This window comes from Longimicrobiaceae bacterium, from assembly GCA_036375715.1.
Lineage (GTDB): Bacteria > Gemmatimonadota > Gemmatimonadetes > Longimicrobiales > Longimicrobiaceae > DASVBS01.
On the sequence record DASVBS010000053.1, the window covers coordinates 1 to 115343 of the forward strand.

A 115343-nucleotide genomic window follows, 5' to 3' on the forward strand; every position below is an offset into this window, starting at 1 on the left:
GCCGATGCTCCGCGGGGTGGGCATCTGGCCGTACTCGAAGCCCTGTACGTTGCTCGCCTCGTTCGAGGTCTCCGGATCGATGTGCCGGTTCTCGGACGGGGTCCACAGCCAGAGGTTGCGCCCGATCAGGGAGATCTGCATGCCGCTGATTCCGACCGCGTCGGTATACCGCTCGGGCACGTCGAAGGAGACGGACAGCTCACGCAGCTTCATGTAGCTGGCGTCCAGAACATTGTACTCGTGGACGAGATAGCTGCCGTAGGTGTAGAAATCCGGACCCGAAATCGGGATGTCGTTCTCGACCCACGTCGTATCGCTGCCGTTCACCACCCGCCGCACGCCGTCGACGATGATGCCGGTATTCTCATCGCAGATCGGGTAATGGCTGGTGCCGGGGGCAAGGTCAGCGATCTCCTCTTCGTACACACAGCGGCCACGGCCCACGGTCTCCGACAGGATACCGGCGTACAGGCCGAACATCCGGGTGACGGAGTAGATGTCACCACCCCACTTGGTGTCCAGCAGCGAATGAATGCGAACGCCACCGATGGTGAAATCGTTCGCCCAGCTGCCGCGCCAATCGGGGTTGATGTTGCCGATCACTTCCGGCGCGCCGGTCCGGGTGGGCAGGCCGTTGTCGCTCACGATGATGCGGCCATCCGGGTTGCGCGCGTACTTCCGACCCATGAGCTGCCCGTAGGGCTCACCCTTGCGCGCAAACAGGCTCACACCCCAGAAGTCGCCCAGGCTGATCTCCAGCCCGTCCACGCCCTCCGCGAGCTCCTTGACGGTGCTCTTGTTCTTCGCCCAGGTGACCGCCGACTCCCAGGAGAACCGGTCCGTCTCGATCAGGGCACCGCGCAGCAGCACCTCGATTCCCTTGTTCTCCACCGTCCCCGCGTTGAGCCAGCGACTCTCGAAACCGGTGGTCGGCGAGATGTTCACCGGCATGATCTGGTCGCGCGTCTGCTCGCGATACACGGTCAGATCGAGGCCCAGCCGGTTGTCGAGGAATGCCAGCTCGGTACCCAGCTCAACCGATTCAGTGATCTCCGGCTTGAGGTCCGGGTTGAGCTGCTCGTCGCCGACGGTGAACGACGGGTTTCCGTTGTAGACCTCGTCGGCCAGGTAGACGTTGCGCAGTTGGTATGGATCGGTGTCGTTGCCGACGCGTGCCCAGCTCGCCCGCAGCTTACCGTAGTTCAGGAAGCTGCTGCTCTGCAGAGCCGGAATGACATCGGAGAAGATCAAGCTCCCGCTGACAGACGGGTAAAAGTAGGAGTTGTTCTGCTCCGGCAGGGTCGACGACCAGTCATTCCGACCGGTGAGGGTCAGGAAGAGGTAGTCGTTGTAGCCGAACTCCGCCTGGCCATAGAGGCTGTTGACACGCTTGCGGAACTCACGCACGTACGGCTGCGGGGTGACCGCCGCGTTCGAGACGTTGAAGATGCCCGGCGTGGCCAGCTCGCTCACCCACACGTAGTTGTGCGAGCGGCTCTGATCTCGCCGGTTCCCGCCGAAGGTGAAGGTGGTGCTGAACGGCAGCCCGAGCTGGGGGTTGGCGGTCAGCAGGAAGTCCGTGTTGACCTCCTGGAAGCCGATATCCCAGTCCGCGAAGGCGCCGCTCGGCTGCACCTCCTCGCGTGCGGCGGTCAGGGGGTTGGTGGTGTAGAGTCCGCCGAAGTTGTCCTCGGCGTAAGTCTTCTTGCGCTCGTCCTGGTACCAGTCCGTGGAGGTGCGGACGAGGCCCGACAGCCAATCCGTGAACTCGTAATTGACCGAGATCTGGCCGATCAGGCGGTCACGCGAGTCGAAGTTGCGGTTGACGAGCTGCAGGTAGTACGGGTTGGGATGGAAGGAGTAGTTCCAACTGTAGGGCCTTCCTGCCTGCGCCTCGTCCGGACCGCGGAGCTTGTCGTAGTTCCGACGCAGGTCCCTGATGTCCACCTGGCGGCCGAACCAGATGAACTGCTGCATCGGGTTGTTTTCGTCGTAGCCGACGCCTGGACGGTTGTTACCATCCTGCTCGATGTACTGAATGGAGGAGCTCACATTCAGCCGGTCGGTGGCGTCCAGCCCACCCGCAAAGGTCAGAGCGTTACGCTCGAGCGAGAAGCCCGGCACCATGCCGTTCTGATCGAGCCGGGAGGCACCGAAGCGGCCGTGCATGCGATCGGTCGCGGCTGCCACCGACACGTTGGTCGCCATCGTCCGCCCGACCTCGAAGTAATCGTCGACGTTGTCCGGGTGCGACACCCACGGAAGCGGCTGCAGGATCGGCTCGCCGTTCTCGTCGACCCCCGTCACCGGGCTGTTGAACTGTGGGATCATCAGCCCCTGGTCGAGCGGTGGTCCCCAGCTCTCGTCGACCTCGTCGAAAAGACCACCGCCTTCGCCGTTCTTGTACGCGAAGGCGCCGACGAAGCCCTGGCCGTATTCGTTCTGGTAGTCGGGCAGGCGAAGCTCGTCCTCCCAGGTGACCGTCTGGCTCACCGAGATCTCCGCTCCGCCGGTGATGTTCTGACCCTTCTTCGTGGTGACGATCACCGCTCCGTTCGCGGCGCGAGATCCGTACAGCGCTGCCGCATTCGGGCCCTTCAGAATCGTGATCGATTCGATCGCGTCCGGGGGAATGTCCTGGACAGCATTACCGTAGTCGTAGCCACCCTGGTCGGTCTGCGTGCCCTGCCGCCCGACGCTGAAGTTGTCGACGGGGATTCCATCGACGATCCAGAGCGGCTGGTTGTTGCCGAGCAGCGAGTTCTCACCGCGGATCACGATCCGCGAAGAGCCGCCGGGCGTGGACGCGGTGGTGATGTGCACACCGGCGGCCTTACCGGACAGGTTGGCGACGATGTTCGGCACCGACGGCGCGAGGGCTTCGCCTGCCACCTGCTCGGCGGCCACACCCAGCGTGCGCGCCTGTCGCTGTAGACCAAGGGCCGTAACAACAACACCCTCGAGTGCGACTGCCTGAGACTCGAGGGTGACGTTGAGCTCCGTTCCCGTGATCTGGACATCGCGGCTTCCATACGAGAGCGCCCGGAAGCTCAGCGTGGTCGCATCCGCGGGGACCTGCAGCGTAAATCGACCCTCCGCATCGGTGAGCGTACCGATGGAAGTGCCCGGAACGGACACGGACACTCCTGGAATGGGAGCGCCCGTCTCCGCGGCGGTGACCCGCCCCGTCACGGTCCGGGCCTGCGCCATGGCCTCCGGCGCCCAGAAGGCCAGCGCGAGGCTCAAGAGAACAAACAGTTTCTTCATGGGATTTCCTTTCGAGATCGAACCAGCCGACGCCGCCAGGATAGCGCGCCGGCACGACGATCGAGGCTGGCACCGATTGACCGTCACGACTGACGAGATCTCAGCACGCCGGCCACCTCCTTTCTCCTTGCATCCAGGAACTCGCGGATTCCCCGGGCAGGCGCTTCGCGGGAAACGCCGGCAGCTCTCCTGGCCGGGCGGCCTTTGTATGGGGAAAGCGTGTTCGGCCACGGGGTTGCGGCAGAGAGGATCCCCTCGTGTGGTAGACGCCCCATTTTAGAACGGACGTTCGAACACGTCAAGGATAAGGAAAGAAGCTGGCATGAGATAGGCCAGCTTTTTCCTCAAATCTGCGGGTGTGAGATGGGGGGACCCGGTGCCCCGCCGTGTCAGCGGCGGGATCGGCCGCGCCCCTCCAGCGACTGGACCGCGCGGAGCAGCGCACGGGCCTTGTTGAGAGTCTCTTCGTATTCAGTGGCGGGGACGGAGTCCGCGACGATACCCGCACCGGCCTGCACGTGGGCGTAGCCATCCTTGGCCACCACGGTGCGGATGGCGATGGCGAGGTCCATCGCCTGACCTCCGTGCGCGATGTATCCCACGGCGCCGGCGTACGGGCCGCGACGGATCGGCTCCAGCTCATCGATGATCTCCATGGCCCGCACCTTCGGCGCCCCCGACACCGTGCCCGCGGGAAAGGTGGCCCGGAAGACGTCGATGGCGCTCCGGTGATCTTCCAGTTCGCCCTCCACCGTGGACACCATGTGCAGCACGTGGGAATACCGCTCGATGACCATCTGCTCGCGCACCCGCACCGAGCCGAACCGGGATACGCGGCCGACGTCGTTCCGCCCCAGATCCAGCAGCATGAGGTGCTCGGCCCTCTCCTTGGGGTCCGCCAGCAGCTCGCGACCCAACGCTTCGTCCTCCTCCGGAGAGGAGCCGCGTCGCCGCGTGCCAGCGATCGGCCGCACGATCACCTTCCGGTCCTCCAGCCTGACCAGCACCTCGGGCGAGGAGCCCACCAGCTGGAAGCCGTCCAGATCCAGGTAGTAGAGGTAGGGCGAAGGGTTCAGTGAGCGCAGGACCCGGTACAGGTCGAACGGCTCGGCCTGCAGAGGCATCCTGAGCCGCTGCGAGAGCACGACCTGGAAAGCGTCTCCCGCACGGATGTACTCCTGGATCCGCCGCACGCCCTCCTCGAACTCGCTGCGGGTCGAGCTGCTCTCGAAGCGAGGATCGGATTGCGCGGGCGGGCCCAGGTGCAGCGGCTCCAGCTCCGGGCCGGAATGCAGGCGCTCCTCGACCGAGGCGATCTCCTCCAGAGCCTCCTCGTAGAGGCGCAGCAACTCCGCGTCGTCCGCTCCGGTGGTCTCCACCGGCACGATCACGTGCGCGCGCCCGAAGAGGTTGTCGATGGCCACCACCGCGCCCGTGCGAATGAAGAGCGCGTCCGGAACGTCCAGGCCGGAGGGGGGAGGCTCCGGCAGGCGCTCGATGCGGCGCACCATGTCGTAGCCGAAGAAGCCCACCCAACCGCCCCAGAAGCGGGGCAGCCCCCGTACCTCTGCGGGACTGCTGCGGAGCAGGTCGATCTCCAGGTCTGCCAGGGGATCCTCCACCTCGCCCTTCGCCACCCACCCCGTTTCGCGGGTCCACCGATCCACCCGGTCGCCGATCAGGCGCCACGCCTCCCGCGGTTCCGTGCCGAGGTAGGTGTAGCGCGCCCAGGTCTCCCCGCCGACCACCGACTCCAGCAGGAAGCCGAACGGCGGACGGGCGAGCCTGGCATAGGCGGTGACCGCGGTCCAGGTATCGAACAATAGCGAGCGGGAGACCGGGACGATGCCCGCGGTGCGCGCGAGCTCGCGGAACTCTTCGAAGGATGGGTGAGTCGGCATGGCGGTCGACGAACAGAACGGACAACGGCGGCCCCAGCGGACACCGCAGTGGCAATCTCCCGGCGAATCAGGCGAATGTCAACGCGACCTGTCCGCCGGAGAGGTCGCCCCGCCGGCCGGTGAGGTGGACAGCGGCGGCAGGGTCGTTCTACCGTAAAGCGGCCAAATGCCAGGGGGAAACAGGCTTTTCGACGTGGCAAGCCGATTGCGACCTCGGCGGGCCGACCGGTGCAGGTTAACCTCAGACAGGACGGGATGAAGATGAAGCGGAGTCTTCTTGCGTTGGGCCTGGTTCTCGCCGCCGGCTTTGCCGCTACCCCCGCTGCCGCCCAGCTCGGCGGGCGGGTTTCGGTAATGCCGTATGTCGGTTATGGCTTCCTGGGCGGGCTCCCCGGGACCGACGCGGAGCTCGAGGCGGACGTCGCCTTCGGCGGACGGGCTTCGTACCAGCTCTCACCTCAATTCGCGGTCTTCGGCAACTTTCAGCGCACCACCCCGGAGATCACGAACGAGGACGGTGAGGGATCCGGCCGCTCGATCAACCTGGACCACTGGAGCGCCGGCGTGGAGTTCTCCTACGTCCCACGCGGCGGCGCTGAAGGGATGCTGCCGATCCTGCTCGAGGCCGGCCTTGGACAGGCACGCTTCGAAAACGGTCCCAATGAAATCGCCGCCAACATCGGCGTGGCGAGCGCCATTCAGCTCACACCGATGTTCGGCCTGCGCTACGGCGCCAACGACTACATCTTCAACTACGACGGCGAGGGGGTGGTGAATCACGTCTACGTGCACGTCGGAGGCGAGTTCACCTTCTAGCGCGCGCCGGAACCAACCCTCCACCCCGCCACCCATTCTCTGCGTTCTGGCAGGGAGTGGGTGGCGGCCTTTTTGGCCCGCAATTTTAAAATTGCCCCTACGTCGCCTCCCCCTTCTCAGGCTCCCTCTGGCGCTGGTTCCGCCGCCTGCTTTAGCTTGGTTCGTTTGAACCGAACCTTCGAGCGCGCATTGGCTTCATGAATCAGGCGACCCTCACGCCCCCGAGTTCCGCTCGTGATTCCGCCACGGTGATCGAGCGCACCCCGTACGGTGTGGCCGCTCTCGCCGGCGCCGCCGTCTTCGCGCTCTACGCGATCACGCTGGCCCCCACCACGGCCTTCTGGGACACCAGCGAGTACATCGCGACGGCGCACATCGTCGGCATCCCCCACCCGCCGGGCAACCCCGTCTTCGTCCTGATCGCTCGGGCCTGGGAGCTTCTCCTGGCGCCGACGGGCCTCTCGGTCGCGGTGCGCATCAATCTCTTCTCGGCCTTCATGGGGGCCACCTCGGCGTTCTTCTGGTTCCTGCTGGTGCACCGCATTCTCGCCTACTTCTCCGAGAGTGAGCGGGTGCGCCGGGTGGGCGCTGCCATCGCCGTGCTCCTCTCCGCCACGGCTTTCACCGTCTGGAACCAGAGCAACGTCAACGAGAAGGTCTATTCCGTCAGCCTCTTCACCATCGCCCTGCTGAGCTGGACGGCGTTCCTCTGGCGGGAGCACGTGGAGGCGCACCGTCCACTCCTCAAGGGAAAGACGGGTCGGTTTCACGACGACAACGCGCTCGTGTTCGGCATCTTCGTGCTGGCGCTCTCGGTCGGCAATCATCTGATGGCCTTCCTGGCGGCTCCCGCGCTGTTCGTCTTCTTGCTGATGGTGAAGCCGCAGGTCTTCCTGAACTGGAGACTGTATGTGTGGGGGCTGGTCTTCGGGATTCTAGGCCTGTCGGTGCACCTCTTTCTGCCGATTCGGGCGGAGCTGCAGCCGATCATCAACGAGGCCGCGCCCACCTGCGAGTCGATCGGGGGAGCGGTCACCAGCGTCCTCACCTTTGGCAACGCCGGTTGCGAGAACCTCTCCGCGGCCCTGGCTCGCGAGCAGTACATGAAGCCGCCCGTTACCGAGCGGCAAGCACCCTTCATCGCCCAGCTCGTCAACTATTTCCAGTACTTCGACTGGCAGTGGGCGCGCTCGCTCTCCGGCAGCACGCACTACTTCGGGCCGGGGCGCATGCCCTTCACCCTGCTCTTCCTCTTCCTGGGGATATATGGGGCGTGGCGGCACAAAGAGCAGGACCGAACGAGCTTCGCGTACGTGGCCACGCTGTTCGCCACGCTCTCGCTGGGCCTGATCTTCTACCTGAACTTCAAATACGGCTACCACCAGGCCATCGCCAACGGGCTCCCGCCCGAGCGCGGAGAGGTCCGCGAGCGCGACTACTTCTTCCTGGTGTCCTTCTCAGTATGGGGTCTCTGGGCGGGGGTCGGAATCACTGCGCTCTGGCAGGCGCTCTCGAGCCGATTCGGGGGCGACAACCGGGCCCTGCTGAAGGGTTCACCGGTACTGGCGCTGGCCCTGCTCCCCCTGGTACTCAACTGGCCATACGCCAGCCGGGCGGGGGATTACGCGGCGCGGGACTGGGCGTACAACCTGTTGATGTCGGTCGAGCCGTACGCCGTACTCTTCACCAACGGAGACAACGACACCTTCCCGCTCTGGTATCTCCAGGAAGTCGAGGGGATTCGGAAGGACGTAACCGTCATCGTCTGGTCCTACCTCAACACGCCCTGGTATGCCAAGCAGATCCGGCAGCTGACCACACCTTGTGAGACGCCGGGCGATGCCGAGCGCGACCCGACACGGATCATCTGCCAGCGGCAGTATGTCCCGACCGGGCCGGAGGGGCTCTACCCCGAGAACCCGCGATACCCCACGCGCTCGATCCTCCCGCTCAGCGACGCCGAGATCGACCGCACCGCCGCGATGGGCTACATCGCGCTGCCCGAGCCACAGACCTTCACCGCCCGGGGGATCACCGCTCGCTTCGAGGCGGGCACGGTGCTGCAGACGGCCGACCAGTTCATCCTCGCGATCATCAAGGAGGCGTGGGGAGACCGGCCGATCTACTTTGCCGCGACGACCAACTCGCACAGCCGGCTCGGCCTCGATCCGTACGCCGTGCGCCAAGGAGTCGCCTTCCGGCTGTCCACCCCGGAGGAGCTCGAGCAACCGGGGATCTACACCTTCCCGCCGAACGGCAGGTATACGTCGGTCTTCGGTAATGTGATCGACATCGAGCGAACCTCTACGCTCCTGTGGGAGACTTTCGAGCACCACGACCTGATCAACAAGGCACACTGGGTCGACGGAAGCACGCGAGGTATTCCCACCTACTACGGCTGGGCCCACCTCGCCCTGGCGACCGCGCTCAACGACACCGGGGCGGCGCAGGAGCTCGTCGAACGCAACATGCGACAGGTGGAGGGTTGGATGGCGCTCGCGGACCGGTGAGCGTCACCCGCCTCCTTCCTCCCACCGCACGGTGCTGACGCCGGTCGCCTCGTCGAAGTCGACGCGGAGCACGTGGTCCATCGCGCCGCGCATTCCTTCGAGGTGGGTGACCAGGAGCACCTGCTCGAAGCGATTCCCCAGCCTGCGCAGGAGCCGGACGACGTTCTCACGACGGACGGCGTCGAGCGAGCCGAACACCTCGTCCAGGACCAGCAACGAGAGCGGGTGTCCGGCCCGCTCAGCAATCATCCGCGAGAGGGCGAGGCGCAGCACCAGGTTGGCGATGTCTTCCTCGCCGCCGGAAATCACCGGCTTGGCGCTGCCGCCTTCGACCACCACGATCCGGTAGGCCTCGTCCAGCTCGAGGGTGCCGTAGCGGCCGTCGGTCAGCCGCGACATCAGCTCCGAGGCGATCTCGCTCAGCTCCGGCCGGATGCGATCGTTCAGCTCCGTCCGCAGCCGGGTGAACGCGCTGTCCAGGTCGTTGTGGTGCCGCAGCTCGGATACCACCCGGTCGACCTCTCCCAGACGCTCGTCGAGATCGCGTTCGGCGGCAAGCGCCGCCGCGGCCGCTCGCTCCGCCGCGCTCGCCCGCGCCCGGGCTTCCGCCAGTGCGATCTCCACCCGCCGCAGCTCCGCCCGTGCTTCTTCAGCTGCCTGCCGGAGGCTCTCCAACTCCCCCGCTGCCCGGGAGACCTCGGCAAGGGCCTCGGTCGCCGTCGCGACCCGCCCCCGTGCCTCCCTGACCCGCTCGTCGGCCGCCAGCGCCGCGGCCTCCCACTCGCGGCGCCGGCGGATCACCTCCTCCACCGCCGCCATGCGCTGCTCCGCTCCCCGCAGCTCCTCGATCCGCGCGGCGACCGCCTTGTGCTCACCGGCGTCGTAGCCCGCCGGCAAGCCCTCCAGCTCCGCCCGCAGCACGTCACGGCGCGCCTGACGCGCCGCGCGCTCTTCCCGCAGGACCTCGAGCTCCTGGAGTGCCGCCTCGCACCGCGCCCGCTTGCGCTCACGATCGGCGATACGCTCCTCCAGCCGGCGCACCGCCTCCTCCAGCTCTGCTACCTCCGACGGCTTCTGGAGGAGCTGTTCGTGGCGGCCGCGCCACCACTTGCCGTCCTGCGTCACCTCGGCCCGCTGATCCTCCAGCGACGCCAGGAGGCGCTCGTAATCTGCCCCCAGCGGACGCTGACAGGTGGGGCAGAGACCGTCGCGCCCGGCCGCCCTGACCTTTCGCAGCTGCTCCTGCAGCTCCAGCGCGCGGTCCCGGTAGGACTGCAGCTTCGTCTCGGCGTCCTGACGATCACGCAGCCAGCTCGTCTTGCGTTCTTCCAGGGCCGCCTCCACCTCGCGGTGCTCCGCGATCGCCTCCTCCAGCTCCTTCCTGTATCGCTGCAACAGCTCGGGAGCCTGTTCGAGGCGCGATAGCCGGGGTTCAGACCGTTCCAGCTCGAGCCCGAGCTCGCGCACTTCCTCGGAAAGCGCACGTCGCCGCTCCTGGGTGCGCGCCAGCTCGTCGAGCCTCTCGTGTTGTCGCACCAGATCCGGGAGCTCCGCCAGCTCCACCTGCAGGCGCTCGCCCTCCTTCTCCGCCAGCTCGATGCGCAGGAGCTCATGCCGGATACGCTCGGTCTCCCGCTCCGCGGCGATCGCGGCCCCCGTTGCAGCTTCCAGCTCAGCGGCCACCTCGACGTGACGCTCGTGGTGCCGGCGTGCCGCCTCCCACCGCGGCTCGATCTCCTCGTTACGACGCCGAGCCTCGGCCACCTTCACCTCCGCCGCGGCGACGGCACGTCGCGCATCGTGCAGCTCGGCCTCCGCGGCCGCCCGGGCGGCTCGAACCTCGTCCTCCTGCGGAAGGCCGGCGCGCAGGCCCTCCACCCGCGTGCGGAGGGAGTTGCGTTGCCGGCGCACCAGTCCCTGGGCCACCCTGAGCCGGTCGTAGCCGAGCACCGTCGCCAGGAAGCGCGCCCGCTCGGTCGGCCCCAGCGAGGCTAGGAACTGCAGCTCCTTCTGGCCGGTGAAGTAGGTGCTGAAGAACTCGCGGCGGTCCATCCCGATCCGGCGCCGCAGGAATTCGGTGGCCCCCGACGCGCCGGTCGCGACCGGTGCGCCACTTCCGTCCTCGCGCACCTCCGCGCCACCCAGAGAGCGGGAGACGCGGTACTCCTGCCCGCCGAGTCGGAAGGCGAGCTCCACTTCGACCCGGGCGCCGGGTGGGGCACCAGTGCGAAGCAGTGTCTCGTTGGTTCCACGGGTGGCGTCGGCGCCGTAGAGCGCCCATCCGATCGCCTCCAGCAACGTCGACTTGCCTGCGCCGTTCGGCCCCACGATCCCGGTGAGGCCGCAGGGGAAGCGGATGTCGGTGTCGGCGTGCTGGCGGAAATTGCGCAGCTTCAGCTCGAGCAGTCGCATGCGGTCAGTGCTCCGCCCCCTCTCCCGCCTCCGCGAGATACCGCCTGGCCAGCTCTATCAGTCGGCCGCGCTCGACCCCTTCCAGGGTCGGTTCCCACACCTCCGCCAGATAGGCCTCCACCTGAGCTTCCAGCGAATGCCCCCGCACGGAAAGGGCGCCGGTCCGCTCGACCTTCGGCTGCGGCGGGCGCGCTTCGACCCGCAGGTGCAGCGCCCGGCTGCGCAGGTCTCGCAGGACCTCCCGCTCGATCTCTCGCAGCACGGGTCGCGGAACGTCGGTGATCGTGAGCCGAACGATGGCACCGGAAATCCGCTCCGCATCCTCCGAAACCAGCGCCCGGATCGCCGCGATCACCTCCTCCGCTTCCCGACCGTGGGCCGATATCGGAGGCAGATCCAGGACACTGCGGGTGGGAACCGGGTGGAACCGGGACTCCCCTCGCTCCAGGTCATAGCTCACAAACCCCTTCTCGGACCGTTCCGTCCACGGATCTCCCGAAGTGCGCTCGAGAGAGCCTGCATACCAGGCGTTGCGTGCGACCTGCGTTGCCACGGGGTGGTGTCCGAGGGCCACGTAGCTCCACTCTTCGGGCCGAAGGAGAGCTGCGTCGATCCGCGCTCCGCCTTCCCCGAGCGACCCGGGAACGCGCTGCCCGTCAAGCTCACCTGCAAGCTGTCCATGGATCGCGAGCACCCGGTGAGTCGCGCCCGCGCTGGGCCGAGCCGACGCCCATCCCGCGCCGGCCACAGCGGCGTGCGGCACGGCCACCAGCTCGAGGCCGAGCTGGTCGAAGTGGAAGCACTCCACCTCTCGGGTCGCCACGCACACGCCGGGGATCTCGTGGAAGAGCTCGAGAATGCTACTCTGGTCGCCGGCGCGGGGAGTGTCGCGATCGCCGGCCAGGATCACGACGGGAACCCTCTCCAGCCGCGACACGAGCCCTGAGAGACTGCGGAACGCCTCGGCTATCGCGGCGTTGGAGGGACGGATGGAGTGAAAGATGTCTCCCGCAATCACCACCAGATCCGGTCGCAGTGCGATGATCTCCGCGAAGGCGTGCGCCACCGCGGTGGACACGTCTGCTTCCCGCTGGTTGACTCCGGCGGAAGTGGTGCGCGTATAGGCCCGATAGCCCAGGTGGAGGTCGGCGAGGTGTACGATCTTCATGGCCGGAAGCTACGGCCGAGCGCTGCGCGCCCACCAGCCTCGCGCATAGAATTCATGCCGCCCGGGGAGGCACGAACCAGCCCCTGCCGACAGGGTATCAGCACGGGTTCGGAGCCGATCGCATCCATTCACGCCGCGTCGTATGGCCAAGAAGAAAAAGAAGAAGCGCTCTGCCGCGGAGCTTCACCGAAACGTAAAGGATTCCCTCCTAGCCCTCCCCTACGCCATCGAGGAGCAGAAACGCCAGGGCAAGCAGATCCGGGCATTCTTGCTCCGGTACCTCACGGGCCCGGTCCTGCGGGTAATGAACAAGACGCTGGATGCGACGCGGTACCGCGGCAAGGAGGGGGAGAAGACGAAGCAGACCGAGCAGATGAGGCGGCACCTGGAGCATCGCAAAGCCGCCATCAAGCACATCCAGGGACAGTTGCAGCAACAGCAGAAGAGGCGTCGGCCGCTGTAGGTCGGTCGATGCCGGCCGTCACAGCAAGTCGCCCGGGGGAGCAGTCAGGCTACTGCTCCCCCTTTGCCATTGCCAACGAGGAGGCCTTGGCCGAGAGGTCCATCCCCTCGGATCCGCCGAGGTCGTGATAGACGATCGCGCCCGGGACGTCCGGCCATTCCCGCCGCGGCCAGTACTCGAACATCCCCGCGCGGCCGCTGAAGTCGTATCCCTCCTCCACCGCTCCGGCCAGAAGGACGTTCTGGCGGTCCGGGAAATCCGAACCCAGGTGAACGTACAGGCCCACGGACGGGAACACGCTCGCGAAGGTATGTACAATCGACCAGAACCGGGTCGATTCGTAGCCGCCCACGGTACCGATCACGTTCATCGCCGCGATCCCACCGCTGCGCAAGCGGTCCCGCATCGCCGCGATTGCCTCCTGCGTGACCAGGGAATACGGGAGGCTCTCGCTGCCACCGTAGACGTCTACGAAGATGCGATCGAACTCGGCTTCGTCGGAGGCGGAGAGAAAGGCCCGTGCGTCGCCGTGAACGGAACGCATGCCATGATGCGTGCGCGCTCCGAAGAAGTGGTAGGCCGCGCGCGTAACCTCGGGGTCGAGCTCGACCACGGTGATGCTTGCGTCGGGGTCGCGTTCCGCCACCCGGCGGGGGAGCGTATACGCGCCTCCTCCCAGGAAGAGGTAGGAGGCACCCCGCGGCGTGCGCTCCGCCAGCCACACCTCGGCGGCCGCCACGTAGGCCAGCGTGGGAGCGCCGCTGCGGACCAGCTCTCCCGACTCCTCCTCTCCGTTCACGTAGAGCCGGCGCTCCGGCTGCCGTTCCCCCGGGTAGACGACCTCGGTTACCCGCAGGGTGTGGAAGGGCGTATCCGCCTCGAAGATCACCTTCTCCTTGGGCTTCGTTTCCTGCGATCTCATCCCCAGCATCGGGGCCAACACCAGGACGGACGTCCCGAGCAGGACCGCACCCGGGCTGACGCCCTGGAGAATCAGCAGACCGCTCAGCACCACGCCGATCGCGACTCCCCCGAGCGTCCCCGCGACTACCCGGCCGGCGACTTCCAGCTCTTCGGGCTCTTCCGCGTCCGCTTCCGAGCGCCGTTGCACGGACACGAGCAGCACCGGCAACACCATCGCCAGAGAGTAGGCAGGTAATGCGGAGAGGAGCAGAAGGGCGGCAACCCGAGCGACCGCCCCCACCAGGGCGCCGTCCTTGAGCTGGAGGTACGAGGCAAACACCCCCGCCACGGCGACTGAGACCGCGGCCACCAGCCAGCGCTCCCGCAGCAGCGGGTCCTCCATCTCCCTGGCCGGCGCCGACACCCACAAGCCGACCAGGAGGGCCACGACGAGAGTCGCAATCAGCCCCGCGGTGGCAAGAAGCAGCCCCGCCGTCTGGTACAGAACCAGGGAGCCCCCCGCGAGCGCGATGGCTCCCAGCGCCACGCCGGCGACGCCGGCGTCGAAGAGCACACGCCGATGGCTCGGGCGCTCAGGGAACGAATCGGCCATAGCCACCGCGGTAGTAGACGAGCGGGCTGCCCTCGCGCGCATCTCCGTCCAGCACCTCTCCAATGAAGACCGCGTGGTCGCCGGCGACCACCTTCTGCGTCACCCGGCAGTCCACCCAGGCAAGCGCAGCTTCGAGGATCGGCGCGCCGGTCATTTCCGCGCGGTATGCCACACCCCGGAACTTGTCCTCTATACCCCAAGTAGAGAACCGCCGGGAGAGGGACTCCCCACGACCCTCCTCGAGGATGTTCACCGCGAAAATCCCGGAACGGTCGATACAGTTAAACGAATCGGCTTCCAGCTCCACGCACACCAGAACCAGAGGCGGTGACAGCGACAGCGAGGCGAACGCATTGACGGTGAGTCCGCACGGCCGGCCGTCCTGGTGCAATGACGTGACCACAGTCACTCCGGTCGGGAAATGCCCCATCACCCGACGGAACTCGCTGTCATCGATCATCTGGCCCGCGTCGTCCTGCCGGTGTATTTTCGACATTTCCCTTGTTCGACAACTCTGCGCTTCATCGATGCACGTTGCAGTCCACGTCATCGCCGGTGTGATGCTCCTGGTGGCGGCGCCTACACGGCTTCTCGCGCAGGAGGTCGTGAAGAGTCCCCCCATCCCTCCGGCCATCCAGCCAGCAGTCGAGCGACCCGCGAGGGCGGCACCGGCACCGCAGGCGCAGGAGCGGAACGAACCCCGACCCGATCTCTGGAGCTTCGCCGCAGAGTTCAGCTTCACCGACCAGTCCGGCAACAAGACTCTTCGCCTGCTCACCGGCGGGCTGAAGTTCTCCCACCGGGAAAAGGAGCGCTTCGAGCTAGACGGCTCGATCCAGTCGCGGTACGGCCAGAGCGAGGGGGAGGTGGTGGCGCGCAACTACTTCGGAAGCATCAACTTCAGCCCCTACAAGAACGCGACGATCGCGCCCTCCTTCTCGATGAAGGCCGAGCGCGACCCCTTCAAGCGGCTCGACGTCCGTTTCGTTGGCTCCGCCGGAGCGAAGGTGACCCCGTACCGGGAGGAGGATGGAAATGGCGAGCTCGCGTTCTACCTGATGACATCGTACGAATTCCAGAACCTCCAGGTCGAGCCGGGCGACGAGGAGGAGGAGTTCTCGCACGTTCCCCGCTGGACGATGGAGATGCGCGGTCAGCAGAAGCTCAACCCCTCCGTGACCACGTACGTACAGTCATCCTACGAGCCCTCGTGGGGGGAGTTGGCTAACTACTTGCTCCGGTCTCAGACCGGAATGAAGGTGCTGTTGACCAAGCAACTCGCGCTTTCCGTGGAATACCAGTTCAACCGCACCAACCATCCCCCGGAGGGGGTGGCCCCCGACGATCGCCTCTTCAAGACCGGCATCATCATCGACTTCTGAGCCGATGCAACGCTCCCTCCGCTTACTCGCCCGTGCCTTGCCGATTCTGATTGTAAGCGCACTGGCAGCGTGCGACAACGTGCAGTGGGGCGGTGCCCAGATCGAGATCGTTCCGCCGCCGCCTGCATCCGACGTGACGGAGATCGAGCCGGACGAGCAGGTCTACACCGAGCTCGGGCTCCCCCGGGGTCCCGTGCTCTTCCACGTGACGCGCACGGAGGAGGGCGCTCTCCTCATTCCGGTAGCGGAGTTTTCGGGGGATTCGCTGCGGATGGTTCGGCGCCCTGCAGGAGTCTCCCCTCAGGCGTTCGAAACCCGGTTCCGCGAGACGGTGATCCCGACCGGAGGGGAGTTCCGGCTGTTCCGCCGAGGGGCGATGGTGGGGACCTTCATCGCCCAGCGGCCGGGTCCGGTGACCGCCTGCGGCGTGCCGACAGCGTACGGAAATGCCACCGTAGTGGCCGCCGCCACCGACGCAACGGAGTTCCTGGGCTTCCGACGTGGCCTGGAGCCATCCGTTCAGGGCGAGTTCACGCCACTTCAGATCACGGGTAGCATCCGCACCTACGCCTCCATCGTGGCGGAACGACTGATCCTGCAGAACGGCCTGCCCCGGCCCCGAAGCTGGCAGGGAGCGCAACGTGATCTGCAGCCGGTCGAAGTGATGCCCGGCGGCCACCCGGAGATGGCGGCCACTTACCTCGTGGGCGACAGCCTCGCACCCGGACCGGCCGACCCGCAGGGATACAGCGTCTTTTATCTCGCGGACTACGAGACGGCGCGCGGCTACAACCCAATCTACGAGGAGGTCCACGACTATCGGCGGGACGGCAAGATCGCCCTGAAGCTGGTGGACTATCTCAACTGGGACGAGGACGAGGGCCCGGAGCTATTGCTCCAGGTCTTCCGCCGCAACGGGAGCGGCTATGCCGTGCTCGGCCAGCGGGGCGGAGCGTGGCGGAAGGAGTGGGAGGGAGCGATCTGCGGAGGATGAGCCCGCGCGGCCGACCTGGCATGGGCCGGCGGGTCAGGGGAGCGGGTCAGGGAGGCGATCTCCGCTCACGTGCCGCGTCGAAGCGCACGATCTCGCGCTCCGTGACCACAGCATCCAGCGGCGCGTCCAGCCGATTCGTGACCAACCGATCGAATTCCTGAACGGCGAAGAAGAGGCCGCAGCGGAAGCCCCTCCACGCGGGGTTGAGAAGGAGACGGTCGTAGTATCCGGCGCCTCGCCCGAGGCGATTCCCCCAGCGATCCCACCCCAATCCCGGCACCAGCGCCACGTCAATGTCGCTCAGCTCGACCACGGGGCAGACGGTGTCCGGCTCCGGGATCCCGAATGCCCCCGAATTCCGCAACTCTTCGAGGCTGGCCACGCGGTGTAGCACCATTGCCCGCGTCTCGGGCAGGCAGCGCGGATAGGTGAGAACCATGCCTCGCCGCGCGGCCTCCCCCGCGATGGCGGTGGTGCTGACCTCCGAGGCGATCGAGGCGTACAGCAGGATCACCCGCGCCGATTCCAGCTGCGGAAGCTCCCACAGCCGGCGGGAGATCGCCTCGGAGGCTGCCGCCCGCTCCTCGTCGCTCATCCGAGCGATGCGCGCCTTCGCTTCCGCCCTCAATTCCTTCTTGTTCATCGGTCCGCCAGCGCCACGGCTACGCGTGCGGCCACGCGAGCGTTGTTGAGCAGGAGAGCCACGTTCGCTTCGAGGGTCGCTCCGCCCGAACGCCGGACCAGCTCCTCGAGCAGAAAGGGGGTCAGGGCCCCACCGGTAATGCCCCGGGCGCTCGCCACCTCCATTGCCTCCGCGATGAACTGCTCCACCATGTCCGCGGGGAGCGCCGCCCGTTCGGGTGGTGGCACACAGAGAAGCACTGCTCCCGGCACCGCGATCGCTTCCTTGGCGCGCCAGATCGCCGCCACCTCCGCCGCTTCTTCGACCCGCACGTCCACGCTCAACCCGCTGCGAGCGGAATAGAAGGCCGGTAGCTCGTCGCTCCTCCACCCCAACACCAGCACACCCCGCGTCTCCAATGCCTCGCGGGTTGCGGGGAGATCCAGGATCGACTTGGCGCCGGCGCACACCACCAGCACACGCGTACGCTCCAGCTCGGTCAGGTCAGCGGACACGTCCGGCACGCCGCTATCGCGATGCACGCCCCCGATTCCCCCCGTGGCAAAGACGGCGATCCCGGCGCGGGAAGCCAGGAACGAAGTCGCCGCGACGGTGGTGGCCCCGTTCTCTCCGCGCGCGATTGCCCCGGCCAGGTCTCGGGTGGAGAGCTTGCGATATCCGTGGCCGCGACAGATCGCCTCCAGGTCCTGCTCCCCCAGGCCGACACGCGGCACCCCATCGATCACCGCGATCGTCGCCGGCACGGCACCCTCCTCGCGCACAACGGCCTCCAGCGCGCGGCCTACCTCCAGGCTGCGCGGCGCGGGCAGCCCCTGCGCCAGCACCGTGGACTCGAGGGCCACCACCGGTCGCCCGGCCGCTTGTGCCTCGGCTACCTCTTCGGAAATTTGGACCATTCCAGTCAGATCTACGCGGGGGCGTGCGTTGGTATATTAGGGGAATAGAAGTAGGAAGCCAGGAGCCAGAAGTCAGGATGAGAAGCTAGGAGCTAGAAGCTGGAAGGCGGTTCTTCCCGGAAACCCAAAGATCCATGACCGATTCCCGGCGACGCGCGCACTCCTACGGTGATATGCCGGTCTCCGAGCTCCGGACCGAGGGGCGGCGGGTGATCGACTGGATCGCCGATTACCTCCAAGGAATCGAGCAGCGCCCCGTGCTCGCCCGGGTTTCGCCCGGCGAGGTCGCGGAGGCCCTCCCGCGCGAGGCTCCCGAGCGCGGGGAGGCGATGGAGAAGATCCTCGCCGACCTCGAGCGGGTGATTTTGCCAGGCATCACTCACTGGAACCACCCGGGGTTCTTCGCCTACTTTGGGATCAGCGGCTCCTCGCCGGGAATCCTGGGAGAGGCGATCGCTGCCGCGTTGAACGTGAACGCGATGCTCTGGCGCACCAGCCCGGCCGCGACGGAGCTGGAGGAGAGAGCGCTGGACTGGCTGCGCCAGATACTCGGCCTTCCCGCCGCACTGCAAGGTCACATTCAGGATACGGCCTCCTCCTCGACCCTGGTGGCAATCGCCGCCGCACGCGAAGCGGCGGGCCTCGATATTCGCGACCGAGGGATGAGCGGGCGCGACCTGCCTCTGCTAAGGCTCTATTGTTCGGAAGAGGCCCACTCCTCAGTGGAGAAGTCCGCCCTCATGCTGGGCATCGGCCGGGAGGGCGTGCGGAAGATCCCCACCGACCAAGCCTTCCGCATGGAATCGCAAGCGCTGGCCGAGGCGATCCGGGAGGATCGTGCGGCGGGGATGCGGCCATTCTGCGTGGTCGCGACCGTCGGCACCACCTCTACCACAAGTGTGGACCCCCTGCCGGAGATCGGGGCGATCTGCCAGGCGGAGGACCTCTGGCTGCACGTGGACGCGGCCTACGGTGGTGCGGCGGGGGTGCTCCCGGAGATGCGCTGGATCTGGGACGGGGTGGAAGCGGTGGATTCGCTGGTGGTGAACCCCCACAAGTGGCTCTTCGTGCCGATCGACTGCTCGGCGCTCTACTTCCGCAACGCCGCGGCGGCGCGCGACGCCTTCTCGCTGGTGCCCGAGTATCTCAAGGCGCCCGAGGGGGAGGAGGTGGTGAACCTGATGGACTACGGGCACGCGCTCGGCCGCCGCTTCCGTGCGCTGAAGCTGTGGATGGTACTGCGCTATTTCGGTCGGGTCGGAATCGCGAACCGGATTCGCGAGCATATCCGCTTGGGGCAGGAGCTGGCGAGCTGGATCGACGCCGAAGAAGGATGGGAGAGGATGGCGCCGACGTCGTTCAGCACCGTCTGCTTTCGGTGCCGGCCCGCGGAGCTCCCGGAGGAGGAGGTCGACCTGCTCAATCAGTCGATTCTCGCCGAGGTGAATGCCAGCGGGGAGGTATTCCTGTCCCACACGCGGCTACGCGGGCGCTACGCGCTCCGGGTGGCTATAGGCAACATCCGCACGACCGAGGACCACGTTCGGCGCGCCTGGGAGCTGCTGCGCGAAGCGGCGCAGCAGGCGCCGGCGCTGTAGTGTGCTTTCCTGGACGCTCCCTCACTGACTCAACTCCTCCGGAGGCTCGTCTCCTCGCTGCAAGCGCGTCACGAACTTGCGCACCTCGATCGCCATTGCCCGGAGAAATCCCGCCTCCCGCTGATCGGGGTCGGCGCGGTGAATCAGCGCGCGCAGGGTCCGCATCACGCTCTCGGTCTGGCGACTCTTGAAGAAGTCAACCGACCAGAGCGCCTTCTCCGCTTCTTCGAAGAGGCTCTCGAGAATGTAGACGTTGGCGGGTGGAGCATCCCGCCGCGGTGGCTTGAAGGGTTGATCGCGTCCCTCGGAGGCCATCCACAGCTCGTAGGCAACGATGACCACTGCCTGCGCCAGGTTGAGCGAGGAATGCTCCGGATTCGTGGGGATGGTGACCGTGCGGTGGCAGAGGTCGAGGGCCCAGTTCGGCAGCCCCTTGTCCTCCCGACCGAAGACCACGGCCACCGGACCGGCGGTGGGTTCGGAGGCTCGCTGCAGCAGGTCGTCAGCGCTCTCTCGGGGCCGGCCGACATGCCGTTTCGCCCTGCGCTCGCGCGCCGTCATGGCGACCGTGTAGCTGCAATCGGCCAGCGCCTCCGGCAGTGTGTCGAAGAGCTCCGCCCGCTCCACCAGGTCGGCGGTGCCGTGCGCGATCCCCTCGATGCGCCACGGGCTCCACTCCGCCGGGGCCACCAACCGCAGACGACTCAGACCGAAGTTCTTCATCGCCCTCACGGTGCCGGCGATGTTAACCAGGTCCTGAGTTTCCCAGAGTACGATGATGATGCGGTCCAGCGGCGCGAGCGGACTCGCTGGAGCCGGGCTAGCGTTCACCTGCTTGGTCGGCGGCTTCCTGGCGGGCAGAGAGGCGGCCGAGGAGCACTCTCGCGGCGCGCACGTCGTGTCCGACATCGATCAACAGGACGGTCAGGTCCCCGGCACCCCATAGGATTGCCGCCAGCACGATCCCACGAATGACCTCCGCGAAGAGCGGGAAGAGAGCCCCGGCCCCCTCGAGGGCGACACCGGCGATCACCTCCGCAGTCAGAGCGACCACCACCACCATCGCAGCGATCTTGAAGAGCCGCGCGACGTATTGCAGCGCCAGGTACGGCTCCGTATCCTCCGCGCGGATAGCCCCCGGGTCGCGCGACGAACGCTCGTCCGCAAACCGGTCGTCGTCCAGATCGTCCGCCTCCGCCGCTCGCATCTCCTGGCAACGCCTCGCGTCCGTACTGCCGCTCTCCTCTCGCTCCCGTTCCATTCCCTCCCCCTGGAAGATGTGGCACTGGCGGTAGGAAGGGATGCAAGAGTTGGACGAGGGGAAGACGGCAGGAAGTTGGAAGGGGAGGAGCGTAGGAGGGAAGCTAGGAGCTAGAAGTTAGAAGCTAGCTCCTAGCTTCCCTCCTATATTCCCCACCTTCTCAACTCCTCCTCCATTCCCCCGGCACAAACATCTCCCTCTCCCCGATCCCCACCCGCCGCGCCGTCTGCAGCGCCCAGTCCAGATTCGCTACCTGCGAGGCACGATGGCCGTCGCTGCCGAGGCTGAAGCGCGCGCCGGCTTCGAGGGCCTTGCGCAGCAGGCGATCGTGAGGCAGCCGGTAGCGGCTGGAGATCTCTATCGCCACCGAGCTCCGGACCACCGCCTCGACGAAGCGGTCCTCCCGTTCTTCCGTCCACCAGGCGTGTACGTCGCCCTCGAGGTCGAGCAGGGCGGCCGGCATGAAGGTGGAATGCGCCACGATCTCGATGGGCATGGTGCGCACGAGATCGCAGAGGTTCGCGACCATGTGCTCCATGAGCTCCTGGGGCCGATCGTCCCACGGAGGCGGAAGGGTCGTCCACCAGGGTGAGCCCCAGCCCCCGCCGGGCAGGGCAAAGCCGTGGTTGGAGCCGATCCGGTAGTGGAACCGGTCCATGATCTCAGCCGGAAGCTGCGCCGCGAAGGGGTCGCACCAGCAGAACTCGGCGGCTACGTAGACCGGTTGCGCCTCGATCGCCTCGAGGTAGGCGTGGAGCTGCGGGAGGGTTGCGACGAAGCGGGAGGGGTTCCGGGTGGAGACGTGATCGGCGATCCCCACCGCGACGCCCCTGTCGGCGGCGATGCGTACCACCTCTTCGAGCGGCACCTCGCCGTCGGACATAGTGGTGTGGACGTGCAGGTCCTGCGTGCCGAGAGAAGCGGGTGTACCGAGCGGAAGCGCCGTCATCGCGCCGACTGTCGACGGACGCCCGCGTACCGCTCGCGCCAGGCCTGCTCGGCGGCCGCCAGCGCCTCCCACCCTTTCCTGCCGTCCGGTCCCAGGTTGGTCGGCGGGACGCGGCGGGTGGGCCAGGGGGCCAGGGGATCGTTGAGGATGTCCGGGTGCAGCGCAGCCGTGGCGCTCACGATCGCCTCGGCGGCGAGCTTTCGCTCCTCCTCGCCGATCCGTGCCAGCGACACCACCACGCGGAGCCCTCCGCGGGAGAAGGCGTCCGCCAGGAAGGTCGAGTACTCCCGGTTGCGGTCGCGAGTGCTCGCCGTTCCGGCGCGTGCCAGGAGCCCCCGCAGTGCGATCGCATCGTCCTTCAACCCGCGGGTGATCAACCGGCTGGTGAGCCTCACCCAGTAAGTGGTGGTGTCCGCGCGCTCCAGCTCCACATCGAGCCGACGTAGCAGCTCCTCGGTGGAAACCCCGGCGAACGGATCGGGCTCAGGAGGCTTCGGCGGGGGCGGAGTGGGTACCTGCGAGGCATCGATCGGCTCCAGGTTCTCACCGCCCATGATCACCACCGGTGTACCGATCTGGACGTTGTGGAAGAGCCGGAGGGCGTAGTCGTTGTGGAGACGGATGCAGCCGTGGGAGACGCGCTGCCCGAGAAGCTCCGGGTGATTGGTGCCGTGGATGGCGATCTCCCGCCCGATGTAAACCGCGGCGATGCCGAGCTGCCCGCGAACCTTGCGCTCCGGGGCATCGTCTGGCGGGATGGGCAGCCCCTTCTCGATGAAGTACCAGTTCGGGAGGTACCAGACCGGGACCTCCTCCTTGTACTGGATCTGGAAGACGCCCTGCGGGGTGGTGAAGTGCCAGTCCTCGTCCTCCGACTCCAGCCGAAGACCCGTTCCCGTTCCGACCGGCGCCTCCCACAGCGTGCGCTCCCCGTCCATCAGGCGCAGACGGTTGTGGTCGAGGTCGACCACAACGTAAATGCCCGGCGCTTCTTCCAGGAACTCCTCGGGGGATTCCGGAAGCTCCTGCAGCGGCGCCTGTCGAGCGGCAATGGGGTCGACTCCCTGAGCGGGTTCCGCCTGCGACCCCATAGAGGCGCAGGCGGAAGCGATCATCGCGATCGGCAGGAGGCCGATTATGGATCGGGTACGGAGCACGTGCGGATTCCGTGCGTCGTTCCAGCGGCGTATACTCACGCGTGCATGCAACCCGCAGGCAGGTTGAAAGTTCCCGCGCTGCCTCAGCGTTCCGTCGCCGTGGCAGGCACCTGCACCTCCACCAGGGTGGGCTCGCGGGCGGCGAGTGTGGCTGGAGACGGGAGCACCGGTACCCGGGTCAGATACCAGGTATACGCCGCCACGAACAGGCCGAAGAAGCCGAGGCCGATCCCGATCTCCGGAATGCCCAGCGGCAGCGTCTCCTCCTCCCAGAGCGAGGGGTAGACCAGCAGGAAGCGCTCGATCCAGAGACCCACCAGAATCGAGAGCGCGAAGAACACGAGCACCTGCGGCACCATCTTGGGCGCGCGGGTGAGCAGCCCCAGCAGTGGCATCACAAACACGAGAATCACAACCGCCGCGGAGAGCGGCCCGAACGGCTCATTGAAGCGCTGGACGAAGAAGTCCTGCTCCCACGGAAGCTGGCCGTACCAGATCACGATGTACTGGGACCAGTTCAGGTACATCCAGAACACCGAGAAGGCGAACAGCATCTTCCCGAAGTCGTGGTACTGACTGCGGGTGATGTAGTCCTGAAGCCCCAGGCGAGAGCGGTAGAACACCGCCGCGATGGTGGTGGCGGCCACGCCGCTGTGGAAAGCGGCCCAGAAGAAGGCGACCGGGAACATGGTGCTGAACCAGTGTGGGCTCAGCGACATGGCCAGGTCGACGGCCACCACACCCCAGAAGACCGCGAAGACGATTCCCAGCACGGCTCCGATCCGGGCCGTGAGCTTCCAGGAGCGAGCCGCTTCCTCCTCGACGCCGCGGAAGCCGCGCGTGAGGCGCTCGTAGAAGGATGCGTTCCGGGTGTTCTTCACCCCGTAGACGTCCGGCCGCACCGAGTAGTAAGCGAAGACCAGCGCCAGGGCGTATACCACGGCCACCACGAACAGCTCACGAATCGCCAGCCCCGGCCAGTTCAGCCAGGCGCGCTTCGCGTCGATGACCGGGTCGCCCTCGACGTGCAGCCAGTGGTGGAAGAAGTGCTCGTGCCCTCCGAACAGCACGACGGGCAGCAGCACGAACGAGATCGGCAGGAACGCCGCGCCCCCCAGCGCGAACCGCCGGATGGACCACGCCCAATCTGCGTTCGACAGCCGCAGCGCAACGGCGAACATCACCATCCCGATCGCGACGGACGACCAGAAGAGCCAGTTGAAGAGCAGGCTCTGCCAGAGCCGCTCGGGGGTGCCGACAGCCAGCACCGCGGCCAGGATCCCGAGAGCCACCAGCACCGCGATCAGGATCTTCGTCGCTCCGGAGGCCGAGTCGAGAACGCGGAATGGGATGCTCGACGGTACAGAAGAATCGTGGGCCATGATCAGTCAGTCTAGAAATCTACAGCGAGCTCAGGGCTCCACTGCCGCCGTATCGGTCTGTCCGTTCGCCCCGGCACCCGGAGCGGCTGCCTGCGCCGAGCCGCCGGCGCCCCCCCCGCGCTGCAGCGACCGCACGTACTCCACCACGGCCCAACGATCGGCGTGCCCCAGCTTCTCCCCGTAGGGCGGCATGAGACCACGGCCGACGGTCATGACGGCGTAGATGTAACCGTCCGAGCGGGTGAGCGCGGTTCCGGTGTTCAGCGGGGTTGCCATCGGGAACTTGCCCGGACCGATCACCGTGCCGTCCCCCGCACCGCCAGGACCGTGGCACACGGCGCACTGCGCCGCGAACAACGCCTCACCGCGGGCGAGCACCTCCGGCGTCGCCTGGCCGGCGTAAGGATTCACCAGCGTAGCCGCTACCGAGTCGAGCTGGGCCTGCGTGAACGGAGCCGGCGGAGGGCCGAGCTCCGAGGCGACCGGCACCGAGTTCTCGGCCGGCAGGCGGGGCATCTCGTAGGGGTCGTAACCGACGCCGGGGCGCATGGTCGCGAGCGCCGGGAAGTTCCCCCAGAAGTAGTCGAGGTCGTAGCCCGCCCAGTCGGTGCACCCCGAAAGCAGCACCGGAGAGAGAAGGGCCGCCGCGAAGATCCGTCTAACCCTGGTCAAGGAGAACCTCCTCCGACCCGCTTTCCGTGAGAATGTTCTGCACCTCTTCGAAGTGCTCCGGCGCCACGTGGACGAAGACCCCGAAGCGGTCCCCGCTGAAGGAGGGGTGGTAGATCCCCTCCGATCGCCCGAGCCGCGGCAGCCGGGAGGTCAGGAACAACCCCGCAACCGTGGAGAGGGCGCCAATCAGCACCGTGACCTCGAACATGATCACGGTGAAGGCAGGGATCGCCACGATCTCCTTGCCGCCCACGATCAGGGCCCAGTCCAGTGAGGCCCAGGTCGCGAGCCAGGTGCCCGCAGCGGTCCCCGCGAACGCACCCATGAGGGTGTAGATCCGCACCGCACTCTCCGGCGGGTCCAGTGCCTCCTCGAGCTCGTGCCGGGGAGTCGGCGAATACACCGTCAGCGGATAACCCTTTCGGCGAAGACTCTCCACCGCGTGGGTGGCGGTGTCCAGGTAGGGGAAGACCCCCAGAACACCGGTCCGTGGTCTGCTCATCGACGTTCGAATTCCTTGTATCCGGTCGGCAGCTCCTCCACCAGCCGCTCACGCTCATCGTGCTCCACGTGCTCCGGCTGCTGGCGGCTCATCGGAGGCGGCAGGATCTCCTTGATCTCCGCGATCGACAGACCCGGCAGGAAGCGCAGGAACAGCAGGAACCACATGAAGAACCAGCCGAAGCTACCGAGCAGGATGGCCGCCTCGGTCATCCCCATGTGGTAGTTCAGGAACTTCCACGGCTCGTAGGAGTGGGCGAGCGAGGGGACGATGATGACGAAACGCTCGTACCACATCCCGATGTTCACGATGACCGAGATGAGGAAGAACGCGTTCAGATTCCGGCGGATCTTGGGGATCCAGAGCAACTGCGGGATGATCGCGTTGAACGTGATCATCGACCACCCGGCCCACCAGTACTGCCCTACCACGCGATCCCAGAAGACGTCGCGCTCGAAGAGCTCGCCGGAGTACCAGGCCATGAAGTACTCCGACCCGTACGCGTAGCCGACGACCAGCGAGGTCAGGATGAGCAGCTTCGCCAGCCGGTCGAAGTGGAGGTCGGTGAGGTACGCCTCCAGGCGGAAGACCTTTCGCACCGGCACCGCGATCGTCACCACCATCGCCACGCCGGACAGGATCGCGCCGCCGACGAAGTAGGGTGCGAAGATGGTGGTGTGCCAACCGGGCACGATCGACACGGCGAAGTCCCAGGACACGACCGAGTGCACCGAGAGCACCAGCGGCGTCGCGAGCGCGGCCAGGAAGAGGTACGCCCGCATGAAGTTCTTCCACTCGCGGTCGGTCCCCCGCCAGCCCATCGACAGTGCGGCGTACACCTTCTTCCGCCACGGCACCGTGGTGGAATCGCGCGCCGCGGCGATGTCGGGGATCAACCCGATGTAGAAGAAGACGGTCGACACCGTGAGGTACGTCGTGACCGCAAAGACGTCCCAGAGTAGCGGCGAGCGGAAGTTCGGCCAGATGTGCCGTTCACTCGGCAGCGGCAGCAGCCAGTAGAAGAACCAGGGACGCCCGATGTGGATGATCGGGAAGAGCGCCGCGGTGATCACCGCGAAGACCGTCATCGCCTCGGCGAAGCGGTACACGGCCTGCCGCCAGGGAGCCCGGAACAGGTACAGGATCGCCGAGATCAGCGTGCCCGCGTGACCGATACCGACCCAGAAGACGAAGGTGGTGATGAACGTTCCCCACCCCGACGGGTTGGTGATTCCCGCGAATCCGATTCCCCAGATGATCTGCGCCAGGAAGGCGACGACTGCCAGCCCGACGAGAGCGATGGACATTCCCAGCAGCGCCAGGTAGCCCTTCCCCGGCGTCGTGAGGAGTCGCATCGTATCCCGGTTGACGTCCGCGTAGCCGCGAACCTCGGGATGGAAGACGGACCTGAGTTCAGTGGCCATCGTGCTTTCCTGTCGTATCAGTGAGCCTCGGCAGCGGCACCCGCCGGCTCAGCGTGGTGGCCGCCCTGCGCGGGCTCATGGAGCGTGACCTTTTTCAGATAGACGATCGCCGGCTGCGTGTTCAGCACCTCGAGCGCACGGTAACCCCGCGGCGACGCAGCCGCCTGCGCGACCCGGCTGTTCGGGTCCGCGATGTTGCCGAAGACGAAGACTTCGGTCGGGCAGGTCTGCGCGCACGCTGGCACGATCTCCCCGTCGGCGACAGTGCGGTTCTCGCGGGCGGCCCTATGCTCCGCCTCGCGGATGCGCTGCACGCAGAAGGTGCACTTCTCCATCACCCCCTTGTCGCGCACCGTCACATCCGGGTTGAGCTGCCAGTTGAGCGGCTCCTGGAACTCGTACGTCCACCAGTTGAAGACGCGGACCTTGTACGGGCAGTTGTTCGCGCAGTAGCGCGTGCCGACGCAGCGATTGTAGACCTGACCGTTGAGCCCGTCGGGCGTGTGATACGCCGCGTAGACCGGGCACACCGGCTCGCACGGCGCGTTGCCGCAATGCTGGCAGAGCATCGGCAGGAAGCGGACGTCGTCGGTCGCCGTGTCGGTCAGCGCCTCCTCCGGATCCCTGCCCACTCCGTAGTACCGCTCGATGCGCAGCCAGGCCAGGTCGCGGCCGCGCTTGACCTCCTTCGGCCCCACCACCGGAATGTTGTTCTCGGCCTGGCAGGCGATGACGCAGGCGGAGCAGCCGATGCACCGGGACAGGTCAATGACCATCGCCCAGCGTGCGGCGCCCTCCACGTATTCGCCATAGCGGCTCTCGATGGGGGGATAACCGGTCGGCGAAGGATCCACCTCGACGGGGGCAAAACCGCCGCCTCCTCGCAGCGCTTGGATCGGCTGGGTCTCCGGCACCGGTTCGGTCTCGAGCTGTGCGAGCTGGGCGAGCGAGACGGCCTGGGCGATCTCGCGATCGTGCTGCACGCGCACGCCCTGCTCGAACAGCCCCGGACCGGCCTCCCAGCCCAGGTTGCGCGGCGGGCCGCTCACCCGCGTCACGCTCACCTGCGTTCCGTACTGCGCCAGCGCACCACTCCCCGCGTCCACCGTGCCGGGAAGAAGGACGTTCGGGTTCACCCCCACTCCCTCCGTCCAGCGCCCGAAGGCGTCGTGCCCGAGTCCGGTCTGAATGGCGACCACATCGGGACGAAGGCCCGGGTAGACGTATGCGAAGGTGCGCAGCGACCCGTACGGCGAGGTCACTTCGACCACGTCGCCCTGCTCGATTCCCAGTTCCCTTGCGGTGCGGGGGTGGAGCTCCACCCAGGAGTCCCACGGGACCTTGGTCAGCGGGTCGGGAAGCTCGAGCAGCCAGGGCCGGTTCGCCGTCCGGCCGTCGTAGAACCGGTACGACGGGTAGACCACCAGGTGGAGCTGCCCATTCCCGGCGGCGGGAGTCGCCGCGCCGGCGGGGGGCTCCTGCGCGGGCGCGGCGGCACCCTGCGTGGCGGCCGTCACTGCCGCACCTGCGGCCGGCGCCCCAACACCGCCCGTGCCGGAGCTGGCAGCCCCGGCAGCGAGATTGGTGGCCGCAGCCTGCTCGCCCGTCGCTGCAACCGCCGGGAAGCTTCCGCCGCGGCGTACTGCGTCGCGCCAGGCCTCCACACCGGCAGCCACGCCGCTCCAGCGGGCGCGCAGGAAGTCGTAGTAGGTGGATGCGCCGCCGCCGATATCCGTTCCCAGCTCGCGGGCGACGGAGAGCAGCACGTCTCCCGCCTGCTTGGTGTTGAACACCGGCCGCATGGCAGGCTGCACCAGGTTCACCACCCCCGGCTCGGGCGAGTAGTCGCCCCAGGCCTCGAGGAAATGGTGCTCGGGGAGAACCATGGTGCACAGCGCCGCGGTCTCGTCCGGGAAGGCCGAGAAGGAGACGCGGACCGGCACCTGCTGGAAGGCCTCCGCAAAGCCGACGGCGGCCGGGAGGGTGTAGACCGGGTTCGGCGCGTCGACGAGAATCACGTCGACCAGCCCGGAGCGCATCTGATCGACCAGCTGCAGGATCTGCTGCCCCGTGCCGGTGGCAGTCGGCGCTCCGCCGCCGAGTGCGGCGATCGCGGAGCGCAGCTGGGTGGTGTCCGCGCTGGTGAGGGCGGCGCCCGGCCCGATGGCCACGCCGTTCCCCTGCTGGAACTCGGCGACGAGCTCCTGGATTACCCCCTGATCCACCTCCGTCTGCTGCGCCGCGGTGGCGGGATCGACGGTGCCAGCCAGAGCCTGCGCCAGGATGTGCTCGGTCCCCGGTCGCGGGGCGATCCACTGGTCCGCGTTGAGCCCCGTGAGCGGGCGGTGCGGCCCGACCCACACGAACTTGCCACGCTGACCCTGCCGGATGGCCCTCATCTGGGCGAACTGCCAGGCGTAGTCGACCGGAGAGCCCCAGGTCTCCAGGAAGTCGGCGCCGAAGGAGACCAGCACGTTGGCCGAGCTGAAATCGAGCCCGCGCGGTTGGTCGGCCCAGGGATCGTAGATTACCCGCCGAGCGCCCGTGGCCGCCACGAAGGCGTCGACCAGCGCGTCCATGGTGCCACCGTAGCGCTGCGTCAGGAAGACGACGCGACCCGGCCCGCGCTGCGTGCTCTCCTGGATTCGCTCGGCGAGCAGGCGCTCGGCCGTGCTCCAGGTGACGTTGGTGTCGACGACCGAGCTTTCGCGGACAATCGGGTTACGGTAGCGATCGGGATGGTAGAGACCCTGCACCGAGGCCTGACCCCGAGCGCAAAGGTTGCCGTGCGAGATGGGATGGTCCGGGTTCCCCTCTACCTTGGTGACGCGCCCTTCGTGTGTCTCGACCAGGATGCCGCACCCGGCAGGACATTCGCGGCAGGTGCTCGCGTACCACGTCGGCACCCCCGGAACGATGTCCTCCGAGGGGATCACGTACGGGATCAGCCGCTCGACCTCTCCGGTCGAGCAGCCCACGGTCGCGGCCCCGGCGCCGGTGGCACCGAGAACCTTCAGAAAGTCCCGCCTCTTCAGACCGTCAGACATTCGATCTCCTTAATAATGGCAGACCACGCAGTCGGTGGACGCCCGCTGTTCCGGATATGCCCCCTGGAACCCGCCGAGATCCTCGCCCGCTGAGGCGAACTGCGTCAGCTTGCGAATGAAGGACGAGCGCTCCTGGACTCGCTCTTCTTCTGCCGCGGAGAGTTCCGTCTCGCCCCGGTGACAGTCGATGCACCAGCCCATCTGCAGCGAGGAGAACCGGTAGACCTCCTCCATCTGCTCCACCGGGCCGTGGCAGGTCTGGCACTCCAGCCCCACGTTCACGTGCACGCTGTGAGGGAAGCGGACGTGCTCGGGGAGCTTGTGGACACGAACCCAGGGAATGGCCTCCTGGCGCCGCCAGTACTCCACCAGCTTCGTGGCTTCGGCATTCCACAGAGAATCACGCTCCGCGGTCGGGAAGCCGAGCTGGGCCTGCGCCGGAGGAGTTACGGAGCTCCCCGGAACGTGACAGCCGACGCACACGCGAACGGCGGGAATTCCGGCGTCCACGGAGCGGTCGGCTGTGTAGTGGCAGTACGCGCAGGGAATCTGATTGTCGCCAGCGTGTACGCTGTGCATGAACAGGATGGGTTGCTCCGGCGCGCTGGCGGCCGTCTGCGCGCCCGGCCCACGACACCCGGCGATGGCGAGCACCACGAGCGCCATCACACCGGAACCGATAAAAGCTCTGATCATGTCAAGCGTTCGGCTATCCGCAATCGACCTGGAAAAGATGCGCGATCATGCGCTCGCCCGCCCCGCCCGGCGCTACGCCGGCCGGGGCCGTTGAGCATCGGGCTTCGCGACGCCGGCCGCGGGCGGCGCGAAAACACCCCCATATAACACGGCTCCCGGCGGACTGCAATACGGGGAATCCCCTACAGCGTCCGCGCGGGAGCCGCTTCCTATCCGGCCCCTCAAGTGTTAAGCGATTGCGGTCGCGCCACCTGCGACGACCAGCCCGCCGCTATCTCAGGCGGCGATGATCGACCATGGCGCAACGATCCTGGACGACCTTGATTCCGGCCCGGGCGAGCTGCTGCGCCGCCTCGTCGTTCCTGATCCCGGCCTGCATCCACACCGCGGTCGGTCTCGCCTCCAGCAGGTCGGGCACGTGTGGCGGCACGTCCTGCGACCGACGGAAGACCACCACCAGATCGACTTCCCCCGGGATATCCGCAACCCTGCGATAGACCAGCTCGCCCAGGATCTCGGTAACCTCGGGATAGTAGACCGGCACGGGAACGATCTCGTAGCCGACGCGCTGGAGATACTCCGGTACGTAGTAGGCTGGCTGTCCGTCCTGCCTGTCCGTCTTGATTCCGAGAACGGCGATCCGCCGGGCGTCACGCAGCACGGACAGGGCACCGGCGGTGTCCTCGATGAGGTTCGCGCGCCAGGGCTCCATTCAGCCCCCTTCCCCCGCCCGATCATGGAACCGCCCGCCGGTCTCCGCCTTCTCCACCAGCAGGGTCGCGGGTGCAAAGCGCGCCCCGTGCGCCCGCTCCAGGACGCGGAGCCGCCCCACGATGGTCGATGCGCCCACCTGGTCGATGTACCAGAACGGGCCACCGCGGAAGGGCGGGAAGCCAATCCCCATCACCGCGCCCACGTCGCCGTCGCGGGCGCTCCGCAGCACGCCGTCCTCCAGACAGCGCACCGCCTCGTTCAGCATTCCCAGGGCGAGTCGCTCCTGGATCTCGGTCAGGTCGAAACGGCGGCGCGCCCGCTCCCCTATCAGCCCATACACGGTTCCGTCGGGCCCCTTTTTCTTCCCCTCGGCGTACTGGTAGAATCCGCGGCCATTCTTTCTGCCCAGACGCCCATCCTCTACCAGCCGAGGCACCACCCGGTTGGGGGTCATCCGTTCCTCGAACGCCTCCTGCAGGATCTGCCCGGACTTGAGCGCCACGTCCAGCCCCACCTCGTCGAAGAGGGTGATCGGACCGACGGGGAATCCCCAAGCCGTCATCGCCTCGTCCACCTCGTCGATCGCGGCCCCCTCCTCCAGCAGCAGAGCCGCCTCGTTCATGTAAGGGCCGAGGATACGATTGACGTAGAAGCCGGGGCCGTCGTTGACGATGATGGGAGTCTTGCCGATCCGCTTCGCCCAGCGATGGCTGGTGGCCGCCACCACACCGTCCGTCTGCGAGGTCACGATGATCTCCAGCAGCGGCATCTTCTCGACGGGCGAGAAGAAGTGCAGCCCGATCACGTTGCCCGGCCGTTCCACTGCTTCCGCCAGCTTCGCGATGGGGATGGTGGAGGTATTCGAGCCCAGCACCACGTCGTCGCGACTCGCGCTCTCGATCTCCCGCAGCACCCGGTGCTTCAGCTCGATATCCTCGAACACTGCCTCGACTACCAGGTCGGCGGTGCCGAAGCCCGAGTAGTCGGTGGTTGCCTCCATCCGATCGGTGAGAGCGACGATCTCGTGCTGCGGCCGGCGACGTTTCTGGGCCCGGCTGGCGATGCTGCCCACCGCGTTCTTCAATCCTCGCGCGGCGGCTTCCGGGGTCACATCCTTCAGCCGGACCCGCAGGTCGTTCTCGGCGCAGACGACGGCGATCCCCGCTCCCATGAAGCCCGCACCCACAACGGCGACGCGCTCGACGGGCCGGGGCTCAGGATTGCCGGGGAGCTGCGGGTCGTTCTTGGCGGCCGTACTGGCGAGGAAGACGTGGGCCAGAGCGCGGGACTCGGGTGTGACGCTCAGCTCCCCGAAGGCGCGCGCCTCCAGATCCAGCGCCTTCTCCAGGGGCTGGTCGAGCCCCCGTGAGACCACGTCGAGGATCTTCAGGGGCGCAGGATAGAGCCCCCGAGTCTTCTGCAGCACCCCTGCGCGCGCCCTGCGGAAGATGACCGCCCGCGCGCCGGGGAGATTCTCCATCCACAGTGGCGACCCCTTCGGCCGCCCCGGCCGCGGGCGCTTCCGGCCCGCCGCCAGATCTCTGGCGACCTCGGCCGCAATCCGTTCCAGTGCTGCGGCGGGAACCACTTCGTCCACCAGGCCGATGCGGCGGGCACGCTTCGCGTCCAGCTGTCTGCCCGTGAGCATCAGGTCCAGCGCGGGGGCCAGACCGATTAGCCGCGGCAGACGCTGGGTCCCACCCGCGCCCGGCAGCACTCCCAGCTGCACCTCGGGAAGGCCTAGCTTGGTCCTGGGTGAATCGGTGGCGATGCGGTACGTGCAGGCGAGGGCCACCTCGAGACCGCCGCCCAGCGCCGCGCCGTCGATGGCGGCGACCACCGGCATCCGCAGGCCCTCGAGCCGGCCCAGCAACTCGTGGCCGGTTCGACTCAGCCGCTCGCCGTCGGTGGGGGAGGTGAGCTCGGCGAATTCCTCTATATCCGCGCCCGCGATCCAGACGCCTGGCTTGCCCGAGATCAGGATGGCCGCGCGGGCCTCGCTCTTTTCCAATTCGGAAAGCGCCGCGGCGAACGAGGCGATCAGCGATCTCGAGAGCACGTTCACCGGCCGGCCCGGCAGATCCAGGCGGATCCAGGCGAGTTCATCCTCGATGCGGATCTCCACCCCTTCGGCTTTCTCGGCCACCTTCGGGTTTCCCTCCGTCGTCACCATCCCAACGTCCTCCGTCGCAGAGCTGAATGGGTTGCGGTCCCTGAGGAGAGTGCACCTGACGAGAGTGAGGGAGGCAGACAGCCGACGCGTCAGGCGCCAGTGAGGTTGCTCAGCGATGCCCGCCCGGCTGCTGGCTCCTGGCTCCCATAATCCCCCAAACCCAGCCGCCGCACCGACCCCGCAAGAAGCCCGCCGATCTACTTGGCGTTCAGCGCAGCAGCCCGTCGCCCGTATGCAGTAGCCCGTTGCCAGTGTACGGAGGAACACCACCTCCCGAGAGGATACGCTCGGCGTAGCCGTTTGCCGGGTCCTCGCCCCGCTCGCGCAGGCGGGCCACGGTGCCAGGGCCGCGGTTGTAGGCGTGCAGCGCTTCCTTCACGTCGCCGTCATAGGCCTCCAGGAGCCAGCGGAGATAGCGGAAGCCGAGGCGCAGGTTCGTGTGCCGCTCGAAGATCTCATCGCGGGTGATGCCGGGCTGCAGGGAAGCGGCGGTGGCGGGCATCAACTGGGTGAGACCCAGCGCGCCCGCCGGGCTCACCGCGCGCTCGTTGAACTGGCTCTCGACGCGCACCAGTCGAAAGCCAAGCTCGGGGTCGATCCCTTCGGCCACCGCCGCCCGTTCGATATCCGAGGCGAGCTGGAGGGAGACCCCGTATTCGAGGGCGTACCGCGCCGTTGCCAGGCGGCGAAGCTCGGCCCTTCGACTGGCGGCCATCGCCTCGGAGAGTACGCCCAGCGCGCGATCGAAAGTCAGGCGAAGGGGAGGCACGGCGTATACGAACAGCCCGGCCAGCAGCAGCGCGGCACCCGCCTGTAGCAGGCTTCTGCCTGGACGCGCATTGCTTCGCCGCTTTCGAGGCGGTTTTCGGCGCGGCGCTCGATATCGAAGGATAGCCGTTGGCCGCATGCCAGTCGCCTTCGGCCGCACCTTTCCTCGCGTTCCCTTCGCCGCCATGCCCGGGATCCCTCAAGGTCCGCCGACGATGAAGCTCGAATCCGGCCGTGGCGCCAGGCAGCGAACGTCGCGCTTCCCTCTCTCGATCTGCAGGTAGTCCACCACGGTGACCACTCCGGACACCAGCCCGGCGTTGGTGAGGGCGCACTGCCAGGCACCCATCCCCTTCACCGAGCCGTGCAGCATCACTGTTCTTCCCACCACCTCCACCCGGATCGAGGCCTCGTCCAGCTCGGGCTCGGCCGCCAACCGCGCCATCACCTCCGCCCGGATACGCTCGTCCTGAGAGCGGTCGATGGGTGGCGGCGGAGGACGCAACCCGCACGCGCCGATCGTCGCCAGCAGGGTGAACAGAAGCGCCAGGAGGCGCGGCGGAATCGGTCGAGATCGGCTCGGCATTCGTACGGGGCTCTGAGAGAAGTCTGCGGGGTAATTTGCAATCGCAGCGCCAGCATCGGGACCGGAAATTCGCGAAACCCCGCCACACGCCGCAACGTAGTCCGTCCGACGGCCCGGGCAACCATCGCCGCTTACACGGAATCTTTCTCTTCGGAGATGAAAGAATACTTCCGGCTGACGCGCACGCTCAGCTACTCGCTCCTGTTCGCGCTCCCACTGCTCCTGCTTTACGAGCTGGGGACGCTATGGGTTGCCGGGTCGGACCCCCATGCGCTGCGCAACGGGGCCGACGTCCTGCTGCGATCACTCTTCGCGGCGGGGGGTCTGCAGGGGACCGCGACCTTCACCGGCGCGCTAGTCGCCGTCGCGCTGCTGCTGATCCTACTCGAGCGAAGGCGCCAGCGGGTGCCGCTACGGGCGGCGACGTTCGGCGGGATGGCCGTCGAGAGCGTGGTCTACGCCCTCCTGTTCGGGGTGGTCGTCGGGACGATGACGACATGGATGCTGGGAGGCATGGGATTCCGCCTGGCGGCCTGGGAGGGAGGGCTCGACCGGCTCAGCGTGTCGCAGGGGATTGTCCTGTCGCTCGGGGCGGGTGTCTACGAAGAGCTGGTCTTCCGCGTTCTGCTGGTTGGGGGCCTGTGGGCGCTGTTCCGCTCGAGCGGCCTGCAACCCGGGCGCTCGGGCGTTTTCGCGGCCCTGCTGGCGGCGCTGATCTTTTCGGCTTTCCACTACATCGGACCGTATGGCGATCAGTGGGCGCGCACGTCCTTCCTCTTCCGCTTCCTGGCCGGCCTAGCCTTCAGTGCCTTGTTCCTGCTGCGGGGGTTCGGGATCACAGCGTGGACCCACGCCCTCTACGACATCTTCATCTTCGCATCCCGCGGCATCTGAGCCAGCGGGGGGATTGGCCGCCTTCCGATTTACCGTTCCTTCCAGGTCGGATCATTGAAGTACCAGAGGGGTAGCTGTCTCCCCTAGTACGCGCCGGCTACAAACGTTTCGACAGACCGGGGATCCGGCGTCCCCCAGGTGCCCAACTCAAACGATGAATCAGCGAGGAATCAAGAAAGCTTTCCGCTCTGCGGCTGTCCTCTCGATCTTTGCCCTCGGCGCGTGCGATGACGACGGCACGGGGCCCGGCCTTGGCCTCACCCCGGAAGACGTAGCCGGTGTCTATGAGATCTGCACCCTGACCTTCGACCCGGCGGGCACGATCGTGCCCCCGATCGACATCCTTCAGACCTTCGAGTTCCCCGGAGGCGTGCGCAATCCGCAGCTCGGCCTCGACCCCAATTCACAGCAGACCTTCGAGTTGACCTTCATCCCCAAGGGGCAGGTTACCGATCGGGAACTGCGCGGCACCTACCGAATTCGAGGCGCGACCACGGTCGAGCTGCGTTTCAATGCCTCCGGCGTGGATCCCAAGACCTTGCTGATTCCCGAGAACCGGCAGCTCAGCTTCGAGTTCCAGGCGAGCCCGCTGCGGCTCTGGACGGAAGGCTCTGCCGAGTACACAGTCACCCGGGAGGCGTACGTGGCACTCTCGGACCTGGATCCCGATGAACTGAAGAACCTGCAGGCGACCATCTCCGGGGTGCTGATCGCGGACTTCCGCTCGGACGGCTGCGGCGGCTGAGTAGAAAGGCAACGATGGCGCGGTCACAGAGGCCCGAGCCCCGGCCCGGGCCTCTGTGCTTTCGCGAGATGCGGCGCTATGATTGGCCTCATGATGCGCCTCCTTCTATCCGTCCTCGCCCTGCTCGCGGCCGGAGTCGCACCGGTGTGCGCCCAGGAGCCTCTTTCCGCGGCGGCTGACACCGCCTGGAACTCACCGCGGGCGCTCGAGCTGATCCATCGAGCCCAGGCCCGGCGGGCGGCCGCGAACGCCGACAGCGGCCTGTCCAGCTACCGCGCCGACGCGCGCATCTACGTCTACTTCTACCTCGACCGGCGGGACACGGGCGAGCGCAATCTGGTCAAGACCGACCAGCTCGCCCTGGAGGTATTCTGGCAGTCCCCCGACCAGACGAAACAGCGGATCGTGGGATGGCGCGACGAGAAGTCCCTCCCTACGAACATCCGCTACCACCTGGATCACCTCACGGTGGTGCAGGAGAATTTCGGCGACGAGATCCGCCTCGGCGACGGAGACGAGGTGATCGGGGTGGTGCACCCTGCCGCGCCGGGGGCGGAGGAGGTCTACGAATATCGGCTGGCGGATTCCCTCACCCTCCGCCTCCCCGGGGCACCGGAGCCCGTCCGGGTTTACGAGCTACAGGTGCGGCCGCGGGACCTCTCCAGCCCCGGGTTCGTCGGCTCGGTCTTCGTGGATCGTCGCGCGGGCGACATCGTGCGCATGGATTTCACCTTCACGGCATCCTCGTACGTCGACCGCTACCTGGATTACATCAACATCTCGCTCGACAACGGGCTCTGGCAGGGGCGGTACTGGCTGCCGAACCAGCAGCGGGTGGAGATTCGCAGGCGCATCCCGGAGCTGGACATACCGGCGGGATCGGTCATCCGCGCGAACATGCGCATCAGCAACTACCGGTTCGACGAGCCGATGCCACCCGGCTTCTTCGCCGGAGATCCGGTAGTGGCACTGCCCAGGGCACAGAGGGAGGCGTTTCCATTCGAGCAGGACATCCACGCGGAGGTACGGGAGGAGGGAATCGGGCCGCAGGCCGAGCTCAGCGAGATCCGAGCACTGGCGACGGAGCTGCTGCGGGAGGAGGCGCTGCGGCGTTCGGCGAAGCTCCGCCTGCAGGTCGGGGGTGCGTCGGACGTGCTACGCCACAACCGGGCCGAAGGGCTGGTCCTGGCGGCGGGCGCGGTGATGAGCCCGGTGCCTGGCTTGCGGGCAGCGGGACGCGCGGGTTGGGCGTTTGGCCCCTCACACGCGCCGGCGTCGCTCACCCTCTCCAGCCTGGCCGGGCCCACCACCGTGTCGCTGGAGCTGTACCGCAGGACGCCGAGAGACCTGGGCGTGGGCCCGGTGGGCTCCGGGGCCATGAACACCCTCGCCTCCGTTCTCGCGGGGAAGGACTATACCGACCTCTTCTACGCCACGGGGGCCGCACTCTCGCTGCGGTACCCGCTTCCGCCGAACTGGCAGGTTGCCGTGACCGGCCGGGCAGAGCGTCACCGCTCTGCCGCCCTCACCTCCGACTTCTCGGTCTTCGGTGAGCCGCGGCCGGTGCGGAGCATCGACCCGACCGACCTGATGCTCGCCGGTCGCGTGGAGCTGGAGCGAATCCCCGGGGCCGAGTCGAAGCGCTGGCTGGCCGTGAAGCTGGCCGCGGATTTCGGCCGGATGGAACCCCTCACCGGATCCACGGCCGATGAGCTGGGTGTCGAGCCCGCGTACTTGAAACCGACCGCGCAGCTGGAGTGGGGCCGCCGGTGGCTCGCACGCGACGCGGAGCTGCGAATGAGGCTGAGCGCCGGCGCGGCATTTGGTGACCTACCGGTGCAGGAGGTCTACCTGCTGGGAGGGAAAGGGACGATTCCCGGCTATCCCTTTCGGCGCTACGCCGGAGAGCAGTTCTTCGCCGCCGGTGCCGAGTATGCCTGGAGCCTGTGGCAGCCGTGGATCCGGGGTCGGCTGCTGGGCGCCGTGGGCTGGTCGGCCTTCCCCGGAGGAGAGTCGTCCCTGCAGGCGCGGGTGGCCGCACCGGAGACGGGCAACGTGCTTCCCAGTCTGGGCGTGGGCGTCGGCCTGTTCCACGACATTCTCCGGGTGGACGTGGCGCGGGGTCTGGGCTCGTCCGGTGAGTGGGAGCTGATCGTCGAGGCGAACCCCGGCTTCTGGGACTTTCTCTGAGCCTTCACCTGGCACCCCTCTTGCTCGACCGGGGTGAGTCGGTCGGTGAGCCGTACGCCTTCTTCTTCCCCTTCTGGCACCCATGGCGCTCCACCTCTTCAGCACCCCCGTACAGTGCTCGCATTGCGGCACGGTGGTGGACGATCCGACGCTGGATAAGTGCCCCAACTGTGGCAACCTCCTGAAGGAACGACGAACCCCGAGCCGACTCGCTGGAGTACCACGCCGCTATGGGCAGTTGCGTTTCCTGCTGGGAACGCTTCGTTTCCTTGGAGTGATCGTGATCGCCATCGGTCTCCTCACTTTCATTCTGGGCGAGGAGGACACCATGGCCCGCCTCACGAGCCTGCTGGCGGCCGCACTGATCACCGCCGGCCTCTTCGTCGTCGCGGCTTTCATGGAGATCATGCTCGACGTGGAAGAGAACACCCGAGCCAGCTTCCGCTTACAGCAATTGTTGCTGGAGGCGGTCCAATCCGAAGGAAGCCGCCGCAATACTCCCTGACCCTCCGTCGTGAAGGGCACGGGAGGTGCGAATTTCCTGAACCCGATGATCGGAGTGCATCCCGGGCGACGGCGCAGGGCGCCGCCGCTACGATGATCGCGTTCGTAGATCCCACGCTACTTCAAGGATGAAGTCCGGACTCTGCCTCTTGACCGGCCTGGCCACGGCCGTCCTGCATTCGCTTCCGACAGCCGCCCAGCCGGCGCCGGTCGCACCACCACTTCAGAGCCAGGCCGAGGCGCTGGTTGCCAAGGTAGGGGGGCGCTGGGGCGTGCTGGCCTGGTCGATCGACGGGAACCGCACGCTCATCTCCATCAATCCCAACGAGCTCTTCATTCCGGCCTCGAACAACAAGGTCTTCACCTCCATCTGGGCCCTGGACCTCTTCGGCCCGGATCACCGCTTTGCGACCGAGCTCCTGATAACCGGGCCGATCGAGAACGGCGTGTTGCGGGGGGACGTGGTGATACGGGGATCGGGTGATCCCTCGTTCGGCTATCCGGAATTCACCACCGATCCGATGGAACCGCTGCGGATCATGGCCCGGGCGCTCGCGCAGCGCGGGGTGCGCAGGGTGGAAGGCGACGTCGTCGGCGACCCCTTCGCCTTCGACACCCTCCTGGTGGGAATCGCCTGGCCGCGAGACACCGGCGGCGGGTCCGCTTATTACGCTCCCCGGGTAAGCGGATTACCGTTTCATCGTAACGTCATCTCGATCCGCGCCGTCGCTGGTAGCGGAGGAGCCACGATCGAGCTGAGCCCGCCCGTGGAGGTAGTCCCGGTGCGTTCCCGGAGGAGTGGGGGGCGGGCGTATGCGGTGCGGGCGCCCGACAACGACACGATCGAGGTGCGGGGCGCCGTTTCGGGAAGGTCGACCCTGTACCGCGTCGGCGTGTTGAGGCCGGCGCTGATGACGACCGACGCGCTGAGGGTGGCATTGAACGAGGCCGGCATCGAAGTCGCCGGCCAGCCGCGGATCGGGCGCACCCCGGAAGACGCGCGGCTGGTCCACCGTCACCTCTCGCTTCCGCTCTGGATGCTCATCCGCAAGATGAACAACGAGTCGGACAACTTCTTCGCGGAGCACGTCTTCAAAGCGGCTGTGCGGGAGGCGATCGGAGTCGGCAGCTACTTCAGGGGAGGGCCCGCATCTGCCCTGCACTTCCACGAGGTCGCCGGGATACCTCTGGGCGAACTGTACCAGATCGATGGTTCGGGGCTGTCCCTGTACAACCGGGCATCGCCCAACGCCATGGTCAGGGCGCTGATCCACGCCCACAACGCTCCCTACAGCGACGCATTCCACGCGTCCCTCGCCCTGGCCGGCGAGCGCAGCGGAACACTAAGGCGGCTCTTCACTGGCAGCCCCGCGTCCGGCAACCTCCACGCCAAGACAGGCTACATCAATGACGTACGCACCCTCTCGGGCTACGTCACCGCGGCGAACGGAGAGCTGATCGCCTTCTGCTTCTTCTACAACGGCCGAGGGACGTCGCCCGCCCGCGGCGTGCAGATGGAGCTTGGCAACCTGCTCGCTTCGTACGGCGGCGCAGTCTCCGCAGCGGAAGCGAGTACCGAGTGAAGGACAACTGTCAGGACATCTCTGACACCGGCAAGTGCCGCAAGATCGTAGAGACGTCCTCGTCGTCCCCAGGCGCTTCACCTGCCATTTGCTCGCCATTTCTCAGCGAGTGAGAAATGGCGAATCGACAGGAAGCACTGCTCGGGACTCGCCCATCTTGCCCACCGCGCCACAGCGATGGGTTCAGCGTCCCCACCAGCCCGTGATGGTCCTCAGCGCCTGCGCCCAGCCGAAGAGGACGAGGAAGAAGATCGCGCCCACCAAGGTCTGCTCTAGCAGTGCAAGGAAAACGTGCGGTTCGAAAAGGCTGAGTGCCGCCTGCACCGCCCCGTGGCCCTGCTGAAAAGGTACGGTTGGAAAGACCCGGGCGATGGCGTCCGGCTGGTTCAGCGTGAGCGGCCAGCCCAGCAGTACGTTCGTGCGCCCGCGGTCGTCGAGAAGGTCTACCAGCAAGTGTGAGCCGTAGCCGGCCCCCGCGAGGATCCCCCACCCCTGTCCGGCCACTGCCCCCAGCAGCGAAACGACGATCACCGCCAGCGCGCTGTGGGTGAATGTGCCGTGATAGCCGCCGCTTCTGCCCAGCAGTAGCCCAAGGATGATGTCGAGGTCGGGGCTCGCGGCCAGAGAGCCCGCGATCAACCAGGATCGCCAGCGCGGCAGCGGCGAGGCCACGCGAACCAGCTCGGCCATCCCGGCACCGACCAGGAAGTGAGCGGGAGGGAACGCCACGGCGACTCAGGGACGCTCGACCGACGAGCGCAGCAGCGTCGTCAGGTGGGCGATCAGCACTTCGACAACTGCGAGGGTCGGACGCACACGCGGCTCACCCGCGTCATCGGTGTAGCGGCCGACCCGCCCGGGTAGGTAGGTCTCCGGGAAGAAGCTTCCGGCCCAGCGATCCACGTCTTCCGACGTCATCTCGTTGCTCAGCTCGATGCGGACTTCGGAGCCATCATCGTGCTGTGTGGCGCCCCCCAGCCCTCCGATCGGCTGCTCCCGCCGGGCCAGCTCCGCCGCCTTCCGGCGCAGGACGATCGAGGTACGGATCTCCTCGTCGCGCGCCTCTGAGGTCGGCAGCTCGTAACGGACCACCACATCCGCACGCTGCGCCTGCGGCACCACGAACTCCTTCGAATCGAGCAGGTGTTGAACAATCTGGTTCAACACCTCCGCCTCGGTGTAACCGCGCGTCTGTACGTCACGCCGCAGCTTCCAGCGGAAGAGCAACTCCGGCTCCGGCTGGAGGAAGACCGAGAGGTCGTACATTGCCTGCAGCTCGTCGTTGGGAAAGCCCAGCAGTCCCCGAACGACGACGATCTCCCGCGGCTCGATCGGACGGATCGGTCCGAAGGTGCCGTCCGCGTGCTCGTAGGTCCGATTGCGAATGGTGCGCCCGCTACGCAGCAGGCGCAGGTGCTCCTGCATGAGCGAGAGGTTGTGCACCGCGGGATTGAGCGCGGTCATCCCGCGTTGCGCGCGCTCCTCGCGCGTGTAGCGGTGGTAGTCGTCCAACCTCAGGTCGGTGACGCGCCCGGGGCCCAGCAGCAGGGTGACCGCATCGGCCACCGTGCTCTTCCCGCTTCCCGAGTCACCGACGATGGCGATCAGGCGGGGGCGGCGCTCTTCCGAAGGGTCGGCTTCCGCGGACGCCTCTTGCGACTCCACGGCGATCGTACGGGCTACCGAGGGCGTAGGGGCGTGCAGGGGAGCGGCGTTGACCCGCATTGCTGCGGAATCATTGGGTTTGCTCATTTGCATTCAAGCCAGTTCATCCCGACGCCGGTCTCCACCCGGAGCGGGACGGAGAGCTCGGCAGCCGACTCCATCCGCTCGCGCAGGATCTCCAGGGTCCGTTCCTCCGCGCCGCGTTCCGCCTCCACCAGCAGTTCGTCGTGGACCTGGAGGAGCATTCGCGCGGGAACGCCCTCCTCGCGGAAGGCGCGGTGGATCTCGATCATCGCCATCTTGATCAGGTCCGCGGCCGTACCCTGGATCGGCGCGTTGGTAGCCACGCGCTCGCCGAACGAGCGGATGTTGTAGTTGCGCGAGCTGATCTCCGGGATGTAGCGGCGGCGTCCGGTCAGGGTCTGGACGTAGCCCTGCTGGCGCGCCAGCTCGATCTGCGAATCGAGATATTTGCGAACGCCGGGGAAGCGCTCGAAGTAGCGATCGATGAACTCGCGTCCCTCTGCGTTGCTGACGCCCAGCTGCTGCGACAGCGAGAAGGAGCCGATCCCGTAGATGACGGCGAAGTTCACCGTCTTCGCCCGGTCGCGCATCTCGCGCGTGACCTGTTCCGGCTCCACTCCGAAGATCAGCGCCGCGGTCTGGCGGTGGATGTCCTCGCCCCTGCGGAAGGCATCCACGAACGCCGGGTCGCCCGAGTAGTGGGCGAGGATGCGCAGCTCGATCTGCGAGTAGTCCGCCGAAACGAATACATGGCCTTCGGCGGGGATGAACCCACGGCGGATCTCCGCGCCGACCTCCGTGCGGATCGGGATGTTTTGCAGGTTTGGATCAGCCGACGAGAGCCGACCCGTAGCCGCCACGGTCTGGTTGAACGAGGTGTGCAGCCGTCCCGTCTCCGGGTTGACCTGTCGCGGCAACGCGGTGACGTAGGTTGATTGCAGCTTGTCCAGCTGCCTGTACTCCATCAACAGGATCGGCAGCTCGTATCCCTGCGCCGCCAGCGCTTCCAGCACCGACGCGTCGGTGGAGGGGCCCGTCTTGGTGCGCCGGATCACCGGCAGCTTCAGCCGCTCGAAGAGAATCTCCCGGAGCTGCGGGTTCGAGTTGATGTTGAAGGTGGTACCCGCGACTTCGTGGATACGCTGCTCCAACACGGCCAGCTGCGAGGCGAGCTTGACGCGCAGCTCCTCGAAAAACTCCTCGTCGATGCGGATCCCCGCCCACTCCATCTCCGCGAGCACCTCTACCAGCGGCATCTCGATCCGGCGGAAGAGGTCCTCGAGCTTCAGCTCGTGCAGTTGCGGCGCGAAGAGCTCGGCGAGCTGGAGGGCGATGTCTGCGTCCTCGCAGGCATAGTCGCGACAGCGTTCGAGCTCTACTTCGGCGAAGGTGACCTGGTTCTTGCCCTTCCCCAGGAGCTCTTCGTAGCTGATGGTCCGGTGGTCGAGGTGCTGCAGCGCCAGGCCGTCGAGGCTGTGCTCCCGGCGCCCCGGATCGAGGAGGTAGCTCGCCACCATGGTGTCGAAGTCCAACCCCCGCAGCTGAATTCCCGCCCGCCGGAGAACCAGTAAGTCGTATTTCAGGTTCTGGCCGACCTTGGCGATCCCGGGGTCTTCCAGCACCTCGACCAGGGCTTGCAGCTCGTCAGATAAAATTGGCGGCAGGTTCAGCGATGGCTCTTCGAGCGGTTGCGAAAACAGCGACGGCTCCCCGCCGCGCCCGCCACCTCCGGAAGCATGCACGGTCTGACGGGCGTCTTCCGCCGCGTTCGCCGCTCGTCGCACGTGTCCGAAGGGAAGGTAGTAGGCCTCACCAGGCTGCAAAGCGATGGAGATCCCGACGAGGTCCGACCGGATCGGATCCGAAGTCGTTGTCTCCGTGTCCAGCGCGATCCGCCCGAGTGAGCGGATCCGTTCCACCAGCTCAGCCACCTCCGCCGGGGATTGCAGCAAGCGGTACGAAACCTCGCGCCTCGTCTCGCTCGGCTGGGGCGCGGCATAGTCGCGGACGAGGGAGTTGAACTCCAGGGAGAGAAACAGCTCGCGCAGTCTATCCCTGTCCGGTTCCTGCCGCCGCAAGCTGTCCAGGTCCAGCTCGATCGGCAGGTCCGTCCGGATGGTGACGAGTTGCTTCGAGAGCAGTGCCTGCGGGGCGTTCGCCAGCAACGCCTCGCGCGGCCGCTTCCCCGGGATCTCTTCGGCCCGGCGGACGATCTCCTCCACCGGTCCGAACTTCTCGATGAGCTGGATAGCAGTCTTCGGCCCGATGCCCGGAACCCCCGGTACATTGTCGGAGCTGTCACCGATCAGGCCGAGATAGTCGACCACCCGCTCGGGCGGCACGCCGAGTCGCTCGTGGGCGTTGTTGACGTCGACCCACTCCTCGTCCACCGCCGCCGGTCCACCACGACCCGGATTGAGCAGGCACACCCCGTCCTTGATCAGCTGATAGAAATCCTTGTCGCCGGAGACGATCACCGTCTCGACCCCGACTTCACCCGCCTTGCGGGCGAGCGTTCCGATGACGTCGTCCGCCTCATAGCCGGGCAGCTCGAGAACGGGGATGTGGAAGGCGTCGATGATGTCCCGCACGCGCGGCAGCGACGCCTCCAACTCGGTCGGCATCTTCTCCCGCGTAGCCTTGTAGTCGGGATAGATCTCGTGCCGCTCGGAGGTGCCGGCGTCAAAGACCACGCCGAAATAATCCGGGTCGTGCTCCTCGATGATCTTGAGCAGGAACTTGGTCACCCCCCACGCTGCCGAGGTGTTCTCGCCGCGCGAGGAGATCAGCGGCTTGGAGATGAAGGCGAAGAACGCGCGGTAGATCAGCGCGTACCCATCGACCAGGTAAAGACGCGGCCGGGTTTTCTCGGGGAGTTGCAAAGCGCTACGGTGACGGTCGGAGAAACTGCGTCGGCGCGTCGAAAGCGCCTGCGGGCGCGGGGCAATGTAGAATGCTGTCGGCGGAGTCGCAAAGCATTCGCGCGCCGCCACGCGGCCGCACGCCCTCTCGCCCGACGCTTACACCGTCAGTCCATCGGTCGTGCCCGAGTCAACGGCGATAGAAGCTCACCACGGGTGCCGCAGTGAGCGAGGTCGCGAGCGCATTCCCCCGGCTGCTCACGCCCACCGCCACGATCCCGAACTCACCGGTGAGACCCGTCGGCGGCTGGTAGTCGAACTTGTAGAGGTAGGTGCTGCGGTTCCCGGCGTCGGTGATACTCGCCTCCGTTCCCTCCAGCGACCCGAGGTGACTCAGGAGACCACTCGGCGAACGGCGGTAGAAGTGGATGCGCGCGAAGGGGCGACCCGTGCCGCTCTCGCCCTCCACTCGCGCCGAGATTCGTACCCCGGTGGGATCGTCTCCCTCACAGCCCGCCGTGCAGACGGTGGCGCGATCCACTGTCACCTCGGCCACCCCGAAGCGCGGGAAGGGGTCGTTGGTGCCGACGTCGCCGCCATATCGCTCAGGACGAATCACCATCGCCGACGAGGCGAACAGGCCGGCGGCGTCGTAGGCTGTGGCGCGAAGCGAATCGACCAGAACCGTGTTCCGAGGCCCCTCCCCATTGGCCAGTGTCAGCGTGCGGACGAACGGGGAGGTCGCCCGGACCTCGTCGCCCACCGTGAGGTCATCGTCGAAAGGCTCTCCGACCGGAGAGGATGGAATGAATGGAACGGCCACCCCCGGTTCCGCACCCCCCGTCGAGCGGTAGACCAGACGGACCTCGACCGAGGCGAGCTCGACATCATCCGAGGCGGGAACCGTCACGGAGAAGTTCTCCCCCGGCGTCACAGCAGCGTCCATCTCCACCGTCCCCGCGAGCGGAGGCTGCAGGTCGACCAGGAACGTGCGGCGCACCGGTTCCGAGCGATTGCCCGCGCGATCGAAGGCCACCAGGGTATAGGTATAGTAGCCGGCGGTGGTGCGCGGGACGGGGATGGCGGCGCCCAGCGTGTCGCCCACACAGGCGCCTGCCACGCTCCGGCCGGGCAGGTCTATCGACTCTACCATCGGGCCGCAGGTGTCGGTGGCGGGTCGGCTGTCGAGGTGTTCGACCACCACCTCCAGCATCCGTTGTGGGAAGCCGCTGAGGTCGTCGCGTACACGCGCCACCAGATCCTCCCCCGGATTGGCGAGCCGATCTGGAAGGTTCAGCGCCTCGATCTGCGGAGGGGTGAGGTCGACCCCGAACTCGTAGCCGTCGAGCAGCGTGCAGTTGTGCAGCGCATCGCAGACCCGGGCGACGAGGCGGTAAGAACCAGCCCCACTCTGCGACAGATCGGCGCCGACTTCCACCAGAGTCCCTTCCGCGACCATATCCTCCGCACTCAGCGCGGGATCACCCGCATAGAACTGAACGCTGACCCGCCCTACTCCGTCGTCTCCTTCTCCCTCCGTGCTGTAGGTCTCCACGAAACGGGTCTCGGCGCCGACCCACGCGCGGGCCACCAGCCTGCCCGGCCGCGGCGGCGTCCCGTCGTAGCGTAGTGGGTCGGTCTCCTCCGACGGTCCGTCGCCCCCACCCTCCAGCTCGCTACTCAGGGAGACCTGCAGGGTGGAGTCGGTCACGCCGGCCAGCACTTCAGCGGCAGAGAGGCCGAAGCGAAACGGGGCGGCCGACGCACTGGCGGTATGGATCTCCCCATTCGGCGCCTCGTAGCGCAGCTCCACCCTTCGCACCGCCTTATCCGATTCGAACAGGATGGGGAAGACTTCGATGGAGAGGTCGCCGCCGAACCAGGTCTGTCCCGAGCTGTCTACCGCGTTTCGTTCGCCGGTGATCTTGGTGAACAATCGGGCCGGATTCCGCAGGTTGAAGGTGACCTGTGGCGCCTCCGCCAGGGGGCGATCACCGGGTCCGATCAGTCGCGCCGTGAGCGGAAACATACCGTTGAGAAACCAGGGGATGGCGCTTTCCTCGTCGTACCCCGCGGTGTCGATCGAGCAGCTTACCTGGGCCGGTTCGGGCGCCGGTTCACCAGCGACGTGCGTGAACTGTTCCTCACACATCAGCCGCTCGCCGAGGAGTACTTCCAGACGCCGGGCGTTCCCGGCCTCCACGCGATACGTGGCCACGACAGTCGCAGACACGGCGGATGGATCCACGGCGTCCCCGCTCGGAGTGGTCAGCTCCGTCAGCGTCAGCGAGGCTGGAAGGTCGGGAAGCACCGTGACCTCGATCTCCGCGAAGACACGCGGATCGATCGCCGAGATCCCCGCCAGCCTGGCGGAGCCGGGAGATCGGGCGGTCGCAAAGCCCGTCTCGGTATCGATGTCCACCACCTCGGGATCCGAGCTGCGATAGGTGACTCCCGTGTGACTCATGTTGCGGATCGTCGCCCGGACCGTCAGGGTGTCGCCCACATAGAGGGCAACGGGTTGATCCGGGGTGATGGCCACGGAAGGCCGCAGCCCGGGTCCGGTACCATCGTCCCCGCACGCAGCGAGGAGAATTAGACACAGGGCCACGCACAGCCGCCGGCGGAGAGCGAGCCGGGCTGGACGGCTGGAGTGATTTTCTTGGGGCTTCGACAAATCTTGCGCGCGCCCGCGCGAGCGGGAAACGGTCAACGATCGATGAGAATACGGGGCGAACGGAAACGACCCGCCGTCTGTTCCTCTGACATCGGCAGAGTCACAGGAGCGGACCTTGTTCCATGCGTCATCCGCGGAGGAGGTCTCAGGGACCCACTGGGGACCCGCCCCGCACCATCTCCACAAATTCGTCAGCGATAGCATGCACGACACGGCGCCCCAGGGGGAGCATCCGGGGTATCGGCTGCCGCCGGAGCCGATCCCCACGATCCTCGACGCTCCTCCTACCCCGCTACTCACCCTCTCTCCCGACCGGTCGCGTCTGGCCTGGTTCGGTCGAAGAGGGCTTCCACCACTCGCAGAGCTGGCCGAGCCCGAGCTGGGGCTTGCGGGCGTACGCCTCAACCCCCGCACCAACATGCGGAGCCGGCAGGACCACCTCGTGTCCCTCTCCATCGGAGGGCTGGACAACGCGACACCGCGGCCGATCGAGCTTCCCGAAGGCGCACGCCTGACCTACCCGCGCTGGTCACCCGACTCCCGCCACCTGGCCTTCGTGCACACGTCCAGGGAGGCAGAGCTCTGGATCGTCGACGTGGAGGCGAAAACGTGCCGTCGACTGGCCCTGCCACCGCTCAGCGGCGCCTTCGGCATCCCGTACCGCTGGCTGCCGGATGGATCCGGCCTGCTCGCCTTCACTATCGTGCCCGACCGGGGCGCCCCGCCGCCGACTCCCGAGGTAGCGAGCGGCCCGCTGGTCCAGGAGTCGAGCGGAGTCTCCGCACCGACCCGGACCTACCGGGATCTGCTCGATGGTCCGCACAGCGAGCGGCTCTTCGAGTTCTACTTCACCGGACAGCTCTGGCACGTTGCGCTGGACGGCACGACCACGCCGATCGGGGCGCCCGGGCTCATCGCCTCGTTCGACCCGGCCCCCCGCGGGGATGTCGTCCTGCTCGAGCGGCTACGGCGCCCGTTCAGCTATCTCGTACCCTACCACCGCTTCCCGCTGGAAGTCGACGTGGTCGACCTTGCCGGCAAGGAGGTTCGGAGCATCGCGCGCCTACCCCTTGCCGATCAGGTTCCGGTCGTGTTCGACGCGGTGCCCGCCGGGCCGCGGGGCTTCCACTGGCGCGCCGACGCCCCCGCGGAGCTGGTATGGGTCGAGGCGCTCGACGAGGGGGATCCACGTAACCCCGCCGCTTTGCGCGACCGCCTTGTGATCCTCTCCGATCCCGACGGCGAGCCGCGGAGCCTGCTGGAGCTCGAACACCGCTACGCCGGCATCCAGTGGGGCGACGATCAACTGGCGATCGTCTATTCTCGCTGGTGGGCGACCCGCACGGAGCGGCGGATCGCCATCTCTCCGAGCGACCCCGAGAAGCCACCGCGCCTGCTCTCAGAACGCTCCTACCAGGACGCGTATAACGACCCGGGGTGGCCGGCAACGCGCCGAAACCATCTGGGCCGCTCGGTGCTGCAGACCGCGCCGCGGGGAAGCGCGATCTTCCTCATGGGGGAGGGTGCCTCTCCTGAGGGGAGCAGGCCGTTCCTCGACCGGTTCGATCTGGAGACCGGAGAAACCAGTCGGCTGTGGCGCAGCGCAGAGGGGGAGTACGAGGCGGTTGCGGTGATCCTGGACGATTCCGGCAAGCGGATTCTCACCCGGCGAGAGTCGTCCAACGATCCGCCCAACTATCGCATCCGTGACCTCTCCAGGAAGTCCATCCTTCAGATCACGGGCTTCACCGACCCCGCCCCTCAGCTCGCCGGACTCGGGCGAAGGCTGATCACCTACCGGCGAGCCGACGGCGTGAACCTCAGCGGCACCCTGCTCACCCCACCGGGCTACCTCCCCGAGCGGGACGGCCCGCTGCCGATCCTCTTCTGGGCTTATCCGCGGGAATTTCGGGATCCGGGCGACGCGGGCCAGGTCCTGGATTCGCCCTATCGGTTCAGCCGACCGACGGGCGCGTCGCACCTCTTCCTGCTCACGCAGGGGTACGCCATCCTGGACGGCCCGGCGATGCCGATCGTCGGAGAGGGGGACGCCGAGCCGAACGACTCGTACATCGAACAGCTGGTCGCCAATGCCGAGGCCGCGGTGGAAGCGGTGGTGAACCTGGGGGTCGGGGACCGGGAGCGGATCGCCGTGGGCGGCCACTCGTACGGCGCCTTCATGACGGCCAACCTACTCGCCCACACCTCGCTTTTCCGCGCCGGCATCGCGCGAAGCGGCGCCTACAACCGCACGCTTACTCCTTTCGGCTTCCAGCAGGAGCAGCGCAGCTACTGGGAGGCCGCCGACACCTACCACCGGATGAGCCCCTTCACCCACGCCGACCGACTGCGCGCCACGATCCTGCTCATCCACGGTGCCGAGGACAACAACCCGGGCACCTACCCGCTCCAGAGCGAGCGCTTCTACCACGCGCTCAAGGGGCACGGCGCCACGGTGAGGTATGTCGTCCTCCCGCACGAGAGCCACAACTACCGCGCCCGCGAGTCGGTGCTGCACGTGTTGGCGGAGATGGTGGAGTGGCTGGATCGGTGGCTGAAACCGGAGGGGAGGCGGGAGTGAGGGGGGTGACAAGGTGACAAGGTGACAAGGTGATGGGTCGGCTCGTGTTTCGGGGGCGGCCGGTTCTGGGACGTTGTCACCCGTTCACCCGTTTCACCTTGTCACCTTGTCACCTTGTCAGATCTTCACCGCCGTTCCCGCCGCGCTCACCATCAGCATCCCGCCGCCGCTGCCGAGGCTGATCGTCTCATAGTCGATGTCCACGGCAACCACGGCATTGCCGCCGCGGGCGGTGGCCTCCTCCACCATCTCGCGGATGGCGATCTGCTTGGCCTTGCGCAGCTCCTCCTCGTAGGCGGCGGAGCGGCCGCCGACGATGTCGCGGATCCCGGCAAAGAAGTCCCGCAGAATGTTGGCTCCCAGAATCGCCTCTCCGCTCACCAGCCCGAGGTACTCCTGGATCGGCTTGCCTTCGATGGTGGGTGTGGTGACTACGAGCATCTTCCCCTCCCCTGGTTGAAGTGGTCCTGCGAGATCCTTCCTACGCTACGGCATCCCTTCGAGATTCGGGCGCCCCCTCAGCCGCCACTATTCACCCCGCCTCATTCACGCACCATCATCACACCGCCGATCACCAGCGCGGCGCCTAGCAGCGACAGCAGGGTCAGCTCCTCGCCGAGCCAGATCGCCCCCGCAGCGAGTGCCATCACCGGCGTCAGGTTCGAGAAGATGGCGGTCCGGGAGCTGCCGATCTTCCCGACGCTATTGTACCAGACCAGGTAGGCGAGACCGATCGAGAGAAAGGCCGAGTAGAAGAGCCCCACCCAGGAGAGAAGGTCGACCTCCGCCCACGCCTGCGCTACCAGCGAAGGAACCCCGATCAGGAAGATGAAGACGGCGCCCGACCACAAGGTCCAGGCGGTGGCGCGGATGGCACCGTAGCGGCGGATGAGCGGCTGTGATCCCTGGGTGTAGAGCGCCCAGAATACGGCCGCGCAGAGCAGCAGCAGGTTCCCCAGCAGCGCCCCACTCCCCTCGATGCTGAGTGCCGCCCGGCTCACCAGTGCCACGCCGACGATCGACGCCACCGCCCCGATCCAGGCACGCGGTCCGTGCCGAACTCCCGCCCAGAGATCGAGCGCCAGCACGAAGACAGGCACCACCGCCAGCATGAGGCTGCTGCTTCCCGCGGTACTGAGGTCGAGACCAACGATAAAGGCCACCTGGTAGATGGCGTTGCCGAAGATGCCGAGCACCAGGATGCGGGCCCAATCGGTACGGCTCGGCATCTCGAGGCGACCCTGCCCTCGGAGCACCAGGTACACAAAAGCGGAAGCGAGGAGATAGCGAAGCGCGTTGAACGCCAGCGGGTCGAAGGTCTCCAGGGCCCGCTTCGCAACTGCGAAGTTGAGACCCCAGATGCAGACCATGAGGATCAGGCTCGCCTCGGTCCAGCCGAACCCGCGGGCTCGACCTGGCGGTGCCGACACCTCCGGATCGATGGTTGTCAAACGAGAATATTCCTGGCTACGAAGCTACAAATGATCCATATCGATGCCGGTCACGCCGTACTGCCGGCACCGCGACGGCCCAGAGGCGACTCCGCGTAGCGGTCGAGCAACTCGGCCGGATCGGCGTAGACCGCGATTGCGCCGCTCAGATCCTTCTCGCTCCAACCGCCCGTCCGCAACGCGATGACGGTCACGCCGGCCGCACGGGCCGCCTCCACATCATAGGGGGTGTCGCCGATCATCACGGCCTCGTGCGGCGCCACCCGCGCCTGCTGTAGCGCGGCGTGGACCACGTCCGGCTCGGGCTTGGACTCGTCGACCTCGTCCGCCGAAGTGGCATCCTCGATGAGGTCGCGGACGCCGGCGCGCTGTAGCAGGCCGTCCAGCTCGTCCGGGCTCGCCGAGGTGGCCACGACGAGCGCGTAGCCGTCAGCCTTCAGCCGCTCGAGCAGCGCGCGCACTTCCGGCGTGGGCTCCAGGCTCTGAAGGTACCGACTTCGGAAGATGTTCCCCTTCCGTTCCTCCAACTCCTCACCCTGCGGATCGTCCTGCTCGAAGCCGAAGGCGCGGGGGATAAGTTTGTCCGCTCCCATCCCGATCAAACGCAACACCTCGTCTACCGCGGGCGGATCGATACCCATCTGTCGAGCGGCCTCGACGAAGGCCCGAGCGTGGGCTTCGTTGCTGTACAGGAGCGTCCCGTCGACGTCCAGGATGACGGCTCGGACCGCTTTTTTGCTGCGGATCATATCAGGTGGAGAGAAGACAAAGAGGGTGCCCGCACGGGCAGTGACGATCGCCGTTGCACTCGCAATTCTCAGGCTTGATCCGGTCGTCCGGCGAAGGCTAAAGGCATCCGACTGTTCGGTGATCACCCGCTCCTGGCCGGTCTCCCGGGCGGCTTCCCGCGGCCGACCCCGTTCGACCGGGCTCGGCTTCGCCGCTGAGACATTCGGGCAACTCGCCTAAGACCGAGGTCAGAGACGGAAAGCGGCGGGGGCCCGGCCGTTCTCGACCGGACCCCCGCCATCACGTGTGTCTCTCCGGATTCTACAGCACCTCAGCTCCGCCTTCAGTTCCCGCGCTGGAAGCGGATCTGTCCGCTGAAGGACTTCGCCGTGACGAGCGCTCCTCCGCTGCCGGTGATGAATTCGAGCTCCCTTCCGGGTGCGTACTGGCTGACCGGGCGCGCGCTCGGTCCGAAGTCGTTCTGAATCTCGCCGCTGAAGGTCGTGGCCTGGAAGCGGGCCTCGAGGCCAGCAGGGAGAACGAGGGTGATCGAGCCGCTGTGGCTCTGGGCGTTGATCGCAGCATCGCGAGCGAGATTGGCGTTGAACTCCACGTCGCCCGACACACTCTCCATGGCGGCGTACTGCAGCGGACCGCCGCTCACCCGGATCGACCCGCTCACCGTGTGTGCCGCGAGTCGACGCGAAGCATTGGCGACGGTGATCTCGCCGCTGACCGACTTGGCCATCACCTCAGGGGCCGAGGCAAGAACATCGACGTGTCCGCTGATAGCGCCTGCCTGCACGCTCTCCCGGGCGCTTCCCGAGATTCTCACGGCGCCACTGGTGCTGTTCGCCTCCACCGTGGACGTACTCGCGTCCACCGCCACCCCTCCACTGGTAGAGACCGCCCGCACTCTGGCCGGGGAGCCCGCGACCTGTACGCTACCGCTGGTGGACTGCGCATCCACGGAACCGGTCACGCCCTCGAGCGAGATGTCCGCGCTCGTGGTCCTCACCCGCACGTCCTTCCGCGCCGGAACCCGAATCTGCAGCTCGGAGCCGCGGACGTTGCGTGCGTTCCGGGGGATCACCACCTCGACACGCACATCGTGGCCGCGGGCCTCCACGTCCAGGCGTTCCGTCCCCTCGCCCAACATCCCCGTCACGCGAACCTCCGCGCGGTCCCAGCCGACGACGTGCACCTCGCCCGAGAGGTTCTCGATGTGCACCGTCCCGGTCGCCGGTGTAGCAACGGTCCGGTCCACCGGCGTCTGCGCGCCGGCAGGCGAGATCGCGGCGAGGGCCACCAGGATCGCGGCAACCGGTACCCACATCACTCTGCGCATCGCCACCTGGCATTCATGAGGTTTCGTCTCCGGTCGGCATCAGCTGCGCGCAGAGAGCCGGACCGCCTGCTGCAGAAGCTCGAGCTTTTGTCGATAGATCGCCGATAGAAGCAGGGGCACGTCCACGCTGGATGGATCCTCCGCCAGTGCGCGCCGTGACTCCGCGATAGCCTGATCGATGATCGCCAAATTGCGCTCGACCACCGCAATGGTGGCCGGGTCGAGGCGATCGCGGCGCGCCTCGAGCTCCTCCTCCAGCGCCTGGACGGTCGATCGATATTCCCCGTCCACCGCCGCGAAGGCCGCCAGGGCGGGCGTGGGCTCTCGCAGCTCTTCGGCCGGCGCCGCCGCAATGGGACGCTCACCCGTCAAAACCCGATCGCGCAGGCGCGGCCACAGCGCCCCCAGCGCTACCACCGTCGCGACCACTGCGGCCATGAGCCAACCCCACTCCCGCCAGCGCCGCCCCGCGGGGTACAGGATCTTCCCGTGTTCCCCCTCCTTCACTGCGACTGCCGGACGTCGCACGCCGTCACGCGCAGGAACTCCATCGATCCGCTCGAGGATCGCCGGCCAGAGATCTACCGGCGGATCTATCTCGCGAGGCAGCTCGCGCACGCGCCGCCGCAGCTCCCGGAGGGCGGAGAGCTCTCGTGCACACTCGGCGCAGCCTTGCAGATGGGCCCTGACATCATGCGGGACGTCCCCATAGGGGGCCTCGAAATATTCCTGCAAGTCCGGGTGCTCGGACATCGGCTCTTCGTTCATTTCAGCTTCTCCATCAGCAGCCGTCGAGCGCGGTGCAGGAGCGCCTTGCAGGTTCCTTCCGCCCGCCCGGTCATCTCCGCGATCTCCTGGTGGGTATATCCTTCGATCTCGTGGAGGACGAACACCTTGCGGCTCGCTTCCGGGAGCGCGGCCAGCGCCGCCTCCAGATCCATCTGTTCCCCGGTCGGCGGATGGCCTCCCCGCGACTCGTAGAGCGTGAGGTCGTTGGTCACGAACACTCGCGCCGCGCGGCGCCCCTCGCTCCGCCGCTGCCCTAGCACCACGTTGACCGCAAGGCGGTGCAGCCAGGTTCCAAACGCGCTCTCCCCCCGGAAACCCGCGAGCTTCTCCCACGCGCGGACGAAGACGTCCTGCGTCAGCTCCTCGGCGGCGGCGGGGTCGCCGCTGAGTCTCAGGCATAGAGCGTAGATCCGGCCGACGTTGTCGCGGTACAGACGTTCAAAGGCCGCCACGCTGCCCGCCAGCGCCTCCGCAACGACGGCACTCTCCGCCCCCACGGGCGCTACATCCTCTTCGATAAGCCTCATGCCCCGGTTCGCGGTGGTTTCCGCCGCGGCGGTCGCCGAGTGGCCCTTCGGCTTCACCCTATCGGATACCGCACAAAGGTCAAGCGTTTAATTGGCGAGCGACCTGGCGGAAACCTGGCAGGGGCGGTCGGCCGACCGGTGTCCTGAGCCGGCGAGATGGTAGCAACCTGGAAGGGTTCGGTGGGGATCCGAGGGCAGATCGGCGGCCGCGAGCCTGGAACGGGCGAGCCGTCCCATCGGGATCGATCTGCACAAACGTTGACGGGCGTATGCACGCCGGGCGAGGACCTCGCTCAACTGGCCAGGCGACCTCGCGAGGAATCGCCCGCGGCAATGCGGTCGGAGCCCGCGGCAACTGCCGGTCTGACCCGCGCGGCAGGCGGCGGGCGGGACGGCGCCCGGCGACGGCGGAACACGGGCAGGCGAAGCAGGAAGAGGCCCGTGAGCACGGTCGCGAAGATCAGCGGTTCACGCACATCGGCCTTCACCAGCCACAGGAAGTGCAGCACCCCCAGCACCGCAGTGGCATATACCAGGCGGTGGAGTCGTTGCCACCGCCGTCCCAGTCGGCGGATCCATCCCTTGGTGGAGGTTAGCGCAAGCGGAATCATCAACACCCAGGCGCTGAATCCCACCGTGATGTACGGCCGCTCGACGATATCCTCCAGGATGTAGTCGAAGGAGAGTAGCTGGTCGAGCCCGAAATAGACGGAGACGTGCAGGCAGGCGTAGAAGAAGGCGAAAAGGCCAAACATGCGCCGATATTGCACCACCCGATTCCAGCCCGTGACCCGGCGCACGGGAGTCACGGCCAGGGTGACCATCACGAAGGTGAGGGTCCACCATCCCGTTCGCAGGGTGAGATCCTCGATCGGGTTGGCGGTGAGGTCACCGTTTGCCGCGTCCCACACCAGGCGCAGAAAGGGCGCAAGGCAGAGCAGGAAGATCGCGGCGCGCGCGACCTTCGGCGGAACGGCCGGCGACCGCATCAGAAGTAGCGGCGCAGGTCCATCCCCGCATACAGGCTCGCAACCTGTTCGGCATACCCGTTGAAGGGCAGCGTCGGACGCATGCGGAGCTCGCCGATGCGGCGCTCCCTCGCCTGGCTCCAGCGCGGGTGATCCACCTCCGGGTTGACGTTGGCGTAGAACCCGTACTCCCTCGGGGCGGCGATATTCCAGGTAGTGGGCGGCTGCCGTTCCACCAGGGAGATGCGCACGATCGACTTGATGCCCTTGAACCCGTACTTCCACGGCACCACCAGGCGCAGGGGGGCGCCGTTCTGGTTCGGCAACGGGCGGTTGTAGATGCCCGTCGCGATGAGGGTGAGGGGGTGCATGGCCTCGTCCAGCCTCAGCCCCTCCACGTACGGCCACTCGAGGACGGAGCGCCGCTGCCCGGGCATCTGCTCCGGGTCGTACAGGGTGGTGAAGGCCACGTAGCGAGCCGAGGGGGTGGGCTCCACCTTGGCGAGCAGGTCTCTCAGCGGCACTCCCTCCCAGGGGATGACCATCGACCAGGCCTCCACGCAGCGCATACGGTAGATCCGGTCGACCGTGGTGAGGCCACTCAGCAGATCGTCGAGGTCATACGTGCCTGGCTTGCGAACGTGACCATCGACGGTGACGGTCCACGGTTTCGTGCGCAGCCGCCCTGCGTTGCGCGACGGATCCTCCTTGCCGGTGCCGAATTCGTAGAAGTTGTTGTAGGTGGTGATGTCCTCGTACGAGGTGAGCTTGTCCTGTGACGCCTGCTCCGCCTTCGCATCGCACGCGGCACCCAATGAGACTCCCCCGGCACCTACGGCAACTCCCGCGGCCTGCTTGATGAACTGGCGACGGTTGAGATACAGCTCCTCCGGTGTAACCTCGGAGAAGGGGATATCGGAAGGGCGTTTGATGAGCATGAGAACCCCCGGGGGATGGGATGAGTGCCGCCTGCTTAAGACGCCGCGAGGGCGTCAAGGTTCCTGACCCACTGCTTCAGACCTTGTGTTCTAGCCCTGTTCCAGGCCTTCGCTTTCCATGACTGAACGCCTCTTTCTCGGCATCCCCTTTCCCGCGGAGACGGTCGCTGCACTATCACGGCAGCTTGGCCACCGCTTCCCGCGGGGTCTCCCGGGCCGCCCCGTTCCACCGGAGAACTGGCACATCACCCTGCGCTTTCTGGGAGAGGTCGAGCCCGATGCGAGAGAGCGCCTGCTGCTCGCGCTCGACTCGGAGGGCCTCGGCCGCCCGTTCGAGCTGGTGCTCGACCGGCTGGGCGCCTTCCCCTCCAACTCCCGCGCGCGGGTGCTCTGGCTGGGGAGCGGGGACCGCCAGTCGGCCATCCGCGAGCTCGCGGCCAGGGTCGAGCGGCGAGTCCGGCAGGCAGGTTTTCCACCGGATGAACGCCCCTTCTCCCCGCACCTCACGCTCGCACGTCTGCGCGAGCCCGAGAACCTCCGGCACGCTATCGGAGGAGGCGAGGGGCCGCGACTCACGCTCAATGTTACCGAGATCGCGCTCTTTCGCAGCCACCTGGGTGGGCCGGCTGCCCGCTACGAGGTAGTGAGATCGCTGCCTCTCTGAGGCGCGGCACGAATCTCTCGCGCCTCCGTCCATCATCCACCAAGAACTGGAGCGATCATGGATCTGCGGGGAAAAGTCGCGCTGGTGACCGGTGCCGGCTCGGGCATCGGCCAGGCGGCGGCAATCCTGCTCGGCGAGGAAGGGGTGTGCGTGGCGGCCCTGAGTCGGACCGAGGAGGAGCTGCGTCGCACCGTCGAGCAGATCGAGCAGCGCGGGGGTGAGGGCGGCGTGTTCATCGCCGACGTTTCGGACGAAGCGCAGATGAAGGCGGCGGTGGACGCGATCGTCGAGCGATGGGGACGGATCGATATCGTCTTCGCCAACGCCGGCGTGAACGGCGTCTGGGCACCGTTGGAGGAGATCTCCACCGAGGAATGGGACCGCACGATTGCAATCAACCTTCGCGGTACCTTCCTGACCGTCAAACACACCCTTCCCTATCTGAAGCGCCAGGGTGGCTCCATCATCGTCACCGCGTCGATCAATGGGACCCGTGTGTTCAGCAACACGGGGGCGACGGCCTATGCCTGCTCGAAAGCGGCGCAGGTGGCCTTCACCAAGATGATGGCGCTGGAGCTCGCCCCCCACCGTATCCGGATCAACGTGATCTGCCCCGGAGCGATCACCACCGAGATCGAAGAGAGCACCGAGCATCGCAACATCGAGAACCTGGGTGTACCGGTGGAATTTCCCCGCGGGTGGCACCCGCTGCGAGGAGAACCCGGCACCGCCATGCAGGTGGCGCAACTCGTTCGCTTCCTGGCATCCGACGCCGCCGACCACATCACCGGCACGGAAATGTGGATCGACGGTGGCGAGAGCCTCATCGGGATTCATGGGTGAGCTGCGCGCCAGAGTCGCAAAAAGGCCTGCCGCCGATGCTGGACAGCGGAGGCGCCTCCTGAATGACGCGTGGCGCGTGAGCTCGGAGGCCGGCCTGGCCCGCTTGATTTTCGTTTAGCGCTGAGATAATTTAGCTGCGTCCGCGCGGTACTCCTCGCTCTCGAAGTTACTCGTTGGCTACACTCACCGTTCTCACCGCTTCCGATTCCTTCTCCTCCGTCTGGGAGGAGCTGGCGGCGTCGTTCGGCTGTGAGCTGCGGGTGGTTACGGCGGCTGCCGAGGCACACCGACCGGACTCCCTTGCCTGCATTCTCTCCGTGCCCGGGCGGGAAGACCAGGCTGAGACGGAGCTGCGCGCGCTGGCCGCCGCGGGGGTCGATCGCGTGCTGGTGGTCGGAGCCCGGCCGGAGCACCGACTCGCCGTGGCGATCCTCCACGCCGGGGCCGCGGATTACTTCGCTCTGCCAGGAGACATCGAGCCTCTTCGGGCCGCCATCGCCGAGCGAAGGCGTCGGGTGGACAGCCGCGACGCGCGGGAGAGCCTCGCGCGCGTCCAGCGCGAAAGCTTCGACTTCAGCCGGATCATCGGACATAGCCCGCAGCTCCGCGCTGCACTGGAGCGGGCGGCGAAGATCATCCCCCATGACCGCGCGGCGGTCCTGATCACCGGAGAAACGGGCACCGGCAAAGAGCTGCTCGCGCAGGCGATCCACTACAACGGTCCCCGGGCAGCGGCGCCTTTCGTGGAGATCAATTGCGCCGCGATCCCCGGGACCCTGTTGGAAGCGGAGCTCTTCGGCCACGAGCGCGGCGCCTTCACCGACGCCCGAACGGCCAAGCCGGGCCTGTTCGAGATCGCCGACGGCGGCACCCTCTTTCTCGACGAAATCGGTCACCTGCCGTTCGAACTGCAGGGCAAGATCCTCAAGGCGATCGAGGAAAAGAAGATTCGACGCGTCGGCGCGGTCGGCGTGCGCGAGGTCGACGTGCGGGTGATCGCCGCCACTCACCGCGATCTGGCCGCGGCAGTGCGGGAAGGCAACTTCCGCGAAGACCTCTACTATCGCCTCAACGTGATCCCCATCCAGCTCCCTCCCCTGCGGGAGCGGGGGGACGATGTGCTGCTGCTCGCTGCGCATTTCATCCGGCAGCTCGCGGCGCAGTACGGCCTCCCCGAGCCGCCGCTCACCAATGAGCTGCGAGGGATGCTGCTCTCCCACCCCTGGCCCGGGAACGTTCGCGAGTTGCGCAACTCGCTGGAGCGGGCGCTCCTTCTAGGGGACGGCCGCCTCGAGGTCAGCGATCTCTTCGCCCCACCCACCCAGCCACAGAGCACCTCGTCGGGGATCCCCTTCCCGGCATCGCTGGCAGACATCGAGAGGGCAGCCGCGCGCACCATGCTCGACCGCTTGCAGGGCAATAAAAAGGCCGCCGCGGACGCCCTCGGAATCTCTCGCTCGAGGCTCTACCGGTTGCTGGAGCCGGTGACCACTCCGGAGGGATGATGGAGAATTCACCGCTCGCCTCAGTCGCGCGCCGCGACAGCTGTTCCGCTGCGCGACAACCCTCCGCGCACGGAATCCAGCGGACAGGCGGCTTGCGCAGGGCTCGCCCCTTGCTTGCCGCACAGCCGGCGATTCCACTCCTGCCCGTGTGATGACATGAAAATGCTGCTCCGTTTCGCCCTGCCGGTCGTGCTTGCACCCACGCTGGCCCTGGCCGGCTGCCGTGACCTCACCATCTCGACTGAGCCGGACGTCGTCGATGAGTCCGAGCTGATCTTCGTGAAGGTGGACCCCGAAGCTCCGCCCCTCGTCGCCAAGGAGGTGAGCTTCTGGGCGGTTCAGGGGGAGACGAGGCAGGTGCAGATCTCGTACGAGACCGGGGTCTATGGCAACGGCAAGTGCCTCCTGTTCCGGGTCCCTGCCGACGCGGTCATGCTCGGCGTTGCGCCGGGCGACTCGGTTCAGATAACCATCCGCGTGCTCGACGAGTCAGAGTTCCGCTTCGAATTCCTGCCCGCGGGTCTCCAGTTCGATCCCGAACATCCGGCCGAGGTGGAGATCCGGTATCGCTGGGCCGATCCTGACATCGACGGTGATGGCGACGTGGACCCGCGCGACCAGCTCCTCGCGGAGACCTTCACCCTCTGGAAGAACACCGGGGGTAGCGAGTGGGCGCGGGTGGCGGGTAGTCATCGCGACCGCGACCTGATCGAGGTCCGCGGTCCAGTAGTCGGCTTCACGCAGTACGCCCTGGCCACTGACTGAGTTGGACTCGAGTTCCCCGTCCGACCTTACCACTACCCTGGAGAGGGCCCGCGAGCTTGCGGCCGCGCGCGACTGGGCCGCGCTGGCAGAGCTTGCGCGGGAGACCCCGTCCGAGGCCCTCGAGCAGGCACCGGAGCTGGGCTATCTCTGCGCCGATGCGCTGAACCGTACCGGCGCGACTGCCGCCGCCCGAACAACAGCCGGCGCGGTGGAGCCGGCCATCCGGCGGGCGGGGGATCGCCGACTCCTGCTGCGGCTCGAAAACTTGCTCGGCGTCATCGCGTTCGAGGCGGGAGAGTCGGCGGAGGCGGAGCGCCACTTCTCCGAGTTGCTCGAGAACGCGAGCCGCTGGCAGGACGACGAGTTCGTCGCCCGCGCGTCGAACAACCTGGGCGTGCTCGCCAACATCCGTGGCCGTCGCGACCTGGCGCTCACCTACTACGAGCGCGCGCTCGCCGCCTACCAGCGTCTTGGCCACCTACGCGGCCTCGCCCAGACCCACTACAACCTCGGAATCTCCTACCGCGACCTGGGGCGGAGTGAGGAAGCTGACGCCCACTACCGCCAGGCGATCGACTTTGCCGGGCGCTCTGCCAGCGAGGACGTTATCGCCCTGGCAGAGACGGAGCGCGCGGAGCTCCGCATCCGCAGTGGCGACGGGTCGCTCGCCGATCGCTGGTTAGGCAAGGCCCAGCGCCGCTTCGAGAAGCTCGGTGATCCCGTTCGACGCGCCGAGGTCCTTCGGGTGCGCGCCAGCGCCGCGCGGCTACGCGGCCGCATAGAGACAGCCCGGAAACACCTCGAAGAGGCGTTCGCGGTGGCCCGCTCTCACTCCAACCTCCTGTTGCTGGCCGAGGTACAGCGCGACCGAGGGATGCTCTTCCGCGACCTGCGGCTCGAAGAAGAAGCGCGCCTCGCCCTGCTGGACGCGGCCGATCACTTCGCCCGCCTCGGCGCCGATGACGAAGCTCGCGCCGCACGCCAGGCCGCAGGCGAACAGGAGTAGCCCCTTCCTCGAAGCCTCTTCCGCTCACCCTCGCACGCCTCGCCCGAGGTCCCTACCCGGAGCCCCCCGGGCCACGTGGCCCCCGATCCAGTCGAAGTGTACCGCAGCGAGACACCTCCAGGTCGACGGCGCTCTCGGATCCGGATTTCTAAACCATTACGGCACAACGAGTAAGAAGACACTTCACGGTCTCGGCAACGACGGAATGGGGGATGCCCTTCACAGGGCGACCCCGCCCCGACTGCCCGCCGTACTGCCCGCTCGCAATGCGGGAGCGGTAGCAGCGCGGGGCCTCCGCGCCAATGTCGAAGGAGAGACCATGATGTCGAGACCATTCGTGATTTCGCTGGCGGCCGCACTCCTGCTCTCCCTCGGGTGCAGCGGCGATGGCGGCTACGGTGGTGACGGTGGAGACGGTGGCAACGGCGGCCCTACCGGCCCGCAAAACAACGGTCGGCTGGAAGGGGAGGTCACCGGACCCGGCGGCGGAATCCCCGGTGCCGAGGTGGCCATCGAAGGAGGCGGTAGCACGGAAACCGACGAGGACGGCTCCTACTCCATTTCCAACGTGGCGCCCGGCACGAAGACGGTCACTGTAACTCCGCCGGATGGCTTCACTCTGGCTCCCGGTGAGACCGCGTCGAAGACGGTGAACGTGGTCGCGAACGCCGCCGCCACGCTGAACTGGAGCCTTCGCCTCGAGGACACCAACCCGACCGCCGTGGAAATCGGGCTCACCGCCAACCGATTCAGCCCGGACGACGTGGTCATCCCCGTCGGCAGCACGGTCACCTGGGTGAACGAGACCTCCACCACTCACACGATCAGCCCCAACGACCCCGGGCAGTCCGGGACCTGGCCGGAACAGACGATCAGCGGCGAAGGAACAGAGTACCAGCACACCTTCAGCACCGCCGGGACGTTCGACTACGTGTGCAAACTGCACGCAGGCATGACCGGCGTCGTGCGGGTGCACTGATGAGGGCGGTCCTCACAGTCGCCCTGCTGCTTTCTCTGGTCAGTGGGGTTTCCGCTCAATCGGTGCTGGAACGCTCTCCCAATCTTCACGGGGTGTGGTCGTTGCCGCAGGGACAGGCCGTGTTCGTCTTCGCGCACCGCTTCGAGCTGATCGATGGCGCCGACGAGCTACGCAACATCCCGACGCTCACCGTGGGCGCGGGCCTTCCGCTCGGGCTCACTGTCGGACTCGACTACACCTCGAACAGTGAGATCAGTCCCGGGAGCTCGGGCGCCAACGAGGTCGAATACTGGCTGAAGCGGTCGTTCCTTCCCACCAGCGACCTCGGCTTCTCTGCGCTATTGGGCTACAACTCGGTCGCGGAGAGCGTCGACGGAGCACTCGACGCCCGCATCGGCATGGGACCATTAGCGGTGCTGGGCGAAGTCCGGGCGTTCAGCGACGCCTTCGGCGCTGGCGAAGGGGGAGCTGCGGCCACGGTGGGGGCTCTGCTCCGCCTCACCCCTTACCTGGCGCTCACGGGGGATGTCGGGCGCATGCTCAACACCGACACGCTCGGCACCGTCTGGAGTACGTCGGTATCGGTCGCCATCCCGGGTACCCCCCACAGCTTCTCGCTGCAGGCGGCGAACAATGGAGCCGCAACCCTGCACGGCGTGTCGCGCGAGCCGGAGGGTGCTCTCAAGTCCGTGCGCTACGGCTTCACCTTCACGGTACCCCTCGGGACTGCCTCACAGTGGGCCCGGATCTTCCGTCCCCCTCCCGTCTCCCAAGGTGCGGCCGCCGACACCAATGTGGTTCGCGTGGACATGCGGCAGATCGCCTTCGCGCCCGCGGAGATCCGCATCCGCCGGGGACAGAAGGTGGAGTGGATCAACAGTGACCCGACAGTGCACACGGTCACCGCGGACGACGAGAGCTGGGGAAGCGAGCTGATCCCGGAAGGGGGACGCTATTCGCGCGTCTTCGAGGAGATCGGGAGGTTTCCGTACCACTGCCTCCCACATCCCATGATGCGGGGCGTCGTGATTGTCGAGGAATGAAGCTGTTGCCAGGGCGTTCGCCTGGGATGCGACGCCTGGTCGAACCCCGAGCCGAGGAAAACCACCATGCTCAAGACAGTCCGCTACGCAGCCCTGGCGCTGCTCCTGCCGCTGGCGCTCACGGCCTGCGATGACGACGATGACGACGGCGCGATCGTCTACCGAGCAGAGCTGAGCGGCGCCAGCGAGGTGCCTCCGCGCACCACCTCCGCCACCGGTGTCGCGGAGTTCCGCCTGAGCGACAACGACGTCATTACCTACACGGTGGACGTTACCGGCCTGAGCAACATCGCCGCTGGCCACATTCACGGCCCTGCCAGCACCACCACGAATGCCGGAGTGATCATCGGCCTCTTCTCCACCCCGCCCAGCACGAGCCCCTTCACCGGACGCCTCGCGGAAGGGACCATCAACCGATCCTCGACCCTCAACGGGGTAGACTTTGACGGGCTCGTCAATCTGCTGGAGACGGGTCAGGCCTATGTGAACATCCACACCAACGACGGTGTGGATCCGCCGGATACCGGACCGGGTGATTTCCCCGGTGGGGAGATTCGCGGGCAGATCCTCAGGCGGTAGGGCAGGATCTTCTTCCTGAGGTAGCACGTAAAGAGCCGGCGCCAGGTACGGCGCCGGCTCTCTGCACGGATTTCGGGACACTGCAAGAATCCGTCGCGGTGCGTCTGCCCTCCGGGCGCGGCGTGACAAGCGCGCCCGTAGCCCCTACGGGGTCACCACCCCCTGATACGTCTCCCAGTCCTCCAGTACCGCCCCGGCACCGCGGACGACACAGGTAAGCGGTTCCTCGTCGACGTGGATGGGGAGCGAGACCTCGTGGCCGAGCAGGATATCGAGGCCGCGGAGTTGAGCTCCTCCGCCCGTCATCACGATCCCCTCGTCCACGATGTCGGACGCGAGCTCGGGCGGAGTGACCTCCAGCGCTCGCCGCACGGCCTCGACGACCGCCTGGATCGGCTCCTGGATCGCTTCCCGAATCTCCGACGAGCCGATCCTCACCGTCTTCGGAATGCCGCTGACCAGGTCGCGACCCTTCACCTCCATCTCCCGCTCAGGGCCATCCGGGTAGGCGGAGCCGATCTGGATCTTGATCATCTCGGCGGTGGCGTCGCCGATCAGCAGGTTGAATCCCTTCCGCACGAAGGCGGTGATGGCATCGTCGATCTCGTTGCCCCCGACACGGATGGAGGCGTCCGCCACGATGCCCGAGAGCGCGATCACCCCGATCTCCGTAGTTCCTCCGCCGATGTTGACGACCATGGAGCCGCGCGGGGTGATGACCGGTAGGCCCACCCCGATCGCCGCGGCCATCGGCTCGGAGATGAGGTGGACCTCCTTCGCGCCCGCCGCGATGGCCGCGGAGCGAACCGCTCGTCGCTCCATCTCGGTGATGCCGGAGGGAACCCCGATCACCACCTTCGGGCGAGCGCGAAAGAGTCCCTTCGGCAACACCAGTTGAAGGAAGTGGCGGAGCATGATCTCCGCCATGTCGACATCAGCAATGACGCCGTCGCGCATGGGCCGCACGGCCACGATCGCCTCCGGAGTCCTGCCGAGCATCCGCTTCGCCTCGAGGCCGATCGCGCGGACCCGCCCGGTTCCCCGCTCGACCGCCACGACGGAAGGTTCGTTCAGCACGACCCCTTCCCCCTTCACCTGGATCAGGGTGTTGGCCGTACCCAGATCGATCGCAATGTCTGCCACGCGCTATCCATCCGCAGGAGCCTGATAAAGTTACCCGCCGATGGGCGGGGCGCCCGGAAGATACCCGCCCGATGACGGGCGCGACAAGGTTGGACTGGACCCGGGAGGGGTGGCTCAGCCGAGCATTGTACCCAGCCAGAGGGCGAGCCCGCCCCCGAGGGTGATCCGGAGATTGTCGTCCAGCGGTAGCGGCAGGAACTCCAGAGCGGCGGCACCGATGCCGCCCATGACCACCGCGATTGGTGAGATGTCTGGCATCGCCGCACCGATGGCCAGGTTCACGGCCAGCACGGCGCCGGCTCCTTCCCAGCTCTTCCCCCAGGAGGTCCGGCGGCGACCCCATCGACGCCCAACAACCGCCCCGGCGGCGTCGCCGAGGGCGTTGTAGAGCATGGCAGTCACCGCCACGACTCGGGGGAAGAGTACCGCGGCGAGCAGGTACGCCAGGGCCATGTGGGTGGCCCCCGCGAACCGCCTGCGTTCGTGATCACGCAGCATGACCCGGGTTCCCCGCAGGAACCGGTATCGGACCCAGCGAACCCTGCGACGGGCCAGCTCCACGGCGAAGGCGAGGACCACGCCGGCCACGAGGAGCAGGAGTGACGCGCTCCGAGGCAGGAACCAGACGGCCGCGGGAACGACCGCGGTGGCTATGTGGATTCGCTTGCGGAGCAGCTCGCGCCGGAGGCCGCTCCAGCCGTTTCCCCCGACTCGCTCGGCGCTCCCCGTCCGCATCGGCTCGATTCCGGATCGGGTCACCGGATCAGGCGCCAGCAGGGCGATCGACCGCTCCGCTCGCGACTTCGGCGTCCCCATAAAGCCCGCGATAGATGGCGATGTTCCGCGTGAGAATCTTCACGTAGTCTCTCGTCTCGCGGTAGGGAATCCGCTCGGTGAACAGCTCCTCCTCGCCGTATTCCGGGAAGCGCTGCCACGCCTCGACCCGGTGCGGACCGGCGTTGTAGGCGGAGAAGACGGACGGCAGCGAACCGTTCCAACGCTTCATCTGCTCGGCGAGGAAGATCGTGCCCAGGTGAGCATTGATCTCGGGCTGGAAGAGCAGCTCGGGGTCCCAGTCGTCGATCCCGACCCCGCGGGCCAGACCCCGACCGGTCTCGGGCATCACTTGCATCAGGCCTCGCGCACCCACGGGGGAGGAGATCCGGGCCTTGAAGAGGGATTCCTGACGCACCAGCGCCGCCACCACATACGGGTCGAGCCCCTTCTCCTTCGCCTCTGCCTCGATCATCGGTCGATAGGGGAAGGGATAGACGATGCGCATCAGGCGTGGGTTGGCCGGTTCCTTCTGCTGCAGGCGCAATCCGATGCGGATTCCCCGCACCGTGAGGCCGCGGGCATTCAGTGCTTCGGCGAGCGGATAGAGCAGCACCGGATCGTCTCCGGCCGCGGCAATCCAACGATCGGCCTCCGCTTCGGCTTCGCCGTACAGCCCCGCGGCGAGGAGCAGGTCCACTCCCCGTAACCACCCCTCTACCCGCGCGACGGCTGCCGAATCATCCGCGGGCGAAGGTCCCATCGGAATAGGCCAGAACGGCTCACCCAGCCTGCGGCCGGACTGAAGCGCATAGTAGGAGAGGGGATCCCTCTCACGCGCGGCGCGGTAGAGCGCGAACGCGGTCGCGCTGTCCTCCATCGCTTCGTGTGCGCGACCCGCCCAGTAGGTGGACTCGAGCCACCGCTCCCCGCTGGGGTAGGTGGATCGGTACTCCTGCCAGAGCTGCGCGGCCCGTTCGTAATCGCGGCTCTGGAAGGCGGCGCCGGCGAGGCGCATCAGCGACAGGCCCGCACGGTCGTGGCCGTGAAACTCATCCGCGACGCGGCGGTAGATCGGGACAGCCTCCTCCAGGTCCTGGTCATCGTGCGCGAGGTCCGCGATCAGGAAAAGAGCCTCCGACGCCTGCCGGCTACCCGGATGCTCGCGCGCGAGACGGAGAAATATTTCCCGGCCACGGCTCTCGTTGCCCCGGCGGTATTCGGCGCGCCCGGTGAGGTAGAGAGCGGCGGCCGTATCGAGAGGGCGCAGCGCGGCTATCGCGTCGCCGTACTTACCTGCGTCGAACAGGGCCTGGCCCAGCGCCTGGCGCACGTTCCCGCGCTCCGACGCGGTCCCGGCGCCCGCCTCGAGCCACGCCTGGTAGTGGCCCGCCGCGCGGGCATTGTCTCCCCTCGCGTCGTAGACCCGCGCCAGCGTGAGCCGGTCGGACACGCTCAATCCGCCGATCTCCTCCAGCAGCCTGGCGGCGCCCGCCGCTGCCGCCGAGCTGGGGGCGGAGCTCGCCGCGACGCGTAGCTCGGCCCGGGCGTCCTCGTCGTTACCGAGCTCGTGCGCCATACGGCCCGCTACCAACGCGTAATCGGCGCGCTGCGACGCGCTCCTCGCCGCCTCCCGGTAGGAGCGGGCGAGGACGTAGGCGCCGGCGTAGTCCTCGACCTCCTCGTAAGCGCGCAGGAGCGCCTTGCGGCCCCGCTCCGCCAGCGAGCCGTCCTCCGGCACCGCTCCAATTCGCCGCCGCACGCCCGCCGTATCTCCTGTGGTGGCGAGCGCCTCGGCCGCGAGAATGTCAATACGGGCGCTGATATCGGGGAGCTCGGACCGCATTCCGGCGAGCAGCTCGGCAGCCTCCTCGGGACGTTCAAGTCGCAGTAGGACCAGACCCTGGCGGAGCTTCGCCACCGCTCTCAGCGAGGGATCACCCTCGGCCGAGGCGGTGTCGAGATAGCGGTCGTATGCATCCCAGGCTTCCCGCCAGGCTTCGTCCTCCTCGAACGCCCGGGCCAGCCAGTACCAGCCCTGCCCTTCGCCCGCCTCATTCAACCACTCCTTGCCCTCGAGGTAGCTGCGTACGCGCGACCACCCGCCCCATCCCGCCTCCGCACGCGCTGCCAGCAGCAGCGCGTCCGCATCCGGATCTGGCGTTACCCGCAGATACTCCCGCATCACCAGTGCGGCGCGCCAGGCCTGCCCGTTCTCCAGGAATACCCCGACCTCCTCGGGCACACCCGGCAGGCGCAGCGAATCCGGCGCCCGGCCGGGAGGCGCTTGGAGATCGGGAGGGTACTGCTCTGGCATTTCGGGGGCGCGACCGAATAGGAGAGCCACGGCCGCCACGACGATGGTGGTGGAGACGAGCAAGAGAATTCCCCGTTTGATGGACGTCATGGAGAGCGCCGCGCAGGTCCTCTAAGAGAGTCCCCGGCTCCTACCCGGGCCGCCGGGAGCAGGGTCCGACGGAGAAGGGGCAGGATGTGCGCCGACGCGGAGTGAAAAGGCCGCCCGAGGGGGCGGCCGAGATCAACCTCTAAGCCTGAAAGGGCTTCAGACGGCGGCCGTCCGGCGAACCGCCCGATCGTGCAGGTGATCGATGGTGCGCTGGGCCGACTCTTCCATATCCAGAACGAGCCGGTCGATACGACTCACGAAATAATTGTGGGCGATGTTGACGGGGATCGCGATCACCAGCCCCGCGGCGGTGGTGATCAGCGCGACCTTGATCCCCGCCGCCACCATGGTCGCCTCCACCTCCCCCGCCAGCTCGATTGCCTGGAAGGCCAGGATCATCCCCACCACCGTGCCAAGGAACCCCAGCAAAGGGGCGACGGTGGACACCGTTGCGAGCACGACCAGGCCCCGCTCCAGCTTGGCCATCTCGATCATGCCGGCGTTCTCGATGGCCTTGACCACCCGCTCCGTTCCCTCGTCGGCGCGGCGCAGCCCCTGCGCCAGAATCCGCCCCGCCGGCGTGCCGGAGGCTTCAGCGGTCCCGATCGCCTCGGCATACCGCCCTTCAGCCACGAGGGCGTCGACCTCCCGCAGAACCCGCTTCGTGCGCGCGCCCTTGGAGGTGAGGTCGTAGAGCTTCCAGACGATGACGAGCCCGCCGATCACCGCGCAGGCCAGCAGCGGCCACATCATCCACCCGCCGCCCTCCCAGATGTCCATGAAGGTCATCTCGGGCGTTTCCACCCCGGAAAGCTGTATCCGAGCGAAGGCAAGCGCACAACTCACGGGTTCGCCTCCTGGGAGATGATCGGCACGGTGCAATTCGCGGGGTGATGCCGCCACGGAATCAGGCGTCGTTTCCGAGAAGGACCGATTGATCTTGGTTACGATAGAAACCGGCGACAAGCACTGTCAACGCCTGCAGGTTGCCTGCCATCCGCTCGTCTTTCAGTCCCGGTCGCCCGCGCCCAACGGCACCTTGATGCACGCGGCGAAGTGCCCACCTCCTTTGTCCGCCAGGGGCGGCACGATCCGCGCGCAGTCCGCGTCCTTGAGCGGGTGCTGGCAACGGGGATGAAAGGGGCAGCCCGGCGGCGGATTGGCGGGCGAAGGGACGTCACCCTGCAGCACGATCCGCTGCGCCTTGCGGCCGGGCTCCGGTACGGGCACGGCGGACAGCAGCGCCTTCGTGTACGGCATCAACGGATTGCGATAGAGCTCGTCGGCATCGGCGAGCTCGACGATACGGCCCAGGTACATCACCGCCACCCGGTCGCTGATGTGCTCCACCACCGAGAGGTCGTGCGCGATGAACAGGTAGGTGAGCCCCAGCTCCTGCTGGAGATCCTGTAGCAGGTTGATGACCTGGGCCTGCACCGATACGTCGAGCGCCGACACCGGCTCGTCGCAGACGATGAGGTCCGGCTCGACCGCCAGCGCCCGAGCAATCCCGATGCGCTGGCGCTGCCCGCCCGAAAACTCGTGCGGATAGCGGACGGCGTGTTCCGGCCGCAACCCGACCACCTTCAGCAACTCGGCAATCCGCTCGTCCTCGCGACCCACCGCCAGCCGGTGGATCTTCAGCACCTCCCGCAGCGCGTCGCCGACGGTCAGGCGCGGGTTTAGCGAAGAGAACGGATCCTGGAACACGTACTGGGCCTTCCGGCGGAAGCGTCGCAGCTCCTCCGGATCCATCTCGAAGACGTTCTTGTCGCGGAAGGTAACCGTCCCTCCGGTAGGGTTCTCCATCCGCAGGAGGGTGCGTCCCGTGGTGGTCTTCCCACACCCCGATTCCCCCACCAGGCCGAGGGTCTCCCCCTCCCGCATGTAGAAGGACACTCCATCCACGGCCTTTATGTCACCTACGTGGCGTTGAAGGAAGCCCTTCCGGATGGGAAAGTACTTCCGCAACTGCTTGACGATCAGCAGCGCATCCCGCGGCGGCTCGAGGTCGTCCGGCGTCTGCCCTCGCAGATCGGAATCTCCCTTGGCCGGCGGCAGTGCGCGGGAACCCACCGGGGTCTCCTCGCGGTCGACCTCCGGCAGAGTGTCGATTCCGGGCCGCGTGCCGATGCTCTCGCGCCCTTCCGGGTTCGTCGCCATCAGCGCGGCCCCTCATCCGGAAGGGATCCGGACACGTCGTCGAGCGGTTCTCCGGCCACCGGCGTGGCCGCGCCCGTCCCGGTCAGTACGCCCCGACTGGTGAATCCTCCCCCCGCGCGTCGGATCTCTTCCCGGCGCTCCGGATACTTGACCAGCCAGCATTTCGAGCGGCGCCCCGGCCCGATATCGAAGAGGGGCGGCTCCTCCTGCTCGGTCTTTTCCCAGCCGTACGGGCAGCGATCATGGAAGCGACAGCCGGTCGGCCAGTTGGTCGGACTGGGCACGATCCCCGGGATCACGGCCAGCCGCTCGACGTCCTGGCCCAGACGTGGAATGGAGTGCAGGAGCCCTTCGGTATACGGGTTCTGCGGATCGCGGAAGACATCAGCCACGGGCCCCTCCTCGAACACCTGACCCGCGTACATCACAATCACCCGGTCGCACGTTTCCGCCACCACTCCCAGGTCGTGGGTGATGAGGATGATCGACATCCCCATCTCCTCCTGCAGCCGGTTAAGCAACTCCAGGATCTGCGCCTGGATGGTCACGTCGAGCGCGGTCGTGGGCTCGTCGGCGATCAGCAGCTTGGGGTCGCACGCCAGCGCCACCGCGATCATCACCCGCTGCCGCATCCCCCCGGAGAGCTGATGAGGATACTCGTCCACCCGCTGCTCCGGGCTGGGAATCCCCACCAGACGGAGCATCTCGATGGCCCGATCGCGGGCCTCTCGCTTGTTCAGCCCCTGGTGCAGGCGCAACGACTCCATGATCTGGTCGCCGACCCTGAAGACCGGGTTCAGCGAGGTCATCGGCTCCTGGAAAATCATCGCGATGTCGTTGCCGCGGATCTCCCGCATCCGGCTCTCCGACGCCTGCGCCAGATCCTCGACGCCGCGCTCCCCGTTGAAGAGGATGCGCGACCCCCGCTGGATCTCGCCCGGCGGCTCCGGGATCAACCGCATCACCGAGAGCGCAGTCACCGATTTCCCGCTCCCCGACTCCCCCACGATCCCCAGCGTCTCGCCAGGGTCAACGTGGAACGAGACCCCGTCCACCGCCTGGGCGAGCCCGGCATCGGTGCGGAAGTAGGTGCGGAGGTTTTCGACCTGAAGCAGCGGCTGACTTGCCATAGGAAGTGGTAATTACGAATTACGAATTACGAATTACGGGGCGCCATCCTGCCAGCGGAGCAGTGCCTGGAGATTCGAACTCTCGCAGTCCGTGGTCCAAGATCCGTAGATCGCAGCTCATAATTCGGAGTTTCGTAATTCGTAATTCGTAATTCCTGCTACGTCCTCAGCCTCGGATCCAGCGCATCCCTCAGCCCGTCCCCCAGCAGGTTGAAGGCAGTAACCGTCAGGACGATGGCGAGGCCAGGGAAGGTGGCGATCCACCAAGCGGTCACCAGGGCGTCGCGGCCGTCGGCGATCATGTTCCCCCAGCTCGGGGTGGGTGGCTGTACGCCCAGTCCCAGAAACGAGAGGGACGCCTCCACCAGGATCGTGTTGCCTATGCCCAGAGTGGTGTAGACGATGACGGGCGCGAGGGTATTGGGGATGATGTGACGGAAGATGATCCGCCAGTCCGTCATCCCCAGGACCCGCGCAGCCTGGACGAACTCACGCTCGCGCAGCGACAACACCTCGCCGCGGACGATACGCGCGACGCTCATCCACCCGGTCAGGCCGAGCACCAGCACCACCAGCCAGATCGACGGCTCGAACAGCGCGATCACCACGATCAGCAGCACCAGGCGCGGGAACGACAGCATCATGTCGGTGAAGCGCATGAGCACCGCGTCGGTCCACTTGCCGAAGTAGCCGGCGAGCGCGCCGATGAGCGTGCCGAAGGTGACGCTGATCGCCACCGCCACGAAGCCGATGGTCAGCGAGATCCGGGCGCCGTAGAGGACGCGGGAGAAGATGTCGCGTCCGAACTTGTCGGTCCCCATCGGATGCTCGAGCGAGGGCTCGAGATAGCGGGTGAGGACGATGTCACCCTGCGCGGTGGGATCGAAGGGGGCGATCAGCGGCGCGAGGAGCGTGATGGCGTAGAGGACGACCATGGTGATCAGCCCCGCCATCGCCAGGTGGTTGCGACGGAAATGACGCGCGGCGATCGCCCACTGTGAGTCGCCCTGCAGCCGCGGAACGCGTCGCGATCGGACGATCAGATCGTATAGGCCCCATCCCCAGATCCCCACCAACAGTGCGACCAGCGTCACCACCGCCACGATCATGTCCACCGGTCGCCGCCGCGCCTCAATCAAGGCGGAGATCTCCTGCCCCGAGAGATAGGCGAGCCCCAGCAACGCCCCCCAACCGAGCAGCAGGCACATTCCCATCAGCCATTCCCCGCGCAGCAGGTGCCCGCTCCCGGGAAGCACGACCGACAGCCCGACCTGCCCCGGAGTCGCCGGCGCACGCCGACCCACGACCGGCGCCGCCGCCGCCGCCGAGAGCGGCTCGGGAGGGGAAGACTCGAGGGCTGGGGGAGGTTGGGGCATATGTCGAATACGAATTACGAATTACAAATTACGGATTGCGGATTGCGAATTACGGATAATCACTACGAACAACGTTTCGTTTTACCGCGGCTGCCGTAGGGATCGTGTCTTGAATTCCGGCGCTCGAGCCCGCGACAAGCCATAATTCGTAATTCGCAATTGCGCATTCGCCTCATTCGACGCGAATGCGCGGGTCCACCACGGCGTACAGCACGTCCGCCAGCAGATTCCCGATCACCACCATGGCGGCGGCGACGAAGCTGGTGGCCATCACCAGCGGGTAGTCGCGCTGGAAGATGGCGTCCACGATCAGGCGGCCCATGCCGGGCCAGGCGAAGATCGTCTCCACCAGCACCGAGCCGGAGAGCAGCACGGGAAGGTAGAGGCCCAGCAGCGTGATGATGGGAATGAGCGCGTTGCGCAGGGCGTGCTTGAAGATGACCGCGCGCTCGGAGAGACCCTTGGCACGCGCGGTACGGATGTAGTCCTGGTGAATGACCTCGAGCATCGAACCGCGCATGTAGCGCGCGACGCCGGCCGCGTTCCCGATGCCCAGCGCCGTCACTGGCAGGATCAGGTGCTCGATCCGATCCCACATCTTCTCGCCGAAGGACATGAACTCATAGCCGACGCTGGTCATGCCGGTGGCGGGGAACTGCAGCGGCCAGTCCCACTGGTTCGCCTTCCAACTGAAGAGCAGCACCAGCATCAGCGCGAACCAGAAGGAGGGCATCGAATAGAAGAAGAGTGCCAAAAAGGTCAGCACGTTGTCCGCCGCCGAGTACTGGCGCACCGCCTGGACGATGCCGACCAGCATCCCCAGCACGAAGATCACCACCAGCGACGCCAGCATCAGTTGGACGGTGTTCCACAGTACTTCCGGCAGGATGTCGCCGATGGGGCGCATCTGCCCGAACGAGTAGCCGAAGTCGCCCCGCAGGAAGGCGGTCAGCCACTTGAAATACTGCACGTGAAGCGGCCGATCGAGCCCGAAGTTGCGCCGCATCTGCTCGATCACTTCCGGCGCTACATTCGGGTTGAAGTACCGGGCGGTAGGGTCGCCCGGGGCCAGATTGATGATGAAGAAGATGAGGGTGAGGATTCCCAGCAGGAGCGGAATCGCCCCGACCAGCCGACGCAGAAGGTAAGCGATCACGGATCGTGGCTCCGGTGGTCGCGATCGGGTGAGACAGGGGTCATGAGCACCGTCGCAGCAGGGCTGGGCGTTTCGGTCGAAAAATGCTCCCGCGGGGCCGCTCTCGCACGGCGGGGAGCGGCCGCAAGGGACAGGCCAGGTTGAAGTTAGGTCTTACTCGGTCGTGTCCGTGGTGGCGGGCGCGAAGCCCCCGCGCTGCTGGTCCTCGGGAATCCACCACTCCCAGGCATTCTGGTAGGGACCGAAGGTGTTCACTTTCACCCCGCGAACCCGCTCGTTGATCCCGTTCACCTGGTCCATGTAGAAGAGCCAGGTGTAGGGCTGGTCCTCCACGAGCTTGGCGGCTGCCTGCTTCCAGTAGGGGATGGCCGCCTCCTCCGTCGGCTGCGCCAGTGCCAGCTCGAAGAGCCGCTGAGCCTCGGGGTTAGCATAGGAGACGATGTTGAACGGCGACTCCGGGCTCCACATCCCGGTGAGGTCAGCCGAGAGCGGCACGCCCCATCCGCCCAGCGCTGCCTCGTAATCCTCTCTCACCAGCGCGTCCATGAAGGTGTTGAACTCGAGGGAGCGGAGCTGAGCATCCACGCCGATCTGCCGCCACTGCTGCTGTACGATCTGTGAGACGTCGGCGCGACGCTGATTTCCCGAGTTGGTTACCAGCGTGAAACGGAACGGCTTACCGTCCTTCTCGACGATGCCATCGCCGTTGTTGTCCACCCATCCCTTGCGGGACAGGATCTCCCGTGCCTGATCGGGATCGTACGGGAGCAGCGGCGTCATCTGCGGATCATAGAGATCCGCGAAGATCGGAGGGTACGGCCCGCTGGCCCGGACCGCGAACTCCGTCATCTGCAGCGCCTCGAGGATCCCCTCGACGTTGATTGCCATTCCCAGCGCCCGTCGGATCTCCGGGTCGGCGAATGCCTCGAACGAGTTGGGGTTGTAGGCGATGTAGTCGTAGAATCGCTTCTCCTCCATTTCGAAGCGAATCTGCGGAGCCTGCTGGCGGAGCATAGGCACATGCTCGAAGCCCACCCCGTTCACCCAGTCAATGGTGCCGGTCTGCAGTTCCACGATCCGGGTCGTGGCGTCCGGAATCACACGGAAAACGATCTGGTCGAGATACCCGGCCGGCTGGAAGTGCGGATTGCGCGAGAGAACCACCTGCTGCCCTCGGGACCAGCTGGCGATCTGATAGGGTCCGCTGACCACCAGACCGCCGTTCTCCGGATTGCGAACGCTCGGGTGCGTCGCCAGCTCGGACGGCGGCACCGACTCGTACACATGCCGGGGGACGATGCCGTGCGTCGAGTGGAACAGCATCTCCGGATAGCGGCGCCGGAAGCGGAAAAGCACGGTGGAATCGTCCTCGGCCACCACTTCCTCGATGTGCTCCGTATAATCCTGGCGCGGAGACGCGACCATGGGGTCGCGGAGCATGTGGTAGGTAAAGACGACATCGTGCGCGGTGATGGGTGTGCCGTCCGACCAGCGCACATCCGACCGCATGTGGAAGCGGATGCCGGTTGAATCGGGTGCGACGTACTCGTAGGAGCGCGCCAGGGCCATGGGGCTCTCGTCCGCGGTGACGTACCGCACGCGACCGTCCGCCCACTCGCCTCGCAGCAGGCCCATGTACAACACATCCTGCAGGGTCGCGTCGAGGCCGCCCTGGGAAAGGGTGGCCAGCGGTTGAGCCATGTCGGAGTTCTGGGCGATGACGACCGTGCCGCCAGAGACCGGATCTCCATCCCCTCCGGAACCGCCACTCGCCGCATCCCTTCCACAACCGGCCCATATCAACAAGACCGTGGCGGCCAACAATCCCCTGGCGGTGCGTGGCATCGTCTTCCTCTCCGGTCCGCTCAGTTTCCGCGACGCATGCTTGGGAGGATCCACCATCGGTCGACCCCCACCCAGTCCCCTCGCGCGTCAGGATTCACGTTCCGCAGCCGCTCGTGGACCCCCTCGAGCCGCTCCTGGAAGTACAGGAAGGTAAACGGTTGATCGTGTGCGATCTTGCGCTGGTACTCTACCCAGAGCGCCCTCGCCTCTTCCCGATCCACTACGGTCGGGAGCTTTTCCAGCACGCGATCCGTTTCCGGGTCGCAGTAGCCGACCCACTGGAAAGGATCGTCACGCTTGTCGCAGTGGAACAGGTCTGTGTCGTCGATCCGGAACTCGGTCACCCACCCGATGATCACCGCGTCGAAATCACGCAGGTCGGGGGTCTGGATCTGGTTCAGCAGGGTCCCCCACTCCACGACCCGCGACTCAGCCGCGATACCGACCCGCCGCAGATCCGACTGGACCTTCGCCGCGATGTCGGCTCGGAGCTGGTTGCCCTGATTGGTCTTGATCACGAAGCGGAAGGGTTGCCCGGCTTCGTTCTCGATGATCCCATCCCCGTTGCGATCCTCCCAGCCGGCCTCCGCGAGGAGCTCGCGAGCCGCCTCGGGATCGTACTTCAGGTCACTCCCCGCTTCCGGATCGTACTGCCAGAAGAAAGGCGGTACAGTCGAGTTCGCAAGCTGGCCGTAGCCGTAAACGATTCCGTCGATGATTCCCTGTCGATCGATGGCCATCGTCAGCGCGCGACGAACGCGCACGTCGTCGAACGGCGGACGGCGCTCGTTCCAGCCGATGACCAGGAAGGCGCGATCGGGGAAGGATACCAGGCGCGTATTCGGGTGGCTCTCGATTCGCGCGGCCTGGTCCGCGACGGGTGCGATATAATAGTCGATCGATCCCGTGAACAGCTCGGTCAGCAAGCTGGTGGGTTCGGGGATGAACCGATACACCAATCGGTCGAGGTACGGGCGCCCCCCGAGCTCCTCAGGGAAGTCCTCGTTCGCCTCGAACACCCAGTTCTGCCCCAGCGTGCGCGAAACGAAGCGGAACGGACCATTCCCCACCGGCTCTTGCGTGGAGAACGGGTGATTGCGGAGCTCCGCTGGCGGCACTCCCTCCAGGATATGGCGTGGCACCGGGGCGAAGGAACGCCATGGATCCATGTAGTCCGCATGGGGCTCCATCTCCACCCGAAAAGTGAACGAGTCTACGGCCACCCCTTCCCCGTAATGCGTCCAGAAGGCGGTATTCGGATAGCCTGTCTCCGGGGTGGTCGCCATCGCGTAGCTGAACTCCAGGTCGTACGCAGTCGTCTTCACCCCATCGTGCCAGTAGACGTCGTCGCGTAGATGGAAGGTGATGGCCGAGGTGTCTTCGTTCAGCTCCCAGGAACGGGCGAGGTAGGGGACCGGCTCGAAGTTCTCATCATACCGGATCAGCGGCATGAACAGGACGAACATGCGCAGCTGAGCCGAGTTGTGGTCGGTTGCGGTAAGCGGGTTGATGTCCGGAATGTCGTTGATGGTGGCGACCACGGCAGTCCCCCCATAGCGATCCTCCTCCGCCACGGCTGTTTCCAGCTCTGCGAAGGTATCGCCGCCGCCCCCTGGCCCATCTCCACACGCGGCGAGCGACGACAATACCATCCCTACCGCCATCAGGTGTCGATAGCGCGCCAATCCCGTACTCCTGAAAGGTTTAGTCGAAAGCGAAGTAGACGAAGAGCCCGCCGCGGAGTACCCGTACGTACCGGACCCTGCCAATCAGAGTTCCATCCTTACTGTCGGGAGGCGGGGATCCACCAGCGATCGATGTTCACGATCTTGCTGCGGACATCGGTCTGAATGTTCTGCACGCGTTCTCCCACACCGGCCAGGTCCTCACTCCAGAAGAGGAAGGTGATCGGCTGCAGCTCCTGGAGCCGACCGCTGAACTCGGCCCAGATCGGTGCGGCCTGCGCCGGATCGGTGGTGCGCAGTCCCTGCTCGATGAGAGAGTCGACGCCGGGGTCGCAGAAGCCCGCGCGGTTGGGAGATCCCGGCTGACGCGCCTGGGCACAGGTAAACAGGGGGGTGGGGTCGACCTTGAAGGTATCCAGCGTCCAGTTGGAGATGACCGCTTCGTACTGGCGGTTGCGGTGCTGCTGCAGCAGGGTCTGGAACTCGATGGTGCGGAGATCCACGGCAATGCCGAGCGCCCGCAGACCCTGCTGGATGACGGTCGCGAGGTCCTGGTGCATGCGGTTGGCGGAGTTGACCAGCAGGGTGAAGCGAAAGGCCCTGCCGTCGCGATCGAGCACCTCGTCCCCGTTGCTGTCGCTCCACCCGGCTTCGGCGAGCAGCTGTGCAGCCGCCTGGGGGTCGTAGGGGAGCGGTTCAAGCCCGGGATCCAGCGGGCTCCATGGCGGAATCATCCCGGAGGCCGGGGCGGCCAGCCCATGCATCAGAGCCCGGATGAGCTCCGGCCGGTTGATGGCCATGGTGAGGGCCCTCCGCACCCGAGCATCGGAGAACAGCGGATTCTGGTTGTTCCAGCCGATATAGGTGAACTCACGCGACGGGTAGTGGCGCAGCTCGACCCCCGGCTGGTTTTCGAGCTGGATCGCCTGATCAGGCAACAGGGTGTAGCCGATCATATCGGCCGAGCCGTTGAGCAGCTCGGTGATCATGGTGGTCGGCTCGGGGATCACGCGGAAGACCACCCGGTCCAGATAGGGCCGCCCGCCAAGGCCCGCAGGGAAAGAGTCGTTGGCCTCCAGCACGAGGCGCTGGTTGCGTTCCCAGGAGACGAAACGAAACGGGCCGCTGCCCACGGGGCGTTGGTTGAACGGCGCCTGGCTCATCTGCGCCGGGGCAACGTCCGCCAGCAGGTGCCGCGGGACGGGCGCCCACCAGAAACCGTCCAGCGCCTGGGCATGGGGTGCATCGAAGTCGAAGCGCACCGTGAACGAGTCGATCACGGTGGCGGACCTCACCTGGTTGAGGTAGGCGGATCCTAGCAGCGAGGCGGTCTCCGGGTTCTTCGCCAGGTCGAAGGTGAACTTCACGTCCTCGGCCGTCACGAGCTCGCCATCGTGCCAGCGAACGTCATCCCGGAGGTGAAAGGTCACGCTGCTGTCCGTCAGCTCCCAGGACTCGGCTAGATACGGCTGAGGGGACAGAGACTCGTCGTAGCGGATCAGCGGGGTGAAGAGCATCTGCTTGATCACCTCGTCGGTGAGGATGCTCGTGTTCACCACCGGGTTGAAGGCCTGAAAATCGGTGAGGGTGGCGATGATCGCGGTCCCGCCCGGCTGCGGCTCGCCCGTCACCTCCTCGCGCGGCGCGTCCGCCCCGTTGCAGGCGGCCAACAAGCCGAGCATCAGCGGGCACATCCGAGCAGGGAGGACACTAGAAATCGAGGGCATCGGGACGTGTGTGGGGGCGTCAGTGGAGAGTCGCAGCGGGCTAAGGCCGCTCAGCTTCGCCAGATCCATTCCGGATCGCTGTGCTTTGCGACCAGCTCGCGGACTCGTGCCAGCTCCTTAGAGGACAGCTCCGAGGGCTGCAGATCGGCCCCCAGGACCTCCGTCCACCCGGCCAGGAGCGCGGCCGTCAGCGTCGTCCAATCGGGGAGCTCTGCCAGGTGCTCGGCCAGGGTTGCCGGAGGGAGTCCTGCCGGCTGGCCATTACGGGTGACGCTCGCCAGCAGTTGCTGGTCGTCCGCCAGCAGAAGGGAGCCGTGCTGGAGGAGCACCCCCGCACGGCGCCACTGCGCGCTCCCGACGAGCTTGCGATCCGCCACCACCACCTCCCCCTCTGCCGGCTCCTCGAAGCAGGGGTTAGTGGAGGGGACCGCCGCCCGCGCCACCGCTGAGGCGTGTATCCGCGCATCCAGGCCCAACCGCCGCAGTCCCGCGGCCAGCGCGCGGTTGATCGAGCGATAGCTCTCCCGCGGGCCGCCGAGGCTGTGATCGCGCACCACCACTGCGTAGGTGAGCTCGCGCGCGTGCACGACCGCCCGCCCACCCGTAGGCCGCCGCACCACGTCCAGCCCCAGCGCGGCTATCCGCTCCCGATCGTACCATCCCACCGCCGGCTGATTCCGCCCGAATGAGAGGCAGCGCGGCTCCCACCGATAGAACCGCAGTACCGGCGTCCCCCCCTCGCGCACCGACTCCATCAGCGCCTCGTCCACGGCCATATTATACGACCCGGGCGCGGGGGGCGTGTCGAGGAAGCGAAGCTTCAATTCTTGATGTAATTTTGAATTTTGGAGGTTGAATTACGAATTACGAATTACGAATTACGAATTACTTGCCCGGCACAGTCATCCTGACCGAAGGGAAGATACCTCGGAAACCCATGCCCTGCGGGATTCCTCGCTTCGCTGGGGAAGGGGCTTTGGCTCCCGCGATGACCGCAAGCTCGTAATTCGTAATTCGTAATTTGTAATTCAAACTTCGTAACTGTCCCCCGGCTTCAAGACGACGACCTCCGCCCTCTCGCCCACCAACCTGCGGAACTCTTCCGGGTCCTGCGCGATCAGGTCCCAGGTATTGTAGTGCACGGGAATGACCACGCGCGGCTGGATGAATTCGACGGCCCGGGCCGCGTCGGCGGGGTCCATGGTGTAGTTGTCGCCGATCGGGAGCAGAGCCACGTCGACGGAGCCGGAGAGCAGCTCCATATCCTTGATGAGGGCGGTGTCTCCCGAGTAATAGACCCGTTTCCCGCTGTTCAGCTCGAGCAGGAAGCCGCAGCAGTCGGTGGTGAAGGCGCCGGTATCGTCCCCCGCGATGCTACCGGTATGCAGTGCCGGCGTCAGCTTCACCCGCCCGAAGGGGAACCGATGGCCTCCGCCGATGTTCATCCCGTGGACCTTCTCCACGCCCTGATTCGAGCAGAAGGTCACCAGCTCGAAAGTGGAGACGACCGTGGCGCCGGTGCGCTTCGCCAGCGGGATGCAGTCGATGAAGTGGTCGAAGTGTCCGTGGGAGACGAGGATGTAGTCGAGCCGATCGATGTCGTCCGGCCGGATGTCGGCCGCTGGATTGTCCGTCAGGAACGGATCGAAGAGAATGCGCGTCCCCTCGTCCGTCTCCAGCGAGATGCACGCGTGTCCGTGCCAGGTGAGGGTGGCCATCTTCGGAATACGCTGAAGGTTAAAAGGATCGGGACGTTAGAAGGGAAGCTAGAATTCAGAAGCTGGAAGCTAGAAGGAATCTCGATACTGCACCAGCGAATTCTGGCTTCCAGCTTCTCGCTTCTAGCTTCTCTAACTGATCTGCTTCTCATACGCCTCCGCGTCCAGCAGCCCGGCGAGCTCGGACTCGTCTTCCACGCGCAGGCGAATCATCCAGCCGTTGCCGTAGGGATCGGTGTTCACCAGGGCGGGGTCGGCGTCCAGCGCCTCGTTCACTTCGATCACCTCCCCGGAGACGGGGCAGAAGAGCTCCGACACCGCCTTCACAGCTTCGATCGTCCCGAACACCTCCATCCGCCCGAAGCGGGCCCCCACCTTGGGGAGCTCGACGAAGACCACGTCCCCCAGCTGGTCCTGCGCATAGTCGGTGATGCCGACCGCCACCACCCCCTCCTCCTCCGTCCGGCGCACGTACTCGTGCTCGGGCGTATACAGCAGCTCCTGCGGGACCTTCGACATGGGGCCTCCACCTTGTAGTGCAGAACACGCATCCGTCCATTCCCGCTTCGAACGGCGGCGGGAGAGCAGAGAATAGACGGGTGCGGATGGAGGGTCAAGCGGCCGGCGGGCATGCCGCCGGCCGCCTCAGGAGGGATCCGTCACCTTACCGATGAAGAGAATCGTCCCGGAAAACCGTTCGCGGATCGCGAACCCGAACGGGCGGTCGACTCGGATAGGGGCAGGAGCCGATCCGATCTTTACCCCCACGCTCGTTGCGGCCGCCGCCTCCGTCCCCTGTTCATTCACATCCACGAAGCTCTTCTGCAGAACCTCGTCGATGTAGAGCAACCGCCCGTGGGTGGCCGACATTCCGCTGAAATCAGCCGCGCGGAAGACGAACGCCAGCTCCATCCCCAGACCCTTCAGGGCATCGTTCAGCTTTTGTTCGTACGCGATGCGGAAGCGCGGTAGATGAACCTCGACCTCTTGTTCGGTGAGATTCATCACGGCAGCTTCCCACTGGCCGACGTCGAGCGAAGCGACCAGCTCGTCGATCCCGCCCGGCTCGTGCGGCAGCAGGATCGTCATACTGAAGGCTCCTCGACCGTATGGCAGATCGATCACCCGATAGTCATCCGTCACTCGGTGCCCGATCTCCACCATGCCCTGCATCGTAGGCACCTGGACGACCGACCCGTCTTCCCCGTGGAAGGGCTCGAGCCGTGTCCGGGAAGCATCGAACCGCTGCGTCCACGACCCCTTGAAGTACAGGGCGTTGATCAGGAACATCACGTACTCGTCGACGGTGTCGAGGAACGGCTGATCGAAGGGGAAGGTCTCCCTGTACCAGACCGAGTTGCCGATACGGAATTACACCGACTGATCCAGCTCGAGGAGCAGGCCGATCAGGTCGCGATACGATTCGTTGATGGCCTGCAGTTCCAGCTCGCCAAAGCCGAGGACGCGTCGCATTTTCGCGAGCGTCTCACCGCGGGCGCCGTTCATCGTCATTCCCAAAGCCAGGGATGCGCTGAACGGGGACAGGAAGAGGTTCCGGTCGCCGAACTCGCGGTCGCTCGCGCGGAAGAGGTCGAAGGTGAAGTCGTTCCCGTGGGCGATGACCTGCTGCTCGGCCACAGTCAGCTCGCGGGGCAGAGACGCCAACGGTTGCGGGGCCGAAGGAGTCTCGGCGCACGCGGCACCCAGCAGCAAGCCTGGCAGCGCAAGCTGGTAGGCCCATCGACCGCATGCGAAAGGCTTCCATCGGTTGGCATGGGATTGCCTCCGGGGTAGGCGCCAACTTCGTTGGTGGTGGGTGTTTACTTCGAAGAACGCCTTTACCCTCCGGAAGTTGACCTGGCAGGATGGCGACCGCGGCCGACCAGCGATAGATTCTGCGCTCCCAAATCGCCGCCCCGCGCAGAGATACCCGACGTGGAAGACAGCCTCGCAAGCACGCACGACGATTTCACTTCGCGTCATATCGGCCCTCGTCCACACGACATCGACGAGATGCTCGAGACGCTTGGATTCGACTCGCTCGAGTCACTGGTGGACGCTGCGGTGCCGGCGGAGATCCGGCTGGGCCGGCCGCTCGACCTCCCCCCGGGAGTGAGCGAGCACGAGGTCCTCGAGGAGCTGCGCGAGATCGCCGGGAAGAACCAGATCTTCCGCTCCTACATCGGGATGGGATACTACGACTGCGTGACGCCCCCCGTCATTCAGCGCAACATCCTGGAAAATCCCGGCTGGTATACCGCCTACACGCCCTACCAGGCGGAGATCGCTCAGGGACGGCTGGAGGCGTTGCTGAACTTCCAGACAGTGGTGATCGACCTCACCGGGCTCCCGATCGCCAACGCGTCCCTGCTGGATGAAGCGACGGCCGCGGCGGAGGCGATGGCCATGAGCTACGCCGTCCGGGGCAGCGATTCGCGTAAGGTCTTCTTCGTGTCCACTGAGTGCCATCCGCAGACGATCGACGTGGTCCGCACCCGCGCGCAAGCGCGCGGCATCGCGCTGCGCCTGGGGAATCCGCTAGAGGAGGAGATCGGGGAGAAGGTGTTCGGGGTGCTCCTGCAGTACCCCGCGTCCGACGGACGGGTTGCTGATCTGCGCGCGGTCTGCGAGCGGGCGCACGCTGCGGGCGCGCTGGTGACGATGGCGACGGACCTGCTGGCCCTCACCCTGCTCGCGCCGCCGGGCGAGTTGGGGGCGGACATCGCCGTGGGGAACTCGCAGCGCTTCGGCGTTCCGCTGGGCTATGGGGGACCACACGCCGCGTTCTTCGCTACCCGCGAGGAGTTCAAGCGCCAGATTCCCGGCCGCATCATCGGCCTCTCGCGCGACACCACAGGGCGCCCGGCGCTGCGCATGGCGCTGCAGACCCGCGAGCAGCACATCCGGCGGGAGAAGGCGACCAGCAACATCTGCACGGCGCAGGTGCTCCTGGCGGTGATCGCGGGAATGTACGCGGTCTACCACGGGCCCGCCGGCCTGGAGCGCATCGCCTACCGGGTGCACCGTCTCACCTGCGCGCTGGCAGAGGGGCTTCGTCGCCTGGGCAACGAAGTGGTGCACGATAGGTTCTTCGACACGCTCGCTGTACGCCCGCGCGAAGGCGCGGACGAGGCGATCCGGGCGGCGCTCGCGCGCAGGATCAACCTGCGCCGCATCGATGACACGACGGTGGGGATCGCGCTCGACGAGACCACCACCAGCCGGGACGTGACCGATCTGCTGGAGGTGTTCAACGACGGTCGCCCTGCCGATTTCGCCGTCGAGTCGCTCGTGGAGAGCGCCCCTTCCGGTCTGCCGGAGGCGACGCGCCGCACCTCGGAGTTCCTCACGCACCCGGTCTTCAACACCTACCGTTCCGAGACCGAGCTCCTGCGCTACATGCGGTCGCTCGAGAGCAAGGATTTCTCGTTGGTGCACGGGATGATCCCGCTCGGTTCGTGCACCATGAAGCTCAACGCCACGGCCGAGATGATCCCCATCACCTGGCCGGAGTTCGCGAAGCTTCACCCCTTCGCCCCGGCCGAGCAGGCGGCCGGATACGAGATCCTCTTCGAGCAGCTGCGCAGGCAGCTGGCGGAGATCACCGGCCTGCCGCACGTCTCGCTGCAGCCGAACGCGGGTTCGCAGGGGGAACTCGCCGGGCTGCTGACCATCCGACGTTACCACGCGGCGCGCGGCGAGGAGCAGCGCGACGTCTGCCTCATACCCCAGTCCGCGCACGGGACCAACCCCGCCAGCGCGGTGATGGCGGGAATGCGCGTGGTGGTAGTGCGCACCGACGCCAACGGCAATGTGGACGTGGAGGATCTGCGAGCCAAAGCGCGGGAGCACGCGGAGCGGCTGGCCGCGCTCATGATCACCTATCCGTCCACGCACGGGGTCTTCGAGGGGTCGATCCGGGAGGTATGCGAGATCGTTCACGCGGCCGGCGGACAGGTCTACCTGGACGGCGCGAACCTGAACGCTCAGGTGGGGCTCTGCCGGCCGGGTGACTACGGCGCGGACGTCTGCCACCTCAATCTGCACAAGACCTTCTGCATTCCGCACGGAGGGGGCGGACCCGGCATGGGGCCGATCGCCGCGGCGGACCATCTCGCGGCCTTCCTCCCCGGCCACCCCGTGGTCCCCATCCACGGCCAGGACAGCCATGCCGTGGCCGCGGCTCCTTGGGGCAGCGCGAGCATCCTTCCGATCTCGTGGGTCTACATCCGGTTGATGGGAGCGGAGGGGCTGAAGCGGGCGAGCGAGGTAGCGATCCTGAACGCGAACTACATCGCCCGTCGACTGGAGGCACACTACCCGGTGCTGTACCGGGCCGCCAACGGAACCGTCGCCCACGAATGCATCCTGGACACCCGCGGGCTCAAAGCCTCCGCCGGCGTGGATGTGGAAGACATTGCCAAACGGTTGATGGACTACGGCTTCCACGCGCCCACCGTCTCCTTCCCGGTGCCTGGGACGTTGATGATCGAGCCGACGGAGAGCGAGCCCAAGGAGGAGTTGGACCGCTTCTGCGAGGCGATGATCGCCATCCGCGAGGAGATCCGGCAGATCGAGCGCGGGGAGATGGATCGCGAGGACAATCCGCTGAAGCACGCCCCTCATCCGGCGGACGTCGTGACCGCGGACGAGTGGGGGCATGCCTATTCGCGGCAGCTGGCGGCGTACCCGGCCCCCTGGTGTCGGGAGCGCAAGTTCTGGCCTCCCGTTTCCCGCGTCGAAAGCGCCTACGGGGACCGAAATCTCGTGTGCGCCTGCCCTCCCGTCGAGACGTATGAGCCCGCCGGCGCCTGAGGCCCTCGCCCGAGGGCTGCGCCGCTAGAAGTCGAATCGGTGATCAACGAACTCGGAGTCGATCGAGCGGCACAAAAAGTGGAATGAGCGGGAATGGAACGCGGATAAACGAAGTGGGGCGGCGCGCATCCGTGCCGCCCCGCGCCTTTGAATCTGAGTCTGTTTCCGCCGGGAACGAGGGCCGTACTTCAGCGAGGCGTGAGGCCGTGCTCAACGGCCACCTCTGAAGGCGAGGGGATCGGAATGTACGGCTCCCCCATCTTCGCTCCCACCGTGCGAATGCTATCGGCGATCGCGTTGTAGCGTTCCACCGCGGCGTGGTTGCGCGACACCACACCGCGCCAGCGCTCATATACCGCGTTACGCTCCCCCACGTGTTGGTTGTAGCGGGCGAGGACGCTGCGATACTCGTCGTAAAGCGTAGGCGGAAGACGGTTGTCCTCCGCGCGCCGCTCCAGCGCCGCGAGCGCTTCGCGCTCCTCGCGGAGCTCGGAATCGGCCGCCTCGATCACTGCGCGCAGGCTGTCGGCCGCGATCTGCGACCTCATCACCTCGAGCGCGACCGTGTCGACGGACTCCGTCAGCCGGCGCAGCACCTCGCGCTCCTCCGCGTACGCCACCCAGCGGTAGCCCTGACGCCCCAGGTTGTAGAGGAGCAGGGCCACGGCGGCGAACAGAAGAAAGCGGCTGCGTGCGGTCCAGTGTACGCTCATCGAGGGTGCCGGCTGGCGGTTAGATCGCCGGGAAGAAGGTGCGGAGATGGTCTGTCTCTTGCGGCCGCCGCGGGAGGATACACCTACCCTGACGCGGCTATGAACGATCCCCTCAGGCTCCTGCGCGACCGGCTGACGCGCGTCTCTCCCGGTGCATTCGGGGAGGCTTCGGTCGATCGCGAATCGCCGGACCCGTTGCAGATGCTGACCGCCGAGCTACTCCTCTTCACCGGGCTCGGCACAGTCGCCGAAGCGCTGCACGACGGCCAGCACTCCCCCGTCGACCCCTATGCACCCGAGAGCGGCCCGCGGGGGGCATTTGCCCGCCTTCGGCCCGTCGATTGGGGCCCCGCGCTTCTCGCGGCCGCCGCGGCGATCGCCCACGCGGTGCACGCCATTGCCCCGGGAGAACGCAGCCGGCTGGCCACACGCACCTTTGACCTCGCCGTGGTCGGCATCGGTCTCCTCGGCCTGGCCGATACCCTGGCCGGAGTGCGCCGAGGTGGACGCCCCCTCTCCCCCGCTCCGCTATCACTGGCCTCGGCCGCCCTGCTCGGCATTCTCGTCGACCGCGCAGAAAGGCAGCACGAGGACGAACGCAAGCGACTGGAAAAGCGCGCCCGCATCGTGGAGCGCCTCGTCCCCAAACGCCGACCCCGCCTGGACCGCATCGTCGTGCACGTCTAGCTCGCCGCGGCCCGTCCGGCCGGGCACGCCAGATGCGTAAACAACTGCCACTATTATCGTTACGCCTATTCAGACGGCAGCCGGCGGACCCACGGACGGAAGGCGACGATGTATTCACCTGCAAGCCGCGATCTACCCCCCTGGGACCGGCGTAGTACGTATCCGCGGCACCCGACAGGAAGGGCGCGGCGGCGCTGGCCACGCGCCTTCGATGGCGAAGAGGCGATCAAGCCACGCTACCGGCGGGCCATGGACCGGGAGCGCCGCCGAGAGCGGCGGCGCTCCCTGCGTGGGCCAGAGTGGCTGGCGTCGTTGCGACAGCATCCCGTCCGCAGTGGTCTCGTGGGCCTCGCCGTTGTGGGAACGGCCACCCCGATCGCCATCAACCGGTACCAGCAGGCGATGCGGCTGGATCCGTCGCATGAGCAGCGCCTCGGCCGCGTCCCCGCCACCGGTGTGAGCGATTCGTCGCTGAGCCGTACCTGGCGCGAGCTGGAGGGACGGAGGAGCGCTACCGCTGCGCAACGCGAGCAGGTCATCCGCGAGAAGATGCAGGAATACGCCTCGTACGACCTGTCTCGCGAGCTGGCGGAGCAGATCTACGACTCGGCCATCGAGGCCGGCATCGACCCGGATATCGCCTTCGGCCTGGTTCGGGCGGAGAGCTCATTCCAGAACTCCGCCACCAGCTACGTCGGGGCCGTCGGGCTTACCCAGCTGATGCCCGCGACCGCCCGCTGGCTCGAGCGGGGCATCACCAACTCCGAGCTGAGAAACCCGACCACGAACCTGCGCATCGGGTTTCGCTACCTGAAACAGCTCGTGGAGAAATACAACGGCGACACCGACCTCGCTCTGGTAGCGTACAACCGTGGGCCTGGAACGGTGGACCGCATTCTCGAGCGCGGCGGGGATCCCGACAACGGCTACGCCGACTTCGTACGCACGGGCGAGGTGGGCGAGCACGAGCTCTGACTATGAGCTCTGTCACCGGTCTGATGGGCGAGGGCTCCCCCACGTAGCCGGATGAGGCGGGAGGAGCCCCGGCTCTCCTTCGCCCCCGCTCCGCGCCCTCAGAAATCGCCCTTTACCAGGAAGAGCCACTCCCATCGCCCGGTGGCGGCATTACGCTCGAAGCCTAGGCGCAGGCCCTGATAGCCGGGCTGCAGCGCATACGCCTCCGGAGCCACCCAGAAGTCCTTCCCGATCTGGACCAGGCCCGCGTCCAGAAGTCGTGGCACCTGATCGAGCTTTCGGTAATTCTCCCGCTGCCAGGCGATGAGCGCGATGCCCCGATCGCGCTGCGAGGAGAGTCCGAAGGTGAAGTCCTCCACCATCACCACCGACAAAGAGTCGATCCGGCGCCAGGCGGCGGCGTCGCGGATGGCGAGCGCGAATTCCGCCAGCGATCCCGTGGCTGCCTCGGCCGGCGCGCGTACCTCGTATACCACATCCTCGGGCTGCACGCTGCCGCTCACCCGCCGGGGGCAGTAGGTGCAGGTGACCAGGAAATGCCCGAGACTGTCACGCCCGATCACATCCAAGCGCGTAAACGGATAGGGCAGCGCGATGGCCGCCGAATCGGTGACCACGGGGACCTCCGGCCTCGCCGTCCAGACGATCGACGGAGGAGGGGGTGGCGCCGGAGCGGGAGGCGGTGGCGGCGGGGGTGGCGGGGGCGTGCGCGCGCATGCGCCCGCCACAACGGGTACCAGGAATACCAGGACGGACCACCGGCAGAAGGCTCGCTTCAGGTGCATGAGCGACCGACGCAGCGCGACGCTTGATCCATGTCGAGGGCGCCGCACGAATGGTAAGTTTATGATTTCAGTAATCGACGACTCACTCGGACGCAGACCCAGCCCATGGACGAACCGGGCGATCTCGTACTCATCGCCTCCGTTCCACTCGAAGTCGAGCCGGTGCTGCAGCGCCTGCACGATATGCGGAGGACGACGATCGGCCGCAAGCCCGCGGCGGAAGGTACCCTGGCCGGCCGCCACGTGGTCGTGATTGAAGGTGGGATGGGAAAGGTGAACGCCGCACAAGCCCTGACCGCGGCGCTGGAGCGCGGCCGCGTCGGGGGCATCGTTGCGTTCGGGGTGGGGGGAGCCTACCCCGGATCGGGACTCGAGGTAGGCGGGTTGGCCCTGGCGAGTGCGGAGATCTACGGCGACGAGGGGGTGGATGCCCCGGGATCGTGGCTATCCAGTGCCGACATCGGCATTCCTCTGCTTCACGGGGAGGAGGGCCCGGTCTACAACGAGATTCCGTTGTCTCCGGCGCGACTGGCGACGGCCTCGGGCGCCCTCACCGATTCGGGGCTCGCGCACGGCGTCGGGCCCTTCGTCACGGTGTCGGCGTGCTCGGGAACGGCCAGGCGCGGCGAGGAGTTGCGCCGCCGGCACGCCGCCCTGGTGGAATCGATGGAAGGAGCCGCCTATGCCCACGTAGCCGCGCTCTACGCCGTGCCCTGCGTGGAGGTAAGGGGAGTCAGCAACGCGGTGGAGGATCGCGATCTTACCCGCTGGCGCCTGGAGGCCGCCGCCGCGGTGGCGGCGCGGGCTGTGGAGCACGTCGTGGCACACTGGTGAGGCGAGCCGCTTGGCTCGCGCTTGCGGCCTCTCGCCGGCAATCACTAGTATGCGGTCACGGATCGTCCGTGCCGTGGATGCGCCGACTATGTCCTCTTTGGGGGGCTACGGCGCGCGGCGTCCCTTCTCCGCGCCCCACCCCTCGCCCAACGGACAGCGCCCTTCTAAAGAGCGGCTTCCGATTCGACGAATCTTAAGCAGGTCACCCGACTGAAGTTCAGCCCCCTGGCGGGGCATCAATTCACACCACGCCTGAACGGCGGACGTCCCTCGCGAGGAGTCAGCAGGAATGGCCGAGTTCGAGTTCGAACAGGAGAGCACGCCAGGCGCCCGGATGAAGGTGGTCGGGGTCGGCGGGGGCGGGGGTAATGCCGTGAACCGGATGATCGAAGAAGAGCTCGAGGGGGTCGAGTTCATCTCGGTCAACACCGACGCTCAGGCACTGAAGCAGAACCGCGCGGAGATCAAGGTCCAGATCGGCCGCAAGCTGACCCGCGGGCTGGGTGCGGGAGCCCGGCCGGAGATCGGGCGAGCCGCGCTCGAGGAGAACCGCGAGGATGTCGCCAAGGTTATCGAGGGCGCCGATCTCGTTTTCGTGACCGCCGGCATGGGGGGAGGTACCGGGACGGGGGCCGCGCCCCTCATCGCCGCAATGTCGCGTGACATGGGCGCCCTGACGATCGCCATCGTCACCAAGCCCTTCCTCTTCGAGGGTAAGAAGAGGATGCGTCAGGCCGAAGAGGGGCTGGCGGAGTTGAAGGAAGCCGTCGACACGGTGATCGTGGTGCCCAACGAGCGTCTCCTTTCCGTGGTCGGTCGCGGCACCACCTTCAAAGACGCCCTCAAGAAGGCCGACGAAGTCCTGCTGAACGCGACGCGGGGCATCAGCGACCTGATCCGGGTAACCGGCGAGGTCAACGTCGACTTCGCGGACGTGCGCACGGTCATGAGCAGCCGGGGGACGGCTTTGATGGGGAGCGGCTACGGCCGCGGGCCGAATCGGGCCGTGGAAGCTGCCCAGGCGGCGATCAGCAGTCCGCTGCTCGACAACATCTCGATCGAAGGGGCGGCAGGGGTTCTGATCAACATCACCGGCGGGATGGACCTCGCGATCGACGAGGTCACCACCATCAGCACCCTCATCCAGGAGGCGGCGGGCGAGGAGGCTGAGATCATCTTCGGAGCCGTCCACGACCCGGAGATCCAGGATGAGCTGCGGGTGACCGTCATCGCGACGGGCATGGACCGACGCCCCCCCGGCCGTACCTTTGCGTCCCGTACGTCGCGCCCGACGCCGGCTCCGTTGACCACACTTCCGCAGCCCACCCGGCTCCCGGATCCGAACGACCTCTCCATCCCCACCTTCATCCGGAAGCAGACCCGCGGCTGAGCTCGCCACGGGGGCCCCGCCGGCCGCAGGCTGGCTCAGCTGGCGATCTTTTGCAGCCGACGGAATTCGTCGGCGAGCTCCTCCAGCCGCTGTGCCAGCGCGTCCGGTCGCGAAGCCAGCTCAGGGAAGGCATCGCACAGCCAGTGGGCGATCTTCCGCTCGGCATCCTCCCCACACAGCGCCAGCGCCTCCGCAATCGACACCTCGTAGTGCAGCAGGAGCGCTCCACTCTCCATCTCGATTTCCGGCCGGATGCCCAGCGCCGCGAGACGCATGGAGACGCTGCGGACCTCCGCCTCGCTCCCCGGACGCAGCTCGATGCGGGTGGTGGCGGGGAAGTGGAAGAAGAGGGTCAGGTGCTCGGCCATCAGCCGATCTTCCAGCGGCAGCCGGCACTGCTCGTCGGACGGCGCGAGGCGAAGGCCGCCGGCCTCCCTCCGCCGCGCCGTCTCGAGTACCCGGTCGATCGCCCCCAGCAGGTGCTTCTGTTCGACCGGCATCACTAGGGCCCCGCGGAAACCCTCCTCACGCAGCGTTTCCTCCGCCACCGTGTCCGACGTCAGCGCCAGAATCGGCACGTCCCTGAGGCCGGATCGCTCTGCGAGCTCGGCCGCCAGCGCGATCCCTTTGCCGTCTTCCAGCGCCCGGTCGAGCAGGATCACGTCCGGACGCTCGGCACGGATCAGCCGGAGCGCCTGCTCGCGTGAAGCCGCCTCCAGGGTGCGGTAGCCGTGGTACTGGAGCGTGCGCGATAGTGCGTGGCGAAGGGAGCTGTACCCGTGCACCACCAGGATCGTCTCCAGTGCCACCGATTCCTCCCAGATCGAGTCGACGAGCGGCTCCAGCAGCTCGTCCCCGGCCTGACCGTGGCGTTCCTCAGTGGTCATCTCACCCGTGGAAGATGAAGTGAACCTGCTGGCTTCGTGCTCGTCAGCTCCGGGCGAACGCCCTCAGTCACCCCCCGCCAGCAGCGGCTCCAGGGAATTCGGTCGACGCATCGCGGGAGCCCATAGATCCCCCACCTCTCGAACCCGGTCCGGTACGGTTTCCAGGGTGAACTCCGCGAGGTCCAGCTCGTCCGTCAGCTCGGACCAATCCAGGGGAGTCGATACTGTCGCGTCGGGCTTTGCCCGCACCGAGTAGACCCCGGCGATCGTCTTCCCCAGGATGTTCTGCAGGTAGTCCACGTACACCGTGCCGTGGGGCCGCTTCTTGACCATCCGCTCAACGGTCGCCTCGCGCGGATGCCTGTGCGCCACTCGCGTGGCGATGATCTGCGCCACCAGCGTCGCCGCTTCCAGGGGTGTGTCCGGGGGGAGCGGGAGGTAGATGTGGAGCCCTTTCGAACCGGAGGTCTTCAGCGCTCCGTGCAGAGAGAAAGCGTCCATCTCTTCTTTTACCCACCGCGCGACCTGGACGACCTGCTGGAAGTCGGCCCCCGGTCCCGGATCGAGGTCGAGGATCGTATAGTCGGCGCTCTCCAAGTGCCCCACGCGAGAATGCCAGGGGTCGTAGGAGATGGCGCCGAGCTGGATCGTGTAGAGCAGCGTCGTCAAGTTGCCACCCACCAGGCGCGGCCTGGCTTCCTTTTCACCGTTGAGGGCGACCAGTTCCACCCGGACCCCCTCCGGTGGATCCTCCGGCGCCGCCTGCTGATAGAACGCCTCCTCTTCGATGCCGTTGGGATACCGCTTCAGCACCAGCGGTCGATCCTCCATCCAGGGGAGGATCAGGTCGGCCATCTCAGCATAATACGCGAGCAGGTCGCCCTTGGTTAGCTTCTTCTTCGGGAAGAAGACCTTGCCCGGGTTGGTGATGTCGAGCCGGTGCGGCCCCAGGGTCAGCGTGCCTCCCCTGCGGGATTCCTGCAGCGCTCGAATCTGGCGGACGACCGCTCCGTCCAGACTTGGGTCGCGATCCGGCGGCCCGGGATTGCCCTTCCTTGAAGCCCGCGCATTCGACGACCGCCTACGCTTCCGCGTTTTGCCTTCCGAATCCTTCTTCTTTCCCCCCGAATCCTTTTTTCCCTTCGAGTCTTCGCCAGGCTCCTCGATCCTGGCCGGTGGTTCCCGTACCACCTCGCGTGGATCCTTATCGTCTCTGAAGCCGACGAACACCCCCTGCCGAACGATTCCGCGCGAGGTCCATTCGTTGAAGCGGATCTGCACGACCACCTTCGGCGACACCCAGTGGGCGCGCTCGTTGGTCTCGGGCTCCTCCCGGAAAGGCGACGTCTTGCGCTCGAGCGGCTTCAGTCGCCGCTCCATCTCGCGAAGTGTCTGGGCGTTGAAGCCCGTGCCGGTATGGCCCGCGTAGATCAGGTCGCCGTCCTCATAGTATCCCAGCAGGATCGCTCCGAGGTGCTGGCGACTGCGCCGCGGCTCAGTCCATCCCCCGACCACGAACTCCTGGGTGTTCTCGAGCTTCACCTTCACCCAGTCGTCAGTCCGCTGACCGGGCCGGTACTTCGACGTTCGCCGCTTGGCGATCAGCCCCTCCCAGCGTCCCTCGCGCGCCCGAGCCTCCATCGCCTTCCGATCGGAGGACGTGTCGCCGAGGCGGAGGATCGACCCCGTGCGCCCTTCGAGCAGCTCCTCCAGCCGCTCACGGCGGGCGTCCCAGGGCTCGTCGACGAGGACCTCCTCGCCGGCCAGGATCACGTCGAATACGACCAGGGCAGCGGGCTGCTCCTCGGCCAGCCTCTGGATCCGTCGTGAATCCGTCACATGCATCCGGCCCTGGAGCGACTCGAAGCGCACGATCTCATCCCCTTGCAGCCCGACGATCTCCCCATCCAGGACCAGGGGCATACCCAGATCATTGGCCAGGTCAGTCAGCGCTTCCGTCACCTCCGGGAATTGCTTCGCCTTGTCGTTCGCATTGCGGGTGATGAGCGCTGCGCCCACGTCGGTGGCAAAGGCCAGCACGCGGATGCCGTCGTACTTCGGCTCGAAGGTGAAATCGCGCTCGTTCGGGATGGAAGCGCCGGAGCGCGCCAGCATGGGGAGCAGCCCCGAGAGGTCAGGCGCCGGAGCATCTTCGCCGGGTGACGATGCCCGCTTTCTGCTCTTGGACTTACCCCCGTCCTTGGTGGCGCCGTCCCCCCGATTCGAATGCCAGACTCGCGAGCCACCCTTCCCTCTGGCGATCTCCTCCATCGTGCGTCCGGTCGCGACGGAGGTGGTTACCTCGGCGGTAATGTCGCGCGACCCGTCGGCTTCTTCGTCCCGGTGCTTGATCAGGAGCCACTGCGGCTTGTTTTCATCCCCGCCTCTGGTGCGCACCAGGGCGAAGGAGCCGCGGAGCCGCTCGCCGTGGAGGGTGAAGGAGATCTTGCCGGCGTGATATCCCCGTCGGATTGCCTTCGCGTCGCTTTCGCGAGGACCCTTCTCGTCGGCGGTGTAGGTGCCGCGATCCCAGAGCATCACCGTCCCGCCGCCGTATTCGCCCTGCGGGATGGTCCCCTCGAAGTCGTTGTACTCGATCGGGTGGTCCTCGACCTCCATGGCCAGGCGCTTGACTGAGGGGTCGAGGCTCGGGCCCTTGGGAACGGCCCAGCTCTTCATCACGCCGTCGAGCTCGAGCCGCAGGTCATAGTGCAGCTGACGGGCGTCGTGCTTCTGAATCACGAACTCCAGACCGTCGGCCGGCCCACGCCGCTTCTTGCTGCCCCGTGGCTCGGCGGTCTTGCTGAAGTCGCGTTTGCTCCGGTAGGTAGAGAGGCTGGATTTTGCGGCCATGGGGGCGGGTCAGGACGTCGAGCCGGGGCGGGACGTGACGACCCGCGTCACGCCGACTTCCGGCGCTTCGAGGTGCCGCTCTTCTTCTTGCGGCTTGCAGAGGGCTTCTTCGATTTGCCCTCGAGGCTCTCCTTCAAGCGATCCATGAGGTCGATGACCCCGGTCATCTCAGGCTCGGGCGCCTCGCGGAGGGTCACCTTCTTACCCTTCATCTTGGCCTGGATGATCTTCTCGAGGTTGTCCCGGTACTCGTCCTTGTACTTCTCCGGCTTGAACTCCTCGGTGAGGTTGCCGACGAGCTGCTCGGCCATCTGCAGCTCCTGGGGCCGGTAGTCGGCGCCGGGGAAGCGGTACTCGGAGGCGTCGAGAACCTCGTCGGCGAAGCGCATCAGGTCCAGCACCATGGCATCGTGCAACGGCTTGATCGAAGCCAGATACTGCCGCTTGCGCAAGGTGATCGTTCCGATACCGAGCGTGCCCGTGTTCTTCATCGCGTCGCGCAGGAGCGCGTAAGCCCGCTCGCCTCCCTTCTGCGGAATCAGGTAATACGGCTTCTCGAAGTAGCGCGGATCGACGTCGTCTTCCGGTGCAAAGTCCTGGATCTCGAAAGTCTTGTTGGTGGCCAATGCCGCCTTCTCGAAATCCGCATCGGTCAGCACCACGTAGCGTTCCTTCTGGTACTCGTAGCCTTTGACGATGTCGTCCCAGGCGACCTCCTTGCCATCGTCCTTGCAGACGCGCTCGTACTTCACCGGACAGTAATCGCCCTTCCCTTTCGGGGCGAGGAGCTTGAACGAGAGGTCGTGGGAGCGCACCGCCGCTTCGAGGCGAACGGGAATGTTCACCAGGCCGAAGGCGATTGCCCCAGTCCATATGCTGGCCATGCGGACCTTGCCGGTTCGAGAAAAGTCGTCCCCGCCCGAAATCGTGACGTGGAACCGGGTTCGGAACGCAAGCAAAATGCCGGCTGCGAGCCCCGGCACGGGCTTCGCATCCTCGCACGAGCGGGTGGGGGTTGGAGGGCCGCCGTGAGCATCGAAACCGAGCCAACCGGAGGAGCAGATGCCCAGAGGATGGAGCAACAAGGACGAGCGCAAATACGAGCATATCAAGGAGAGCTCGCAGGAGCGCGGCGCGTCCGAGCGGCGTGCCAAGGAGATTGCCGCCCGCACGGTGAATAAGGGGCGCCGGCAATCGGGCCGCACTCCGAACCGCACCACCCAAGGAACGGGCAATCCGAACCGCGGCTACGAGGCCCGCACCCGCGACGAGCTGTACAACATTGCGAAGGAGCGGAACATCCCGGGCCGCAGCAGCATGAACAAGCAGGAACTCATTCAGGCGCTGCGCAGGCGGTAATCGGTGGGCGGCTCCCCGGGAGGCGGGGAAGCGGAAGCTCGAGGTGCCCCGGGGCCCGCCGCCTCGTCCGAGTCTCGACGGCCATCCGGTTGTCCATGGCCGTCGATCAACGTGCTTCGGGTCTAGACGGCCCTCGCTACCTGCAGCGGTTTCTCCTCACCATTCAGGCTGATGCGCGCCCTCCCTGCAGCTGACGCCGTGCCGCCCGAGGGCCAGCTCGACCGCACCGGCTGCCCCCGCGGGCGGCACACCGCGATCATCGATTGGCGTGCCCCCACCGGCCTGAGTGGGCGGCGCATAGTGATCGTCGGTGCGGTCGCGGCACTGCTGCTGGGGTGCTCAGCAGAGAGGCGGGAGACTGGCGATGCCCGGTTGCGAGTCGGCTTCGTCGAGCTCGAGGAGGGTGGAGAAAGCGCGCTGCACGGTGCGGAAATGGGCGCCGAGGAGGCGCGGCACGCCGGCGAGCTCGTCGGGCGCAGCTTCGAGCTTCTCCTCGAAGAGGCCGAGTCACCGGAGGAGGCCGTAGCCGCCGCGGAGCGTCTCGCCAACAGCGGGGTCGTTGCCGTCATCGGCGGGTTCGACGCTCCCACCTGCCGGGCTCTCTCCGAGACGGCCGACCGTCTGCGGATCCTCTTCCTCAACGTCGGCTGCAGGGAGGACGCGCTGCGGACCGACCGTAGCCGCTACACGCTGCACGTCGAGGGGAGCAAGGCGATGTACGAGGCCGGCCTTGGTCGGTTCGGCCGTGAGGCGGTGCTCTGGCACGGAGAGCTGGAACGGTTCGGGGCGGCCCAGCTCAACGATCGTTTTGAGCAACACATCGGGAACTCAGCGGACGCTCTTGGCTGGGCCAGCTGGATGGCGGTCAAGATTGTCTGGGAGGCCTTTTCCGCCGCCGGGGCGGCTGAGCCTGATTCGCTGCTGGCTGTGCTCACCGCGCCGGAGGCGCGGTTCGACGGACACAAGGGCGAGCCGCTGACCTTCGATCACCGTACCCGTCAGCTCCAGCAGCCTCTCTTCGCTCGACCCCTCGGCCGACAGGTTCGCGGGCAGGGCTCCGCGGCCCTCGCCCGACACGAGGCACTTCCCCACCCGTCCGAGATTGACGTGGGGCCGGGACCCTTTCTCTACGTGAGCAACGAGGGCTCGGTCGACGTCACCGTAGTGGGGCTGGAGCGCGGCGAGGCCATTGCCCGGCTCCCCGTGGCGCGGCGCCCGCGAGGACTCCACCTCGATCCCTCCGGCGAACGCCTCTACGTAGCGCTCAGCGACGACTCGCCGCGCTCCGAAAGCGACCAGGACGGAGTGGCCGTGTTCGACCTGCGGCATGGCGGGGAGCAGCGGAGCTACGCGGTCGGGAGCGACCCGGAGCAGTTCGTGATCTCGCCCGACGGCGAGCGGCTCTATGCCGCGAACGAGGATGCGGGGACAGCTACTGCAACCGGGCTCATCACCGGACAGGTGCTGGCCACCGTGGTGGTCGGTATCGAGCCCGAAGGCGTGGCCGTAAGCCCCGACGGGAAGTGGGTCTACATCACCGCGGAGACCAGCAATACCGTCTCGGTGATCGATACGCGCAGCAACGAGGTGGTTGCCACCTTCCTGGTGGGAGTTCGACCGCGTGCGGCCGCATTCTCCCCCGGTGGAGATCGGGCCTATGTGACGAACGAGATCAGCGGGACAGTGTCGGTGGTGGCAGTTCCACAGCACGCCGTAATAGAAACCCTTTCCCTCCCTGAGGGATCCCGGCCTGTGGGCATCGCTGTCGCGCCCGACGGGCGTCGCGTTTACGTGGCCACCGGGCACCACAACACCGTGGCGGTGGTGGATCCGGCACGGGGCGAGGTGATCGCCGACGTGCCGGTAGGAAAACGCCCGTGGGGGGTCACTCTGTCGCCGGAGGGGCGCTTTGCCTATACGGCCAATGGCGTCTCGAACGACGTCACCGAGATCGACACGGAAGCGCTGCGCGCCACGCGCACGATCCCCGTCGGTGAAAGGCCCTGGGGCGTTGCCTTCGCCCGGGCGCGGTGAAGCAATGTCGCGCCCGCCGATCTGCGCACGGTGTGCGGCGATTGTCCAAGCGGCCTTCGTGGGGTCGTTGCTGATGAACCTGGCTGCCCGTCCTGCATGGGCCCACGCGGGCGAGCCGCTGGCGCCGCATGACCTCTGGGGTGCCTGGTTGGAGGATCCCGCGGCCCTGGCTGTAATCGGTTTGGCGAGCTGGCTGTACGCTCGAGGGTGTGGGGCCCTTTGGGCGCGGGCCGGAATGGGTCGAGGGATCCCGCGCTGGCGACTCTGGAGCTACTCGACCGGCGTCTTGGTGCTCCTCCTCGCGCTGGTCAGCCCCCTCGATCCGCTGGGAGGTGCACTCTTCAGCGCGCACATGGTGCAGCACGAGCTGCTCATCATGGTTGCCGCGCCCTTGCTGCTGCTGGGCCATCCACTGCTAGCCTTCACGTGGGCCCTCCCGCGACCGTGGCGGAAGCCACTCGGCCGAAGGATCCGAACGCCGCCCGTGCGCGCCCTCTGGCGGTGGCTGACCCGACCTGCGGTTGCCTGGACGCTGTATGCCATCGCCCTCTGGCTCTGGCATACTCCACGGCTGTACGAGGCGGCGCTGACGAGCGAGCCCGTGCACCTTCTGCAGCACCTCTCCTTCTTCGCGACCGCGCTGCTCTTCTGGTGGCCGGTCCTACATCCCAGCCCGTACCGCCGCCTGGGGGCGGTCCTCGCCGTCTTTTACCTCTTCGCGACCGCCCTGCATGGAAGCGCCCTGGGAGCGTTCCTCAGCCTGTCCCGGCGCGCCTGGTATCCAGCGTACGAGGAGGGAGTGGCCAGGTGGGGGATGACCCTGCTGGAGGACCAGCAGCTCGGCGGTCTGATCATGTGGATTCCCTTCGGCGCGCTCTACCCCGCGATCGCCCTAGGCTTGCTCGGACACTGGCTTCGACGGCCCAACGAGCAGGCCGGCCACGTCCCCATTGTCCCTGCCTCCAAGGTCTGAGTCACCAGGGACCCGGCGTCCAGGGTCCGAGTCAGAGGAGGCCGCTATCTTCTCATCCGGCGGGGGGTGGCACCGAGGGGCGCCGCTCATTGCGCCAGGAAGCTCGCTTCTGCGCGGCGGTCGACGGCGCGCCGCTGGTGACCATACGCACCTCAAATCGCGCCGGACCACCCGATCATTGCTCGTAGTCGGCCTTCGGCCATAGATTGGCGCTGGCCGAAAGTTTCCCGAACCTCGCTCGCCGTGAAGATCCTCTGCACCGCTGACGTTCACATTGGTCGCCGCCCCACCCGCCTGCCGGGCCGGGTGGACACCTCGGCGCACTCGTGTGCCCGCGCGTGGTCGAACCTGGTCGATTGCGCTATCGCGGAAGGGGTGCAGCTGGTGCTGGTGGCGGGAGACCTGGTGGATCAGGCGAATCGCTACTACGAGGCAGCGGGACCGGTGGAGGCAGGGGTGCGGGCGCTCGTTTCGCACGGCATCGGCACCGTGGCGGTTGCCGGCAATCACGACCACAACACCCTCCCGTGGGTCGCCAGCCGCTTCCGTCGGGACGAGTTCCGGTTGCTCGGTCAGCAGGGCCGCTGGGAACGGCACACGGTGGAACGCGACGGGCGGCCGGTGCTGCACATCGACGGCTGGTCCTTCCCGGCGGCGGTATTCCTGGACGACCCACTGCAGCCTTACCCCCGACGGCCTCGCGACGGGGTCCCGGTGATCGGTCTCCTCCACGCGGACCTGGACCAGCCGAACAGTCGCCACGCGCCCGTGAGTCTCGCCGCGCTGCGCGCCGCGCCAGTCGACTTCTGGCTTCTCGGCCACATCCACCGGAGTGCCCTCCGGCAGCATGCCGGGGGCGCGGCATTGCTCTACCCAGGATCCCCGCAGGCGATGGACCCGGGGGAGCCGGGAGTTCACGGCCCCTGGATCGTCGAGATCGACTCCGGCGGACGCTTTCACGCCCGCATGCTCCCGCTCTCCACGGTGCGGTACGACAGCATCGAGGTGGACGTAGCTGGAGCGGACGAGGAGGCGGAGGTAGACCGGCGAGTCGTGGCCTCCGTGCACTCGGCGCTGGCGGCGGTGGAGCCCGAGGCGGGTCCGCTCCAGTACCTTAGCCTGCGGGTGCGGCTCACCGGTAGGACGCCACTGCACCGCAGGCTTCAGCGCCGCAACTGGGAGGAGGTCGGCGACCTCGACGCGCGCTCGGGCGAGATGCGCGCCGGAGTGGAGCGCCTGGAAATCGCAACCCGTCCTGCACGAGACCTCGACGAGCTCGCACATGGCCAGGACGCGCCCGCGTTGCTCGCGCGACTGATCCGCAACCTCGACAAGGGTACCCTGGCTCCGACGGAGGAGGAGCTCGTGCGCACCGCGGTCGCCCAGGTGGAAGAGGTCTGGAAGGCGCGCCAGTACCTCCCGCTCCAGGAGGAGGATGACGAACGGCCATCGGAGGCGCGGGTGAGAGAGCTGCTCGGGCAGCAGGCCATGTTCCTTCTGGACGAGCTGCTGGCATCGAGGGAGGGAGCATGAGCGAGGCGTCGCTCCGCTTCGAAGAGCTCCAGGTCAGGCGGGCTCCTGGCTTCGACGCCGAGGGCTTCCGCTTGAGAGAGCTTTCACCAGGCATCAACATCATCCACGGCCCGAACGGATCGGGGAAGTCGACCACGGCGAGATCGGTAGCGCGTCTCCTCTGGCCGAAATCCGTGGGCGAGTCACGGGAATCGCTCCGAGGAAGGTTCCGGTTGGGGGAGGAGGAATGGATTGCGGAGGTGGACGGCTCCCGGGTGCGGTACTGGCGAAACGGCGTGGAGGCCTCCGCGCCCCACCTGCCGCCGGGAGAGGGGCATCAGCGCTATCATCTCTCCCTACACGACCTGCTCCGCGAGCGGGACTCGAGCTTCGCCGCCGTGATCGCGCGGGAGTCGGCCGGCGGTTTCGACGTGCGGGCGAGCGGAGCGAAGCTGGAGCCTCGCGCGCCGACGAGCCGGCGCAACGCGTTGAACGAGGCGCTGAATCGCGCGAGAGAGGAGTACGATGCGGCTGTCGCGCGCCACCGCGAGCTGCGCGCGAAGGAACGGGAGCTTGCGGAGCTTCGAAGCCAGTTTCGCGAAGCCGATGCTGCTCAGCGGCGCATGGGGCTACTGGAGGCCGCGCTGGAACACGCTCAGGCGCGGGAGCGCGAGGCGGTCACTCGCGCGGCGCTGGCCCGCTTCCCGGCCGCGATGGAGCATGTGGCGGGCGACGAGTTCGAGCAGCTCTGCCGGCTTCGCGACAGCCTTCGTCGGAACGAGGAGGCGCGCCGGGACGCCGAGAAGGCGGCCGAGCACAGCCGGATGCGCATGGCCGAGCTGGCGCTTCCGGATGAGGCGCTGCGGGAGGACCTCGTCCCGGCACTCGAGGAGGACTTCGCGAGGCTGGAAACCGCGCTGCGAGAGGTAGAGCGGGCTTCCGCCGCCCACGCGAGAGCGCTCGCGCGGCGCGATGCCGAGGCGCAGCGCCTCGGAGCATTTGCGGATCCCGAGCGCCTCTCGGCGGTCGATCTCGCCGGGATCTCGAATGTGGCAGAGTTCGCCCGCCGGGTGAACGCGCTGGCCTCGCGGCGGAATGCCCTGGAAAGCCAGCTCCGCCTCCTGAACGGATCGCCCCTCGACCAGGATGCCGCCAGGGTCGACGAAGGAATTCGCCTCCTCCGCTGCTGGCTGCGCGAGCCACCGCCCGCCGCGCCGGAGACCAAGCGAAGCGGGTGGAAGCGGATGGCCGGCGGCGCGGCGGCGGTGGCGCTGGTCGGCGTGGGGGCGATTCTCGCCCTCGGTCTGCACCCCCCTTATCTGGCTATCCTGCTCCTGGGGCTCACCCTGCTGATGGCGATCTTCTGGCCCTCAGCGTCGCCACCCGCCGGGGCGGATGCGCGCGAGGTGCACCGGCGGGAGTACGAGAAGCTCGGTCTCGGTGGACCGGCGAGCTGGGACCCACGGGGGGTAGAGACGCTACTGACGAAGCTCGAGGAGCGTGGCCTCGCCGCGCGACAGGCGGTCATCCAGCAGGCCCGCCGGCGCGAGCTCGAAGAGGATCTTGCGGGGCTCGCCGCGGCCGAGCGGGAAATCGAGGAGGAGCGAGTCCGTATCGTTTCGCGCCTCGGGGTAGTCCCACCCGACACGGCACCGATCGAGCTTGCCTGGATCACGGAAGCGATCTCCCGCTGGCAGGCCGCGCACGCTGAGGTGGTGGCAGAGGAAGGGGTCCTCCGTGCGGCCGAGGAACGCGCCGGGGAGATCGAGGATTCTCTTCGCACCCGCCTCGAGCCGCTCGGCTATCACCCGCTCACGACGGTCGGTGAGCTATCCACTGCCATCCGCGCTCTTCAGGAGCGGCGTCAGACACTCCGGAGCGAAAACGAGAGACTGCGGAACGCGGAGGCCACGCTTCGGCGGCTCGCCGAGGAGCGCCGGACGCGGGAGGAGGAGATCCAGCGTCTGTTCGACTCGCTCGGACTGGAAGCCGGGAGCGACGAGACGGTACGTGTCTGGTGCGAACAGCGTCCGCACTACCGGCAGGCCTACGATGCTCACCGTCGGGCGGAGAGCGTGGTCGAAGCGGCGCGTGTTCGCCTGGAGGGTCTTGGCGTCACCGCGGAGGTGATGTCGCGCCCAGCGCACGAGCTCCGAGCGGAGATCGAGCTGGAGGCGCAGCGTGCGAGCCGGCGTGACCAGTTGGCCAGCGAGATCACCGCTACCGAAACGCTTATCAATGATGCGAAGCGTTCACACAGCGTGGAGGAAGCGCTCGAGCGGGTGCAACGGGCTGAAGAGGACCTGCGGCGGGCGAGGGAGAAGGAGGCTCGATCAGCGATTGCGGAGGCGCTCATCGACGCGCTCGAGCGGGCGACGCGAGACCAGCATCTGCCGGCGGTCTTCCGGCGCGCGCGAGAGCTGTTCTCGCGCATCACCCACGCCCGCTACGAGCTGCGACTGCGTCAGGAGAGAGAGCCTGAATTCACGGCATTCGATCGGATCGATCGGCAGGAACGGCGGCTGGAAGAGCTGTCGAGCGGCACGCGAGTCCAGCTCCTGCTCTCGGTGCGAGTTGCCTTCGTCGAACAGCAGGAGCAGGGCGTGAGGCTCCCCCTGCTGCTCGACGAAGTGCTGGGCAACAGCGACGACGAGCGCGCACGCGCCATCATGGAGGCTGCGGTGGAGCTCGCCCGGGAGGGCCGCCAGATCTTCTACTTCACCGCACAGGGGGACGAGGTGGCGCGCTGGCGAGGCATCGCCAGCGAGGGACTGCTGGCGGGAATCGAGTTCCGGGAGATCGACCTAGCCGAGGTGCGCGGAGCGGAGCGCCGGCTGGTGATCCCGCCAGCGATCCCCTTCTCTCGGCGTCTCCCACCTCACCCCGGCGGCGACGATCATGCCCGCTACGGACGCCGTCTCGGCGTGCCCCGCCTGGATCGGACGCAGGCGGAGGTGACTGCCCTCCACCTCTGGTACCTGCTCGACGATCCGAAGACGCTGCACCGGCTTCTGTCGCTTGGACCCGAGCGCTGGGGTCCGCTGCGGGCCCTGGTGAGGAACGGCGGGCGCGCGCTCGTCGACGAACGACTCGCCCGCGAGTTGGAGGCGAAAGGACGAGTGGCCGAGGCCTTCCTGGAGGCAGTCGGCGTCGGCGTGGGGCGGCGCGTCGATCGGGTCGCGCTGGAAGAATCGGGCGCGGTGGGCACGACCTTCCTCGACCGCGTCGACGACCTGGCTCGAAGCCTGGAGGGGAACGCGGCGCGCATCATGGAAGCCCTCGAAGCCGGCGCCGTGCCCCGTTTTGGCACGAAGCGAAAACAAGCGCTGCGGAGCTTCTTCGAGGAGGGCGGCTACCTGCCGCAGCAGGCGCCGCTGAGTCGCGAAGAAATCCGCCAGTTCGTGCTCTCCCGAGCGGCCGGCGATCTGGCTCGAGGCACGATCACCATCGACCAGCTCGAAGGGCTGCTCGCGCGCCTCTGGCTCGGCATCGAGGGCGGCGACCTGATCAGCAGACCTGAGCCGGCTCGCACGGCGCCCGCCTGATCACCTCACGCGCCTCTCGCCAGGATCGAGAACGGCGAGCGAACCTCCACGCTGAGCCGCCTCACAAGGTGCTCACCTGATCACCTCGTAGGGCTCCAGCTCGGCATCGAGAACGGCGAGCAAACGGCGGCGCCCGACCCGGCTCACAAGCCAAGCATCCCGGGGTGCCCCACCTGCGGAATTCGGACGCCCCGCCTGCGTGAGCCGCCCGCCGCCTACCTCCAGAGGTACTCCGCGAAGTCCAGGAAGCGCATCCAGTCGTACGGCGTGAGATTGTGGGCACCGCGACGGATGTGGTATCCCAGCCGGCCGAAGTGCACCGGCTGCTCCAGCCCTGGCATCTGGTCCTCCCGCACGATCGCATTCCCCCAGAGGGCAAAGACCGGAGAGGCGTGCGCCAGGGAGAGGAACTCTCCGCGAGGGTCCGCCCACAGGTCCTCGTCCGCGCTCGCGACGTAGACCGCGCGGGGTGCCATGAGGGCGATCAACATGTGCTGGTCGACCGGCAAGTTGCTTTCGCGATCGGCGTACTCCGCGAAACGGGGCGCGAACCAGTGTGGGAAGGAGGTGGTGATGCGTTTGACCGTCTCCCCGAAGCGACGGCGGGCGAGCGCCGCGCCGCCTTCTCCCGATTCGTTGGAGATGACCAGCGAAAAGCGAGGATCTTCCGCACCCGCCCAGAGGGCCGCCTTTCCCCCGCGCGAATGGCCGAGCACAGCTACCCGCGTCGCGTCGACGTCCGGATCGGTCTCGAAGTAGTCCATTGCGCGGCTGGCTCCCCATCCCCACGCGGCGAGGGCAGCCCAGGCGTCGGTCTCGCGTTCACCCGCGGCCACCCCCTCGAAGAGCTGCATCACCCCGTTGCGATAGGTCAATGAATCATCCGGTGCGAGCTCGTTGTTCTGGATGGCGGCGATCCCGAATCCTCGGTCGATCACCTCCTCCACCGGCCAGAAGCCGGAGCGCTCCTGTCGGGTCGGGTCGGTGTTGGTGCGCGGCCGATTGTTGAGCAGCAGAAAGACGGGGGTGCGGCCGAGCACGCCGTTGGGAAGGAAGAGAAGGAGCTCGAAGGAGTGATGCCTGTCCTCGACCCGACTGTGGACGGCGATCCGACGCAGGGTCGCCGCCCCATCGAGCGCCTGTCGGTCCACCTCCAGCGTCTCGAACCAGAGGCTGTCGGGCCGCCCCGGCCGACGCCCGTAGACGTTCTCCCGGAAAAGCTCCAGGATCTCCTCGCGCCGAGCCTCCCATTCCTCAGGTTCGGTGATGCGGCTTCCATCCGACTTGCGGAGCGGATCGGGAAGGGTGTACTCCGGCACCGCTTCCTCGTCGTAGATGAACTCACCGCCTGACAGGCTATCCACCAGGGCCGCGTCGGCCCGCCAACCTGACTGGGCGGAAAGAGGGGTCACCATGGCGAGCAGGAGCAGGGGCAGGATCAGCAGCGTGCCAACGTTCATCCCGATCGCATCCAGGGGTCAGTGGGGGAAGGGGCGGTCGCTTCCATCCGCGCGACGTGCAGGGGACGAGCGAAAACCCGCTCAAACAGCTTTCCCTTCTTTTTCAGGGCCCAGAGATCCAACGGGGTCTCGCCCGCCGTCACCACATGGAGATGAACCGCGTCGTCTTGGGCGCGCACAGTCAGCTCCTGCACCTCCTGGCGGTGCTCGCGGTCGAGCGCGTCCCCCACGCGCAGCAGCGCGACCAGCGTGCGCACGCGTCTCCGGTCCTCGTCGGAGAGCCCTCCGTATTCCTTGTGCGAGCGCTTTGGCCGGGATCCGCGGTGGTAGCGTGCGACCAGTGCCGCCAGCTTGATCTCCGCGCGGCTCAGACCCGGCAGTTCGGCATGGCGGATCAGATACCGGGAGTGTTTGTGATGCTTGCGATTCGCGACGAACTTCCCGATGTCGTGGAGGATCGCGGCCGCCAGCAGAATGCGGCGATCCACCTCGCCCAGTCCGTGAAGCGCCTGCAGACAATCATAGAGCCGTAGCGAGAGCCGGGCGACTTGCCGGCCATGAGCCTCGTCGAACTGGTGGCGACGGCCCAAGGCGATCGCACTTTCTTCCAGCTCGTGGGTGAGTGCGGCTTCGCGAGAGGAGTGAGAGCGTAGCTCGTCGAGCAGGTCGAGCATGACCCCTTCCTTCAGACCCACGCCCGGCACCAGGATCGTTTCGGTACCCGCGATGAGCGCCAGCCGCTCGTAGACGATCGCGGCCGGCAGGATGACGTCCGCGCGGTCCTCGCGCAGGTTGAAGCGCGCCATCCGCTCCTGGTAGGAGAGAGGAGCGAGCTGATCGATCAGCTCCACGAGGCGACTGCGGGTAAGCCGCCGTGCGCCCGAGGCGTCAGGGGAAGCTTGGGCCAGCTCGGCGAGCACATCGGCATTTCCGCCCGTTGCGATCAAGGCTTCGACCCTCGTCCCGTGCGGCAAGGTTCCGATCGCCGAACCGGCATACGCCTCGATCAGCGGGCGGAGCTTCTCCGAGGCCGGGCTACCGTTCCCTTCCCCGCCGAGCTCCTCGAGCAAGCGGACCGTACCGAGGGGAAGCGATTCCGTCCAGCGGCGCGAATGTGACTCGGCGAAGGAGAGCTCCAGGCTGCCACCTCCCAGATCGGCGAGCAACCAGCGTCGCCCGGCCAGCGGCAGACGGGCACGGATCGCTCGCCAGACCAACCGTCCCTCCTCCGCGCCGGTAATCGGCTCCACCTCGAGACCCGTCTTCTTCCGTGCCCGTTCGATCAACTCGGGCCCGTTCTCGCTCTCCCGGACCGCGCTGGTGGCTACCGCTCGGTAATGGCGCACACCCGCGGCGTCCATCCGCTCGCGGAATGTCGCCACGGCCGCGACTGCCTGGTCGATCCGCTCCGGCTCAATACGACGGCTGCGGAAGGCGGCATGGCCGAGGCGCACCGGAACCCGTCGGGATTCCAGCAGCACGAAGGCCTCCGGCGCGGTGAACTCGGCGATGGCAAAGCGGAGCGCATTCGACCCGATGTCAATCGCCGCCAGGCGGAGGGGGAACTCGACGGAGGCAACGGCGCCGGTGCTCGACATGCGGGCTGAAGATGCGAAGGTGACGGCGAGTGGGCGTGGCTCGGCGAACGGCTTCGCGCGGCCAACCACGCTTAACAGGAGCCTTCTGCCGTGCCAGGAAATGAGGATACTGCGCGTAGGACGTTAGAGACAACTCCCTTGACGTCCTCCTGAGGGGACAGCATCGTTCCTGAGCGTGTTCCTTTCCGAGAGGACGACGCGGCCCTGCGCCCTCTCCGCAGTGCGCCCCCCGTCGCCGACCGCTTGGGTCCCCCTCCCCCCGGACCCGGGATGTCTCCCTCCATGTGCCTCCCCTGTATGCGGGCCCGATGGGGTCGCCGGCACCCCACTCTACTCCCCGACCGAGTGGCTGCCTGCGCCGCGCTGCTTTTCTCTCTCCTCGCCCCCTCGGTCGCCCACCCACAGAAGATCACCCGCGACAACTACTACGAATCGCTCCCGCCCCCTCCCGCCATCATCGCGCAGACGGAGGCAACCCAGCGATTCCACCTCTATGGTGACTCGACTGCGCCGGACTACGTAGACCTCGCTCCTCGGGACGGCGTCGACGACCGCCGCGCCGACCGCCTGCTGGAGCTCGCCGAGCATTTCTCCCCGATCCTCCGCCGCAACACCTTCCTGGTTCCGATGGAGTTCGAAGACGTGCTCGATGAAGAGGTCGTCGTGCACGTGGACGCCTGGCGGGATTACCTGAGGGTGGACTCCGGAGCCGTCCGCCTCGGCGCACGCGCCACTCCGGGAGCCGAGGGGAGCTATATCGCAACCGAGCGACCGGTGGTGGCGATCGACGACGACCTGCTGCAGGATCTGTTGCGCTCGCACGGACCGCGGCGGGTACGTTCCAGCGTGCGCCCCCCCTCTCCCGGCGCAGACACCGTCCTGTTCATCGACGTCCCCGGCGACGACGAGCTGTCCTGGCGGCCTCATCACGGTACGCGCCTGCCCGCCCGAACGCGCATCTACGCTCACCCCTTCATCCACGAGGTGGGCGGGACCGACGGGGCGCCGCTCTACGAGTTCCTGATCCAGTTCTGGTTCTATTACCCCTTCAACGACGGCGGGAACAACCACGAAGGAGACTGGGAGCACATCACCGTCTCAGTCACCTCCAACAGCCGTTACGACCACCGGCTGGACGAGCGCGGTCTCCTCACCGAAGCAGAGGTCCGCGCCATTCTGGACCCCTTCGCCCCCATCCCACTGAATTCGCTGCGCATCCGGAACGTCGCGTACTACTTCCATAACAACGTGATGATCCTGGATTACCTGGGGATCGAGGCGGGCGAGACGATGTGGCGCAGGGCGGATCATAACGACGGCTCGATCCACATCTGGGAGGACACCCGCTACATGGACCACGCGGTGCGTCGCCGCATGACCATGGCGCAAGGCCGGCTGGCTACGCACCCCATCGGCTATATCGGAGGGAACAACAAGGGCACCGACGAGCTCCTCCAGATCTGGCCGCGCTTCCAACGCTCCTACAACCGGGACTCGCACGGCACCTACCCCTTCCCCGGCACCTGGCGCAAGGTCGGGCCGGTGGATGCGACGGAGAAGATCTTCGGCGACGTGGTGCCGAAGGTGCACCTCACCCCCTCGGGCGAGGTCGATCTCTCGCGGCCCTGGTACGAGATGATCGACGATGATCGCTACCTCATCTATCGCCGGAACGCGATCATCCTGCTGCCGGACTGGGAGCGCCTCGAGCCGCTGGTCATGAACCCCGCCGAGAAGGAGGTTCGTCGCCGCTGGGCCTGGTTCCTCCTGCCTCTCCACATGGGATTCCCGGCGGTGCCCTCTCCCGGAGCGGGCACGCTGAAGCGCGTGGACCTCGGCAACGTGGCCCCCCTGAACCCCGCCTTCAACTCCGCCTGGAATCGCCCGGGCCCGACGGCGGTTTATCCTCCCTACGAACCGACCGTCCTGCGCGTGGCCCTCGCCCCCATCTCGCCGCTGACGAGCCTGCAGAGCGGTTGGGGCGTGTTGAACGTTCCGATCGTGCTCTGGAGTCTGCTGCCCGGCGGGAGCGTCGCCGTCAGCCAGCTCCTGCCCTGGATGACGGGCGCGATGCATGTTCTCGGCTCACCCCCCGCCAAGACCTTCTACCTGGGTGAGCTCCCGGAGCGTTTCACGAGCGTGAGCGGTGGCACCTACCACCAGTTCGGCGGCGGGGACTTCGCCCGACTCCTGCCGGCCCCGGACGATCCCGGGATCCTGACCCAGCTCGGAATCGAAGCTGCGGAAGGCCTGCGCATGGTGGAGGCTCACCGCGGGCCCAACTGGGGGACACGCGCCTGGTTCAACGTCTACTTCGGACCCCGCTTTTCCATCGAGAACACCCTCGATTACGGCGTCACGGACATCTCATACCTGATCCGGAACGAGGCTGGTGCGACATACGGTCGCGTTTCAGGGCGCCTCTACATCCGGGAGGTCACCGGCGGCCTGAACTACCGCCTCACCCCTATCCGCCAGGAATGGCTGCGGATCTACGGGCGAGCGGGCTACGGTTGGACCTCTTACTCCATAAGCGGCGTGACGGTGAATGGTCAGCCGGCGGGCGCGACCCCGATCCGCGGCGGACATCTTCCCACCATCTACCCGTCCATCGCATGGTGGCCGAACACCACCTACACGGGCCTGGGGATGGAGGTCTTCACCCCGCCACGCTACTGGCTCTTCAAACGCCTCGGCGTGGGAGCCCGGGTCGAAGTGGGGGCCTCCTTCCACCGGATGGCCATCGCGGGAGACTGCAACTGCCGGGTCACGACCGAACGCGGGGACGTGGCGATGATGCTCCTTTTCGGGTGGTAAGGGGGAAATCGGATCTTCTACCGGATGGAACCGTGGCCAATCTGCTGACGGTCGGAAGAGTGCTCCTGATCTTCGCCATCATCGCCGTGTGGGCGCGAAAGGGCGAGGTCACCTGGTGGTGGCTGGATCTGCTGATGGTGCCGTTGCTGGCCTGGGCGATCTTCATGGACGCCCTCGACGGGTGGGCCGCCCGGCGATGGAAGGAGGAGAGTGAGTCGGGGGCGCTCTTCGACATTGCGGGGGACCGCATCGTGGAGCTCGCCCTCTGGACCTTCTTTGCAATCCGGCGCGACCCGAGCGGCGTGCCGTTCGTTCCGCTGTGGGTGCCGCTGGCGATGATCGTGCGAACGGTCACCACCGACTTCTTCCGCACCCTCGCCTTCCGTCACGGCCGCACGCCGTTCGGCGAACAAGGGATGCAGGACACCGCCTGGGCCAGGGAGCTCACCGCCTCGCGCTGGAGCCGGGCCGCGTACGGTGGGCTGAAGGCCGCCAGCTTCTGCGGGCTGGCCCTGCTGCTCGCCTGGCCGAGCCTCGCCACCCTCGCCGGCTGGGGCGGGCTGCTGCGCATCGCAGTGGATGCGCTGGTGGTGATCACCGTCCTTTTCTCCCTGCTGCGCGCGGTCCCCGTCCTCTGGGACGGCCGCCGCTACCTCGGGCGGCTGACGGCGAAGGGGACCTGAAGCTGGAAAACGCCTGCGGCCGGCTTGTACGGAGCGATGTGGCCTCGGCCACGACACTCCGTGGGAATGGTTGGGTGAACGGCGTGTTCCGCCGCTACGCCGAGTCCGGGGGCGCATTCTGGCGCCCGCCACCCCGTCTTAGCCGGACCAGATCGCCCACTTCGATCCCTTTCGACGCGAAGTACCCGGCGTTCACCTCGAGCGCACCATAGTAAGGCACGCCCGCCGGGTAGGTGGGGCAGCCAGCGGCGTAGGGGCTCTGGCACGGCTCCATAGAGCGGATCGCCACGATGCGACCGTCCCGATCCAGATACGCGATGTCCAGGGGGATACGGGTGCGGAACATCCAGAAGCCGTGGGTCGAGTCGTACTCTTCATAGGAGAGGAAGAACATCCCCTCGTTCTCCGGCAGTGCGGTCCGCTCCATCAGGCCGATCTGCCGCTGCTCTGGTGTCTCGGCGATTTCGACGCTGACGGCGAAGGTGTCGCTGTCGGTGTAGATGAAGACCGTCCCGGTATCGAGCGGGACGATCGGGTTCTCCCGAGAGACCGGAGGCGGTTCATCTTCCGCGCAGCCGAACAATAACAGGGAGAGTAGCGCCACGATGACCTGGCCGGCCGCGAGATCCCGGATCCGTCGCGATACGGGCTGGACCTTCGCGCCGTGAATTTCCATACCGCCCGTCGTGTTCATCTCACCCATCATTCCGGCAGCGCGGCCGGATCGCGGTAGATCCCGAGATCGGGCAGGGTGTGCAGGATCAGCCACCCTCGAACGAACGGGCTGTCGCATTCGTAGACTCCCTCGGCCGTACGGATCACGAAACCATCCTCCTCGAACTTCTCCGCTGCTTTGCGCACCGCCGGCGGCGAGGAGAGGGCGAAGCGGCGCTGAGCACCGCGGCTGGTGAGCTGTCGTTCGCCGGCAGCGATCGCTCGCAGCACGTTCTGCTGTGCGGCGGTGAGCGAATCCCAGTACAGACGCACCGGATCGTCCTCTTCCATCACCAGTTCGTGGAAGGCGGCGCGCACCACCTCTTCCATCACCTTCCCCGAGCCAACCGCCAGATCGAAGCTCTTGCGCGCGAGCTGCACGATGTCGCGCGTTCGGGGGCCAGCGAGCGCCACGATGCGGGCTCCCATTCCCTTGGCGCGCACGCCCGCCTCCCGCATACGGCGCTCGATCCATGCGGCCATGTGCTCGGGATCGATCGGACCGAAGTTCAGGCGATCGGCGAGCTGGTAGAACGCCCGGTTCTTCTCCTGCATCCGCTGGATCAGGCTGGTCCTGGATCCGGCGAAGACATAGCTCAGATGCTGGTGGTGCTGGGTGACCCCACGTAGCCGCCACTCCGCTCTCTCCCCGCCGAGCGTGTGGATTTCCTGGAATTCGTCGAGCGCGATGGCAAAGTTCTCGTCACGGTCGGCCATCATCCGCTCGAGCGCATCCAGCACCGCCGCCACCGTCTCGTACTGGTCCTCCGGAGCAGCCTCTCGCAGGCCGAGGGCGAAGCTGGCCGTTGGCTGGCCGGTGGGATCGGTGCCCAGCGTGATCTCGGGTCGGAGCAGACGGATGAAGTCCATCACCCGGTCCTGCCAGCGGCGATGGAGCTCGCGGGTGGCCGCGGAGAGGATCCGGTTCCCCAGGTCCACGGGCGTGGAGGCGGTGGAAAAGTCCGCCAGAATGCCCAGTCCCCCCGCTTCGCGATGCTCTTCCAGCGCCACCACCACGGCTGAGGTCTTGCCCATGCGACGCTCGCCCGACACGATCAGCTTTGCGCCCGGCGTCGCCATCGTCTCCCGGATCCGCGACACCTCGGCTTCACGATCAGTGAAGTACGGCGGGCGAGCCACCCCCGAGGTGCGAAACGGATTTGCTCTCATGAAGCCATATGGATTTAAACCAATTGGTTTAATCCAGAGTAGCGCATGAGAAGCGAGGACGCAAGGAGCCAAGGATTACCCGCCGTCGGCTCTCGCACTTCCTGCGCCCGGACGGTAGCTTGGCGCCGGTGCGGCTTTGCCGGCCGTCGTCGATCGCGCCTTTCCCGACCATCGCTCCAGTCGCCGCCCGCAATCTCGGAGCCCCGATGAACGCACGATCGTTGCTGAGACCTGTCGCCGCTCTCCTCCTTCTGGACGCCCCTCTCGCTGCACAGGTCGAAGTGTCCGAGTTCATCTATGAGGATCCCCCGACGCCCCAGTGTCACGCCTCGACCATCGTCGAGACACCTGAGGGGCTGGTCGCCGCCTGGTTCGGCGGCGAGCACGAGCGACATCCCAGCGTGGGGATCTGGGTAGCCCGTCACGAGAACGGGCAATGGACGCGACCCGCCGAAGTGGCCAACGGGCTCCAGCTCGACGGTACCCGCTACCCGACCTGGAACCCGGTGCTCTTTCAGCCGGAGGGTGGGCCGCTGATGCTCTTCTACAAGGTCGGGCCGAGTCCGAGTCAATGGTGGGGGATGCGCGTCGTCTCGCACGACGGCGGACGCACCTGGAGTGAGCCGGAGCGGCTGGGAGAGGGGTTGATCGGGCCGGTGAAGAACAAGCCAGTGGTGCTGCCCAACGGCGACATCCTCGCCGGTTCGAGCACCGAGCACGACGGCTGGCGGGTACACTTCGAGCGCTCGACCGACGGCGGGAAGACCTGGACCCGGACGCCGCCGGTGAACGACGGTCGCCAGATCGGCGCCATCCAGCCCAGCATCCTCTTCCACCCCGATGGACGGCTGCAGGCGATCGGCCGCACCCGCCAGGACCGGCTGTTCACCATCGAGTCCCGCGATGGCGGCCACACCTGGGGTCCGATGAGTCTGCTGGACGTCCCCAACCCGAGCGCGGGGACGGATGCGATCACCCTCACCGACGGCCGGCACCTGCTCGCCTACAACCCCACCACCTCCGCGGACGGCGACAACGACCGGAGCACGCTCAGCGTTGCCCTCTCCGAGGACGGGGTACACTGGCAGCAGGTCCTCGTGCTCGAGAACGAGCCCGGGAAGGAGTTCTCCTACCCGGCCGTGATCCAGACCTCCGACGGCCTGGTGCACATCACCTATACCTGGGATCGGAAGCGGGTGAAGCACGTGGTGCTCGATCCCGCGAAGCTGCAGGCGGCCGCGCCCGACCAGGATCGACCCCGATGAAAGGCCACCTCGACCACCTCGAGCAGCGTCATCCGGCACAGGCTGGCCGATGGGCACGCCCATGAGCACGACAGCGCGGCAGGGACGGTATCCCTGGGCCGTCGTGGGGATGCTCTGGCTGGTCTGCTTCTTCAACTACGCCGACCGCCAGGCGATCTTCTCCGTCTTTCCCCTCCTGCGGGAGGAGATGGGACTGAGCAACGTGCAGCTTGGGATCGTCGCGGGATCCTTCATGTGGGTGTACGCGGCATTCGGTCCCATCGCCGGTCTGATCGGCGACCGGTTCAACCGCAAGACGCTGATCCTGGGCGGGTTGCTGTTCTGGTCGCTGATCACGCTGGCGACAGCCCTCTCTACGGAGTACTGGCACCTGGTCCTCTTCCGCGCGCTCGAGG

General features: G+C 66.9%; 93 protein-coding genes (1 of these 93 running past the window's edge). 34 read left to right on the forward strand and 59 right to left on the reverse strand.

Going from position 1 to position 115343, the window contains the following annotated elements; translation table 11 throughout:
- On the reverse strand, window positions 1-3267 hold a 3267-nt coding region (locus VF167_09710), incomplete at its 3' end, for a SusC/RagA family TonB-linked outer membrane protein (GenBank protein ID HEX6925698.1).
- 389 nt (window positions 3268-3656) lie between these two features.
- Window positions 3657-5168: an anthranilate synthase component I gene (trpE, locus tag VF167_09715; GenBank protein ID HEX6925699.1), complete on the reverse strand. Its 1512-nt coding sequence runs from the start codon at window positions 5166-5168 to the stop codon at window positions 3657-3659.
- A gap of 261 nt (window positions 5169-5429) precedes the next feature.
- Here trpE and VF167_09720 point away from each other — a divergent pair, with 261 nt between their 5' ends.
- Together VF167_09720 and VF167_09725 are read left to right on the forward strand one after the other, a co-directional pair.
- Window positions 5430-5984, forward strand: a complete 555-nt coding sequence (locus VF167_09720) for a hypothetical protein (protein HEX6925700.1) — start codon at window positions 5430-5432, stop codon at window positions 5982-5984.
- 197 nt (window positions 5985-6181) lie between these two features.
- Window positions 6182-8494: a DUF2723 domain-containing protein gene (locus VF167_09725; GenBank protein ID HEX6925701.1), complete on the forward strand. Its 2313-nt coding sequence runs from the start codon at window positions 6182-6184 to the stop codon at window positions 8492-8494.
- Between the two features lie 3 nt (window positions 8495-8497).
- Here VF167_09725 and VF167_09730 read toward each other — a convergent pair whose 3' ends face one another.
- Both VF167_09730 and VF167_09735 read right to left on the reverse strand, forming a co-directional pair.
- Complete coding sequence (locus VF167_09730; protein HEX6925702.1) at window positions 8498-10906, reverse strand: SMC family ATPase; 2409 nt, start codon at window positions 10904-10906, stop codon at window positions 8498-8500.
- A gap of 4 nt (window positions 10907-10910) precedes the next feature.
- A complete protein-coding gene (locus VF167_09735) occupies window positions 10911-12074 on the reverse strand; it encodes a metallophosphoesterase (GenBank protein HEX6925703.1) in 1164 nt (387 codons plus the stop codon).
- Between the two features lie 142 nt (window positions 12075-12216).
- Between VF167_09735 and VF167_09740 the strand changes: the two genes are divergently transcribed.
- A complete protein-coding gene (locus VF167_09740) occupies window positions 12217-12537 on the forward strand; it encodes a hypothetical protein (protein ID HEX6925704.1) in 321 nt (106 codons plus the stop codon).
- A gap of 49 nt (window positions 12538-12586) precedes the next feature.
- On the opposite strand, the gene VF167_09745 is transcribed toward VF167_09740, so the two are convergent.
- Complete coding sequence (locus VF167_09745; protein ID HEX6925705.1) at window positions 12587-14053, reverse strand: fused MFS/spermidine synthase; 1467 nt, start codon at window positions 14051-14053, stop codon at window positions 12587-12589.
- Complete coding sequence (locus tag VF167_09750; protein ID HEX6925706.1) at window positions 14034-14549, reverse strand: flavin reductase family protein; 516 nt, start codon at window positions 14547-14549, stop codon at window positions 14034-14036. Before VF167_09750 ends, VF167_09745 begins: the two co-directional genes overlap by 20 nt.
- Window positions 14550-14580: 31 nt before the next feature.
- Between VF167_09750 and VF167_09755 the strand changes: the two genes are divergently transcribed.
- Window positions 14581-15435, forward strand: coding sequence for a DUF481 domain-containing protein (locus VF167_09755; GenBank protein ID HEX6925707.1), 855 nt, complete (start codon window positions 14581-14583; stop codon window positions 15433-15435).
- A 4-nt stretch (window positions 15436-15439) separates the two neighbouring features.
- Window positions 15440-16429 carry a hypothetical protein gene (locus VF167_09760; protein HEX6925708.1) on the forward strand — a complete coding sequence of 330 codons (990 nt, stop codon included), beginning with the start codon at window positions 15440-15442 and terminating at the stop codon, window positions 16427-16429.
- 46 nt (window positions 16430-16475) lie between these two features.
- Here VF167_09760 and VF167_09765 read toward each other — a convergent pair whose 3' ends face one another.
- Together VF167_09765 and VF167_09770 are read right to left on the reverse strand one after the other, a co-directional pair.
- Entirely contained in the window at window positions 16476-17072 is a 597-nt protein-coding gene (locus tag VF167_09765; GenBank protein HEX6925709.1) for a 5-formyltetrahydrofolate cyclo-ligase, read from the reverse strand.
- The gene (locus VF167_09770; GenBank protein HEX6925710.1) at window positions 17069-17968 is read right to left on the reverse strand and encodes a pseudouridine-5'-phosphate glycosidase; all 900 of its coding nucleotides are present in this window, start codon (window positions 17966-17968) and stop codon (window positions 17069-17071) included. Before VF167_09770 ends, VF167_09765 begins: the two co-directional genes overlap by 4 nt.
- 134 nt (window positions 17969-18102) lie before the next feature.
- Between VF167_09770 and VF167_09775 the strand changes: the two genes are divergently transcribed.
- Window positions 18103-19566, forward strand: a complete 1464-nt coding sequence (locus tag VF167_09775; protein ID HEX6925711.1) for a pyridoxal-dependent decarboxylase — start codon at window positions 18103-18105, stop codon at window positions 19564-19566.
- Between the two features lie 21 nt (window positions 19567-19587).
- Here VF167_09775 and VF167_09780 read toward each other — a convergent pair whose 3' ends face one another.
- The 14 genes from VF167_09780 to VF167_09845 all read right to left on the reverse strand — a co-directional run bounded on the left by VF167_09780 (window position 19588) and on the right by VF167_09845 (window position 34897).
- A complete protein-coding gene (locus VF167_09780; GenBank protein HEX6925712.1) occupies window positions 19588-20397 on the reverse strand; it encodes an RNA methyltransferase in 810 nt (269 codons plus the stop codon).
- Window positions 20387-20827 (reverse strand): hypothetical protein, encoded by a 441-nt coding sequence (locus VF167_09785; GenBank protein HEX6925713.1) that lies wholly within the window; start codon window positions 20825-20827, stop codon window positions 20387-20389. The genes VF167_09780 and VF167_09785 overlap by 11 nt, the downstream gene beginning before the upstream one ends.
- A 160-nt stretch (window positions 20828-20987) precedes the next feature.
- Window positions 20988-21776 carry a PHP domain-containing protein gene (locus VF167_09790; GenBank protein ID HEX6925714.1) on the reverse strand — a complete coding sequence of 263 codons (789 nt, stop codon included), beginning with the start codon at window positions 21774-21776 and terminating at the stop codon, window positions 20988-20990.
- The gene (locus tag VF167_09795; GenBank protein HEX6925715.1) at window positions 21773-22891 is read right to left on the reverse strand and encodes a L,D-transpeptidase; all 1119 of its coding nucleotides are present in this window, start codon (window positions 22889-22891) and stop codon (window positions 21773-21775) included. Before VF167_09795 ends, VF167_09790 begins: the two co-directional genes overlap by 4 nt.
- A gap of 125 nt (window positions 22892-23016) precedes the next feature.
- A complete protein-coding gene (locus VF167_09800) occupies window positions 23017-24315 on the reverse strand; it encodes a hypothetical protein (protein ID HEX6925716.1) in 1299 nt (432 codons plus the stop codon).
- Between the two features lie 30 nt (window positions 24316-24345).
- Window positions 24346-24987, reverse strand: coding sequence for a c-type cytochrome (locus VF167_09805; GenBank protein HEX6925717.1), 642 nt, complete (start codon window positions 24985-24987; stop codon window positions 24346-24348).
- Window positions 24974-25489, reverse strand: coding sequence for a DUF3341 domain-containing protein (locus tag VF167_09810; protein HEX6925718.1), 516 nt, complete (start codon window positions 25487-25489; stop codon window positions 24974-24976). The genes VF167_09805 and VF167_09810 overlap by 14 nt, the downstream gene beginning before the upstream one ends.
- Complete coding sequence (nrfD, locus tag VF167_09815; GenBank protein ID HEX6925719.1) at window positions 25486-26913, reverse strand: NrfD/PsrC family molybdoenzyme membrane anchor subunit; 1428 nt, start codon at window positions 26911-26913, stop codon at window positions 25486-25488. The genes VF167_09810 and nrfD overlap by 4 nt, the downstream gene beginning before the upstream one ends.
- A gap of 17 nt (window positions 26914-26930) precedes the next feature.
- A complete protein-coding gene (locus VF167_09820; GenBank protein ID HEX6925720.1) occupies window positions 26931-29960 on the reverse strand; it encodes a molybdopterin dinucleotide binding domain-containing protein in 3030 nt (1009 codons plus the stop codon).
- Window positions 29961-29969: 9 nt separating this feature from the next.
- On the reverse strand, window positions 29970-30656 hold the full coding sequence (locus VF167_09825) for a cytochrome c3 family protein (protein ID HEX6925721.1): 687 nt from the start codon (window positions 30654-30656) through the stop codon (window positions 29970-29972).
- A gap of 271 nt (window positions 30657-30927) precedes the next feature.
- Entirely contained in the window at window positions 30928-31368 is a 441-nt protein-coding gene (locus VF167_09830) for a CoA-binding protein (protein HEX6925722.1), read from the reverse strand.
- Window positions 31369-33543, reverse strand: coding sequence for a 3-hydroxyacyl-CoA dehydrogenase NAD-binding domain-containing protein (locus VF167_09835; protein HEX6925723.1), 2175 nt, complete (start codon window positions 33541-33543; stop codon window positions 31369-31371). It lies immediately after the preceding gene.
- Window positions 33544-33751: 208 nt separating this feature from the next.
- Entirely contained in the window at window positions 33752-34312 is a 561-nt protein-coding gene (locus tag VF167_09840) for a transglycosylase SLT domain-containing protein (protein HEX6925724.1), read from the reverse strand.
- Window positions 34313-34510: 198 nt separating this feature from the next.
- Window positions 34511-34897 carry a BON domain-containing protein gene (locus tag VF167_09845; protein HEX6925725.1) on the reverse strand — a complete coding sequence of 129 codons (387 nt, stop codon included), beginning with the start codon at window positions 34895-34897 and terminating at the stop codon, window positions 34511-34513.
- A 156-nt stretch (window positions 34898-35053) separates the two neighbouring features.
- Between VF167_09845 and VF167_09850 the strand changes: the two genes are divergently transcribed.
- From VF167_09850 to dacB, 5 genes are all read left to right on the forward strand, one after another.
- Window positions 35054-35791: a CPBP family intramembrane glutamic endopeptidase gene (locus tag VF167_09850; protein ID HEX6925726.1), complete on the forward strand. Its 738-nt coding sequence runs from the start codon at window positions 35054-35056 to the stop codon at window positions 35789-35791.
- Between the two features lie 154 nt (window positions 35792-35945).
- Window positions 35946-36536, forward strand: a complete 591-nt coding sequence (locus tag VF167_09855) for a hypothetical protein (GenBank protein ID HEX6925727.1) — start codon at window positions 35946-35948, stop codon at window positions 36534-36536.
- 90 nt (window positions 36537-36626) lie between these two features.
- The gene (locus tag VF167_09860) at window positions 36627-38726 is read left to right on the forward strand and encodes a hypothetical protein (GenBank protein HEX6925728.1); all 2100 of its coding nucleotides are present in this window, start codon (window positions 36627-36629) and stop codon (window positions 38724-38726) included.
- 82 nt (window positions 38727-38808) lie between these two features.
- Window positions 38809-39231 carry a hypothetical protein gene (locus VF167_09865; GenBank protein ID HEX6925729.1) on the forward strand — a complete coding sequence of 141 codons (423 nt, stop codon included), beginning with the start codon at window positions 38809-38811 and terminating at the stop codon, window positions 39229-39231.
- A gap of 127 nt (window positions 39232-39358) precedes the next feature.
- Window positions 39359-40813 carry a D-alanyl-D-alanine carboxypeptidase/D-alanyl-D-alanine-endopeptidase gene (gene dacB, locus VF167_09870; protein ID HEX6925730.1) on the forward strand — a complete coding sequence of 485 codons (1455 nt, stop codon included), beginning with the start codon at window positions 39359-39361 and terminating at the stop codon, window positions 40811-40813.
- A gap of 183 nt (window positions 40814-40996) precedes the next feature.
- On the opposite strand, the gene VF167_09875 is transcribed toward dacB, so the two are convergent.
- The 4 genes from VF167_09875 to VF167_09890 all read right to left on the reverse strand — a co-directional run bounded on the left by VF167_09875 (window position 40997) and on the right by VF167_09890 (window position 47905).
- Window positions 40997-41542, reverse strand: coding sequence for a metal-dependent hydrolase (locus VF167_09875; protein HEX6925731.1), 546 nt, complete (start codon window positions 41540-41542; stop codon window positions 40997-40999).
- A gap of 6 nt (window positions 41543-41548) precedes the next feature.
- A complete protein-coding gene (locus tag VF167_09880; protein HEX6925732.1) occupies window positions 41549-42565 on the reverse strand; it encodes an ATP-binding protein in 1017 nt (338 codons plus the stop codon).
- Window positions 42562-45384, reverse strand: coding sequence for a DNA polymerase I (gene polA, locus VF167_09885; protein ID HEX6925733.1), 2823 nt, complete (start codon window positions 45382-45384; stop codon window positions 42562-42564). The genes VF167_09880 and polA overlap by 4 nt, the downstream gene beginning before the upstream one ends.
- Before the next feature lie 169 nt (window positions 45385-45553).
- Window positions 45554-47905 carry a hypothetical protein gene (locus tag VF167_09890; protein HEX6925734.1) on the reverse strand — a complete coding sequence of 784 codons (2352 nt, stop codon included), beginning with the start codon at window positions 47903-47905 and terminating at the stop codon, window positions 45554-45556.
- Window positions 47906-48242: 337 nt separating this feature from the next.
- On the opposite strand from VF167_09890, the gene VF167_09895 reads away from it, so the two are divergent.
- A complete protein-coding gene (locus VF167_09895; protein HEX6925735.1) occupies window positions 48243-50621 on the forward strand; it encodes a prolyl oligopeptidase family serine peptidase in 2379 nt (792 codons plus the stop codon).
- A 117-nt stretch (window positions 50622-50738) separates the two neighbouring features.
- Here the strand turns inward: VF167_09895 and VF167_09900 are convergent, their stop codons facing one another.
- The 8 genes from VF167_09900 to msrP form a co-directional block, all read right to left on the reverse strand.
- Complete coding sequence (locus VF167_09900) at window positions 50739-51062, reverse strand: heavy metal-binding domain-containing protein (GenBank protein ID HEX6925736.1); 324 nt, start codon at window positions 51060-51062, stop codon at window positions 50739-50741.
- A 101-nt stretch (window positions 51063-51163) separates the two neighbouring features.
- Window positions 51164-52072: a DMT family transporter gene (locus tag VF167_09905; GenBank protein HEX6925737.1), complete on the reverse strand. Its 909-nt coding sequence runs from the start codon at window positions 52070-52072 to the stop codon at window positions 51164-51166.
- Window positions 52073-52122: 50 nt separating this feature from the next.
- A complete protein-coding gene (locus tag VF167_09910) occupies window positions 52123-52821 on the reverse strand; it encodes an HAD family hydrolase (GenBank protein ID HEX6925738.1) in 699 nt (232 codons plus the stop codon).
- A 323-nt stretch (window positions 52822-53144) separates the two neighbouring features.
- Complete coding sequence (locus VF167_09915) at window positions 53145-54149, reverse strand: DUF4097 family beta strand repeat-containing protein (protein ID HEX6925739.1); 1005 nt, start codon at window positions 54147-54149, stop codon at window positions 53145-53147.
- A 39-nt stretch (window positions 54150-54188) separates the two neighbouring features.
- Window positions 54189-54917 carry a hypothetical protein gene (locus VF167_09920; GenBank protein ID HEX6925740.1) on the reverse strand — a complete coding sequence of 243 codons (729 nt, stop codon included), beginning with the start codon at window positions 54915-54917 and terminating at the stop codon, window positions 54189-54191.
- The gene (locus VF167_09925; protein ID HEX6925741.1) at window positions 54914-55465 is read right to left on the reverse strand and encodes an RNA polymerase sigma factor; all 552 of its coding nucleotides are present in this window, start codon (window positions 55463-55465) and stop codon (window positions 54914-54916) included. The genes VF167_09920 and VF167_09925 overlap by 4 nt, the downstream gene beginning before the upstream one ends.
- Before the next feature lie 293 nt (window positions 55466-55758).
- Entirely contained in the window at window positions 55759-56454 is a 696-nt protein-coding gene (locus tag VF167_09930; protein HEX6925742.1) for a protein-methionine-sulfoxide reductase heme-binding subunit MsrQ, read from the reverse strand.
- Complete coding sequence (gene msrP / locus VF167_09935) at window positions 56454-57371, reverse strand: protein-methionine-sulfoxide reductase catalytic subunit MsrP (protein HEX6925743.1); 918 nt, start codon at window positions 57369-57371, stop codon at window positions 56454-56456. The genes VF167_09930 and msrP overlap by 1 nt, the downstream gene beginning before the upstream one ends.
- 118 nt (window positions 57372-57489) lie before the next feature.
- On the opposite strand from msrP, the gene thpR reads away from it, so the two are divergent.
- The 8 genes from thpR to VF167_09975 all read left to right on the forward strand — a co-directional run bounded on the left by thpR (window position 57490) and on the right by VF167_09975 (window position 64755).
- On the forward strand, window positions 57490-58035 hold the full coding sequence (gene thpR / locus VF167_09940) for an RNA 2',3'-cyclic phosphodiesterase (GenBank protein HEX6925744.1): 546 nt from the start codon (window positions 57490-57492) through the stop codon (window positions 58033-58035).
- Between the two features lie 57 nt (window positions 58036-58092).
- Entirely contained in the window at window positions 58093-58878 is a 786-nt protein-coding gene (locus VF167_09945) for an SDR family NAD(P)-dependent oxidoreductase (protein HEX6925745.1), read from the forward strand.
- Between the two features lie 173 nt (window positions 58879-59051).
- Window positions 59052-60383: a sigma-54 dependent transcriptional regulator gene (locus tag VF167_09950; GenBank protein HEX6925746.1), complete on the forward strand. Its 1332-nt coding sequence runs from the start codon at window positions 59052-59054 to the stop codon at window positions 60381-60383.
- Between the two features lie 156 nt (window positions 60384-60539).
- The gene (locus VF167_09955) at window positions 60540-61148 is read left to right on the forward strand and encodes a hypothetical protein (GenBank protein ID HEX6925747.1); all 609 of its coding nucleotides are present in this window, start codon (window positions 60540-60542) and stop codon (window positions 61146-61148) included.
- Between the two features lies 1 nt (window position 61149).
- On the forward strand, window positions 61150-62154 hold the full coding sequence (locus tag VF167_09960; protein ID HEX6925748.1) for a tetratricopeptide repeat protein: 1005 nt from the start codon (window positions 61150-61152) through the stop codon (window positions 62152-62154).
- Window positions 62155-62473: 319 nt separating this feature from the next.
- The gene (locus VF167_09965; GenBank protein HEX6925749.1) at window positions 62474-63133 is read left to right on the forward strand and encodes a plastocyanin/azurin family copper-binding protein; all 660 of its coding nucleotides are present in this window, start codon (window positions 62474-62476) and stop codon (window positions 63131-63133) included.
- On the forward strand, window positions 63133-64176 hold the full coding sequence (locus VF167_09970; GenBank protein ID HEX6925750.1) for a cupredoxin family copper-binding protein: 1044 nt from the start codon (window positions 63133-63135) through the stop codon (window positions 64174-64176). Before VF167_09965 ends, VF167_09970 begins: the two co-directional genes overlap by 1 nt.
- Before the next feature lie 66 nt (window positions 64177-64242).
- Complete coding sequence (locus tag VF167_09975; GenBank protein HEX6925751.1) at window positions 64243-64755, forward strand: CHRD domain-containing protein; 513 nt, start codon at window positions 64243-64245, stop codon at window positions 64753-64755.
- A gap of 144 nt (window positions 64756-64899) precedes the next feature.
- On the opposite strand, the gene VF167_09980 is transcribed toward VF167_09975, so the two are convergent.
- From VF167_09980 to VF167_10055, 16 genes are all read right to left on the reverse strand, one after another.
- Window positions 64900-65898 (reverse strand): rod shape-determining protein, encoded by a 999-nt coding sequence (locus tag VF167_09980; GenBank protein HEX6925752.1) that lies wholly within the window; start codon window positions 65896-65898, stop codon window positions 64900-64902.
- A gap of 114 nt (window positions 65899-66012) precedes the next feature.
- Window positions 66013-66657: a hypothetical protein gene (locus VF167_09985; protein ID HEX6925753.1), complete on the reverse strand. Its 645-nt coding sequence runs from the start codon at window positions 66655-66657 to the stop codon at window positions 66013-66015.
- Window positions 66658-66661: 4 nt separating this feature from the next.
- Window positions 66662-69079: a transglycosylase SLT domain-containing protein gene (locus VF167_09990; protein ID HEX6925754.1), complete on the reverse strand. Its 2418-nt coding sequence runs from the start codon at window positions 69077-69079 to the stop codon at window positions 66662-66664.
- A 156-nt stretch (window positions 69080-69235) separates the two neighbouring features.
- On the reverse strand, window positions 69236-69925 hold the full coding sequence (locus VF167_09995) for a MotA/TolQ/ExbB proton channel family protein (protein ID HEX6925755.1): 690 nt from the start codon (window positions 69923-69925) through the stop codon (window positions 69236-69238).
- A 162-nt stretch (window positions 69926-70087) separates the two neighbouring features.
- Window positions 70088-71242, reverse strand: a complete 1155-nt coding sequence (locus VF167_10000) for an ABC transporter ATP-binding protein (GenBank protein HEX6925756.1) — start codon at window positions 71240-71242, stop codon at window positions 70088-70090.
- Complete coding sequence (locus VF167_10005; GenBank protein ID HEX6925757.1) at window positions 71242-72372, reverse strand: ABC transporter ATP-binding protein; 1131 nt, start codon at window positions 72370-72372, stop codon at window positions 71242-71244. The genes VF167_10000 and VF167_10005 overlap by 1 nt, the downstream gene beginning before the upstream one ends.
- Before the next feature lie 158 nt (window positions 72373-72530).
- On the reverse strand, window positions 72531-73748 hold the full coding sequence (gene opp4C, locus VF167_10010; protein ID HEX6925758.1) for an oligopeptide ABC transporter permease: 1218 nt from the start codon (window positions 73746-73748) through the stop codon (window positions 72531-72533).
- Between the two features lie 172 nt (window positions 73749-73920).
- Window positions 73921-74904, reverse strand: coding sequence for an ABC transporter permease (locus VF167_10015; protein HEX6925759.1), 984 nt, complete (start codon window positions 74902-74904; stop codon window positions 73921-73923).
- 153 nt (window positions 74905-75057) lie between these two features.
- The gene (locus tag VF167_10020; GenBank protein ID HEX6925760.1) at window positions 75058-76749 is read right to left on the reverse strand and encodes an ABC transporter substrate-binding protein; all 1692 of its coding nucleotides are present in this window, start codon (window positions 76747-76749) and stop codon (window positions 75058-75060) included.
- 20 nt (window positions 76750-76769) lie between these two features.
- Window positions 76770-78434 (reverse strand): ABC transporter substrate-binding protein, encoded by a 1665-nt coding sequence (locus VF167_10025; protein ID HEX6925761.1) that lies wholly within the window; start codon window positions 78432-78434, stop codon window positions 76770-76772.
- 98 nt (window positions 78435-78532) lie between these two features.
- Window positions 78533-80116: an ABC transporter substrate-binding protein gene (locus VF167_10030; GenBank protein ID HEX6925762.1), complete on the reverse strand. Its 1584-nt coding sequence runs from the start codon at window positions 80114-80116 to the stop codon at window positions 78533-78535.
- 95 nt (window positions 80117-80211) lie between these two features.
- Window positions 80212-80985 carry a biotin/lipoate A/B protein ligase family protein gene (locus VF167_10035; protein HEX6925763.1) on the reverse strand — a complete coding sequence of 258 codons (774 nt, stop codon included), beginning with the start codon at window positions 80983-80985 and terminating at the stop codon, window positions 80212-80214.
- 204 nt (window positions 80986-81189) lie between these two features.
- Window positions 81190-81879, reverse strand: a complete 690-nt coding sequence (locus VF167_10040) for a metal-dependent hydrolase (protein ID HEX6925764.1) — start codon at window positions 81877-81879, stop codon at window positions 81190-81192.
- A gap of 132 nt (window positions 81880-82011) precedes the next feature.
- Complete coding sequence (gene gcvH / locus VF167_10045) at window positions 82012-82398, reverse strand: glycine cleavage system protein GcvH (GenBank protein HEX6925765.1); 387 nt, start codon at window positions 82396-82398, stop codon at window positions 82012-82014.
- 126 nt (window positions 82399-82524) lie between these two features.
- Window positions 82525-83169 carry a serpin family protein gene (locus VF167_10050; protein ID HEX6925766.1) on the reverse strand — a complete coding sequence of 215 codons (645 nt, stop codon included), beginning with the start codon at window positions 83167-83169 and terminating at the stop codon, window positions 82525-82527.
- Window positions 83170-83250: 81 nt separating this feature from the next.
- Window positions 83251-83544: a serpin family protein gene (locus VF167_10055; GenBank protein HEX6925767.1), complete on the reverse strand. Its 294-nt coding sequence runs from the start codon at window positions 83542-83544 to the stop codon at window positions 83251-83253.
- A 270-nt stretch (window positions 83545-83814) separates the two neighbouring features.
- Here VF167_10055 and gcvP point away from each other — a divergent pair, with 270 nt between their 5' ends.
- Window positions 83815-86694, forward strand: a complete 2880-nt coding sequence (gene gcvP, locus VF167_10060; GenBank protein ID HEX6925768.1) for an aminomethyl-transferring glycine dehydrogenase — start codon at window positions 83815-83817, stop codon at window positions 86692-86694.
- Between the two features lie 188 nt (window positions 86695-86882).
- On the opposite strand, the gene VF167_10065 is transcribed toward gcvP, so the two are convergent.
- Window positions 86883-87407: a hypothetical protein gene (locus tag VF167_10065; GenBank protein ID HEX6925769.1), complete on the reverse strand. Its 525-nt coding sequence runs from the start codon at window positions 87405-87407 to the stop codon at window positions 86883-86885.
- Between the two features lie 99 nt (window positions 87408-87506).
- Here VF167_10065 and VF167_10070 point away from each other — a divergent pair, with 99 nt between their 5' ends.
- Window positions 87507-88094: a hypothetical protein gene (locus tag VF167_10070; GenBank protein ID HEX6925770.1), complete on the forward strand. Its 588-nt coding sequence runs from the start codon at window positions 87507-87509 to the stop codon at window positions 88092-88094.
- Between the two features lie 108 nt (window positions 88095-88202).
- Window positions 88203-89069, forward strand: coding sequence for a lytic transglycosylase domain-containing protein (locus VF167_10075; GenBank protein HEX6925771.1), 867 nt, complete (start codon window positions 88203-88205; stop codon window positions 89067-89069).
- Between the two features lie 98 nt (window positions 89070-89167).
- Here the strand turns inward: VF167_10075 and VF167_10080 are convergent, their stop codons facing one another.
- Window positions 89168-89686, reverse strand: coding sequence for a hypothetical protein (locus VF167_10080; GenBank protein ID HEX6925772.1), 519 nt, complete (start codon window positions 89684-89686; stop codon window positions 89168-89170).
- A gap of 273 nt (window positions 89687-89959) precedes the next feature.
- Between VF167_10080 and mqnB the strand changes: the two genes are divergently transcribed.
- Window positions 89960-90688 (forward strand): futalosine hydrolase, encoded by a 729-nt coding sequence (gene mqnB / locus VF167_10085; GenBank protein ID HEX6925773.1) that lies wholly within the window; start codon window positions 89960-89962, stop codon window positions 90686-90688.
- 289 nt (window positions 90689-90977) lie between these two features.
- The gene (ftsZ, locus tag VF167_10090; protein ID HEX6925774.1) at window positions 90978-92078 is read left to right on the forward strand and encodes a cell division protein FtsZ; all 1101 of its coding nucleotides are present in this window, start codon (window positions 90978-90980) and stop codon (window positions 92076-92078) included.
- Between the two features lie 35 nt (window positions 92079-92113).
- Here ftsZ and VF167_10095 read toward each other — a convergent pair whose 3' ends face one another.
- The 3 genes from VF167_10095 to VF167_10105 all read right to left on the reverse strand — a co-directional run bounded on the left by VF167_10095 (window position 92114) and on the right by VF167_10105 (window position 96702).
- The gene (locus VF167_10095) at window positions 92114-92965 is read right to left on the reverse strand and encodes a response regulator (protein HEX6925775.1); all 852 of its coding nucleotides are present in this window, start codon (window positions 92963-92965) and stop codon (window positions 92114-92116) included.
- A 63-nt stretch (window positions 92966-93028) separates the two neighbouring features.
- Window positions 93029-95818, reverse strand: coding sequence for a DNA ligase D (gene ligD, locus VF167_10100; GenBank protein ID HEX6925776.1), 2790 nt, complete (start codon window positions 95816-95818; stop codon window positions 93029-93031).
- A gap of 47 nt (window positions 95819-95865) precedes the next feature.
- Complete coding sequence (locus VF167_10105) at window positions 95866-96702, reverse strand: Ku protein (protein HEX6925777.1); 837 nt, start codon at window positions 96700-96702, stop codon at window positions 95866-95868.
- A 178-nt stretch (window positions 96703-96880) separates the two neighbouring features.
- On the opposite strand from VF167_10105, the gene VF167_10110 reads away from it, so the two are divergent.
- From VF167_10110 to VF167_10130, 5 genes are all read left to right on the forward strand, one after another.
- Window positions 96881-97177 carry a Rho termination factor N-terminal domain-containing protein gene (locus tag VF167_10110; GenBank protein HEX6925778.1) on the forward strand — a complete coding sequence of 99 codons (297 nt, stop codon included), beginning with the start codon at window positions 96881-96883 and terminating at the stop codon, window positions 97175-97177.
- A gap of 171 nt (window positions 97178-97348) precedes the next feature.
- Window positions 97349-99211 carry a beta-propeller fold lactonase family protein gene (locus tag VF167_10115; protein ID HEX6925779.1) on the forward strand — a complete coding sequence of 621 codons (1863 nt, stop codon included), beginning with the start codon at window positions 97349-97351 and terminating at the stop codon, window positions 99209-99211.
- A gap of 73 nt (window positions 99212-99284) precedes the next feature.
- Window positions 99285-100184 carry a cytochrome c oxidase assembly protein gene (locus tag VF167_10120; protein HEX6925780.1) on the forward strand — a complete coding sequence of 300 codons (900 nt, stop codon included), beginning with the start codon at window positions 99285-99287 and terminating at the stop codon, window positions 100182-100184.
- A gap of 243 nt (window positions 100185-100427) precedes the next feature.
- Window positions 100428-101717, forward strand: a complete 1290-nt coding sequence (locus tag VF167_10125; protein ID HEX6925781.1) for a DNA repair exonuclease — start codon at window positions 100428-100430, stop codon at window positions 101715-101717.
- Window positions 101714-105241, forward strand: a complete 3528-nt coding sequence (locus VF167_10130) for an AAA family ATPase (GenBank protein HEX6925782.1) — start codon at window positions 101714-101716, stop codon at window positions 105239-105241. Before VF167_10125 ends, VF167_10130 begins: the two co-directional genes overlap by 4 nt.
- A gap of 215 nt (window positions 105242-105456) precedes the next feature.
- On the opposite strand, the gene VF167_10135 is transcribed toward VF167_10130, so the two are convergent.
- Both VF167_10135 and VF167_10140 read right to left on the reverse strand, forming a co-directional pair.
- On the reverse strand, window positions 105457-106701 hold the full coding sequence (locus VF167_10135) for a hypothetical protein (protein HEX6925783.1): 1245 nt from the start codon (window positions 106699-106701) through the stop codon (window positions 105457-105459).
- Window positions 106698-108299 carry a Ppx/GppA phosphatase family protein gene (locus VF167_10140; protein HEX6925784.1) on the reverse strand — a complete coding sequence of 534 codons (1602 nt, stop codon included), beginning with the start codon at window positions 108297-108299 and terminating at the stop codon, window positions 106698-106700. The genes VF167_10135 and VF167_10140 overlap by 4 nt, the downstream gene beginning before the upstream one ends.
- A 345-nt stretch (window positions 108300-108644) precedes the next feature.
- Here VF167_10140 and VF167_10145 point away from each other — a divergent pair, with 345 nt between their 5' ends.
- Entirely contained in the window at window positions 108645-111116 is a 2472-nt protein-coding gene (locus VF167_10145; GenBank protein ID HEX6925785.1) for a hypothetical protein, read from the forward strand.
- A 32-nt stretch (window positions 111117-111148) separates the two neighbouring features.
- Window positions 111149-111799, forward strand: a complete 651-nt coding sequence (locus tag VF167_10150; protein ID HEX6925786.1) for a CDP-alcohol phosphatidyltransferase family protein — start codon at window positions 111149-111151, stop codon at window positions 111797-111799.
- A 94-nt stretch (window positions 111800-111893) separates the two neighbouring features.
- On the opposite strand, the gene VF167_10155 is transcribed toward VF167_10150, so the two are convergent.
- Complete coding sequence (locus tag VF167_10155; protein ID HEX6925787.1) at window positions 111894-112493, reverse strand: DUF192 domain-containing protein; 600 nt, start codon at window positions 112491-112493, stop codon at window positions 111894-111896.
- An 8-nt stretch (window positions 112494-112501) separates the two neighbouring features.
- Window positions 112502-113683: a hypothetical protein gene (locus VF167_10160; GenBank protein ID HEX6925788.1), complete on the reverse strand. Its 1182-nt coding sequence runs from the start codon at window positions 113681-113683 to the stop codon at window positions 112502-112504.
- 206 nt (window positions 113684-113889) lie between these two features.
- Between VF167_10160 and VF167_10165 the strand changes: the two genes are divergently transcribed.
- Window positions 113890-114948 (forward strand): sialidase family protein, encoded by a 1059-nt coding sequence (locus VF167_10165; GenBank protein HEX6925789.1) that lies wholly within the window; start codon window positions 113890-113892, stop codon window positions 114946-114948.
- A 61-nt stretch (window positions 114949-115009) separates the two neighbouring features.
- On the forward strand, window positions 115010-115343 hold the start of the coding sequence (locus VF167_10170) for an MFS transporter (protein HEX6925790.1). 959 nt of this gene lie beyond the right edge of the window; the window shows 334 of its 1293 coding nt (coding positions 1-334); the start codon lies at window positions 115010-115012; its stop codon lies off the right edge, out of view.

Excerpts from the sequence above, each read along its gene's own strand:
- VF167_09790 (HEX6925714.1), bottom strand. The coding sequence starts at position 21,776 with ATGACGGCGCTTCCGCTCGGTACACCCGCTTCTCTCGGCACGCAGGAC.
- VF167_09720 (HEX6925700.1), top strand. The coding sequence starts at position 5,430 with ATGAAGCGGAGTCTTCTTGCGTTGGGCCTGGTTCTCGCCGCCGGCTTT.
- VF167_09900 (HEX6925736.1), bottom strand. The coding sequence starts at position 51,062 with ATGCTCGTAGTCACCACACCCACCATCGAAGGCAAGCCGATCCAGGAG.
- VF167_09895 (HEX6925735.1), top strand. The coding sequence starts at position 48,243 with ATGCACGACACGGCGCCCCAGGGGGAGCATCCGGGGTATCGGCTGCCG.
- VF167_10120 (HEX6925780.1), top strand. The coding sequence starts at position 99,285 with ATGAACCTGGCTGCCCGTCCTGCATGGGCCCACGCGGGCGAGCCGCTG.
- VF167_09860 (HEX6925728.1), top strand. The coding sequence starts at position 36,627 with ATGATGCGCCTCCTTCTATCCGTCCTCGCCCTGCTCGCGGCCGGAGTC.
- VF167_10030 (HEX6925762.1), bottom strand. The coding sequence starts at position 80,116 with ATGCTCGGCTTGTTGGCCGCCTGCAACGGGGCGGACGCGCCGCGCGAG.
- opp4C (HEX6925758.1), bottom strand. The coding sequence starts at position 73,748 with ATGCCCCAACCTCCCCCAGCCCTCGAGTCTTCCCCTCCCGAGCCGCTC.
- VF167_10005 (HEX6925757.1), bottom strand. The coding sequence starts at position 72,372 with ATGGCAAGTCAGCCGCTGCTTCAGGTCGAAAACCTCCGCACCTACTTC.
- VF167_09880 (HEX6925732.1), bottom strand. The coding sequence starts at position 42,565 with ATGAGCAAACCCAATGATTCCGCAGCAATGCGGGTCAACGCCGCTCCC.
- VF167_09830 (HEX6925722.1), bottom strand. The coding sequence starts at position 31,368 with ATGGAGCCCTGGCGCGCGAACCTCATCGAGGACACCGCCGGTGCCCTG.
- VF167_09765 (HEX6925709.1), bottom strand. The coding sequence starts at position 17,072 with ATGAACAAGAAGGAATTGAGGGCGGAAGCGAAGGCGCGCATCGCTCGG.
- VF167_10105 (HEX6925777.1), bottom strand. The coding sequence starts at position 96,702 with ATGGCCAGCATATGGACTGGGGCAATCGCCTTCGGCCTGGTGAACATT.
- dacB (HEX6925730.1), top strand. The coding sequence starts at position 39,359 with ATGAAGTCCGGACTCTGCCTCTTGACCGGCCTGGCCACGGCCGTCCTG.
- VF167_09930 (HEX6925742.1), bottom strand. The coding sequence starts at position 56,454 with ATGCGGTCGCCGGCCGTTCCGCCGAAGGTCGCGCGCGCCGCGATCTTC.
- VF167_09740 (HEX6925704.1), top strand. The coding sequence starts at position 12,217 with ATGGCCAAGAAGAAAAAGAAGAAGCGCTCTGCCGCGGAGCTTCACCGA.
- VF167_09970 (HEX6925750.1), top strand. The coding sequence starts at position 63,133 with ATGAGGGCGGTCCTCACAGTCGCCCTGCTGCTTTCTCTGGTCAGTGGG.
- VF167_09975 (HEX6925751.1), top strand. The coding sequence starts at position 64,243 with ATGCTCAAGACAGTCCGCTACGCAGCCCTGGCGCTGCTCCTGCCGCTG.
- VF167_10095 (HEX6925775.1), bottom strand. The coding sequence starts at position 92,965 with ATGACCACTGAGGAACGCCACGGTCAGGCCGGGGACGAGCTGCTGGAG.
- VF167_10065 (HEX6925769.1), bottom strand. The coding sequence starts at position 87,407 with ATGAGCGTACACTGGACCGCACGCAGCCGCTTTCTTCTGTTCGCCGCC.
- gcvH (HEX6925765.1), bottom strand. The coding sequence starts at position 82,398 with ATGTCGAAGGTCCCGCAGGAGCTGCTGTATACGCCCGAGCACGAGTAC.
- VF167_09915 (HEX6925739.1), bottom strand. The coding sequence starts at position 54,149 with ATGCGCAGAGTGATGTGGGTACCGGTTGCCGCGATCCTGGTGGCCCTC.
- mqnB (HEX6925773.1), top strand. The coding sequence starts at position 89,960 with ATGGACGAACCGGGCGATCTCGTACTCATCGCCTCCGTTCCACTCGAA.
- nrfD (HEX6925719.1), bottom strand. The coding sequence starts at position 26,913 with ATGGCCACTGAACTCAGGTCCGTCTTCCATCCCGAGGTTCGCGGCTAC.
- VF167_09770 (HEX6925710.1), bottom strand. The coding sequence starts at position 17,968 with ATGGTCCAAATTTCCGAAGAGGTAGCCGAGGCACAAGCGGCCGGGCGA.
- VF167_09760 (HEX6925708.1), top strand. The coding sequence starts at position 15,440 with ATGCAACGCTCCCTCCGCTTACTCGCCCGTGCCTTGCCGATTCTGATT.
- VF167_10110 (HEX6925778.1), top strand. The coding sequence starts at position 96,881 with ATGCCCAGAGGATGGAGCAACAAGGACGAGCGCAAATACGAGCATATC.
- VF167_09750 (HEX6925706.1), bottom strand. The coding sequence starts at position 14,549 with ATGTCGAAAATACACCGGCAGGACGACGCGGGCCAGATGATCGATGAC.
- VF167_09795 (HEX6925715.1), bottom strand. The coding sequence starts at position 22,891 with ATGATCGCTTCCGCCTGCGCCTCTATGGGGTCGCAGGCGGAACCCGCT.
- VF167_09945 (HEX6925745.1), top strand. The coding sequence starts at position 58,093 with ATGGATCTGCGGGGAAAAGTCGCGCTGGTGACCGGTGCCGGCTCGGGC.
- VF167_09755 (HEX6925707.1), top strand. The coding sequence starts at position 14,581 with ATGCACGTTGCAGTCCACGTCATCGCCGGTGTGATGCTCCTGGTGGCG.
- VF167_10135 (HEX6925783.1), bottom strand. The coding sequence starts at position 106,701 with ATGAACGTTGGCACGCTGCTGATCCTGCCCCTGCTCCTGCTCGCCATG.
- VF167_09745 (HEX6925705.1), bottom strand. The coding sequence starts at position 14,053 with ATGGCCGATTCGTTCCCTGAGCGCCCGAGCCATCGGCGTGTGCTCTTC.
- VF167_09910 (HEX6925738.1), bottom strand. The coding sequence starts at position 52,821 with ATGATCCGCAGCAAAAAAGCGGTCCGAGCCGTCATCCTGGACGTCGAC.
- VF167_10040 (HEX6925764.1), bottom strand. The coding sequence starts at position 81,879 with ATGGCCACCCTCACCTGGCACGGACACGCGTGCATCTCGCTGGAGACG.
- VF167_09855 (HEX6925727.1), top strand. The coding sequence starts at position 35,946 with ATGAATCAGCGAGGAATCAAGAAAGCTTTCCGCTCTGCGGCTGTCCTC.
- VF167_09725 (HEX6925701.1), top strand. The coding sequence starts at position 6,182 with ATGAATCAGGCGACCCTCACGCCCCCGAGTTCCGCTCGTGATTCCGCC.
- VF167_10070 (HEX6925770.1), top strand. The coding sequence starts at position 87,507 with ATGAACGATCCCCTCAGGCTCCTGCGCGACCGGCTGACGCGCGTCTCT.
- VF167_10155 (HEX6925787.1), bottom strand. The coding sequence starts at position 112,493 with ATGAACACGACGGGCGGTATGGAAATTCACGGCGCGAAGGTCCAGCCC.
- VF167_10000 (HEX6925756.1), bottom strand. The coding sequence starts at position 71,242 with ATGGCGACGAACCCGGAAGGGCGCGAGAGCATCGGCACGCGGCCCGGA.
- VF167_10140 (HEX6925784.1), bottom strand. The coding sequence starts at position 108,299 with ATGTCGAGCACCGGCGCCGTTGCCTCCGTCGAGTTCCCCCTCCGCCTG.
- ligD (HEX6925776.1), bottom strand. The coding sequence starts at position 95,818 with ATGGCCGCAAAATCCAGCCTCTCTACCTACCGGAGCAAACGCGACTTC.
- VF167_09865 (HEX6925729.1), top strand. The coding sequence starts at position 38,809 with ATGGCGCTCCACCTCTTCAGCACCCCCGTACAGTGCTCGCATTGCGGC.
- VF167_09735 (HEX6925703.1), bottom strand. The coding sequence starts at position 12,074 with ATGAAGATCGTACACCTCGCCGACCTCCACCTGGGCTATCGGGCCTAT.
- VF167_09785 (HEX6925713.1), bottom strand. The coding sequence starts at position 20,827 with ATGGAACGGGAGCGAGAGGAGAGCGGCAGTACGGACGCGAGGCGTTGC.
- VF167_09810 (HEX6925718.1), bottom strand. The coding sequence starts at position 25,489 with ATGAGCAGACCACGGACCGGTGTTCTGGGGGTCTTCCCCTACCTGGAC.
- VF167_10160 (HEX6925788.1), bottom strand. The coding sequence starts at position 113,683 with ATGAGAGCAAATCCGTTTCGCACCTCGGGGGTGGCTCGCCCGCCGTAC.
- VF167_10165 (HEX6925789.1), top strand. The coding sequence starts at position 113,890 with ATGAACGCACGATCGTTGCTGAGACCTGTCGCCGCTCTCCTCCTTCTG.
- VF167_10115 (HEX6925779.1), top strand. The coding sequence starts at position 97,349 with ATGCGCGCCCTCCCTGCAGCTGACGCCGTGCCGCCCGAGGGCCAGCTC.
- trpE (HEX6925699.1), bottom strand. The coding sequence starts at position 5,168 with ATGCCGACTCACCCATCCTTCGAAGAGTTCCGCGAGCTCGCGCGCACC.
- VF167_09775 (HEX6925711.1), top strand. The coding sequence starts at position 18,103 with ATGACCGATTCCCGGCGACGCGCGCACTCCTACGGTGATATGCCGGTC.
- ftsZ (HEX6925774.1), top strand. The coding sequence starts at position 90,978 with ATGGCCGAGTTCGAGTTCGAACAGGAGAGCACGCCAGGCGCCCGGATG.
- VF167_10130 (HEX6925782.1), top strand. The coding sequence starts at position 101,714 with ATGAGCGAGGCGTCGCTCCGCTTCGAAGAGCTCCAGGTCAGGCGGGCT.
- VF167_09800 (HEX6925716.1), bottom strand. The coding sequence starts at position 24,315 with ATGGCCCACGATTCTTCTGTACCGTCGAGCATCCCATTCCGCGTTCTC.
- VF167_09920 (HEX6925740.1), bottom strand. The coding sequence starts at position 54,917 with ATGAACGAAGAGCCGATGTCCGAGCACCCGGACTTGCAGGAATATTTC.
- VF167_10075 (HEX6925771.1), top strand. The coding sequence starts at position 88,203 with ATGTATTCACCTGCAAGCCGCGATCTACCCCCCTGGGACCGGCGTAGT.
- VF167_09990 (HEX6925754.1), bottom strand. The coding sequence starts at position 69,079 with ATGACGTCCATCAAACGGGGAATTCTCTTGCTCGTCTCCACCACCATC.
- VF167_09820 (HEX6925720.1), bottom strand. The coding sequence starts at position 29,960 with ATGTCTGACGGTCTGAAGAGGCGGGACTTTCTGAAGGTTCTCGGTGCC.
- VF167_09955 (HEX6925747.1), top strand. The coding sequence starts at position 60,540 with ATGAAAATGCTGCTCCGTTTCGCCCTGCCGGTCGTGCTTGCACCCACG.
- VF167_09825 (HEX6925721.1), bottom strand. The coding sequence starts at position 30,656 with ATGATCAGAGCTTTTATCGGTTCCGGTGTGATGGCGCTCGTGGTGCTC.
- VF167_09925 (HEX6925741.1), bottom strand. The coding sequence starts at position 55,465 with ATGAGGCTTATCGAAGAGGATGTAGCGCCCGTGGGGGCGGAGAGTGCC.
- VF167_10050 (HEX6925766.1), bottom strand. The coding sequence starts at position 83,169 with ATGTTCCTGATCAACGCCCTGTACTTCAAGGGGTCGTGGACGCAGCGG.
- VF167_09965 (HEX6925749.1), top strand. The coding sequence starts at position 62,474 with ATGATGTCGAGACCATTCGTGATTTCGCTGGCGGCCGCACTCCTGCTC.
- VF167_10020 (HEX6925760.1), bottom strand. The coding sequence starts at position 76,749 with ATGCCACGCACCGCCAGGGGATTGTTGGCCGCCACGGTCTTGTTGATA.
- VF167_09730 (HEX6925702.1), bottom strand. The coding sequence starts at position 10,906 with ATGCGACTGCTCGAGCTGAAGCTGCGCAATTTCCGCCAGCACGCCGAC.
- thpR (HEX6925744.1), top strand. The coding sequence starts at position 57,490 with ATGACTGAACGCCTCTTTCTCGGCATCCCCTTTCCCGCGGAGACGGTC.
- VF167_09850 (HEX6925726.1), top strand. The coding sequence starts at position 35,054 with ATGAAAGAATACTTCCGGCTGACGCGCACGCTCAGCTACTCGCTCCTG.
- VF167_09845 (HEX6925725.1), bottom strand. The coding sequence starts at position 34,897 with ATGCCGAGCCGATCTCGACCGATTCCGCCGCGCCTCCTGGCGCTTCTG.
- msrP (HEX6925743.1), bottom strand. The coding sequence starts at position 57,371 with ATGCTCATCAAACGCCCTTCCGATATCCCCTTCTCCGAGGTTACACCG.
- VF167_09835 (HEX6925723.1), bottom strand. The coding sequence starts at position 33,543 with ATGGTGACGACGGAGGGAAACCCGAAGGTGGCCGAGAAAGCCGAAGGG.